Origin of the sequence: Pseudomonas sp. BN607 (assembly GCF_029871175.1) — a bacterium.
GTDB lineage: Bacteria > Pseudomonadota > Gammaproteobacteria > Pseudomonadales > Pseudomonadaceae > Aquipseudomonas.
In genome coordinates, this window is record NZ_SSOE01000060.1 from 122,035 (window position 1) to 235,597 (window position 113,563).

Genomic DNA, 113,563 nt, shown 5'->3' on the forward strand with positions numbered 1-113,563 from the left:
GCGGGCGAAGCCGGCAAATGCAAAACCCCAGTGCCGTGGCGAACAATTAGCCGTCACTCAACTGCCTACAAAAAGCCCGCTCTCGACGGCGGGCTTCTTGTGCTTCAAGGCTGGCCCCTCATGCTTTTGAGCACATCAGTGCGGCATCCAGCAACCTGCCATGGTCATACCACGCATCACGCTGATAGGCCGAGAACTGTTGGCGGGTACCCGTGCTGCGTAATTCGACAAGCCCGTCAGCCTGGTCAGGGTCGGTACTCTCGATGAACAGCCTGACCGAGTTTTCACCCTCGACTTCGTAAGTTTTCACATGGCCTGGAAGTTCGCTTTTTACACACCCCAGGTACGCGGGTGGGCTTTTCGCGGTAGTGCCAGAGGTGTTGTCATGGCTGCCACGCACATCAGGATCATGCGCGCAGCCCGCCATGAACAACATGACGAACCCCGACACCAGTATTGCACCTGCAAGCGATCTTGAGCTCTTCACGCGACACACTCCTTACGCCCCCTCGAAGTCCGGCAAAGGATTGCCACATAACCTGCCCTTTTTGAGTTTTCGTAGGCCTATATTACTGCCCAATCACAACCGCCCATTAGCTCGGTTGGCTATATAGGTTTCGCGTCATGTTTGTGGCGCAGAACTGACAGTGCCAGTGCCCCCGATGCCGCGGGGCTTTCCCCATAACCGGGGTTAGCCGATGAAATTGAGAAACACAAAGGTAGCTGCCAAATCCAGTGCCAGTACGGCAACCACGCTGAAGATCATGTAATAGCGGTCATCCTGGGTCATTGCTGCGTACTCCGCTCGGTCTATTTCCCAGGGTCGCAGCAATAACCGTTCCAGCGCTGCCAAAATCGCTACTTAAGAGAACGCTCGACACAGACGAATCCATCGCAGACCCTCTAAAGCCACCCACAAGGATGCCCAGGAACAAATGCCATGGATTGCCTTCCGACGCTGTTCACCGATCGTCTTGTTCTCACGCCACTCCGATTGCAGGATGCACCCATCATCCAGGCGTTGTTTCCCCAATGGGAGGTAGTCCGTTATCTGGATCGCCGGGTCCCCTGGCCGTATCCAGAAGATGGAGCTCTTGCTTATGTCCGCGATGTCGCCCTGCCGGCCATGGCAGCGGGCCGTGAATGGCATTGGATGATCCGCCTGCGTACCAATGCCGAGCGCACCATTGGCAGCATCAGTTTGTTTGAGCAGCCTGGTAACAACAGAGGCTTCTGGCTTGCCCCGCAGTGGTGGGGAAAAGGCTACATGCGTGAAGCATGCAGGATCATCAACGCGTATTGGTTCGAGACATTGTCGCGCCCGGTCATGCAGGTGCCTAAAGCGGTCGCCAACCACGCGTCCCGCAAGGTCTCAGCGTCTGAGGGTATGCGCTTGGTGAGCGTACGAGAAGGTGAATTTGTCTGTGGGCTGATGCGCGTCGAAATTTGGGAAATGACACGCGGTGAGTGGCTTGGCCGGTCGATAGTCAGCCATTAGTTCTCTTCGGTTCGGGTATCGGCAGCTATGGGTTTCTGAAATGCTGGTTGGCTCGCCCTGTGATTCGCAGGCCAGACAACGTCTCTGTGGGAGCGGGCTCGCCCCGCGAACACGGGCATAGCCCGTGCCAGACATCTCTATTTTTGGGGCCGGCCTCTTCGCGGGACAAGCCCGCTCCCACAATTATCACCTCTCCCTCACTGGCAACTTGGGGTCGAAAGCTGACGTCCGCGTCCGGAGGCTAGCGACCCATAGCGGTACCTCATCCGGGTAATAAACAATTCACCCGCATTGGGTCATCTGTGCCTGTCAGGTCGTCACCCCCACGAAGCATTCCACTCGGTTTCGCCCCGTTTCTTTAGCCCGGTAAAGGCATTCATCCGCACGTTTGAGAACTGTCTCGCACGCCATGGTGGCATCGTCGCAACTTGCCACTCCAATCGATACGGTGATGCGGCCCACGATCGGGATCTCGCTGTTCGCGACAGCCTCACGAACCCGTTCTGCAATCAGGTTCGCGACATCCGTGCCTGCGTCGGGCAGTATCAGCAGAAACTCCTCGCCACCGGCCCTGCACGCCAGATCAGCGGCCCGGCAATGCTCCATAAGCGTCTGTGCGACCTGCCTGATTGCCAAGTCGCCTTTGTCGTGGCCAAAAGTGTCATTGACCCGCTTGAAGTGGTCGATGTCTACCGACAACACCGAGTAGTTTCGCCCGGCCGTTTGCAAGCCTTGCAACTCATCGTCCATTGCCCTGCGGTTGGCCAATCCGGTGAGCGGGTCGGTAAGGGCCTGGCGGTTGAGCCGGCCCATCTTCGCCTGCAGCAACTGCACCCCTGCCAGCATGGCCTGGCGAATGGCCGCTGCTTCACGGTACCAAGCATTGACCCGACGCAGGTCCTCGGTGGTTTGCGGGGCGGCCAGCTGGCCGGCAATCCTGGAAAGCTCACGCAAGGGCCGTGAGATCATCAGGGCACCGGCACCAATCAAGACGATGCCGATGATCGCAGCCGGGACCATGCCCATTACCATGTCGCGCATCAACGTACTCAGTGGTGCCAGACTTACGTCCTGCGGCTGCTGGGCAACCACTGCCCAACCCGCGCCCGATACCTGGGCATATCCCGCCAGCATCGGGATGCCTTTGTAGTTGCGCACCGCCATGGAGCCGCTACGGCCCAGTAACGCGGCGTCGACTGTCTTGCTGTAGCCAAGCTTTTCGCCAATCCGCGCACTGTCTGGGTGATAGAGCAATTGCCGATCCCGGTCGGCAACGAACGCAAAAGTGCCCTCATGGTAAAAGTGCTGGCTGATCAACGTATGCAGTGCACTTTCCTGCTGCAGATAAATGGAGCCACCCACAATGCCGACAAAGCGGTGGGCAGCGTCGAAGACCGGTACGGCAACGAATACCACCCTGTTGCCAGCAGCCGACATATAGGCAGAGCTGACGTAGGGTTGGCGCGCTGCAAGTGCCTGATTGACCGCCTCAGAGCCCAATGTCGAGCCATTCATCTGTAGGGTGTCAGGGAACACATCCAAGACTTTGGAGGTGGCGTCGACGATGATGATAGCGTTGAAATCAGCGTCCTGTTGCTGCAGTCGCAGCGTCTCGGCATGCATGATTTCAGCGCTGCCCCAGTGGCTGCCCAGTCGTTCGGCACTGAATTGCAAATGGCTCTGCGCCCCACGGATGAATTCCTCGATGCTCGATGCGAGCTTGGCTGCATACGCGCTGTTCGATAGCAAGGCGTGTTCGATCAGTGCTTCACGCTGCACCCGATAGGCGGTGACCAGGCCGTTGACCAAGGTCGCCAGCATGGCCACCAGCACCAGGCCAAGAATCAGCAGCCGCAAGTCGAGTACCTTCGTCAAGCTGCAGGGTCCGCCCAATTGTGTGTCGGGTGGTGGTTGCTGTTCGCCAGGCTGGTTAATCACGGCTGCGCGCCCTCCCCTCAAGCCATCGCGCCGCTACTATCGTTGACAGCTTCATGCTCTCTCCTTGACTGCCTCCCCAGCAGGCCCGCTGGCCTGGGCTAACCATAGCCAATCCCGCATTACCCGCAACTGTGCGCCGCTCGATCATACCGGGCCATGGCTGACGAAACCGGTGCCTCGGCTGACGTCGTGGAACACGATCATTGAGGCTAGATCAAAGGTGCACAAAGACTTGATGCCGGCAACTGAATGCTGCCTGAAGCCGACTATGCTGGAAGCAACTCACTCGCAGGCACAGGGGCTGATAAATGAGCAGGCAGCGCAGGTTCGGACGGGTTGCTTGGCTGACGCTGCTTATCCACGTGCTGTTTTCCCCTCTGCTTCATGCGGACACACCTGGGGCCGTACCCGAGATAGAGGGTGTCGTTGCCGAGCCCGCCCCCCTGACCGTCATGAACCGCACGGTGTTGGTGTTTCGTGCGTCCCTGCTGGGCGAAACACCTGCGGTGCGTGCCCAGCGCGCCAAGAAGGTCATCGAGGACACGCTCCAGGAAACCAATGACCTGGAGGTCCGCCTCGACCCTATTCTGCACAGCTACCTGGTGCTGCTGGGCGGGCGGCGTGCCTTCATTGTGACGCCACTGGATGCTGCGGCCGATAGCATCACAGCGGGCGAGGCAGCCGAGCAGGCGGCCGAGAATCTGCGTTTGGTTGTGGAGGAAACCCGTCAGGCGCGTAGCCTGCGCTTTTTGCTCACCGCGATAGGCTACAGCGCTGCAGCCACTTTGATCTTTTTCATTCTGGCCAAGGCCGCAGGCTACTGTCGACGCAAGCTCCTGGGGCTGTTACCTGCATTGATGGGCAAACATTCCGAGCGTTTCAAGGTCGGCCACACGCCACTGTTCGACCTGCAAAACCTCTACTACCTGATCGACCGCTCGCTGTGGCTGCTGTACTGGTTGGTACTGTTGTTGCTGTGCTACCAGTGGCTCGGCTTCGTACTCTCTCAGTTCCCCTATACCCGGTCTTGGGGTGAAAGCCTCAATATCCACCTGATGGATCTGCTCGACTACCTGATCAGCGGCATTCTGCGTGCCCTGCCCGGCCTGGCGGTTGCACTGTCGATCTTCTTCATCGCCCGTGGCATCAGCGCTTTCTCCAAGCGCGTGCTACGGCGCATGGCACGCCCGGGCACGTTGAAGTGGCTGACCACCGAAACCTTGCAACCGACCATGCGCCTGACTTCGCTGGCGATCTGGCTATTCGCGCTGGTGATGGCCTACCCCTACCTGCCCGGGTCAGGTACCGATGCTTTCAAGGGGCTGTCAGTGTTGCTCGGTCTGATGATTTCGCTGGGTGCAACCAGCGTCATAGGCCAAGGCGCTGCGGGGTTGATCCTCACCTACACCCGCACGCTGCGCGTCGGTGAATTTGTGCGCGTAGCCGACTACGAGGGCACAGTGACCGAGGTGGGCATGTTCACCACGACGATTCGCACCGGGCTTGGCGAAGTCCTGACACTTCCCAACTCCATGATTACCGGCTCGGTCACGAAGAACTATTCACGCATCGTGCAAGGGCCAGGCTATGTGGTCGATACCGTTGTGACCATCGGCTATGACACGCCTTGGCGCCAGGTCGAAGCGATGCTGCTGGAAGCGGCGCGGCGCACCGAGGGCGTGTTGCAGGAGCCCCAACCCCAGGTATTCCAGACGGCACTTTCGGACTTTTACCCAGAATATCGCTTGGTGGCCCAAGCCATCCCTTCAGAACCCAGACCACGCGCGTTGCTGCTGAGCCTGCTGCACGCCAATATCCAGGATGTGTTCAACGAGTTTGGCGTGCAGATCATGTCGCCCCACTACCTCGGCGATCCGGAGCAACCCAAATGGGTACCCAAGGAGCAGTGGCATGCCGCCCCATCCAAGCCTGAAAACACCACTTGAGGACTGTTTGCTCAGGGGGTGGTCAGCGCAATGATCACCGGCCCACAGACCGCCAGCAGCACATTCGAGATGGCATAGCACAGGGTAAAGCCGATGACCGGCGCATTGCTGTCGGCGGCTGAAAAAATCTGAATTAGTTGCCGAATGCCCCAGCGCTTCTATATTCACCTAGACCCTGAATCAGTGCATTTCATTGAGCGAGCCCATGCCGACAACGGACGCGTTGATTATCTGCGAGCACTGCGATTGCGTGTATAAAAAATCCACGCTCGGCAAGCACCAGAAAACTATCTGTGTCAGGTGTGGTGGGGTATTGGAGCGCTACAACGGTTTGACCGTGCAGCAGCGCCTGGCGCTCACGTTCACCGCGGCAATATTGTGGCTGTTCGCGAATTTCTATCCGGTGATGAGCATCAGCCTCAAAGGCCTCAAGAACAGCGCGACACTATGGGATTCGGTGGTTGCCCTGAGCCAAGGGCCGATCACCTTCATGGCCATGGTCGCAGCCATATCGATCATCATCGCCCCGGGGTTCCAGCTGGTGCTGCTGGTATGGGTACTGAGCTTCGCTCTGGCCTCCCGTCGCGCACCTGGCTTCAAACCGGCGATGCGCTGGCTGGAAACATTGCGGCCGTGGAGCATGCTCGAGGTGTGCCTGCTTGGCGCAATGGTAGCGGTATTCAAATTAGCCGGCATGCTCGACGTTTTGCCCGGCATCGGCCTTTTCGCATTGGCCGTGCTCAGCCTGCTGATGATCCGCATCGCCGGGCGCGACATCCGCGAGTTATGGGACATCCTATGAATCCGCCACCAACGGCCAGCCAGCTCCACCTGTGCCTGTGCCACAGCTGTGGCCTGGCTTGCGACATGACTGACGAGCCGCACCACTGCCCACGGTGTGATGCCCCCTTGCACCGGCGCAAGACCAACTCCCTGACGCGCACCTGGGCATACATGCTTGCCGCCCTGGCGTTCTATGTGCCGGCCAACCTGTTGCCGGTGATGAACACAACGATGTTGGGTGATGGGGCCGACAGCACCATCATGAGCGGCGTGCTGGAGTTCTGGGAGCATGGCGCGTGGGACATCGCGCTGATTATCTTCATTGCCAGCATCGCAGTACCCGGCATCAAGTTCGTTGCTCTTTCGATGCTGCTGATCACCGTGCAACGTGGCAGCCAATGGGCGCGTAAAGAGCGTTCTAAGCTGTACCGCTTTGTCGAGCTGATCGGGTACTGGTCGATGCTGGACGTGCTGGTGGTTGCCCTGGTGGCCGCACTGGTGAAATTCCAGGCCCTGGGTGACATCGAGCCGCGACCCGGCATTTTGTTCTTCGGCCTGGTGGTGGTCTTCACCATGCTTTCAGCAATGAGTTTCGACCCGCGTCTGATCTGGGAAAGCCCAGCCTCCGAGGAGCCCATGGATGAAACCATCCATCAATGAAGGACCGCAAGATCCGGGGCATGCCCCGGTCAAGACTCGCAGGTTCAGCGTATCGCTGGTGTGGATCGTCCCCATCGTCGCCGTGCTCGTGGGCCTTTCATTGGTCATCCACAGCAAGATGCAGGAAGGCCCGACCATTATCCTTTCCTTCAAGACAGGGGATGGCCTTACCGCCAATAAAACCGAAGTCAAGTATCGCAGTGTGGTCATCGGCCACGTATCCGAAGTCGAGCTCAGCGCCGACCAGAGGAGCGTCAATGCCACAGTCAAGCTGGCCAAGCAGGCCGAAGGATTCACCCGGGAAGATTCAAAATTCTGGGTCGTGCGGCCACGCATCGGCGCCGGGGGCGTATCCGGCATCGACACGCTGCTTTCCGGTGACTATATCGGCGCCGACATCGGCCAGTCCAACAACCGTGTCAGGCAATTCAAAGGCCTGGAAAACCCACCGCCGATTACCTACGGTGAGCCAGGCAAACGCTTCACACTGCACACCCAGGACTTGGGGTCACTGGACATCGGCTCCCCTGTCTACTACCGCAAGATCCCCGTTGGGCAGGTCGTAGCCTACGCGTTGGATGCCGACGGCAAAGGCGTCAGCATCGAGGTATTCATCCATGCCCCGAACGATGCCTACGTTACCGAAAATACCCGCTTCTGGAATGCCAGCGGCATTGATGTGAACGTCGACGCCAATGGTTTCGCGGTGAAGACCGAATCGCTGTCCACGTTGCTGGTGGGGGGAATCGCCTTCCGCGCGCCGGAGTACAGCCCCAACGATACCGCGGCAGCCGAAGACAGAGCTTTCGACCTGTTCGCTGATCAGCAAACAGCCCTGGCCCCACCAAACGGCAAGGCGCATTACCTGGCCCTGCGTTTCGACCAGGCGCTAAGAGGCCTCAAGGTGGACGCACCGGTCGAGTTTCTGGGCGTGGAAATCGGCAAGGTTGTGTCGGTCGATCTGGATTTCGATGAGGCAAAACGCAGCTTCCCGCTCAACGTTGGTATTGTGGTCTACCCCCAACGCCTTGGTCGGGCACACCAGAAGCTGCTCAAAGCGCTTCACCATGATCCTGAGGATATAGCAGCCACTGCACAGATTTTCAGCACCTTCGTCGCTAACGGCCTGCGCGCCCAAGCCCGCAGCGGCAACCTCTTGACCGGGCAGCTTTACATCGCCCTGGACTTCTTCCCCAAAGCGCCCAAAGCCTCCTTCGATACCAGCGCCAGGCCGATCGCGATCCCGACCGTCCCCGGCAGCCTCGAACAGTTGCAGGAGCAACTGCAGGCAATGGTCGACAAGATAAACAAACTGCCGGTGGAGCGCATCGCAAGCAACCTGGACGGCAACCTGGTGGAGTTGCGCAAAAGCCTGGCTCAGTTCAATTCGAAAACCCTGCCTGGCGTGCAGAACACGCTGGCGGATGTCAGCAAGACCCTGCAATCGGCAAACTCGACCCTGGCCGAAGACTCTCCTCAACGGGAAAAGCTGACCGAAACCCTCGACGAGCTCGGGCGCATGTCGCGCTCACTGCGGGAGCTTTCGGATTACCTGGGACGCAACCCCGAATCGCTGATCCGCGGGCGCCCCAACAACGCTGCGCCGATGGATCTACAAGGGCCGCCGCGCAATTGAGCAAAGGAGCTGAGCCATGGCCTTACCCTTCAAGATCACCCTGCTGTTGGCGTGTACGCTGCTGGCCGCCTGCCGCAGCGATCCGATCCAGTTTCACACCCTGACGCCCGCGCAACCGGGCAACGCCCAAGGTGGTGCGGATGTTGTCATCGAGGGCTTGAGTGTTCCGCCGCAAGTGGACCGGCCGCAAATGGTCATCCGCCAGGGCAACAGCGGCCTGGCAATCCTCGAAACCCAATGGTGGGGCGCCAGCCTGGCCGATGAGCTACGCAGTGCCCTGACCGACCAACTGAGCCATGCCGGCGGGCGTCGCAAAGCCTCCGTACGGCTGGAGGTGCAGCGTTTTGATTCGATCCCCGGCCAGTACGGCCTGATCGACGTCAAGTGGCGCCTGCGCGCGGCGGATGCCAGTGAGCTGCTTACCTGCCGTAGCACCCTGCAGACGCCCGCCGGCCCTTCCATCGATGACGTGGTGAGCGCACAACAGCACAATGTCAAACGCCTCGCCAGCTTGATCAGCCGGGCGGCCAGCGGCGACCAAAGCAGCTGTCCTTCAGCCCAGTGAACTTTGCGTTGTTTTACGAACGCTAGCGTACATTCGAGGAGGCTTTCGTGGCCAACTTCACCGTTCTGGTGACTGTGCTTTCGATGGTGCTGGGTTTGTCCATAACCAGGATTCTGTTGGGCCTCATCACCGTTTTTCGGATCCGCCGCACGGCCCGGCCAGACTGGGTAGCGCTTGTGTGGGCTTTCACGCTGTTTCTGTTTCAGCTGCAATTCTGGTGGGCCCTCAATGACCTCTCCACCATCAAGAAGGAATTTTCATTCGGCGAGTTCCTGCTTCTGGTCAGTCTGACCCTTGCGCTATTCAGCGCTGCGGCGTTGATCCTTCCAAGTCGCAGCGAGGACGAACTGAACGGCCTCAAGGTCTACTTTGAGCAGGATGGGCGGTACGCTTTATTGGCGACTTGTATGTACCTCGGATTAGGTAGCGTGATCAATGTCTTGCTCTTCAATGCCTCACCCTTTCAGCTATGGGCAGTATTGGATCTGGTCATGATTACAGTGCCCCTGGCAGCATTCTTTGCAAAGTCTCGCCGGCTCTATGCGCCTCTTACACTGGCCTATCTACTGTTGTCGGTATTCGATATCGCTGTGTCATTGAACTCATAGGCAGACCTGCATTGAGCCAGCCAGGCCGATGGCAGGTTCAACATTTTCAAGGGTTTGGCGGCAGAGGTACGTCGCCTGTGAGGGCAGCAGTGACCATTGTGGGAGCGGGTTTGTCCCGCGAAGAGGCCGGCCCAAAAAATAGAGATGTCTGGCACGGGCTATGCCCGTGTTCGCGGGGCGAGCCCGCTCCCACAGAGACCTTGTCTGGGCTGATCATTGAGTTCGGCCAGCCAGGCCGATGGCAAGCTCAACATTTGACCGTCCACAAATGATCGATACGCGTCGTATAGGATTGGCTCATCATCTCCCTCCTCATCCCCCAGTCCGGGGCTGCCGGCACGCTGGCGGCGCGCATTGTCCCCCTCCCCCAGCGCCCGTTGATGTCATCCATCACCTGCATCAGTCGACCACAGGCCACCGACTGCTTGAGCGCAAACAGGTCCTCTGAAAATTCACCCGGTTGCCGCAAGTCCATCAGCAACACCTCCGCCTTGCTGTACCGGAACCCAGGCCTGAAAATCCGGCCAACCGCATCGGTGGCCAACCGGGTCATCAACAGCGTGTCGCAGGTAGGGTATGGCAGCTCTACCAACGCGCCCTGGGCATGGTGGGCCTCATCCGGGTTGAACATGCCGGTACGAATGCTGACGCGCATGCGCTTGCAAACCGATCCCTGGGCCCGAAGCTTTTCCGCCGCGCGGCCAACGTACGTGGCCACGGCCTGCCTGATAGGCGCCAGCTCGGTCAGGCGCTTGCCGAACATGCGGCTGCAGCAGATCTCCTGCTTTGGCGGTTCGACCTCGTCCAGCTCCAGGCAGGGCGTGCCGGCCAGTTCGCGAGCCGTCTTCTCCACCACCACACTGAATTTCTGCCGCAGCGTCCAGGCATCAGCCTTGGCCAGATCCATCGCCGTATGGATGCCCATCGCCTCGAGGTGGGCGGTCATGCGCCGGCCAACGCCCCACACCTCCTTCACCTCGGTGTTGCGCAGCACCCAGTCGCGCTTGAACGGTTCGGTAATGTCGACCACCCCGCCAGTCTGGGCTTGCAGGCGCTTGGCCATATGGTTGGCCAGTTTGGCGAGGGTCTTTGTGCGGGCGATTCCAACCCCTACCGGTATACCGGTGCACTGCAAGACCCTGGCACGCAGCTTGCGCCCGAAGTGGGTCAGGTTGCCCTGGACGCCGGAGAGATCGGCGAAACATTCGTCGATGCTGTAGACCTCTGTGGCTGGCACCATCGACTCGATCAGCGTCATGACACGCTCGCTCATGTCGCCGTACAACGCGTAATTACTGCTGAAGGCCATGATGCCGTGTCGGCGCAGCTTGTCCTTTGCCTGAAAATACGGTTCGCCCATCTTCACGTATGGCTTAGCATCGTACGACCTGGCGATCACGCAGCCGTCGTTGTTGCTCAACACGACAATCGGGGTCTTGGCCAGGTCCGGCCGGAACACCCGCTCGCAGCTCGCATAGAACGAGTTGCAGTCGATCAGCGCGAAAACCGGGTCACTGCGCATGGTCGCGAACGCTGTAACGCACAACGCCCCAAATGACGAGCTCGTCGCCCTCCATGATGTACCGTGGTGGGTAGGCGGAATTCTCCGATTGCAGGATCACCACGCCATCGCGACGGTGAAGCCGCTTGCAGACCGGCTCGGTGTTGACGGCAGCAATCACCACATCGCCGTGCTCGGCCTCGCGGCCTCGGTCTACGATGACGATATCACCCGAATAGATCCCTGCCCCCTGCATGCTGTCGCCCTCCACTTTCACCAGATACACATGGGGTGCCCGGAGGTCGAATAGCTCATCGAGGGAAATATGGCCTTCCAGGTGGTCTGCAGCCGGTGATGGAAAGCCGGCCGGGACGTGGAACGCATAGAGCGGTAGCGGTTCTGTGAAGCCAGTTGGCGTACCCAGGAATGTGATGGTCATGACGGAAGGTCCAGTGCAAACTGTATGCATATACAGTAAATCTGGCATCGGGTGCCCGGTCAATCCTGGGTGATGAAATTTCTGACGGGCGAGAGGTGGAAAATGTGCGGACGGTACTCGATGTATGAGTCGATGGATCACTACCTGCGCCAGCTGTCGCTGGACCTGGTGGTGATCAATGGTTACGACCATGAGCCGATCAACCGCTACAACATAGCGCCCTCCACGCGCGTGGAAATCGTTCGCCAGGTAGCGGATGGGTTGAGCGTGGATCGCGTCAAGTGGGGATGGTCACCGTTCTGGGCGAAAGGCACACGCCCGGATCCGATCAATGCGCGGGCCGAGACGGTAGCGACGGGGAAGTTCTTCAAAGGCCTCTGGCCGAACGGCCGCGCCCTGGCGCCTGCCAATGGCTGGTTTGAGTGGATCGTCGATCCAGCGGACGCAAAGCGAAAGCAGCCCTGCTACATCACCAGCGCCGACGGCGGCCCGCTCTTCTTCGCGGCGCTGGCCGAAGTGCACCACGGCATTGAACCGGACGAGCGCGACGGGTTCGTGATCATCACTGCAGCAGCCGATCAGGGGCTGGTCGACATCCACGACAGAAAGCCCTTGGTGCTGGCCCCTGAAGTTGCCCGGGAATGGGTGAACCCGGCCACGACGCCCGAGCGCGCAGCGGAGATTATCGAAGCGGGATGCCGGCCTGCTCAGGATTTCCGCTGGTTCCCGGTAGGAAAAGCAGTCGGCAATGTCCGCAATCAAGGACCGGAGCTGATTGAACCTCTCGATGAGCAGGGCCGCCAGGGCAACTTATGGCGTTGAGTTAGGGTGTGGCTGGAGGTGTTCGTCATGACAGTGTTGGCGCTTGCAAGATCGAGCGCCGCCCGCGCGGCGCATCGCGAGCTAGCGCTCGCTCCTACGCTTGTTTCGGGCCAGTAACGCCTGTGCGGGCGCGCGCGACCGCCTGGTTTGTACGACACGATACCGAGCCATGCGCCAAAGCGTTCGCGCACAAATTCCACAGGAATAACTGGCCCGAAACAAATGTAGGAGCGAGCGCAGCTCGCGATGCGCCGCGCGGGCGGCGCTCGATCTGACAAACGCTGAAAATATCAAGGCTGACACCCCCATGCCCAACGCCTCCCCCCCCGCGGATGGCGACCCTTCGTCGTATGGCTTCCAAATTAGCCCACCTGTAAGCCCTTTCAGGTTCCAACGACGCAAAGGTGGGCTGTGGTTCAACGAGCCAAGTGTTACAATCCGCCGCCTAAAATCGGCGCTCAAGGCGCTGACCATCCGAAAACGCCGGCAGGACGACACCCGCCACACCTAGCCACCATGTGCCTGATGCCTGTTATGAACCCCCGTTCATTGCGACCAGCTCGGCCACAGCGTGGAAATGGTGCCCTCTACTTGCGCGAAATGGATCAGCTCCTCCTTGGACTGGAGGGAGCTGGAGAACCTGCCGCCCCGAGTCGAATTGGTCCGACATTGGCCCAAAACGGACCCGAGGGCCTAAATACACCTCTGGAACCCCCGCAGGACAAGCACTTGATTTCTACCGCTAACATCACCATGCAGTTCGGCTCCAAGCCACTGTTCGAAAACGTTTCCGTCAAGTTCAACAACGGCAACCGCTACGGCCTGATCGGCGCCAACGGCTGCGGCAAGTCGACCTTCATGAAAATCCTCGGCGGTGACCTTGAGCCGTCCGGTGGCCAGGTCATGCTCGAGCCGAACACCCGCCTGGGTAAACTGCGCCAGGACCAGTTCGCCTACGAGGAATTCACCGTGATCGATACGGTGATCATGGGCCACGGCCAACTGTGGAAGGTCAAGGCCGAGCGCGACCGCATCTACTCGCTGCCGGAAATGACCGAGGAAGACGGCATGGCCGTCGCCGAGCTGGAAACCGAATTCGCCGAAATGGATGGCTACACCGCCGAATCCCGCGCCGGTGAACTGCTGCTGGGCCTGGGTATCCCGCTGGAACAGCACTTCGGCCCGATGAGCGAAGTAGCGCCAGGCTGGAAGCTGCGTGTGCTGCTGGCCCAGGCACTGTTCTCGGACCCGGACGTGCTGCTACTCGACGAACCGACCAACCACCTGGACATCAACACCATTCGTTGGCTGGAAACGATCCTCACGGCGCGTAACAGCACCATGATCATCATTTCCCACGACCGTCACTTCCTCAACAGCGTCTGCACCCACATGGCCGACCTGGATTATGGCGAACTGCGCCTGTTCCCGGGCAACTATGACGAGTACATGACCGCCGCCACCCAGTCGCGTGAGCAGCTGCTGTCGGACAACGCCAAGAAGAAAGCCCAGATCGCCGAGCTGCAGACCTTTGTCAGCCGTTTCTCGGCCAACGCCTCGAAAGCCAAGCAAGCGACTTCGCGTGCCAAGCAGATCGACAAGATCCAGCTGGCCGAGGTCAAGCCGTCCAGCCGAGTCAGCCCGTTCATCCGTTTCGAGCAGACCAAGAAACTGCACCGTCAGGCAGTGGTCGTCGAGAAAATGGCAAAAGCCTTTGACGACAAAGTGCTGTTCAAGAACTTCGACATCACGGTTGAAGCAGGCGAGCGCGTTGCGATCATCGGCCCGAACGGTATCGGCAAGACCACCCTGCTGCGCACCCTGGTCGGCGAAATGACCCCGGATGCCGGCTCGGTGAAGTGGACCGACAGTGCCGAAGTGGGCTATTACGCCCAGGACCACGCCCACGACTTCGAAGACGACATGACCCTGTTCGACTGGATGGGCCAGTGGACCTCCGGCGAGCAGGTGATCCGCGGCACGTTGGGTCGCATGCTGTTCTCCAACGACGAAATCCTCAAGTCGGTGAAGGTGATTTCCGGCGGTGAGCAAGGCCGCATGCTGTTCGGCAAGCTGATTTTGCAGAAGCCGAACGTGCTGGTGATGGACGAACCGACCAACCACCTGGACATGGAATCGATCGAAGCACTGAACCTGGCGCTGGAAAACTATCCGGGTACTCTGCTGTTCGTCAGCCACGACCGCGAGTTCGTGTCGTCGCTGGCCACGCGCATCATCGAGCTGTCAGCCGATGGCGTGGTCGACTTCAGCGGCACTTACGATGACTACCTGCGTAGCCAGGGCGTGTTGGTCTGATTGCAGCGCAAAGCCTGGCCACCGTGTGTGGCCGGGCTTCTTCGCGAGCTTGCCTGCAAAGAACCGACCACCAGTCCCACCCACTGGTACTACCCGACGAATAATTCGTTAGCCTGCTTTCTTTTCCTTCGCGCAACGGCCATGATGGGACCACGCCCAACCGCCCGCCCGCGAAAGAGCCCATGACAGCGCAACAACCTGCCCCCGCCAGCAACACGCTGCACATCACCCTGCAGATCCTGTCGATCGTTTTCTACACCTTCATTGCCTTCCTCTGTATCGGCTTGCCGATTGCGGTGCTGCCCAGCTACGTGCACGACCAACTCGGCTTCGGCGCAGTGGTCGCCGGGGTTACCATTGGCCTGCAATACCTGGCCACCCTGCTCAGCCGCCCACTCGCCGGCAAGGTGGCGGACACCCTGGGTGGTAAACAGGCGATCCGCTTTGGCTTGCTGGGGATTGCCAGTTGCGGGGTGTTGACGCTGTTGTCGGCCTGGACCCTGAGCGCACCACTGCTGAGCCTGGCCCTGCTGCTAGGCGGGCGCTTGCTGCTGGGCATCGCCCAAGGGCTTATTGGTGTGGCTACCCTGAGCTGGGGTATCAGCCAGGTGGGGCCGGAGCACACTGCCCGGGTAATCTCCTGGAACGGTATCGCCTCGTATGGCGCCATCGCCATTGGTGCGCCCCTCGGGGTGCTGGCCGTGGACGTGCTGGACTTCAGCGTGCTGGGGCCGGCGTTGCTGGTGCTGGCGGCCCTCGCCCTGCTGGTTTTACGCAAGCGCCCCGACGTCGTCGTGGTACGCGGCGATCGCCTGCCGTTCTGGTCAGCGTTCGGCCGGGTGGCGCCGTGCGGCCTGGGCTTGACCCTGGCTTCGATCGGCTACGGTACCCTCACCACCTTTGTCACCCTTTACTACCTTGAACGCGGCTGGGCCGGCGCGGCCTGGTGCCTGAGTGTCTTTGGCGTCTGCTTCATCATTTCGCGGTTGTTGTTCGTCAACGCGGTCAACCGCTTTGGGGGCTACAACGTGGCAGTCGCCTGTATGGCCACGGAAGTACTGGGTCTTGGCCTGCTGTGGCTTGCGCCTTCACCGCCGTGGGCGCTGGTGGGTGCCGGGCTGACCGGGTTCGGGCTGTCGCTGGTGTACCCGGCGTTGGGTGTCGAGGCGATCAAGCAGGTGCCCAGCAGCAGCCGCGGCGCAGGGCTGGGGGCCTATGCGGTGTTCTTCGACATGGCGCTGGCCATCGCCGGGCCGGTCATGGGGGCCGTGGCTGTGCACCTGGGCTATGCCTCGATCTTCTGTGTGGCCGCCCTGCTGGCCCTGGCCGGTGTGGGTCTAACGTTGCTGCTGCGCGCCCGCCGCAGCTGACTGCTCAGCCGGCTCCGGCGCCCCCAGGGCCTGGCGGAAGAATGCCGCCGTCTCGCGTTGCAGCGAATGATGGATATGCCGACGGTCGACGCCGGCGGCATCCTTGCATAACGCCGGCATCCGCGCGGACTGCTCGGTATCGCAATGGGCCATGAACACGAAATGCCCGGCACCGGCCAACAAGCGGTAGTCCGGCGTGATGGGCAGTTTTCGGGCCAGGGGTTCGGCATTACGCTCTACGGCCACCAGTTGGTCACTGTCACCGCTATAGATCAGCACCGGCACGTGAACCCCGAGTAGCGCATGGCGGCCGAACAGCAGGCTCAAAGGTGCCATCAACATGGTGGCGCCCACCCGCGGGTCAGCCTCGGGCACGAGTTCGCTACGGTCGGCAATCAGTATGCCGTGGGTCTTGCAGGCATCGGCGTCGTTCGGGCGCTCCAGGCAGTACTGGCGCAGGCGGTCCAGGTCCGGGCGTGCGCCAGACAGGATCAACGCGGTTTCACCCCCCGCCGAGTAGCCGATCACACCGACCTTGCCGCCATTCAGGTAAGGCCCGACCAACGCATCATCGCGGGCTGCAGTGATGGCAGCACTGACTTGCAGCGGTCGGCCATAGAGGTTGCTCAGGGTACCGAGGCGACTAGGGTCGCGAGCGTTGTCGCCTGGATGCACCACCGCCACCACTACGAACCCCTGGCGCGCCAGCGAGGTCGCCAGGTAATGCAAGGCCAATGGGCTGCCGGTATTGCCGTGCGACAGCAGCAGCAGCGGGAATCGCCCCATGGCGACTGGCGCTTCTTCGGCCACTTCCAGCGGGTAACCCTCTATGCGGGTGCTGCGGGCTTGGCCAGCGGCCGGATAAAAGGCCAGCGCCTGCATGGGCCGGCGGTCGACCGGGTCGGCCAGGGTCATGTGGTGCAGCCCGACGGTCCATGGCGCAGCTTCGGCATGGGCCAACAGGCCGCCGAGCAAGGCCAACGCCATCAGGCTGCGAAGGAGAGTCATCGGCCGGCGGTTCCGTGCAGGGCGAAGGGAGAGCCCAGCATAGAACCCGCCTGCCCCGTGCCGGATGAAAACTGGATGAAAACCGCGTCATGCAAAGCGTGCGCGCGCCCTGTGCATTTGCGCATTGCGTCGAACCCGTGGCATAGATGCAGGTCCACGTCTTTACGTGACCGATTTCGCGCCTTTGAGGAGCTTCATGCATGAGCAAACACGCCTACGTGCCACCCAAGGTCTGGCGCAACGACGCAGCCTCCGGCGGCCAGTTCGCCAGCATCAACCGCCCGGTTGCCGGCCCGACCCACGACAAGGCGCTGCCGCTGGGCAAGCACCCGCTGCAGCTGTATTCGCTGGCTACGCCCAACGGCGTCAAGGTGACCATTGCCCTTGAAGAACTACTTGCCTTGGGCCATGCCGGTGCCGAATACGATGCCTGGCTGATTCGCATTGGCGAAGGCGACCAGTTTTCCAGCGGCTTCGTCCAGGTCAACCCCAATTCGAAGATCCCCGCCCTGCTCGACCGCAGCGTCGAGCCGCCAGTGCGGGTGTTCGAGTCCGGCTCGATCCTGCTGTACCTGGCGGACAAGTTCGGCGCTTTGCTGCCCAACTCGCCAGCGGCGCGCACCGAGAGCCTGAACTGGCTGTTCTGGCAAATGGGAGCGGCACCCTACCTTGGCGGCGGCTTTGGCCACTTCTATGTGTATGCGCCGGAAAAGTTCGAGTACGCCATCAACCGCTTCACCATGGAGGCCAAGCGCCAGCTGGATGTGCTTGAACGCCGGCTTGCCGAAAGCCGCTACCTGGGTGGCGAGGACTACAGCATCGCCGATATCGCCGTGTGGCCATGGTACGGCGAGCTGGTGCGCGGCAACCTGTATGGCGCAGCGGAATTCCTGGCGGTGGACGAGTACCCGCATGTGCGGCGTTGGGCCGACGAAATTGCCACGCGCCCAGCGGTGCAACGTGGCACCCGGGTAAACCGTACATGGGGCGATGAAGCCAGCCAGGTGCCGGAGCGGCATGCGGCGCAAGACCTGGACTGACCTGTCCAAGGTCGCCCAGGCGAGTGGACGCGGCCCTGCAGGGGGACCGCGTCGTCCTTGAAGGGGGCGGTTCAGCCCCCGACAATGCCCGCCTGCATAAAACCATTTGCCCCCGCGCAAACCTGCGTCCGCCCAGCCCTTCTTGTACACTCCTCGCAATAGCCCCCACCTGTACATTTTTTTGGTGAACGCATGATCGAGGTAACCGAGGTTTCCATTGCCGAGCTGCGCGCAGCGCTCGAGTCGGGCCGCACCACAGCGGTCGAGCTGGTCAAGGCCTACCTGGCACGTATCGACGCCTACGATGGCGCTGACACTGCCACCGCCCTGAACGCTGTCGTGGTGCGCAACCCAGAAGCGCTGAAAGAAGCCGAGGCCTCCGATGCGCGTCGCGCCAACGGCCAGGTGCTGAGCCCGCTGGACGGTATCCCCTACACCGCCAAGGACAGTTACCTGGTAAAGGGCCTGACCGCTGCGTCCGGCAGCCCAGCCTTCAAGGACCTGGTGGCCCAGCGCGACGCCTTCACCATCGAGCGCCTGCGCGCCGCCGGTGCCGTGTGCCTGGGCAAGACCAACATGCCGCCCATGGCCAACGGTGGTATGCAGCGTGGCGTGTATGGCCGCGCCGAAAGCCCGTACAACGCCAACTACCTGACCGCACCCTTTGCCTCGGGCTCGTCCAACGGTGCCGGCACGGCTACCGCTGCCAGCTTCAGCGCCTTCGGCTTGGCCGAAGAAACCTGGTCGAGCGGCCGTGGCCCGGCGTCCAACAATGGCCTGTGCGCCTATACCCCGTCGCGCGGGGTGATTTCGGTACGTGGCAACTGGCCGCTGACGCCAACCATGGACGTGGTCGTGCCCTATGCGCGCACCATGGCCGACCTGCTGGAAATTCTCGACGTCGTTGTCGCCGATGACGCCGACAAACGCGGCGACCTGTGGCGCCTGCAACCCTGGGTACCGATCCCCGCAGCCTCCACGGTGCGACCTGCTTCGTACCTGGACCTGGCCGTGGATGCCAGCGCGCTCAAAGGCAAGCGCTTTGGCGTGCCACGCATGTATATCAATGCCGACGCCGAAGCCGGCACCTCGGAAAAACCAGGCATCGGCGGGCCGACCGGCCAGCGCATCAACACCCGCGCCTCGGTGATCGACCTTTGGCAGCAGGCCCGTCAGGCCCTGGAAGCGGCCGGCGCCCAAGTGCTGGAAGTGGACTTCCCGCTGGTGTCCAATTGCGAAGGTGACCGCCCGGGTGCGCCGACCGTGTACAACCGCGGCATCGTCAGCAAGGCGTTTCTGCATGATGAGTTGTGGGAGCTGTCGGGCTGGGGCTTCGACGACTTCCTGCGCGCTAACGGCGACCCCAAACTCAACCAGTTGGCGGATGTCGATGGCCCACAGATCTTCCCGCACGACCCGGGCACCCTGCCCAACCGTGAAGACGACCTGGCGGCCGGCATGGACGAATATGTCAACATGGCCAAGCGCGGCCTGAAGACCTGGGACCAGATCGAGACCCTGCCCGATGGCCTGCGTGGCCTGGAACAGACGCGCAAGCTGGACCTGGAAGACTGGATGGACTCGCTGGGCCTGGACGCGGTGCTGTTCCCTACCGTGGCCGACGTGGGCCCGGCGGATGCCGACGTCAACCCGGCATCGGCAGACATTGCCTGGAGCAATGGTATCTGGGTGGCCAATGGCAATCTGGCGATTCGTCACCTGGGCGTGCCGACCGTGACCGTGCCGATGGGCGTGATGGCCGATATCGGCATGCCAGTGGGGCTGACCTTTGCCGGCAAGGCCTACAGCGACAACGCGCTGCTGAGCTATGGTGCCGCCTTCGAGGCGACCGGCTCGCGCCGCATGATCCCGCCACGTACGCCGGCTCTCGGCTGAGTACTGGGGGCTGGCTTGCCAGCCATGATGCCGGCAGGCCCGACACAGATCGCATAATTCAACATCATGTGTAAGAATGCACAAAATGTTGAATTATCGATCTGCCATGTCCATCGCCCCCCTCGAAGAACGCCAGCTCACCCTCACCGTGCTCAAGGCCGCTATCCAGGCCTTGGGCAGCGTTGCCGCCCGCAACATGGAAATCCTCCTGCACGACCTCGACCACCCCGAACACTCGGTGGTGGCGATCGTCAATGGCCATCTTTCAGGGCGCAGCATCGGCAGCCCCATCCTTGCAGCACCGGAACAGGACCAGGGTTTCAAGGCCCTGATGCAGGCCTCAGCCGACCAGCAAGGCCGTGAGCCGGTGGTGCTGCCCGACTACCCCACCACGCTCAAAGGCCGCACGCTACGCAGCGCAACGGCCATCTTCCGTGACAGCAGCGGCCACCCGTTCGCCAGCCTGTGCGTCAACACTGACGTCACAGGCCTGGACGCTGCCATGAACTTCCTTCAGCAGTTCCAGCCACTGGGCGCCACGCCAGCCGCCAGCGAACCGGCCGACATGGAGCTGCTGATGAGCGAAATCATCCAGGCCTCGCTGCAACGCAGCGGCCAGGGGCGGATGAACAAGCAGGCCAAGGTCGAAGCGGTACGGGTAATGCAGGAGCGTGGCCTGTTCATCGTCAAGGGCGGGGTCGAGAAAGCCGCCAGCGCCCTCGGCGTCACCCGCTACACCATCTACAACTACCTCGAGCAATTGCGCGGAGCCAGCCAATGACCTTGCACATTCAGACCCCCCTGATCGAATCGCGCCCGCTGTCGCTGGCTGCCGGGCGCAACATCTGGCTCAAGCTCGATGCCCTGCAACCCTGCGGGTCGTTCAAGCTGCGCGGTGTGGGCCACGCCTGCGAGGTCCATCAGGCGCGTGGCGCCAGGCACTTCGTGTCGTCCTCGGGCGGTAACGCCGGCCTGGCGGTAGCCTACGCCGGGCGCAAGCTGGGGGTACCGGTGACGGTGGTAGTGCCCGAAACCACCACTGAACGGGCCAAGCAGCTGCTGCGCCTGGAGGACGCCAAGGTGGTGGTGCACGGCAGCTCCTGGCAAGAGGCCAACGAACTGGCACTGACCCTGGTCGGCGCTGGCGATGCCTTTATTCATCCGTTCGATGACCCGTTGCTGTGGGCCGGGCATGCCAGCCTGGTCGACGAGGTGGCAGCAGCCGGGGTCAAGCCCGATGCGGTGGTGCTGTCAGTGGGCGGTGGCGGGTTGCTTAGCGGAGTGGTCGAGGGGCTACAGCGCAATGGCTGGGGAGATGTGCCGGTGCTGGCGGTGGAAACCACCGGCGCTGCCTCGCTGCACGCTGCCATGCAAGCCGGGCACACGGTCGAACTGCAGCGCATTGCCTCGATCGCCAGCTCGCTCGGTGCCAAGCGGGTGGCTGAACAGGCGCTGGCCTGCACGCTTGCGCATCCGGTGCACAGCCATCTGGTCAGTGACCGGGCGGCGCTGGAGGCCTGCGAGCGGTTCCTGCTCGACCATCGGCTGCTGGTGGAGCCCGCATGTGGGGCGGCATTGGCGTTAGCCTATGATTCAAGCGCACTGGCCGACTTGCAGAATGTGCTGGTTGTGGTGTGTGGCGGGGCTACGGCGACGCTGGAGCAGATCCAGGCTTGGTTGCAACACGCCGATTGAGGTTACCTGTACCGACCTCTCGCTGCGGTTCGACGCCGCGAGGGTCATTCAGTCCCTCTCCAGCGCCGTTTCCTTGTGCATCGCCAGGTGCCCGGTCTTGCTGCTTTTCACCTCATACTGCGGCTCATCCTGCGAACAGTGCCGGTGCCGCCCGCAAAACTCGACGTCACGGGTATGCACCTTGACCACCGTGCCGTGGATGATCCCGGCCTCGGAATTCCAGCGCACGTTGTCGCCTGGCTTGTACACGTTGCTCATCGGATTCTCCTCACGGTACACGGTTGCTGATTACGATAGTCACATGCCGCTGTTCTACTGAGCCCGCCGCAACCGGAAAATCCCCTCGCAATGACGTCAACCCTGACGAAATGCATATCCCACCCTTTCGGTCTGCGGCAAGTGAAGGCACAATGCGTGTCCTTTTTTTGGCCGGCCTGGCCGGGGGCCTTTAAATGATCAAGACGCCGTACTACCTCATCGATAAAACCAAGCTGCTCAGCAACATGGAGAAGATCGCCTACGTGCGCGAACACTCCGGTGCCAAGGCCCTGCTTGCCCTGAAGTGCTTCGCCACCTGGTCGGTATTCGACCTGATGCAGCAGTACATGGACGGCACGACTTCGTCCTCCCTCTTCGAGCTCAAGCTCGGCCGCCAGAAGTTCGCCGGCGAAACCCACGCCTACAGCGTGGCCTGGGCCGACGACGAGGTCGAGGAAATGCTCGAGAACTGCGACAAGATCATCTTCAACTCGATCGGCCAGCTGCAACGCTTTGCCGAACAGTCCGAAGGCAAGGTGCGGGGCCTGCGCGTCAACCCGCAAGTCAGCAGCTCCGACTACCTGCTGGCCGACCCGGCGCGCCCGTTCAGCCGCCTGGGCGAATGGGACCCGGCCAAGATCGAGCAAGTGATCGAGCAGATCTCCGGCTTCATGTTCCACAACAACTGCGAGAACGGTGACTTCGGCCTGTTCGACAAGATGCTCAGCCACATCGAAGAGCGCTTCGGCCACCTGCTGCACAAGGTCGAATGGGTCAGCCTGGGTGGGGGTATCCACTTCACCGGTGAAGACTATGCGGTCGATGCTTTCTGCGCGCGCCTCAAGGCCTTCTCGCAAACCTACGGCGTGCAGGTGTACCTGGAGCCTGGCGAAGCCGCCATCACCAACAGCGCCTCGCTGGAAGTGACCGTGCTCGACACCCTGTACAACGGCAAGCACCTGGCCGTGGTCGACAGCTCGATCGAAGCGCACCTGCTCGACCTGCTGATCTACCGCCTCAACGCCAAGATGGCCCCCAACGACGGCGAGCACACCTACATGGTCTGCGGCAAGTCGTGCCTGGCCGGTGACATCTTCGGCGAGTACCAATTCGATCGTCCGCTGGCCATTGGCGACCGCCTGTCGTTCATCGACACGGCCGGTTACACCATGGTCAAGAAAAACTGGTTCAACGGTCTGAAAATGCCATCCATCGTGGTCAAGCAACTCGACGGCAGCGTCGAAGTGGTTCGCGAGTTCGGTTTCGAAGACTACGTTTCCAGCCTGTCGTAAGACCGGCTTTCAGAGTAAGGAGCGAAAGGTAAATTGAAGAAGAACGTTCTTATCATTGGTGCAGGAGGTGTCGCCAAGGTGGTGGCCCACAAGTGCGCGCAGCATAACGACGAACTGGGTCGTATCGCTATCGCGTCACGGAACATCTCCAAATGCCAGGCCATCATCGACAGCGTCAAGGCCAAGGGTAGCCTCAAGGTACCCGCCGACATCCAGGCCTTCTCGCTCAACGCCCTCGATGTCGAGGCAACCAAGGCCCTGATCCGCGAGACCGAATCGCAGATCGTGATCAATGTGGGTTCCGCCTTCCTCAACATGTCGGTGCTGCGTGCCTGCATCGATACCGGTGTCGCCTACCTGGACACCGCCATCCACGAAGAGCCGGGCAAGATCTGCGAGACCCCGCCGTGGTACGGCAACTACGAGTGGAAACACCTCGAAGAGTGCCAGGCAAAGAACATTACCGCCATTCTCGGCGTCGGTTTCGACCCGGGTGTGGTGAACAGCTACGCCAAACTTGCGCAGCAGCAGTATTTCGACAGCATTGATTCGATCGACATTCTCGACGTCAATGCCGGTTCGCATGGCAAATACTTTGCCACCAACTTCGACCCGGAAATCAACTTCCGCGAGTTTACCGGGCAAGTGTGGAGCTGGCAGAACAGCCAGTGGACCAGCAACACCATGTTCGAAGTCAAGCGTACCGACGACCTGCCCGTGGTAGGTTCGCAAAACCTGTACCTGACCGGCCACGATGAAGTTCACTCGATTTCGAAGAACCTCAACGTGCCGAACGTGCGCTTCTGGATGAGCTTCGGCGAGCACTACATCAACGTGTTCACCGTGCTGAAAAACCTCGGCCTGCTCAGTGAGCAGCCGGTGAAAACCGCCGAAGGCCTGGAAGTGGTACCGCTGAAAGTGGTCAAGGCCGTGCTGCCGGACCCAGCCTCGCTGGCCCCTGGCTACACCGGCAAGACCTGCATCGGTGACTTGGTCAAAGGCACCAAGGATGGCCAGCCGCGCGAAGTGTTCATCTACAACGTGGCCGACCACGAAGAAGCCTACGCCGAGACTGACAGCCAGGGTATTTCCTACACCGCCGGTGTACCGCCAGTGGCTGCCGCCCTGCTGGTTGCCCGGGGCGAATGGGATGCCAAGCGCATGGTCAACGTCGAGGAACTGCCAGCCGAGCCGTTCCTCAAGGCGTTGGACGTGATGGGCCTGCCGACCCGCGTCAAGGATGAAAAAGGTGATCGTCCTTGGGACGCTGAAGCCTAAGCAGTCACGCAGACGGGGCGCCAACCAGGCGCCCCGTCTGTTTTTCAGGCCCGCGAACAAGCAAGCCAGCAAGCGCTACTTACGGGCCTCCAGAATCAGGTTGAACGGCGTTTGCGTCGCCCGCCGGAAGCTGCGGAACCCCGCCTCCTCGAAGACTGCCCGCAACCGCCCCTCCCCGGCCTGTGCCCCCAAACCCAGACCCACCTCTTGCGACAACGAATTCGGCGTGCAGATAAACGTCGACGCTGCATAGAACAAGCGCCCGACCGGCGTCAGGTTGCCCTCCAGCGAATCCTCGGCGTAAGGCTCCACCAGCATCACCGTACCGTCGTCTTTCAACGCGCGGTAAGCATGTTTCGCGGCCCCCACCGGGTCGCCCATGTCGTGCAGGCAATCGAAGAAACACACCAGGTCATGGTCATGCCCCGGATAATCCTTGGCGCTGGCCTGCTGAAAGCTCACCCGCCCTGCCAACCCTGCATCGCGAGCACGTTCGCTGGCCGTGGTAACGGATGGCCCATGGTAGTCGTAGCCCACGAAGGTGGACGCCGGAAACGCCTGGGCCATGACCAGGGTCGAGGCGCCATGGCCGCAACCCACGTCCGCCACCTTGGCGCCCGCCTGCAGTTTGGCCACCACGCCCTCGAGTGCCGGGAGCCATTCAGCCACCAGGAAGGTGCGGTAACCCGGTCGAAAGAACCGTTCGGTGCCGCTGAACATGCACGGGTGATGGTCGCCCCAGGCCAACCCGCCGTCACCACGCATGGCTGCAACCAGCTTGTCCTTGTCATGGAACAGCGCCGCCACCACTGCCGCGCCGCCGGCCATGTAGGCTGGCGAATCCTCCAGTGCCAGGGCCATGGCCTGCTCTTCCGGCAGCACGAAGCGGCCTTGGTCATGCACCATGTAGCCCGATGCCGCCTGGGCGTTCAGCCATTCGCGCACCAGCCGCGGGTGGCAGCCGGTCTTCTGCGCCAGTGCCTCGGGGGTAGTCGGCTGGCTGTCAGCCAATGGCCCGGTACAGCCCCAGTTCATCGCCGAGAATGACATTGGCCAGGGTCGCCGCCGCGCCCATGTCGCCCACCAGCTTGCCCATGAAATCGTGAAGCCTTGCCTCGTCCATGACCTGTCCTCCTCTGCAAGAAGGCCATCGCCAGCGCTGAGGGTCCGCTCCGGGTGACGGTGGTCGGTTCAAGGGTTTCGGCTCGCTGTACGAACGGTTACCTGCAAGCCATAAGTAAGTTTAGATGGTCTGCCTGTAGGCAAAGCAATCCAGGCTGAATAGCCAGCGAAATCAGCCAGCAGGTAACAATTCCTAAACACCGATGTGACATTTTTTTTCAGCTTTCTAATCAAGGAGCGGTGAAATGAAGGTCACGGTTTTCGGTACCGGTTATGTCGGCCTCACCCAGGCTGTGTGCCTGGCCCAAGTGGGGCACTCGGTGTTGTGCATGGATGTCGATGCCGAGCGGGTCGCCGCCCTCGGCGCCGGACACTGCCCGATCTTCGAGCCCGGCCTTGCGCCCATGCTGGAGAACAACCTGGCCTGCGGTCGCCTGCGCTTCACCACGGATGCCGGCCAGGCTGCCAACTATGCCAGGTTACAGTTCATTGCAGTCGGCACCCCGCCACAAGCCGATGGCAGTGCCGACCTGAAGCACGTGTTCGCCGTGGTCGACAGCATCCTCCAGCATGCTGACGGCCCCAAGGTCATCGTCAACAAGTCCACCGTGCCGGTGGGTACGGTACATCGCCTCAAAGCGCGCATCGCCCAAGCCGTGGCCGATGGCAGCCGCTTCCAGGTGGTCAGCAACCCGGAATTCCTCAAGGAAGGGTCGGCAGTGGCCGACTGCATGCGCCCCGAGCGCATCATCATCGGCGGCGCGGGCCCTGCCGAACTGGAGTTGCTGCGCGAGTTGTACCTGCCCTTCAGCCGTAACCGCGAAAAATTCATGGTCATGGATGCGCGCAGCGCCGAGCTGACCAAGTACGCGGCCAACTGCATGCTGGCGACCAAGATTTCCTTTATCAACGAAATTGCCAACCTCGCCGAATATCTGGGCGCCGATATCGAAATGGTGCGCCGTGGCATCGGTTCAGACTCGCGCATCGGCTACGACTTTATCTACGCCGGCTGCGGCTTTGGCGGTTCGTGCTTCCCCAAAGACCTGCAAGCCCTGCGCCGCAGTGCCGAGGCCGAAGGCTTCGAGCCACAGTTGCTACGCGCGGTGGAATCGGTCAACGAGCAGCAGAAGAACCGGCTGTTCAGCAAAATCCAGCGCCACTATCGCGAGGGCCTGCAGGGCAAGGTATTTGCCCTGTGGGGGTTGTCGTTCAAACCCAACACCAACGACATTCGTGAGGCCGCCAGCCGGGTTTTGCTGGAAGCGCTGTGGGCCGCTGGCGCCCGGGTGCAGGCCCATGATCCGCAGGCCATGGAAGAAATCCAGCGCCATTACGGGCCGCGGGCCGACCTGCAACTGGTGCCCTGCAAGGACGATGCACTAGAGGGTGCCGATGCCCTGGTAATCGTTACCGAATGGCAGGAATACCGCGTGCTCAACCTGGACAAGGTGCCGCAACAGCTGACCGACCGGGTGGTGTTCGACGGGCGCAATCTGTTCGAACCTGAACACATGGCCGCCGCCGGCCTGACTTACTACGGCATCGGCCGCGGCCAGGTGCAGGCACCGGGGGCGCCCGCGAAGGACCGCCCGCAGGCCTGCTAAGGCTTCACAACGCTCTCGGGAGGGTTCAGCTGCAGCACCTCGTTGGTATAGGCCCACTCCTTCTGCACCTGGTCCGGGTGGTCGTTCAGGCGCATGCCGTAGGACGGAATGATCTGTTTGATCTTTGCCTGCCACGCGGGCGAGGCCACCTTGTCCTTGAACACCTTGTTCAACACATCGAGCATGATCGGCGGGGCGGTCGAGGCCCCCGGCGAGGCGCCCAGCAAGCCAGCGATGCTGCCGTCTCTGGACGTTACCACTTCGGTACCGAGCTTGAGCACACCACCCAAGGCCTCATCCTTCTTGATGATCTGCACCCGCTGGCCGGCCTGCCACAGCCGCCAGTCTTCCTGCTTCGCTGCGGGGAAATAGGTGCGCAGCGCCTCGAAACGGTCGTTGTCGGATTGCAGCACCTGGCCAATCAGGTACTGCACCAGGTCGAACTCGCGCACCCCAACCCGTACCATCGGCCAGGCGTTGTGCACACTGGTGCTGGCGAGCAGGTCAAGCAGCGAGCCCTGTTTAAGGAACTTGGTCGAAAAGGTGGCAAACGGGCCAAACAGGATCATGCGCTTGCCGTCGAGCACCCGGGTGTCCAGGTGCGGCACCGACATCGGCGGCGCACCGGTGGCGGCTATGCCGTAGGCCTTGGCCATGTGGCGCTGGGCGATGGCCGGGTTGTCGGTGACCAGGAACGACCCCCCCACCGGGAAGCCGGCATAGTCCTTGGCTTCGTCTATCCCCGATTTCTGCAGCAGCGGTAATGCCGCACCACCAGCGCCAATGAACAGGAATTTGGCGTCGGTGGCCGCCTTGCTACCGTCCTTCAGGTTCTTGTACTCGACATGCCAGGAGCCATCGTCGTTGCGGGTGATGTCCTGCACCTCGGTCGACAGCTTGAGGTCGAAATTCGGCCGGGTCTGCAGGTAGCCCACATACTGCCGGGTGATCTCGCCAAAGTTGACGTCGGTACCGATCGGCGTCCAGGTCACGGCCAGCTTCTGGTTGGGATCGCGGCCTTCCATCATCAGCGGTACCCACTTGCGGATCTGCTCATGGTCTTCGGAATACTGCATGGGCTTGAACAGCGGGCTGGCTTGCAGCGCCTCGTAGCGCTTTTTAAGGAAACGAATGTTGTCATCGCCCCAGACAAAGCTCATGTGCGGGGTGGTATTGATGAACGAATGCGGATTTTTCAGCACACCCTGCTTGACCTGCCAGGCGAGAAACTGGCGCGTTACCTGGAACGACTCGTTGATTTCCACCGCCTTGCTGATGTCGATCTTGCCGTCTTTTTCCGGGGTGTAGTTCAACTCTGCCAGGGCCGAGTGGCCGGTGCCGGCGTTGTTCCAGCCGTTGGAACTCTCCTCGGCAACCTTGTCCAGACGCTCGACCATTTCCATCGACCAGCCCGGCTCCAGCTCATTGAGCCACACGGCCAAGGTAGAACTCATGATGCCGCCGCCCACCAGCAGCACATCGACCTTCCTGGTTTCCGCCGCTTGAGCATTGAGCATGCCGATGGCCAGGGCCAGCCCGGCCATCGCCAGTTTTGGCTTGATGGTGATCTTCATAACCTCTCCCGCGCCTCGTTGCTGTCCGTGGTTCAGCCACAAGCTTAGCCGACGCATTTAGTCGGGTATGACGACGCAAACACTTGCAATCGACCACATCTCAAAATACTGTATGAATACTCAGTATCGCAGGTCAGCCACCATGCAACTCATCGCCAAACTCGGGATTCTTGCCGACGCAGCCAAGTACGACGCCTCCTGCGCCAGCAGTGGTGCGCCCAAGCGCAATTCGCGCGGCGCTGACGGCCTGGGTGCCACCAACGGCATGGGTATCTGTCACAGCTATACCCCGGACGGCCGCTGTGTATCGCTGCTCAAGGTCCTGCTGACCAACTTCTGCCTGTACGACTGCCAGTACTGCGTCAACCGCCGCTCCAGCAACGTGCCGCGCGCACGCTTCAGCCCCGAGGAAGTGGTGCGTCTGACCCTGGACTTCTACCGGCGCAACTGCATCAGCGGCCTGTTCCTCAGCTCTGGCATCATCCGCTCGGCGGACTACACCATGGAGCAATTGATCCGCGTCGCCCGGCTGCTGCGCGAGGAGCACAACTTTCGCGGCTACATCCACCTCAAGACCATCCCCGATGCCGACCCGCTGCTGATCGAAGAGGCCGGCCGCCTGGCCGATCGGCTCAGCGTCAATATCGAACTGCCGACCGACGCCAGCCTCAAGCGACTGGCACCCGAGAAACAGGCGCACACCATTCGCCAGGCCATGGGTGTGATCCACCAAGGCCAGCAAGCCGTGGCCAACGAGCCGAAGGCGCCACGCTTCACCCCGGCGGGGCAAAGCACTCAGGTCATCGTCGGTGCCGACAGCACCGACGACAGCACCTTGCTGCGCAATGCCGAGTCGCTGTACCAGGGCTATGGCCTGAAGCGCGTGTACTATTCAGCCTTCAGCCCGATCCCCGACAGCCCGGGCAGCGTGCCGCTGGCCGCACCACCGTTGCTGCGCGAACATCGGCTGTACCAGGCTGACTTCCTGCTGCGCGGGTATGGCTACAAAGCCGGTGAACTGCTGGGCCAGAGCGGTAACCTGGCGCTGGACATCGACCCCAAGCTGGCTTGGGCGCTGGCCAACCGTGAAGTCTTCCCACTGGACGTGAACCGCGCCGAGCCAGCGCTTTTGGCACGCATCCCGGGTATCGGTCTGCGCAGCGTACAGCGCCTGGTGGCCCTGCGGCGGGAGCGGCGGATCCGCTATGACGACCTGATTCAGTTGCGCTGCGTGCTGGACAAGGCGCGCCCGTTCATCGTCACCAGCGACTACCGCCCAGCACAAGCCGAATTGCGCAGCAGCCTGCTGAGGGCGCGCTTGCGTGAGCCGCAGGCACCGGTACAGATGGGGTTGTGGGGGTGATTGCGCTCGATTGCGACGACCTGTTTGCCACCTGGCGCGACCAGGCCCGGGGGTTGTTGGGGCATGGCATCGACCCATCGCAAGTCACCTGGTCGCAAGGCCCCATGGCGGACCTGCTGGCCGTGCCGGCAACGCCGCCTGAGGGGCCTGGGCCTTTCCGGGCCAAAGTCCCGGCAGCACTGCTGAGCCAGTTGGAGCAGGCCTCGCGCTACCGTGGCGAACAACGCTGGAATTTGCTGTACGAAGTGCTGTGGCGCGTGGCCCATGGCGACCGCACGGCCATGCTGGCTGGCGACCGCCTGGGCAGTGAGCTGCAACGGCGTATCAAGCAGGTGACACGTGAAGCGCATCACCTGCATGCCTTTGTACGCTTCGTGCCGCTGCCTGACGACCTGGTTGAACATTTACAGCTTGATCTGGTGGCGTATCACGAGCCGGCACATGACATTTTGCAAAGTGCCAGCCCGCACTTTGCTGACCGCCTGGGGCGGTTACGCTGGTTGATCGCCACGCCACAGGATGGCATTCGCTTCGACGGTACCGGGTTCGACTACCAGCGGCAATGCCCCGAAACCTGGCGGCTTTGGGCCCGCAACGCCGAAGACCCGGGCGCGGAGCTATGGCGCACCTACTATCGCCACACTTTCAACCCTGCCCGCCTGAACCCCGATGCCTTGCGCCTGCACATGCCCGGGCGGTTCTGGCGACACTTGCCGGAGGGCATGCTGATTCCCCAGCTCGAAGGCCTGGCACGCCAAGGCAAGCAACGAGACGGCCAGGCCCTGGAAGTGGCCACTCAGGCCGGAAAAAAAATCAGCAAACCCACACCGTCGGCGTGAGGCAACGTGGGGGCCAGCCGAGCAAGGCGCTGTGCTGAGGGTCAGGTGAAGAGCCTGGCCAGGCAGCCGAGCTTCTTCTTGTACGACCGTCGCGCCTCCAGCGCCTGCTCCATGCTCACTTTCAGGAACCGCGCCTGCTGGTTGGGTTGCATCTGCCCGATCAGGTCCAGATCGGCGCTGATGACTGTTCCAATCATGGCGTAGCCACCCCCCGACACGGCATCGCGGTGCAGGATGATCGGCTCCAGCCCGGCCGGTACCTGGATCGAGCCAATCGGGTAGCAGCTGTCCACAATGTTCGATGGGTCGGAGCCTGCACCGAACGGCTGCTCCCGCGGCTGGAAGCCCAAGGCGCTGCCGCCCTTGTAGCGGTAGCCGATACGGTCGGCTTCAGAGCCGACGGTCCACGCTTCGGTGAAAAAGCTTTGCGCTGCAGATTTAGTCAGGCGGTGGAAGTACAAGCCCGGCACCACCCGTAACACCACCTCACCGCCCAAGGCCTGGCGCAGCGCCATCGGCAGGCTTGCGCCAGCCCGGCTCTTGCCGCTGGGCACCCCGACCGGCAACAGGTCACCGGCCATCAACTTGCGGCCCTGAAAGCCACCCAAGGCCCCCAACGCATAGGTCGAACGGCTACCCAGCACCTCCGGCACAGCAATACCGCCAGCCACTGCCAGGTAAGCCCGGGCGCCTGCCGTGGGGAAGCCAAAACGCAGCACTTGCCCGGCGCGCACGGCAAACGCCGTGTCCGGGCGCTGCTCGCGGCCATCCAGCAGCACCGGCATCTGTGCACCGCACACCGCCACCAGCGTATTCTGCTGGAACTCCAGTTCCGGCCCCACCAGCGCACACTCCAACCCCGCGGCGCCCGCCGGGTTGCCCACCAGGTGGTTGGCGGCGCTCAGGGCGTACTGGTCGAGGGCACCGGAGGGCGGTATGCCCAGGTGGTAGTAACCTTCGCGGCCAAGGTCCTGCACGGAAGTCGCCAGGCCCGGTTTGAGTACCTTGATCATGCCAGCACCTCCTGCAGCGATTTCGGGTAGCCGACCGGGTCGGCGAGAAAGGCGTCCAGGGAAAACTCCACGGGACGAATGCGCAGGTCGAAACGGCCCTCCTCCACATCCGCCACCGCCTGGTCATAGGCACGGCGGTCAATGGGTTTGAACTGCACGATGTCACCGGGGCGGAAGAACACCATGTGCTCCTTGAGGTAGTTCAAGGTCTGCTGCGGATCGTAGATGGGTGCCGGGGTTACGCCGAACATCTGGTAGCCGCCAGCCCCGCGCACCGAGTAGATGCAGCCGAAGCAACCGCCATGGCCGAGGGTGAGCTTGGGCGTGTCGGTACGCGGTCGCAGGTACTTGGGCACCTGCAACTGGCGCTGGCGCTCGACCATCTGGAACATGAACGGCAGCCCGGCGACGAAGCCGACCATCGACACGAACCACGGCGCACCGCTGTGCGCGGCAATGAATGCGTCGACATCGGCCAGGCCATTGATGCGTGCGGCATACTCCAGGTCGGTACTGGCCGGGTCTTGGTGGCGATCACGAAAACGCATCAGCGTTTCATGGGTCCAGGGGTCGTTGTACAGCACCGGAATCTCGATGATCCGCGTGTGCAACGAACGTTCGGCCACCGCCTGCGCTTCGGCGCCGCGCACGGCTTCGAGCAGGGTTTCAGGGGCAATGCGGTCGGGGTCGAAACGAATCTGGAACGACGCGTTGGCCAGGCACACGTCCAGTACACCCTCCAGCGCCAGGCGTTCTACCGCGCGGGTGACGGCCATGCCCTTGAAAAAGGCTTCCAGCGACATGCTTTCGCTGACCTCGGCAAACAGATGCTCGTCGGCGCCGAAGCTGTAGCGGATCGGGGTGGTAGCAAGCGATTCGGCCATGACTGTTCCTTTTCTTGGAATCTTTATAGAAAGGCAGGCAAAAACAACATACACAGGCTCCGGGCTCAATTGGCCGGATGCCTCACTCAACGTGGCGCACGTACCGCGATACCGGCCGTGTCCAGTGCCTTGCGCGTGGCCTCGACCAAGTCGAGCGCCCCGGGGGTGTCACTGTGCAGGCAGATGGAGTCGAATTCGATGGCCAGGTCCTGGCCTTCGACAGTGCGCACCACGCCTTGCCGGCAAGCGCGCAGAACACGCTCGGCAACCGCTTGTGGCTGGTAGCCCCGCACGTTGCGGGTGAACACGATCGAGCCGCTCAGGTCGTACTCGCGGTCGGCGTAGAACTCGCGAACCACCGGTTGGCCGAGGGCCTGGGCAATGCGGCAGATCACCGAGCCTGGCATGCAGAACAGCAGCAGTTCCGGCTCGATCGCCCGTAGGTTTTCCACCAGCAAGCGAGCGGCTTCTTCGTCACGCGCCAGGTGCATGTACAGCGCCCCGTGCGGTTTGATGTGCTGCAGGCGCACGCCTTGGGCACGGGCTATTTCGCGCAGCGCGCCCAGTTGGTAGAGCACGTCGTCGACCAGTTCCTGTGCTGGCGCATTGATGTGCCGGCGGCCAAAGCCGACCAGGTCACGAAAGCCCGGGTGGGCACCCACGGCAACGCCCAGTGCCTTGGCACGCTCGACAGTGCGGCGCATGGTGCCGGGGTCGCCGGCATGGAAACCGGTGGCGATGTTGGCGCTGCTGATGTAACCCATCAGCTCATGGTCGACGCCATCGCCAATGGTCCAAGGGCCAAAGCCCTCGCCCATGTCCGAGTTGAAGTCTACTGCTTGCATGACGGCGTCTCCTGGCACTTGTGACGGCATGCAAGCCACGTTAGATTCTCCGCACCCCCTTGGGAAGATCTATAAACAGATAGGGTGCCTTCTGAAAAACAGATACCCCCGGAGTTCACTGTGTCGTTGACCCTGCGCCAGGTGCGCTACTTCGTCGCCACCGCCGAAATTGGCCAGATTTCCCAGGCGGCGATCCACCTCAACATCTCCCAGTCGGCGGTCACCACGGCCATCAAGGAGCTGGAAGCGATGCTCGGCGTGCTGCTGTTCCAGCGCTCGCCCCAAGGCATGAGCCTGACCGAGGCTGGCCGGCATTTCCTGAACCGCGCCTATGTCATCCTGCGCAGCGTCGACGATGCCCTCAACAGCCCGCTACCAGACGTGCGCGCCAGCGGCCTGCTGCGCCTGGCGGCCAGTTACACGGTGATCGGCTACTTTTTGCCGCACCACTTGCAGCGCCTGGAACACTGGCACCCGGATGTGACCCTGGAGCTGTACGAGCAGGAGCGCAGTGCCATTGAGCAAGGGCTGCTGGAGGGGCGGTTCGACATGGCTGTGGTGCTCACCGCCAATCTCACCCACCCGGACATCGTTTCGGAAACACTGTTCAACTCCGAGCGCCGGCTGTGGCTGCCCGGGCATCATCCCCTGTGCGAGCGCTCAGCGGTGAGCCTGGCCGATGTGGCAGGTGAACCGTTCATCCTGTTGACCGTGGATGAGGCCGAGCAAAGTGCCATGCGTTACTGGGAACAGGCCGGGCAGCGGCCGAGCGTGCGGGTGCGGACCAGTTCGGTGGAAGCCGTGCGCAGCATGGTGGCCAACGGCAGTGGCGTGGCGATCCTTTCAGACCTGGTGCACCGCCCGTGGTCGCTGGAGGGCAAACGCATCGAGACAGTGACCATCAGCGACCCGGTGACGCCGATGAGCGTGGGCTTGGCCTGGCACCGGGAACGGGCGTTCAGCCCGGCGATGCAAGCGGTGCGCAATTACTTCCATGATGCGTTTCTGGCACCGCAGCAGTTGTCGGCCCGGCGCTGAGCCTGCCGGGCCTGTCATCAGCGTTTCAGGCAGGTATCGATGTTCCAGCCATACAACCACTGCACGGCATCGTAGAACTGCTCCTGCGAACGGCCTGCCCACAGCTGGTTGCGCACCAGCCGCTCGACACCCTTGGCATGGTAAAGCCGCCCCATTTCCCGCGCCGACCACAGCACCCGTGCGGTACGGGGGATGCGGATCGATTCGTACAGGCGGAACGCCGCCTGCAAGTCATGCTCACAGGCCTTCACCGCCTCCCCTAGCACCACGGCGTCCTCCAACGCCATGCACGCCCCCTGGGCCAGGTACTGGGTCATCGGGTGAGCAGCATCGCCCAGCAGGGTCGCCCGCCCTTCTCCCCACTGCTCCACCGGGTCGCGGTCGGCGGTGGCCCAGCGGCGCCAGGAGGTTGGCCGGTCGAGCATCTGCCGGGGCCGCGGGTGAATGCCCTCGAAATAGGACAGTACCTCTTCCTTGCTGCCGTCGGTCACACCCCACTGCTCCTCGTTACGGCTATGGAAAGTCACCACGAGGTTGTACTGCTGGCCGCCGCGCAGTGGGTAGTGCACCAGGTGGCAGCGCGGGCCGGCCCACAGCATTGGCGCGTTGACGCGCAGATCTTCGGGCATGTTCTGCACATCCACCACGGCGCGGTACACCACATGCCCGGTGACCCTCGCCGGGTCGCCAACCATGCGTTCGCGGATCACTGACTTTACCCCGTCACAGCCAATCACCGCGTCGGCCTGGTAGCGGTTGCCCTTGCTGTCGGTCAGGGTCACACCATGGTCGTCCATCTCCATGCCAACGATAAGCGTCGAGGTTTGGAAACGGATCAGCGGGTTCTGCTGCACGGCTTCAAGGATCGACAGGTGAATGTCGGCACGATGAATCACACCATACGGGTTGCCGAAACGCTGGCGAAAACGCTCGCCGACTTCAACCCGCCCCACCTCATGGGCATCGATGGCGTCCATCATGATCAGGTGGTCGGTAAACACCGAGCGATTGCGCGCAGCATCACCGACGCCCAGCGCATCCAGCGCGGCATAGGCGTTAGGGCCCAGCTGGATACCGGCGCCGATTTCACCGATGTGCTCGGCCTGTTCCAGCAGCAGCACCTGGATACCTTGGGCAGTCAGGGCCTGGGCGGCAGCAAGGCCACCGATGCCCCCGCCGACGATGATGATTTTTTGTTGTTGGGCAGTCATGGTTGGGGTCTCCGTACAGGCTGCGGTTCTTATTGGATGAAATCAGCTTGGCGGCCGGGCGCAGCACGCTGGAAGGCTGGTTGCGCCTGGCAGTGGTCGTATACCGCCATCACTCGCGGGTAAGCGTGCAGGTCACAGCCCATGCGTTCAGCGTTCGCCACTTGCGGCACCAGGCAGCAGTCGGCCAGGGTCGGCTGTGCACCGAAGCAGTAGGGGCCTTGGCCATGGCGTTGCAGGAGGGCTTCGAGAGCGCCAAGCCCCTCGGCCACCCAGTGCGCGTACCACCGGTCCTTTTCCTCAGGCCCTACGTTCAGCACACCTTGCAGGTAACCAAGCACGCGCAGGTTGTTGAGCGGGTGGATGTCGGATGCGATCAGTTGCGCCACCTCCAGCACCCGGGCACGCAGCAAGGGGTCGCCGGGCAGCAACGGCGCCTGCGGATAGCGCGCGTCGAGGTAGTCGATGATTGCCAGCGACTGGGTCAGGGTGACGCCATCGTTATCCACCAGCACCGGCACGCCACCCAGGGGGCTGAGCGCACGGTGCGGCGCCTGGCGTTGTTCTCCGGCACGCAGGTTGACGCCGTGGTAAGCCACTTTCAGGCCTTTCAGGGCCAGGGCAATGCGCACACGGTAGGAGGTGGAACTGTTGAAAAAGCTGTAGAGATGCATGGCAGTATTCCTGCGGGTTCAGGGCATGAGGTGGGTGTTGGCGTGCAACGCAGGGGCAGGTCGCACGCCCTTCAGGAAGATCGCCGCAGCGGCCAGTACCGCAGGCAGCATGAGCACGCTGAACAGCAGCTCGAAGGACAGCCCGGCATCCATCAGCAATGCACCGCCGAAGGTGCCGCACACCGAGCCGATTCGCCCTACCCCGTGTGCCCAGCTCACACCCGTGGCGCGGCTGCTGGTGGGGTAGAACGCTGCAGCCAGGGCATTGGCACCGACCTGCGAACCGCTGATGCAAAAGCCCATGCCGGCCACGCTCAGCCCCAGCAGTACGTAGTCGCCATGGCACTGACCAATGGCGAACAGGCACGCCGCGCCGCCGAGCAAGGCCAGCATCAGCACGTTATGTGGCTCGAAGCGGTCCATGGCCGCCCCCAGGCACAATGCGCCAACGGTGCCACCGACCTGGAACAGCGCGCTGATCAGCGCCGCCTGGCTCAGGCTCAGGCCGGTGTCACGCACCAGCAACGGCAGCCAGTTGGTCATGCCGTAGATGATCAGCAGGCTCATGAAAAACGCCAGCCAAAGCGCCAGGGTGCCGCGGCGCAACGGCGCGGCAAGAATCTGCCGCACCGGCGAATGGCCTTCTACCGCGTCATCGATGCGCAGGCCCTGGCAGCCCACGGGCAACACACCAATGCGCCGCACAATGGCAAGCGCCTTGCTATCGGCCGGATTACGGCGCGCCAGAAAACGCACGGACTCGGGCAGCGCAAACCACAATACCGGCAGCAACGCCAGCGGCAGCACCCCTCCCAGGGCCAGCACACTGCGCCAGCCGAAGACTGGCAACAACTGCGCAGCGACCACCCCGCCCAGGGCTGACCCGAGGGTGAAGCCGCAGAACATGCCGGTCACCATCAATGAGCGTCGGCGTTGCGGGCAGTATTCGGAGGTCAGGGTAATGGCGTTGGGTATCGCCCCGCCCAGGCCCAGCCCGGTAAGCAGGCGCAACAGTGCAAGGCTGTGCAGGTCCTGGGCGAATGCGGCAGCCAGGCTGAAGACGCCGAAGCAGGCCACCGACAGCACCAGCACGCGCTTGCGGCCAAAGCGGTCGGCCAAAGGCCCGGCCATGAACGCTCCCAGCATCAGCCCGACCAGTGCTGCACCCAGCACCGGCCCAAGCTCGGGGGCGCCGATTTGCCAGTGTTCGCGCAGCGCCGGGGCAATGAAGCCGATGGCGGCCGTGTCCAGGCCATCGATGGCGGTGACCAGAAAACACAGCAGCAAGACCCGCCACTGAAAGCGCGTCACCGGCTGGCTATCGATGAAGGCTTGTACATCCACGGTGTTGTTTTTATCGGTGGAAGACATGAGCGAAACCTCCGGGCCGGCGCCAGGCGCAGGCCACGTGTTGAACCGGGATGAAAGGCCAGCTGCGCTGGCCCACGGCAATCAGACGACGCGAACGCAGATTTCGCCCAGGCCTTCGACGCCACCCACCATCAGCTCGCCAGCGATCACCGGGCCCACGCCTTCGGGGGTACCGGTCATGATCAGATCACCCGGCTGCAGCTCGAAGAAGCGCGACAGGTAGGCGATGGTTTCCGGCACCGACCAGATCAGCTTGTCGATGTCGCTACGCTGGCGGTCCTGGCCTTCGACCTGCAGCCAGATGCCGGCCTGCGCCGGATGGCCAACCTGGCTGGCCGGGTGAAGCGGCCCGATGGGTGCTGAGGCGTCGAATGCCTTGCCGATCTCCCATGGGCGGCCCATTTCGCGCATCTTCATCTGCAGGTCGCGGCGGGTCATGTCCAGGCCCACTGCATAACCGAACACGTGTTCGTTGGCTTGCTCGGGCGCGATGTCGCGCCCGCCTTTACCGATGGCTGCGACCAGTTCGATTTCGTAGTGGTAATTGCTGGTTTGTGCCGGGTATGGCAGCTCCAGGGTCTGGCCGTCGGCCGTGGGTACCACGGCATCGGCCGGCTTGCAGAAGAAGAACGGCGGCTCGCGGTCCGGGTCAAAGCCCATTTCACGAGCGTGGGCAGCGTAGTTGCGGCCCACGCAGTAAACGCGGCGTACAGGAAAGCGCTGGTCGCTGCCGGCGATCGGCAGGCTGGTGGTGGCGGCAGGTGCAAACAGGTAAGTCATGGCAGGGCTCCTTGGATCAATGATGTTCGCGGGCTTCGCGCAGCAGCCCGAGGGCTTCCTGCACCGGCCGATCGGAATAGCTGAACAGCACACACGCGTCGTCCGCCTGCAGGCTCAGCGTTACCCAGCTCGGCACGACGAAGGTGTCCTTGGGCTCGAAATGGAAGGTCTGCCCACCGATGATGGCGCGCCCCCGTCCCTCGACCACCGAGTACACGGTGGCATCGGTGCAGCGGGCAGTCTTGCCGACGAACCCGCGTGGCAGCAGCTGCATGCAGGTACCGATGGTGGGCATGGCCCAGCCGCCAGTGGCCGGGTTGACATACCGCAGCTTCACGCCATCCCAGGCATCCACCTCGCCCTGCTGCTCGAGCGTGGCCAGCGCTTCGCGGGTACGCGTATACGGGTAGCTGAAAATCGGTGAGGTAGCGCCCTGCACCTCATGGCGCAGCGGCAGCATGTTGGCGCCGTAGCGGGCCAGGCTGTTGCCGTCCGGGCGACTGACCGGCTGCACGGCCTGCGGGTAGTTCTCGGCGAAACCGGCGCCATAGAAGCGCACGGTGGGGATGTCCAGGCCGTCGAGCCAGATCACCGGCTCGCCGCCTTCGGTTTCGCTGGGGTTGCCGTGGTCATGCCAGGTCCAGGACGGGGTGATGATGAAGTCGCCCGGGTGCATGGTGGTGCGCTCGCCGTCCACTGCGGTGTAGGCGCCCTTGCCTTCGACCACGAAACGCAGCGCCGACTGGCTGTGGCGGTGGCTGGGGGCAATCTCGCCCGGCAGGATCAGCTGCAGCCCGGCATACAGGCTGGGGGTGATCGAGGCCTGGCCGCGAATACCCGGGTTTTCCAGCACCAGCACCCGGCGCACCGCCTCTTCGGCGCTGATCAGCTGACCGGCCTCCATCAGGTACGGGCGCACTTCACTGAAGCGCCACAGCGCCGGCACGCAGGTGGTGGTGGGCTGCGGCGGTACCAGGTTGTGCAGCTGTTCCCACAGGGGGAACAGCGCCTGGCTGTCGATGCGTTGATAGAAGTCGGCGCGGGCCGTGCCGATGTTGTCGTTGTTATTCATCGCTTCACCTTCGGTGGGCTGGGAAGGGGCGATTGGCAGTGGCAGCGCCCCGTTGTGCGATCGATTAAACGCCCGCCAGGCATACAAAAAAAATGATATTTTCATATGCATCCATACCAAAAAGATGATGAGAGGCACGCCATGCACTGGACCCGCCGCCTGCGCCCAAGGCACCTGCAACTGCTGGTGACACTGGCCGAAACCGGTAACCTCAGCGACACCGCTCGGCAGGCCTACACCACCCAGCCTGGGCTGTCGAAGTTCCTCAAGGAGTTGGAGGAAGATGCCGGCGCCCTACTGTTCGAGCGCCATGCGCGGGGCCTGCGGCCGACCGCCGAAGGTACCCTGCTGGTCAACCATGCGCGGCGCATACTCAGCGAGATGGAGCGCGCACAAAGCAATCTGGATGCCTTGCGCGAAGGCAGCGCGCCCAACGTGGCGATAGGCACCTCACCGGCTTCGGCGCCAAGCCTGGTGCCTGACGCCATCCTTTACTTCCTGGAAAAACACCCGAAAGCGCAGGTATCGCTGCAGGAAAGCACGATGAACGTGCTGCTCGAACGCCTGCAACTGGGCCAACTGGATGTGGTGGTCGGGCGGGTCGACAACTACCAGCCCAGCCAGGCCCTGCATAGCGAGATGCTGTTTCGCGAACCCATGCAGGTAGTCGCCCGCCCCGACCACCCGCTGGCCGCGCGCAAGGGCCTGAGCTGGGATGACCTGTATGAGTACGATTGGCTGTTGTGGCCGCCTGCCACGCCGATCCGCAACCGACTGGACACGGCCCTGAGCAACGCCGGGCGCAAGCCGTTGCCGTGCCGCATCGAATCGTCGTCGCTGATGGCCAATTTGTGGTTGATGCAGAACAGCGACATGCTGTCGGTGGCGTCCGGGCGGGTGGCCGAGCATTTCCATGGGCGCGGGTTGTTGCGCCAGCTGGATTTCGAGCTCGAGGCCGAAGGCTCGATCGGTATGTGCTGGCGTGATGAACCGCATATCGAAGGGGCAGTGCTGGATTTGCTGGAGAGCCTGCGCGAAGCGGCCCGCAGCCCCATTCGCAAGCCTTGACCGGTGCTGGTTTCTGCGCGGGCCGAACGTTCAGGCCGCGACGCCGTCATAACCTGAGCCGGTGCCGACACGCAAAGAGGACGCGAAATGACCCAGCCCGACCCGTCGTACGTCAAATGGCTCGAAGACCGCGCCATGCTCAAGGCCTCCCAAGACCGGGCCAGCCTGTACTCAGGCCAGTCGCGACTGTGGCAACAACCCTATGCCGAAGCCCAGCCCCGCCGAGCCACGGAAATCGCCTCCGTCTGGCTCACCGTCTACCCCGACGCCATCATCGCCCCTGAGGGCTGCTCAGTCCTTGGCGCCCTGGCCCACGAAGCACTGTGGAAGCGCCTGTCGGAAATCGGCGTGCAGGGCCTGCACACCGGCCCGATCAAGCTGTCCGGCGGCATTCGCGGCCGCGAGCTTACCCCCAGCGTGGACGGCAACTTCGACCGTATCAGCTTCGACATCGACCCGCTTTACGGCAGCGAGCCGGAGCTGATCCAGATGAGCCGCATGGCCGCCGCGCACAATGCCGTGACCATCGACGACCTGATCCCCTCACACACCGGCAAAGGCGCCGACTTCCGCCTGGCCGAGATGGCCCACGCGCCCTACCCGGGGCTGTACCACATGGTCGAAATTCGCGAGGAAGACTGGCCGCTGCTGCCGGAAGTGCCGGCAGGCCGTGATGCCGTCAACCTGCTGCCCGCCCAGTGCGACGAACTCAAGGCCCGCCATTACATCGTCGGCCAACTGCAGCGGGTGATTTTCTTCGAGCCTGGGGTGAAGGAAACCGACTGGAGCGCCACACCACCCATCACCGGTGTCGACGGCAAGACCCGGCGCTGGGTGTACCTGCACTACTTCAAGGAAGGCCAGCCATCGCTGAATTGGCTGGACCCGACCTTTGCCGCCCAGCAGATGATCATTGGCGACGCCCTGCACGCGCTGGACTGCCTGGGCGCACGCGGCCTGCGCCTGGACGCCAACGGCTTTCTCGGCGTGGAAACCCGCGCCAGCGGTACCGCCTGGTCGGAAAGCCACCCGCTGTCGATCGTCGGCAACCAGTTGCTCGGCGGCATGATCCGCAAGGCCGGTGGCTTCAGTTTCCAGGAGCTGAACCTGACCCTCGACGACATCGCCCAGATGTCCAAGGGCGGTGCCGACCTGTCCTACGACTTCATCACCCGGCCGGCCTACCAGCATGCATTGCTGACCGGCGACACCGAGTTCCTGCGCCTGATGCTCAAGGAAATGCACGCCTTCGGCATTGACCCGGCCTCGCTGATCCATGCCCTGCAGAACCACGACGAGCTGACCGTGGAGCTGGTGCATTTCTGGACCCTGCATGCTCACGACATGTACCTGTACAAGGGCCAGACCCTGCCAGGCAGCATTCTGCGGGAACATATCCGCGAAGAAATCTACGAACGGCTGTCGGGCGAGCATGCTCCGTACAACCTGCGCTTCGTCACCAACGGCATCGCCTGCACCACCGCCAGCCTGGTTGCGGCGGCATTGGGTATTCGCGACCTGGAACAGATTGGCGCAGCGGACATCGAGCTGATCCAGAAGGTGCACCTGCTGCTGGTCATGTACAACGCCATGCAGCCCGGGGTGGTCGCGCTGTCTGGCTGGGACATGGTCGGCGCCCTGCCCTTGCCGGCCGAAGCCGTGGCCGAGCGCATGCTGGACGGCGATACCCGCTGGATTCACCGCGGTGGCTACGACCTGGCCGGGCTGGACCCGCAGGCCGAGACATCGGTGCGCGGCATGCCCCGCGCCCGGGCGCTGTATGGCAGCCTCGATAACCAGCTGGAGCACGCCGATTCGTTCGCCAGCAAGGTCAAGAAGCTGCTCGCGGTACGCCAGGCCTATGGCATCGCCACCAGCCGCCAGGTACTGGTGCCCGACGTGAGCAGCCCAGGTTTGCTGGTCATGGTGCATGAGCTGCCGGCGGGGCGCGGCATCCAGATCAGCGCCCTGAACTTTGGCCAGGACGTGATCGCCGAGGAGCTGCATCTGACCGGATTCACGCCGGGCCCGGTGGTGGACATGATCAACGAGACGGTCGAGGGCGACCTGACCGAAGATGGCCGGCTGATGGTGAACCTGGACCCGTACGAAGCGCTGTGCCTGCGCATCGTCAACAGCAGCGGCCATGTCTGACTGTCGGTAAGGCTGCTCCACGGTGTGGGAGCAGCCTGCCACTGCCTGCCCAAGCGATGAAGCCTTGCAGGCGCCCTGGCCCTGACCGGGTTGGAAATGGCTGCCCCAATCCCCCAACCTTGGGGAACGCTGCCCACCGGCAACACGCGGGCGGCAGCCCTGCCGAAAAACCGCACGCCCCGTTCTACAAGGCCTGCAACGCAATTATCAGGTTTTGGCACAGCTCTTGCCGACTACCTCCCAGACGCCCCAAGTCCATGGGCCCGTTTGCAGGAGGAATTGACTCATGCACCGACCGATACCCCACCCGCTGGCAGTGGCGATTTTCGCCGGCATGCTCCAGCTCCCGGCGCAGGCTGCCTTGAATGCTGTCGATCCAGGCGCCTATGTCCCCGCCAACGGTGGCTTTCCCGCCTGGTACCAGGACAGTCACGGTCGTACCCTCGACCTGTGCCTGACCAAAGCGGTCAGCTCACGTGTAGCCGGCGCACCCGGCGCCCCGTCGTACATGTGCACACTGTTGCCCACCCCCGGCGTGTTCGACGATACCCAACCCATCGTGTTCCCCACCAACTTCCCGGACGAAGCGTTCTGGTTCACTGCCGACGCCGCCATTGTCGATGCCACCCGCGGTATCGACCTCAGCTATGGCACGGCGATCGAAGCGGCATTTGCCGCCGAGGAACCGGTCGAAGGCGACCAGGTCAGCTTCGCCCGGGTACGCATCCGGGTAGATGTGCCGACCGCCGGTACCTACGTCATCACCCACCCGTACGGCGTCGAGGTATTTGACGTTCCCGCCGCCGGACGCCGGGCAATCAACATGACCCGCGACATCGGCATCGCCGGCGCCGGCGACTTCACCGGCGCCCTCAAGGGTGACGTCGGGCCGTTCCTGCGCAGTGTCAATGGCCCCTACACCGAAGGCAGCGAGCGCTTCATTGGAGACCCGAACCTGGAAGAAAGGGTCACAGGCAGCCCGTTCAACACCAACTATGTACGCATCGAAGGCCCGGGTGGCATCGACCTGCGCACCGAGCTGTTCTCGATCTCGGGCAAGCTCTCGACCGTCGCCCTGCCGACCCCGCTGATGCCACAGCGCAGTACGTATTCACGGCACAGCGAGGACGGCGACCTGCGCGCCCAGCAGGATATCTTCGTGATGGCCCCGCCGCCGCCCGCCAGCGTCACCCTGACCAGCCAGACACCCAACCTCAACCTCACCGAGGCCAACGGGACCGGCGCCTGGTACGCCCAGTCGGCGCTTAACCCCGCCGCTGGCACCCTCGTCACGCTGACTGCCGACAACAGCGTGGCCATCCCCACCAGCAGCCTGACCACCAGCAACCTGCCGCTGACCGACCTGGTCACCATCACCCAGGCCCAGTACCGCCTGTCCACCGGCGAACTGACCCTGGTCGCCAGCACCAGTGACGAAACCACCCCACCGGTCCTCACCGCTCATACCGGCAACGGCACGTTGATCGGCAACCTGGGCGGCAGCGGCGCGGTGAAGACGTTGAGCACGACCCTCTCGCCCATTCCGCCGGCCAAGGTGCAAGTCACCAGCGCCAACGGTGGTAGCGACACCGAAGACGTGGTGCTGGTGCCATGAACAGACAAAGGCTCAGCCTTCAAGGAGGCAGCATGAACACTTGGTCGCGCCGTGCGCTGTTGGCCGCCGGTTTCTCCCTCACCGTTACCAGCGCCGCGTTTGCCGCGCTGTCTGATGTCGACCCGGGGCCCTACACCTTCGCCACCGGTGGCTACCCGATGTGGTACAAGGACGGCCTGGACCAGTCCTTGGAGCTGTGCCAGTCACGCGCCACCAGCACCCGGGTGCCGGGCACTCCGGCTGCCCCGTCCTACATGTGCACCCTGCTGCCCGAACCCGGCATCTACGATGACGCGCTGCCCCTGGTGTTCCCCGACAACTGGCCGCCGGAGATGTTCTGGTTCCTGGCCGAAGCTACCATCCCCGCCGTCGGCAACAGTGGCTACGAGCTCGATGCCTACGTCGCCGGCCTGGAAGCGGCCTTCGCCGCCGAAAACCCGGTAGACGGCGACCAACAGAGCTTCGCGCGCATACGGATCCGGGTCTCGGTACCGGCTGCAGGCGTCTACACGATCACCCACCCCTATGGTGTGGAGACGGTCAACGTCGCCACGCCCGGGCGGCGTGCGATCAACATCACCCGCGACGTCGGCATCGGCGCTCCCGGCAACTTCACCGGGGCCCTCAACGGCGCCCTGGGGCCATGGCTGCGCGGCGTGGGCGGGCCCTACACCGAAGTCAACCCCGACACTGGTGCCAGCGAAACCTTCATCGGTGACCCGAACCGCCCTGAAGCCGTGGTCGGCAGCCCGTTCAACACCAACTTCATCCGCATCGACGGCCCTCCCGGGCGGATCGAGACAGCACTGTTCACAGTCTCGGGCAAAGTGCTGGACCAGCGCGCGCAAACGCCGGTATCCCTGGAACGTGCCACCTACTCGCGCAACGCAACCGGTACGCGTACCGAAGTGTTCGCCAAGGCCCCCAAAGAGGCCAGCCTGTGCATGCGCAACGGTATCGCCTTGGTCGGCACCCCACCTTCGCCCTGCCAATTCACCCTGACCGCCGACAACAACGGGCTGTTCTTCCACCAGCAACCCAGTACCGACGCACCGCCAACGGTGGTTGTGGTCACCGCCAGCAACACGGCCGGCGGCACCCAGCCGACCGCGCTGTCGAGCAAGCTCACCGACGTGGTCAAGGTCAGCACCGCACGCTACGACTGGGCCAACAAGCGCCTGCTGATCGAGGCCAGTTCCAGCGATGAAGTGGCGATCCCGGACCTGCTTGCCCAAGGCTATGGCCGCATGTCCAAGTCGGGCACGCTGCAAAGCCTGACCGTCAACGACGTGGCGCAGCCACCGGCCACCGTCACAGTCAAGTCCGCACGCGGCGGTAGCGATGTCGAGCCGGTGATCGTGGTCGGCAACGCACCGGTCGAGGCTGCCAACCAGCCACCGCTGGCCCAGGCCGATATCGGCAGCACCAGTGTCGGAGTACCGATTACCCTGAACCTGCTGCAGAACGACAGCGACCCGGACGGTAACGTACCGTTGACCATCAGCGACCTCACCCAACCAGGCACTGGCCTGGGCGGGGTGGTGCTCAACGGCACCACATCGATCACCTACACACCGCCACCCGGCGCCACGCAACCGCTGGTAGCCACCTTCAGCTACCAGGCGATGGATGCCAAAGGCCTGAAGTCGACACCGGCCACGGTCACCATCAACGTTGCGCCTAACCAGGCACCCACCGCCAACCCGGAGACCGTCGCTACCCTGGGCGTACCACTGACCATCAATGTGCTGGCCAACGATACCGACCCGGAAGGCAACCTGCCGTTGGCCGTGGCGGCCGTAACCCAGCCAGCCGCCGGCCGTGGCACGGTCAGTACCGACGGCGCCACCGTGACCTACACCCCTCCAGCCACCGTGACCACTGCCTTCAGCACCACGTTTACCTACCAGGTACGCGACTCGCTCGGCGCGCTGTCGACGCCGGGTACGGTCACCGTCAACGTGTCGCCACGGCCTGCCGCGGAAACCTTCACAGTCACGGCAGCCACGGTCACGGCGCGCTCCAACAACCGTTACAACTGGGACATCAGTGGCACCTCATCGGTGACTACCGGCAACGTCGTCACCGTGCGGGTCACCACCACCACCGGCGTGCAGACCCTGGGCACCACCACCGTCCCGGTCACCGGCCGCTGGCGCCTGGCGGTCAGTAACAGCACCACGATAATCCCGACCGCCGCGCCGACGGCGACCATCACCACCAGCACGGGGACCACCCGCACCGTCAACGTGGTCGTGCAGTAACGGCGGGGTAACGCGATGAAACGCTTGTATCCAGTGCTGCTCAGCCTGGCCCTGGTGGGCCAGGCCAGTTGGGCCGACGACCTGATGGACAATGCCGACCTTGCACCCGGCAACGACCTCGGCGAACCGCTGATCATCCGCCTGCTGCCGGTCGGCGCTGGCCAGGCCGCGGTGATCGAGCAGCAAGGATCGGGCAACCGCGCCGCCCTCGACCAGAACGGCCAGGCCTTGCTGGGCCGTATCGTCCAGGCCGGCGGTGCGCAGGAAGCCTACATCCTGCAAGAAGGTAGTGACCTGATGGCCAGCATCAGCCAGCAGGGCAATGGCAACAGCGCGTCGATCCGCCAGAGCGGCAGCAGCAACAGCGCTGCCATCGAGCAGATCGGCAACGACAACAGCGCCAGCATCGTGCAGTCCGGCTCGGGCCTCAACAGCTCCGTGACCCAGGCCGGCAATGGCCAGCATGTTCAGATCACCCAATTCCGATAGACCTGGAGGCACCACCATGTACAAGCTCGCTCCCTTAAGTGCCGCTATCGTCCTGGCCTTGGCAGGCCAGGCCATGGCTGCTGACAGCACCTCGTCACAGACCCAGGACGGCAAGGAAAACATCGCCGAGGTCAGCCAGACCGCTGCCCCCTTTGCTTCAGCCACCCAGAACCAGACAGGTAAAGGCCATAACCACCTCGCGGTGCAATCCGAGAGCACCAGCGACATCCAGCAAAGTGCCAATGGCTCGTACAACGCTGGGTACGCCGAGCAGCTGTTCGAAAACGGCAGCCAGATAACCCAGCAGGCCAGCGGTAACTACAACGATGCCTTCGCCAGCCAGTCGTTGGGCACCAGCAACGAGGCCCTGCAAACCCAGCAAGGCGCCGAGAACCGCTCGACCGTGTGGCAGGACAGCCAGGAAGGCAGCAAAGCCACCACCTGGCAATCCGGCCAACGTAACGAAGCCTTCGTCGAGCAGACATTCGGCGGTACCAATAACCGCAGCACCGTCAACCAGACCGGCCAGGACAACTACGCGGCGGCAGAGCACCTCAACTACATCGATGGCGATATCCAGGTGTACCAGGATGGCCGCGAAAACTGGGCCTACGGCGACCAGCGCGACGGCACCGGCGGCACCATCGGTATTGGCCAGTACGGGACTGGCAACTCGGTCGAAGTGTGGCAGGACAACCAGCTTGGCAGCCAGGCCTCGGTCATCCAATCAGGGCAGCTCAACGAGGGCTACATCGACCAGAGCTTCGGTACCGACAACAAGGTCAGCCTTTCGCAACAAGGCCGCGCCAACGCCAGCTGGTCGGACCAGTTCGAGACCAACAATTCGAACACCACCATTACCCAGACCGGCAACAACAACCTGCACTACACCTACCAGAATGGTGAGAACCTCAACCTGACCATCAACACCAAGGGCAATGGCAACACCATCACCGCCAGCAACTGGAAAGGCGCCAAGATGGGTGGCCAGTTCGGTACCAACCAGACCGCCACCATCAACCAGAACGGCAACGGCAACGGCGTGAACCTGACCCAGAACGGTGAAAACCATGTGGCCACGCTGAACCAGAAAGGTACCGGCAACCAGATGCAGACCAAGCAGGCCGACAGCAACAACGAGCTGTACTTCGAGCAGAACGGTACCGACAACATCCTGATCGCTGACCAGCGCGGCACCGATAACTATGCCTACGGCAATAGCCAGGGCACCGGTAACGCGATCAACCTCGACCAGTCGGGCTACAGCAACCAGAGCTATACCAACCAGCTGTACGGTAGCGGCAACGAAGCCACCATCAAGCAGACTGACAGCATCAACGTCGCTTACGTGACCCAGGGAGGTCAGGGCAACAAGGCGTTCGTCGACCAGAGCGGTATCGCGCAAACCGCCACTATCACCCAGCTGGGCAGCGCGAACATGGCCACTGTGACCCAGAAGTAAACCTTTCCCCCTTGAACCGCGGTGCTCCTCTCCCTGGTGCCGCGGTTCCTTTTTCTGGGGCTCGACAAACGACGGCCTGTTGAAGCAACCCGTGCTGCGAACGTGATGTAATTGTCGCTGATCCCGCAAATAGGCCAGCCGCGAAAAGCGCATTACAATTGGCCTACCTGAACCGATGCCCTGCCCATGATCCAGTCCGACCTCGACCTGTTCGGCCATCAGCCGCAACGCCTGGCCAGCCACACGGTGCTGCTGCCGGGGTTCGCCCTGGCCGAAATCGAGCCGGTGCTCGACGCCCTGCGCCCGGTGCTGCGCGCCGCCCCATTGCGCCACATGCACACCCCGGGAGGCTTGCGCATGGCGGTAGGCCTGACCAACTGCGGCGCACTGGGCTGGGTCAGTGACGAACAGGGCTATCGCTACAGCGCCAGCGACCCGCTCAGCGGCCAACCCTGGCCCGCCCTGCCCCAGGTTTTGCTCAGTCTGGCCGCCCGTGCCGCTGCTTTGGCGGGGTTCGATGGCTTCGTCCCGGACGCCTGCCTGGTCAACCATTACCTGCCCGGTACCCGTCTGAGCCTGCACCAGGACCGCGACGAGCAGGACTTTGGCCAGCCCATCGTTTCGGTGTCGCTGGGCCTGCCGGCGGTGTTCCTGCTCGGCGGGCTGCAGCGCGCCGACAAGACCCGACGCGTACCACTCAGCCACGGCGATGTACTGGTGTGGGGTGGCGAAGACCGCTTGCGCTTCCACGGCGTGCTACCGATCAAGCCAGGCGTGCATCCGCGACTGGGCGAACGGCGCATCAACCTGACCTTGCGCAAGGCCGGGCCCTGAACAAGGCCGGTCATGTGCCGCTCGGCGCAAATACGATGACCGCTGATGAAACACGTTGAACATCTTCGCCAGGCAAGCTTCAAATGATAAGCCGCGCCTTACTCTGCCTGGAGCCAGCCATGCCCAATCCGCCCAGTCTGTCGAACCGTCGCAACGGAGCCCCGCACTGATGAAGATGCCCGGCCGTGCACCCAATGCCTCGTTGCAACTCGATTACGTCCGCGACACCTTGTTCGGCCCGGTGGCGCAGAGCGTCGAATGCCAGTGCCAGCTTGCCCCGCTCAACCTGCAAGGCCGGCCGGCACTGCGCCTGCATATCTGTCCGCCGTTGCCCGACAAAGTCGACCGTGCCCACAGCATGGCGTTCATGTGGGATGGGCGCAGCTACCACGGTGTAGTCCGCGACAAAGGCAAATGTGGCGACGGCGGCCTGAACCTGCTGCTGGAGCTGCAGTAAGCCGATCAACGGCCACCATCCCGGCTGAACCGGCTGCGCGCCGCGTGTCTCCATAGCAAAAGGGCCAATACCTGCTGGAGTACGCCATGAACAGTCCGTTGCTCAAGCTCTTTACCCACCCGGCCGACGCTTGGCTGGAGATCCGCCGGGCCGAGGAAGATCACCCACAGCAATACCTGCCGCGCCTGCTGATGCTGGCGCTGATCCCTGCCGTATGCCTGTTTGTGGGCACCACCACCTTTGGCTGGAGCCTCGCGGCCGAGGAGCGGGTACGTCTGAGCATGGGCAGCGCCGCGCAACTGGCGGGGCTTTTGTATGCCTCCACGGTCATCGGCGTGATGCTGATGGGGGTGATCATCCGCGGGATGTCACGGGGGTTCGATGCGCAACCCAGCCTTAACCAGTGCATCGGCTTTGCCGCCTACTGCGCGACACCGTGGTTCTTTGCCGGGGTGGTCGGCCTGGTGCCGATTCGCTGGGTGGCGTTCAGTGCGCTGCTGGCCGCCTCGGCCTATGCCAGTGTTTTGCTGTATGGCGGGTTGCAGACGTTCCTGCGGCTGAAGAAGGAGCAGGCCATGCTATTCGCGACATGCGTCTGGGGCGTGGGCTTGCTGGTGATGGTGACCATTCTGGTCGCGATGATCCTGATCTGGTTCAATGGCCTGATGCCGGAATACGTACGCCCGGCCAGCCTGGGCTGACCGGGGCACGCGCGCGTTCAGGCAATCGCCTTGACCGGCGTCGGGCGGGTGTCACGCAGCGCATGCAGTTGCCCGACCAGGTTTACCACGTCACGGCAACTGTTGAGGTTTTGCAGCGGAATCCCGAGCGTCACACCCTCGTCAAGACTCTGGCCCTGGCCGAGGCGGATAGTCAGGGTGGTGCCGTCCGGGCAGCTGACTTCACAGCGATCCGGCAGGCAGGCCTGCTCGATCATCTGCCGCATCTCTAGCATCGAAACTCCAATCAACGACATGGTACGACCCTCTCTGTGGGATGGCCTGTTATGTGGAAGTACGCCTTTTTCGGGCGGGGCGCCAATTGATAATGCCCATGCCCTGTTGGACGTCCATGCGCCAGGGCAATGATCATGCGGGGAATCCTCTAGCACCTTAGTGGAAGATCGCTCGCCACGGCTGGGTGTTCGAATGGAATGGCGAACTTAGCGACGAGTGGTCCCAACAGGACTCAGCGATGCCCACAGGTGCTGTGCCGCGTAGGCCCGCCAGGGGCGCCACGCCAGTGACCGTTCGGCGAGTCGAGCCTGTTCACCTTCGAGCAGGCGCAATGCCTTGATCAGGGCCACGTCACCCAACGGCAAGGCATCGGCTGCGCCAGCCTGGCGCAGCGCCAGGTACTGTGCACTCCATGGGCCGATACCTTTCACCCTGCACAGGTTGCTCAGCAGGTCATTCAGCATTTGGCCGGGACGCAGCAGTCCTGGTGCAGCAAGCAAGGCATTGGCCAGGGTGCCTAGGGTCGCGGCGCGTGCCCTGGGCATACCCATGTTTTCGAACTGCGCAGTGGCCAAGGTTGCCAATGCCGGGAACACATGGCTCAGACCCGTCGCGGTAAAGCGCAGGGGCACGCCGTGGCGCTGTACCAGGCGGCCAGCCAGGGTCATGGCGCCGGCTACGCTGATCTGCTGGCCCAACACCGTACGCATGGCTTGTTCACACGCGTCCCACCCTTGTGGCACGCGCAGGCCTGGTCGGTAATCAAGCAAGGTTGCCATCAAAGGGTCCCGCGACAGATCGGCACGGATGCGCGCGGGGTCGGCGTCCAGGTCGAACACCCGCCTCAGCTTCGCGATCAGGCCTGGCAACGCCGATGATGGAACGCCTTCAAGGTGGATACGCAACTGGTCGCGCACAGGGGTGGCGTGCAGCACAGCGTGGCGGCCAGCGACGACCAGCGTGCGGCGATAGGTGCCGTCGTCGCAGGTCTCGATGCCAGGGATGCAGCGGGCGGCGAGAAAGGCCAGGGTCGAGGGCCAGTGGTATGGGGCACGGTAACGCAGCCACAGGGTGTGGTGGCTGAGGGTGGTGGACGACCGGCGTACGGCGTGCAGGGGTGATAGCTTGGGCATGGGCCGATCATGCCAGAAATCGCCGGGGGCCAGTTCCTGTTCAAGGGCGCAGGCGCGCGCCGGGTCCCAGACGCGATGCAAGGCCGCTGCCCCAGGTAAACGCGCATTCCTGTGGCAGCGGCCCAGCTTTCAACCCTGCATCTGCCCGAAGCGCCCGGCATGGAAGTCGTCGAACGACTCGGCGATTTCCGCCTGGCTGTTCATCACGAACGGGCCATAGCCAACGATCGGCTCATCGATCGGTTCACCGCTGAGCAGCAGCACACTGGCACCGTCCAGCGCTTCAACGCTAACGTTCTCACCTGCCCGGTCCAGCAACACCAGGCTGGACGGCCCGGCCTCGCGCTCGCCATTGACCCGCAAGTTGCCGCGCAACACCACCAACGCCGCATTGCGCCCGGCGGCCACCGGCAGTTGCAGGTTGGCGCCAGCGTTCAGCCGCAAGTCCCAGACATCCATGGGGGTAAAGGTTCGCGCCGGCCCTTGATGGCCACGGTAGTCACCGGCAATCACCCGCAGGCTACCAGCACCCGCGTCCAGTGCCACCACCGGGATATCATTGGCCAGTAACGTCTGGTAGCCGGCCGCTGCGCGCTTGTCCCGCGCCGGCAGGTTGACCCACAGCTGAACCATCTCCAGCGTACCGCCACTGTTGGCAAACCCCGGGGAATGGAACTCTTCATGGATGATGCCATTGGCAGCGGTCATCCACTGCACATCCCCAGGGCCGATCAAGCCACCCGCCCCCGTCGAGTCACGGTGCTCCAGTTCGCCCTGATAGACGATGGTCACTGTCTCGAAGCCGCGGTGCGGGTGCTGACCAACGCCGCGGCGGGCATGGGTTGGGGCGAAATCATGCGGGCCAGCATAGTCCAGCAGCAGAAACGGGCTGATGCGGCTGGCCAGGTTGTCGTATGTGAACAGGCTGCGCACCGGAAAACCATCGCCCACCCAATGGGCGTGAGGGCTGCTGTAGGTACCCAGGATCTTTTTCATGAGAAGGCTCCTCTTGGCTGGGATAACCTTATCAATGATGCCAATTTATCGATAGACAGAAGAAACAGGCCAGATCGTTCCATGGATGGAACAGTCAGTGCTGCAAGAAATTCAGCACCTGCTCGGCAGCCATCGCCGGGTCTTCCTGCATGAAACAGTGCCCACCGGCGACCTGTTGCGCACTGACATGACTGTTGAGTGCCGCCAACCGGTTCACCGAGCGCGGCACGAACGGGTAAGTATGCTCGCCATACAACACCCGCGTCGGCGTGCGGATTGCGCCAAGGCTGGCCCACATGCGCGTTGGGAACGAGCTGAAGATTTCCACCTCACGGCTGGGTCGACACTTGAGCACCACGGCTTCGCCACAGTCGCCGATGGCATGCTCCACGTAAGCCTGCAGCGCCGCATCGGTCCAGCCTTTGAAGATGCCACGGCCGTGCAGCGATGCCAGCGCCGCTTCACGGTCAGGCCAGTGACTGCGCCGGCCGGCAGCCTTGAGCGCCAGCGCATGGCGCTGGTGCAGGCCGACCAAGGCGGCCGCGCCCATCACCCCGAGCATGCGCCGGCTGAACAATACCGGGTCGAGCAGTACTGCACGGGCGAACAACTGCGGGTCGCTGGCCAGGATCAGCCCGGTCAGCACACCACCGAAACTGTGGCCAACGGCAAAACGCGGTACCTCGCCGTACTCGCCACGGCCGGCTTCAAACGCCTCCACGGCCAGCGCGGCGGTGCGGTTCCAACCCCGAAACACCCCGCCGTGGTCGCTGTCACCATGGCCTTGGACATCACACAGCCACAGGTCGAAATGCTCGCCCAGGCGCATCAGTAACGGTTGGTAGGCCAGGCAGCAGAAACCATTGCCATGCAGGAAATGCAGCAACGGCTTGCCACTGGCCGGCGTCCGCCAGCCACGCAGGGTGAAGCCTTCGGCGCATTCGTGGGACCAGGGAATCAACTGCATGGGTTCGCTGTACTCGCAGCACTAGGAGAACGCAGATTCTACAAACAGCAGCGGGTACAAAGAAATCACCAGCAGCAGGGCCATCAGGACATTGAACAGCATCAGCCAGCGGGGATTCTGCAACAGGTTGCGCAGGGCGCTGCCGAACATGACCCATATCCCCACACTCGGCAGGTTGACCAAGGCGAACAAGGCGGCGATCACGATCACGTTGGTGACATAGCCTTGCGCGGGGGTGTAGGTGGTGATCGCCCCGACCGCCATTACCCATGCCTTTGGGTTGACCCACTGGAATGCCGCCGCGCCCCAGAAGCCCAGTGGCTTGCGGGCGCTGGACGAGGCCGTGCCGACCGGCCCTGACGTAGCGATTTTCCACGCGAGGTACAGCAGGTACGCTGCGCCGGTGTAACGCAGCACCGTATAAAGCGCTGGCCAAGCCTTGAAAACCTCGCCCAGGCCCAGGCCCACGGCCAGGACCATCACCATGAAGCCGCAGCTGATGCCCAAGGCATGGGGGATCGAACGGCGCACGCCGAAGTTCACGCCCGAAGCCAGCAACATGGTGTTGTTGGGACCTGGAGTGATCGAAGACACGAACGCGAACAGCACGAAGGCGGTCAGCAGGTCGGCAGAGGCAAGCATGGCGGGGCATTCCACTTTCGTTATAGGTGCTGTCACACTAACGGAGTCGCCCCCCCTGCGACCGATACAGTTCTATTAAATTATGCAGATACACATCACTGTATCGTTATCGTGAATCAAGGAAGCCGTCCTCATGACCCTGACCATTCGCCCTGCCATCCGTACCGATGCCGAACAGATTCTGGCCTTCATCACCGAACTGGCCGACTACGAACGTGCCCGCCACGAGGTGGTCGCCACCCTGGCTGACATCGAGCACAGCCTGTTCGACGAGGGCAGCACGGTGCACAGCCTGATGTGCGAACGCGATGGCCGGGCAATCGGCTATGCCGTGTATTTCTATAGCTACTCGACCTGGCTCGGACGCAATGGCATCTACCTGGAAGACTTGTACATCACGCCCGAGCAGCGCGGTGACGGTGCTGGCCGGCAATTGCTGCAGCACATTGCCCGCGAGGCGGTGGCTAACAACTGTGGGCGGCTGGAGTGGAGCGTGCTGGACTGGAACGAGCCGGCGATCGGCTTCTATCAGAAGCTCGGGGCCGAGGCGCAGGATGAGTGGGTCCGCTACCGGTTGGAGGGGGAAAAACTGGCCACGTTCGCCCGGGGTTGATTGGCGAGGGTATAAAAACCCTGCCTGAAAGCGCTTCAGCTTGATCCACCCTTTCGCAGCACAAGGCCACGCCTGCAGGATCTGGCAATTGACGCCACGCCCGCCCCATGCTCTCCTTATGCCTCGCGTTCAGGTGCCCCTTTGGGGTGAAACGGGAAACCGGTGCGTCGCAGGCCCTCCAACAAGGCCGGACAATGCCGGTGCTGCCCCCGCAACGGTAAGCGAGTGAAACGTCTGTACCACTGTGCCTTGTAATGCGGCATGGGAAGGTGACGTTTTCAAGGAGCCCAGCTCTTCCTCGCAAGCCCGGAGACCGGCCTGGCGTTCATGAACACCCCGCGGTGGGCGGGCGCTGTTGCATTCCCCTGGGCGAGCGTGCCCGGGGCTGCCGCGCTTGCCCATTGCCCACAAAAAAGCAGAGGACCGCGTCATGCCCGTCACCAGCGCCAAGCCACACAGCCTTGCCACCCCCGTTACCCTCAGCCAGCGCGTAGTCATCGCTGTCGGCGCCAGCCTGCTGGGCCTGTGCCTGGTGTATTTCGCCGGTTTCTCGCACATCGAGGCCGTGCACAACGCCGCCCACGACACCCGCCACAGCGCCGCCTTCCCCTGCCACTGACTGAGTACGCCCGATGATCACGCGCATTGCCCGTACCGCGGGCTTCAGCGGGCTGCTTGCGGCCTTGTTGCTGACGCTGTTGCAAAGTTTCTGGGTCGCTCCGCTTATTCTCCAGGCGGAAACCTACGAGTCCTCGGCCCCGGCCGCCCACCACGAACATGGCAGCGAAGCACCTGCCCATGAACACAGCGCCGAAGCCTGGTCGCCGGAAGACGGCTGGCAGCGCGTACTGTCCACCACCGGCGGCAATCTGGTAGTCGCGGTCGGCTTCGCCTTGATCCTCGCCGCCCTGTACAGCCTGCGCGAGCCAAGGCGCATCGGCACTGGCGCCTGGTGGGGCCTGGCCGGATTCGCCGTGTTCTGCCTGGCCCCGACCTTGGGCTTGCCGCCGGAACTGCCAGGTACTGCGGCTGCCGACCTGGGGCAACGTCAGGCCTGGTGGATCGGCACCGCCAGTGCTACAGCCCTGGGCTTGGCGTTGCTGGTGTTCGCCCATCACTGGCTGCTGAAGGCGCTGGGTGCCGTATTGCTGGTCATTCCCCACGTCATCGGTGCACCACAACCCGAGGTGCACGAAAGCCTGGCCCCCGAAGCGCTGGAAACCCAGTTCAAGCTGGCCTCCTGGCTGACCAATGCCGCCTTCTGGGTGGCCCTGGGCCTGCTCAGCGCGTGGCTGTTCCGCCGCTCCAGCCAGGCCTGATGCAGACCTTCTACGCAGGCATCGGCTGTCGCCGGGGTTGCCCGGCGGATACCCTGCACCACCTGCTGCGCCAGGCGCTGGATCACCAGGGCCTGGCGTTGGCCGACCTGCGCGGCATCGCCAGCATCAGCCTGAAGGCCGACGAACCTGGCTTGCAGCTGCTGGCCGAACGCCTCGGCGTGCCTTTGGTGCTGTACCATGGCACGCAACTGCAAGCTTACGCGCCATTGCTCAGCCACCGTTCAGCCACGGCCCATGCCCACACTGGCTGCTGGGGTGTGGCCGAGAGCGCGGCACTGGCCCTGGCCAGCCAACGACTGGGCACCGCCAGCCTGCTGCTGCCCCGCCAGGTACTGGGCCAGGCGACCCTCGCCCTGGCCTGCTGAACGCTTCATTACCCTCTTCACTGCAAGGACTTTCCATGACCGTCTACTTCATCGGCGCCGGTCCCGGCGACCCGGAACTGATCACGGTCAAGGGCCAACGGCTGATTCGCCAATGCCCGGTGATCATCTACGCCGGCTCGCTGGTGCCTGCCGCCGTACTCGAAGGGCATCAGGCCGACACCGTGATCAATAGCGCCGAACTGCACCTGGAGCAGATCATTGCGGCCATGCACGACGCCCATGAGCGCGGCCAGGATGTGGCCCGGGTACACAGTGGCGACCCCAGCCTGTACGGCGCCATCGGCGAGCAGATCCGCCACCTGCAGGCACTGGGCATCGATTACCAGATCATTCCCGGGGTCACTGCCACAGCAGCCAGCGCCGCCCTGCTCGGCTGCGAACTGACCCTGCCGCAGGTCGCGCAAACGGTGATTCTCACCCGCTATGGCGACAGCTCCCCCATGCCGCCCGGCGAACAGCTGCACGACCTGGCGCGCCATGGCAGCACCCTGGCGATTCACCTTGGGGTCAAGCACCTCGCGCGCATCGTCGACGAGCTGTTGCCGCACTACGGCGCGCACTGCCCGGTCGCAGTGGTACACCGGGCCACCTGGCCAGACCAGGACTGGGTACGCGGCACGCTGGGCGATATTGCCGAGCGTGTAGCAGCCAAAGACTTTCGCCGTACGGCGCTGATCCTGGTGGGCCATGTACTGGGCGATACGCCGTTCGCCGAATCCGCCTTGTACCGCGCCGGGCACGCCCACCTGTATCGCCCAGGTGACTGAGCATTGCCAGCCAGACCGCGGGCATAGCAGACTGCGGGTTCCCGCCCGCGTACAGGAGCCATGCCCATGCTGGAATTACGCCCCAACTGTGAATGTTGCGATACCGACCTGCCGGGCGACAGCCCTGACGTGCTGATCTGCTCCTTCGAATGCACGTTCTGCCGTACCTGTGCCGAAACCCGTTTCCAGGGCCGCTGCCCGAACTGCAGCGGCCAGCTGGTGGCGCGCCCAACGCGGGTCGGGCAGGCACTGGCCAACAACCCTGCCTCCACCCTGCGCATCAACAAAGCACACTCAGCCTGCGCGTGATCGGCCACAAGAAAACGACATCACCGCTGCTACAGGGTGATGTTTCCCGTTTTTTGTAGGACTTTTCAACAACAGCCGCAGGTACTTTCAACACTTCTATACTCGGCATTACCAAACCTCGGGAATGGTCGTATCGTGCAGCGCTTCCGATAATCCTACTTGCAGACGTATTCCTGAGTGTTCCAGGAAACGGACCACATCCCGACAGGAGTTTTCTTCATGACAACCGTGCTGATCGTCGACGACCACCCCATCGTCCGGCTGTCTTTGCGCATGATGCTCGAACGCGAACGCTTTCATGTGGTTGGCGAGGTGGGCAATGGCAGTGAAGTGGCACAGGTAGCCCGCGAACTGCGCCCGGACGTCGTCATTCTCGACATTGGCCTGCCAGGGCTGGACGGCATGGAGGTCATCAAACGCCTGCAATGCCTGGAGCCTGTACCGAAGATCATGGTGCTCACCGGCCAGGCCACCGACCTGTACGTACGCCGTTGCCTGGATGCCGGCATCGGCGCCTTCGTCACCAAAGAAGAGGATCACGACGCCCTGCTGTTCGCCCTCAAGGCATTGGTCAAGGGCTATTCGACCTTTCCGCAAATGTCGGTCAACAGCAATTCGCTCGACAGCGAGCCGGTTCGCCTGGCCAGCCTGTCCAACCGTGAAATGGAAGTGTTGCGGCGCCTGGCACGTGGCGAGAACAACAAGAATATCGGCACCTGCATGAACCTCAGCGCCAAGACCATCAGCACCTACCGGGGCCGCATCATGGAAAAGCTCAAGACCGAATCACTGGTGGAAATGGTCGACCTGGCCAAGCGCAACAGCGTCTACTGAGTGCCTAAACGCATGAAGCGCCTGATGGCGAGCGCCCTGGTGACCATTGCCCTGGTCCATTGCAGCGCGTTGCTGGCCGATAGCGAACCCCGCCAGTTACTGGCGCGCTCAGTCAGTGCCGCAGCCCCGCTGGTGCTGTCCAGTGACGACCGCCACTGGCTACGACAACACCAACGGCTGGTACTGGGCAGTTCGCGCCCCGACTACCCACCGTTCGAAATCAACGTCAGCCAGCATGACTACGAGGGTTTGAGTGCCGATTATGCCGGCATCATCGGCGAACAACTGGGCATTGCCATCGAGGTACGTCGCTACAACAGCCGTCACGAAGCTATCACTGCGCTGCGCGAGGGGCGCATTGACCTGCTGGGCAGCTCCAACGCCTTCGAGGCAGCGGACGCCCAGCTCACCCTCAGCACGCCCTATGCCGACGACCTGCCGGTGATCATCACCCGTGAAGGGCGCAGCCTGAAGCACACACCCGACCTCGGTGGCCTGCGCCTGGCCATGGTCGATCACTACCTGCCGGCCAGCAGCGTGCGCAACCTGTACCCCAACGCGCAGCTGAGCCTGTACCGCTCGACCCTGGCCGGGCTCGCGGCTGTCGAGCTGGGCGAGGCAGACGCGTACCTGGGCGATGCCATCAGCACCGATTTCATCATCGGCAAGAGCTTTCAGGGTACGCTGAAGATCGATCACTTTTCCCCTGCATCCCCCGAACCCTTCGCCTTTGCCCTGGCCCGCGACAACCTGCGCTTGCGCCAGCTGGTCGACAAGGCGCTGGCGCGCATCAGCGAGAGCGAACGCTTGAACATCCTGCGCCGCTGGAGCAGCGGCAACACCAGCTTGCTGCTACAACGCCACTTGACCGCCCTCAGCAACGAAGAGGAAGCGTGGATTGCCGAGCACCCCGTCGTCAGCGTGTTGGTCAATACTTCGCTGGCGCCCCTGACGTTCAACGATGCCAAGCACCACCCCAGCGGTATAACCCTCGACCTGCTGAAGCAGATCGCCCTGCGTACCGGGTTGCAATTCAAGCCTGTCGAAAGCACTTCGGCCTCCGCCATGGTCGAGCGCCTGCGCAAAGGTGATGCGATGATGATCGGCGCCTTGGGCTACAGCGCAGACCGTTTGAAGCAACTGCGCTACACCCGGCCCTACCTGATCAGCCCACGAGTACTGGTCACACGCAGTGATCATCCCTCCCCCGCACAAACCAAGGCGCTGGACGGCCAGCGCATCGCCCTGGTTCGAGGATCGCCGCAACGGGCAGCCCTGCAACAACGCTACCCGCAAGCCCGCCTGGTGGAGGTGGACAACCCCCTCGGGCTGATGGAGGCGGTGGCCAATGACCGCGCCGACGTTGCCTTGAGCAGCCATATCAATGCTGCCTACTACATCAACCATGTGTTCAAGGACCGCCTGCGCATCGCCAGCGTACTTGACGACGAGCCGGCCATTGCCGCTTTCGCCGTGGCCGCCGACCAGCCGCAGCTACAGGCCATTCTCGACAAGGCGCTCTTGAGCATTCCGCCCGAAGAGCTCGACCAGCTGATCAACCGCTGGCGCACCAGCACCCTGGTCAGCGACAGCCCATGGCGCGATTACCGCACCCTGGCCCTGCAGGTGCTGGTGCTGTCGGCACTGCTGCTGGCCGGGGTGGTGTTCTGGAACAGCTACCTGCGCAAGCTGATCAACCAGCGCACCGAGGCCCAGCATGCGCTGCAGGCCCAGCTGGCGCTGAGCCGCGGGCTACTTGAGCAGCTGCGTCAAGCCAAGGACGACGCCGAACAGGCCAGCCAGACCAAAAGTACCTTCCTGGCCACCATGAGCCATGAAATACGCACCCCGATGAATGCCGTGATCGGTTTGCTGGAGCTGGCCCTGGAAGACTGTCGCAGCGGGCGCAGCGATACCCAGACCCTGCAGACCGCACACGATTCGGCCATCGGCCTACTTGAGCTGATTGGCGACATTCTCGATATTTCCCGCATCGAATCCGGCCACATTACCCTGCAGCCGGTGCCCACCGACCTGGTCGAACTGGTGCGCGCGACGCTGCGGGTGTTCGACGGTAATGCCCGGGCCAAGGGGCTGCACCTGCACAGCGAACTGCCGTCAGAACCGCTCTGGGTGCTGGCCGACCCGCTGCGGCTCAAGCAGGTCATGTCCAACCTGATCAGCAATGCCATCAAGTTCACCGACCGTGGTGAAGTGCAGGCCAGCCTGCTACTGCCCAAGGTCGCCGGGCACGACATGCTGGCCATCGAGATGAATGTGCGCGACACCGGTATCGGGATCAGCCCCGCCGACCAGGCGCGGTTGTTCAATGCCTTCGTCCAGGCTGAAGGGCCGAGGGCACGGCAAGGTGCTGGCCTGGGCCTGGTCATCAGCCGCACCCTGGCCGAATTGATGGGCGGCGTGTTGACCCTGCAGAGTGTCGAAGGCGTTGGTACCCGGGTACAGGTCAACCTGCAACTGCCCACCTGCGCTGCGCCGGCCCAAGCCACACAGATGCTGCCGCCGGAAACCCGCAGCGAACCGCTGAACATTCTGGTGGTCGACGACTATCCCGCCAACCTGCTTCTATTGGAGCGGCAACTGCACACCCTGGGGCACCACGTTACCCTGGCGGAGAACGGCGAAGTCGCCCTTGCCCACTGGCAGGCCGGGCGCTTCGACCTGGTGATAACCGATTGCAGCATGCCCGTCATGGACGGGCACGAACTCACGCGCTGCATTCGCGCCATGGAAAGCGAACGCGGCCTGTTACCGTGCTGGATCCTGGGTGTCACGGCCAACGCCCAGGCCGAGGAACGCGCCCGCTGCCTGGCCAGTGGCATGGATGAATGCCTGTTCAAACCGATCGGCCTGCGCACGCTCAAGACCCACCTGCCTCAGGCCCGCCCCCGGCAACACAAGGCGGTAGCAGGCCGTGGGGCGCTCAACCTGGCCGAACTGCGCCACCTGACTCAGGATGACGAGCAACTGACTCGGCACCTGCTGGAGCAACTGTCAGTGAGTGTTGGCGAAGACCTGGCCACGTTGCGCGCGTTGGGCCCGGATGCCTCGGATGAAGCCGTGCGTACCTTGGCCCATCGCATCAAGGGTGGCGCCAAGATGATCAGGGTGCGCACCGTGGTCAGGGATTGCGAAGCCATCGAACAGGCCCACACAGAGGGTCTATCGACGGTGGAACAGCGTGCGCACCTGGAGGCCAGCCTGCAGGTGCTGCTGGACGAGATGCGCGACGCGCTCAATGCAATTGCAGCGTCGAACTGATCTGGCTGATGGCATCTACCACGTGCCGTGAGCCCTGCTGGATTTCCATGATTACCGTCCCGGCCTCGTTGGCCAACGCCACCCCATGGCCGGTACGGTTCAGGCTCGACTGCATGCTGGCCACCGCCAGTAGCGACAGGTCGTGGTTCTGTCGCACCACATCGACGATTTCCAGCGTGGCCTTGCTGGTGCGCGCCGCCAGGTTGCGCACCTCGTCGGCGACCACGGCAAAGCCGCGCCCGTGCTCGCCGGCCCGGGCCGCCTCGATGGCCGCGTTCAGCGCCAGCAGGTTGGTCTGGTCGGCAATGCCGCGAATGGTCAGCACGATCTGACCGATCACATCCGACTGCTTGCTGACCGCATCGATGCTGCGCGCCGCGTCGTTCAGTTCCTGGGAAATCTGCTCGATCACCTGCACCGTCTGCTGTACCACCTCGGTCCCTTTGCGTGCGCAGGCGTCAGTCTGCACCGAACTGGCATGGGCGGCATCGGCAGCGCTTTGTTGGGTACAGATCTGGTGGGTGATATCGCTGGCGAACTTGACCACTTTGTAGAGGCGGCCCTTGCTGTCGAAGATCGGGTTGTAGGAGGCCTCGAGATAGACCGTCTGGCCCTGCTTGTTGACGCGTTCGAAACGGTGCGAGTGGTATTCGCCACGGTTGAGCGATGCCCAGAACTCCCGGTATTCGGCCGACTCGCGCTCATGCGCCAGGCAGAACAGCCCGTGGTGCCGGCCGACCACTTCATCGAGCCGGTAGCCCATGGTATCGAGGAAGTTCTGGTTGGCCTTGATCACGCGGCCTTGCGGCGTGAACTCGATCACCGCCATGGAGCGGCCGATGGCCTTGAGCAGGCTTTCACTTTCGTGTTCGAGCATCACCCGCTGGCTGATGTCGGCAGCCACCTTGATCACGCTGGTGACCTGGCGCTGGTCATCCAGCACAGGCATGTAGCTGGCTTCCAGCCAGACTTCGCGCCCGGCCTTGTCCACCCGCTCGAAGGTACCGCTGATGGCCTTGCCCTGCCCCAGCTCGCGCCACAGTTGCTGGTATTCGGCACTTTTGGCGTAGTCCGCCTCACAGAACAGCCGGTGATGCTTGCCCCGCAGCTCGTCGGCGCTGTAGCCCATGGCCTGGCAGAAGCGCTCGTTGGCATCGAGGATGGTGCCGTCGGGCGTGAACTCGATCATTGCCATGGAACGGCTGATGGCGGCCAGTTTGGCCTGTGCATTGGCCAACGCCTGATGACTGCGCTGGATCTCGACCAAATCTGCTTTGCGGTGGAAATCGAACATGACGCAGGGCTCCCTTATGCGCGGTTTTCTGAGCATAGATCGCCGCAGGCGCCGTGCAAGCACAGTGCTATCACTTTGTGACTACTACCTGTTCACCAAATCCGCAGGCCGTTGCGGTCGCTGTCGCTGCGACTTCGCAGGGCCTTCAGGAGCTTTCCCGCACCATCAGCTCAAAGCCCAGGTCCTGCTGCGCATTCGCCACCCGCTTGCCATCCAGCAACGCCAGCAGCGCCTGCGCCGCGCCCCGACCGACGGCAGCCCGCGGTGTGCGGATCGACGTCAGGCGCGGCACCATGTGGGCCGAAGCCGGCAGGTCGTTGAAGCCAACCATCGCCACCTGGCGTGGCACCTCCACCCCTTGGCGTAATGCCTGCAGCACTGCGCCCTGGGCCAGGTCGTCGTTACAGAAGAAGATACCGTCGACATCCGGGGCCTGCTGCAGCAACTGGCTGAACAACGTACTGCCCAACGCGATCGACGAAGGCTCCGGCGCCAGCACTTCCAGCTCGGCCGCCTGCAGGCCGGCCTCGGCCAGCGCCTGGCGAAAGCCCTCGGCCCGCTGCATCACCCGCGGGTCGAGCTGTGCAGCAATGAAGGCAAGGCGCTTGCGCCCGCGCTCGATCAAGTGCCTGGCAGCTGCGCGCCCGGCCTGCTGCTGCGAAAAGCCGACCGACAACGCCCCCGGCTCACCGTTGAGTTCCATCATGTGCACACACGGCACACCGCTGGCGGCCAACATCTGCCGGGCCGTATCGCTGCGATCGAAACCGGTCAGCAGCATGCCGCAAGGCTGATACGCCAGGTAGTTGCGGATCAGGTTCTCTTCTTCGGCAAGGTCGTAGTGATAGTTGCCGATCAGCACCTCAAACCCACGCGGGCGCATGACCTCGTGAATCGCCTCCAGGGTGTCGATGAACAACTGGTTGGACAGCGACGGGATCAGCACCACCACCGACTGGCTGCGTGCCGAGGCCAGCGCCCGGGCGGCATGGTTGGCCACGTAGCCAAGGTTTGCGGCTGCGGCAATGACTTTTTCGACAAGCTCCGGCGCCACTGTGCTGACCCCGCGCAGCGCGCGCGAAGCGGTAATCGGGGAAACCCCGGAAAGTCTGGCAACTTCTGCCAGCGTGGGACGACCTGTAGTTCGGGAGCCGGTGCGGGACATGGATGTTGTAATTTTACTACTTGCAAGGAGAGGGAACGGCCACTAAGGTAGCGCTGTCTCAGGACGCAGGCAATGTAATCTTTGGTAGCAGCCATCACGCGCTCGCCACCAGGCGTCCATACTGCGTAAGGACAAGACCAATAACACCGGGGAGGTGGCTGTACGTCTGAGACGAGACAGCGCTATCTCACCCCGCAGGAGGTACTGATGAATTCTCCCCTGTCCGCCATTGTGGTGATGGGCGTGGCCGGTTGCGGCAAAAGCTGCATCGGTGCCGCCATCGCTGCCAGAAGCGGCGGCCGCCTGATCGAAGGCGACGCTTTCCACCCTGCCGAAAACATTCGCAAGATGAGCGCTGGCATCCCGCTGGACGACAGCGACCGAGCCGGCTGGCTGGTGCGCCTTGGTAAAGAGCTGCAAACCACTACCCAGGCCGGGGAGCGTCCCATCCTGACCTGCTCGGCACTCAAGCGCCGCTATCGCGAAACCCTGCGCGAGGCGATGCCAGGGCTGGTGTTCGTGTTCCTCGAACTGACCCCTGCCGAGGCCGAAAAGCGCGTGCTCGCCCGCCCCGGCCACTTCATGCCGGCCAGCCTGATCGATAGCCAGTTCGCGGCCCTGGAATCACCACGTGGCGAACCGCTGACCCTGGCACTGGACGCCACCCAGCCCATCGATGCACTGGCCGAAGCGGTAGACCGCTGGCTAAAGCACTGCGGTGAGCAGGGCCTGGCGCAAACCGCCTGAACCTGGCGGTTTTCCCGGCTCACCAAAGACAGCGCTACCCCGACCCGCGAACGCGGGCAAAGTTCCACATAGCTCCGCCCAAAACAACGATAAGACCGAGGCCTTCAAACCATGTTCGGACTGGCTACTGATACCTTCCTGCTGCTCGACGCGCTGGTTACCATCGTCGGGCTGATCCTGCTGATCACCCATTTCAAGGTGCACCCCTTCGTCGCCCTCACCCTCGCGGCCGGTTTCCTGGGCCTGACTTCCGGCATGCCGGTGGCCAAGGTCATGAAATCGTTCCAGGACGGGTTTGGCGGCGTGCTTGGCTTTGTCGGCATCGTGCTCGCCCTGGGCACCATGCTTGGCAAACTGATGGCTGATTCCGGCGGGGCCGACCAGATCGCGCAAACCCTGATCCGCGCCTTCGGCAAGAAGAACGTGCATTGGGCGATGATGTTCGCCGCCTTCCTGGTGGGCATCCCGCTATTCTTCGAAATCGGTTTCGTCCTGTTGATTCCACTGGTGTTCATCGTCGCCCGGCGCTCCGGGGTGTCGCTGGTGAAGATAGGCATTCCGCTGCTGGCCGGCCTGTCGGTGGTACACGGCCTGGTGCCACCCCACCCAGGCCCACTGCTGGCAATCGGCATTTTCCACGCCGACATCGGCAAGACCATCTTCTACGGCCTGATCGTTGCGCTGCCTACCGCGATCATTGCCGGTCCGCTGTTCGGGAACTTCATCTCCCGCTATATCCCGGGCAACCCGTCCCAGGAACTGATGGACCAGATCGCCAAGGAATCCGATCAGGGCAACCTGCCGAGCTTCAGCATCACCCTGATCACGGTGCTGCTGCCGGTGGCGTTGATGCTGCTGAAAACCTTTGCCGACGTGGTGCTGCCTGCCGAGCACATCGTGCGCCAGTGGATGGACCTGATCGGCCACCCGATCACCGCCCTGCTCGCCGCCCTGCTGCTGGCCTTCTATACCTTTGGTTCCGCGCGCGGCTTCAACCGCCAGCAGATCATGAAAATGCTCGACCAGAGCCTGGCGCCTACCGCCGCCATCGTCCTGATCGTCGGTGCCGGCGGCGGTTTCAAGCAGATGCTGGTCGACACCGGGGTGGGTAATGTGATCGGGCAGATGGCCGTGCAGGCTGAAATTTCACCGATCATGCTGGCGTGGCTGGTGGCGGCGGTGATCCGCATCGCCACCGGCTCTGCCACGGTCGCCACCATTACCGGCGCGGGCATCGTCGCGCCGGTGATCGACCTGGTACCGGGGGTGAACCGTGAACTGCTGGTGCTGGCCACCGGTGCCGGCTCGCTGATCCTGTCGCATGTGAACGACGCCGGCTTCTGGCTGGTCAAGCAGTACTTCAACATGACCGTGGCGGAAACCTTCAAGACCTGGAGCATGATGGAGACCATTCTTTCCATCGTGGGGATCATCTTCATCATGCTGCTGTCGCTGGTGGTGTAACCGTTGATCGGGGTAATGGCACCATGACGTTCCGGCTAGGGCCGAAGGGAAATATGAGTCCTGACCGAAGCAAAGGAGCTTGCCATGCCCCGTTCCAGCATCCTGCTGATCGCCCTCCTCGCCTCGCCGTTGGCGCTGGCCGTCGGCACCGGCCCGACCTACCCCGACGACCCGCATAGCTCCGCGCCGCAACCTGGCGCGGATAGCACCCTCAACCCCATCGAAAAACCCATGCCGCGGGATACCGACCCGCGCATAAAGGGTAACGACCCGGACAGCCCACCTGCGGAGCAGACTGACGACCGCGATTTGCCCGGGATGGGCGGCAGTGGCTCGGAGGGGGCTCAGGGCCAAGGTGACACCGGCACAAACCCGGGTAATCGCCCCTGAAGCCATCGTTGCTACCCAGTCACCACTGGCGCTTGTCAGGCCGGGTCAGGCCCAGTTTCTCGATCCGGTACCGCAGCATGTCCCGCGACAGCCCGAGCATGCGCGCCGACTTGGTCACGTTCCAGTCGGTGCGGTCCAGGGTCTTGCACACCAGGTCGCGCTCCATGTCCGGCAGGCTGGTACCGGGCTCCGGTTCATGCCGGGGCATTTCGAACATGGCCGGCGCCGGTTGCTGCACCAAAGGCTCATCAACCAAGGCCATACACAGGTTGAGCTGATGCGCCTGCACCACCTCGCTGGGCGCCAGCAGCACTGTCTGCTCCAGCATGTTGCGCAGCTCGCGCACATTGCCAGGCCAGCTGTAACCGAGCATCAGGCTTTCCGCCTCGGCAGAAAAGCGCAGGTTGGGCTTGCCATAACGCCGGCCATGGTGGGCCAGGAAGTGACGCGCCAGCAGCAGTATGTCCTGCCCTCGCGCAGACAGGCGTGGCACTTTCACAGCAATGATGCGCAGGCGGAAAAACAGGTCGCGGCGGAACTTGCCCTGCTGCACCATCTGTTCCAGGTTACAGTTGGTGGCGCTGATCACCCGCAGATCGACCTTGCGCTCCTTCACCGCACCAATCCGGCGGATGCTGCGGTCTTCCAGCAGCTTCAGCAGCTTCGCCTGCAGCACCAGGTCCATCTCGCCGATCTCGTCGAGGAACAGGGTGCCGCCATCGGCAGCCTCTACCAGCCCGACACGGCGCTCCTTGGCATCGGTGAACGCGCCCTTCTCATGGCCGAACAGTTCGGCTTCCAGCAGGTTGGCAGGGATCGAGGCGCAGTTGAACTCGATGAACGGCCCCTTGCTGCGCGAGCCGTCAAAATGCAGCGCGCGCGCCACCAGTTCCTTGCCAGTGCCGGTTTCACCTTCGACCAGCACTGGCGGCAAGTCGTCGCTGGCCATACGCCGCTCGGCATCGAGCACCTGGCGCAGGGTGTGCTTGAGGGTAAGCATGGTGGGCGACTCGCCGATCATTGCCTGTAGCCCGGACTTTTGCGCTTCGCGCTCCTGGTAGAACGACAACGTGCGCTCCAGGCGCTCGGTCGCCAAGGCCTTGTCCAGGGTGAGCTTGAGCTCGGCCAGCACCACCGGCTTGGTCAGGTAGTGGAAGGCCCCCTCCTTCATGGCTTGCACGGCATCTTCGACATTGCCGTAGCCGGTCATCATGATCACTTTCAGGTCCGGCGCCTGGACAACCAGGTTGCGCAGCAGGTCGTGCCCGCTCATGCCCGGCAGCGAGTTGTCGGTCAGCACCGCGTCGGGCTGGACCCGGCTGATTTGCTCCAGGGCAAGCTCCGCGCTGTGGCACACGGTGACCTCGTAGCCCTTCAGGCTCAGGTACGTGCGAATGTTGTCGGCGAGGATTTCATCATCCTCGACTACCAGGATGTTGTGCTCCATAGTCCCCTCCCGCTGCGATATTGAATGTAAGGCTGACGCGGGTTCCTTCCTCTTCGCGGCTGCTCAGGCTGACCGAGCCGCCAAAACGTTCCATGATGCGCTTGACCAGGGCCAGGCCGACACCAAGGCCGCCCTGCTTGGTGGTGAAGAATGGCTTGAATACCTTCTGTTCCTGCTGTTTGCTCATGCCCTTGCCAGTGTCGGTGAGCACGAACTCGGCGCGCAGGCCCTCCTGCACGATGACCTGGGCATTGAGCATGCCGCCGGTGGGCATGGCCTCCAGGGCATTGGCGAACAGGCTGTTGAGAATCTGGGTAAGCTGCAGCGGCTGGCTGGCCACCCACTGCACGTCCGGCCCTTCGAAATGGAAGCGTACGCCGTTGCGCTCGATCTGCTGGGCGAAGGCCAGGTGGGTATCCTCGATGGCCGCCACCAGGTCCACTGGCTCGGGTTCGTCGCTGCTGGGGCGCAACGACACCAACAGGTCGCGCACCCAGCGTGACATACGGTCGACCTGGCTGATGATGTCGCTGATGTTCTTCTGCGCGGCGGGGTTGGCGATGTCCTGGGCCAGTTCGGCACTGGAGCGGATGTTGGCCAGCGGGTTGCGCAAACTGTGGGCCACCGCCGACGACATTTCGCCCAACGCCACGTAGGTTTCACTGGCCACCAGCCGATCCTGCTGCAGGCGCAGCATCTGCGCCGCCCGGCGCACGATCCAGAACAGCCCGAAGTAGATCAACGCGCCACCCACCAGGGTCGAGGCCCAGATCAGCACATAGCCGCGCTGAATGCGCCGAATCAGGTCCTGCGGCTCTTTGTAGATTTCCACCATGGCCAGCACCTGCTCGCCCTGGCTGTCGAACAGCGGGATGTAGTTCTCGATGAACAGATAGCGTGGATGACGCTGAAACTTTTGTTCCTCGCGGTCTTCCTCGGCCTTGTGATAGCTGGCCGATACAGCCTTGCGCGAGCGGAAGGCGCGGTCGAGGTCGTCATCGGCATCAATGCGCTTGCCGATCAGTTCGGAATTGGTGGACCAGACGATGGTGCGGTCGCGGGCGTAGACATTGGCCAGCAAGGTGTCCGGCAGGTGCTCGACATGGTCGAGGAACTCTATCCGCGTAGATTCAGCCAGTGCCGGGCTGAACTGCAGGTGCTGCAGGTCCAGGCGCGGGTCGAGCAATTCGCCCATGGTGGTACCCGGCGGCAACTGCGAATGGCGCACCTCGGCCTGGGCCATGGCCTGGATGAACTGTGCGGTGAGCATTGCGTCCCGCTGAACGCTGTCACGGACCACGAATCGAGTCGAGACATACCCCAGTCCACCCGCGACCGAGGCGATGATCAACAAGCTGATGACCGAAAACCAGCGCAACAGGTTGAATTCATGCAGGGGTAGAGCGAGACCGCTGGCGGTCGCACTGGCCTTGTCGGGCGCTTCGTTTTCCAGCATCTGCATCGCGTGGTTCCCGCGCAGGGCGTCCGTTCAGAAATGCATCGACCCGGGCATGGCGCCGTTGGATGACATTCCACCTCGGCAGCCATGGCTGCCATTTGTCGCGTGTGGTGCTCCACAGATACGAAGCAAAAACCCAGCCAATCGATTAAACAAAGAATAAATCTTTATAGATCAGCCGGTTATTGAAAATACTTCATCCCCAATAGCGGATATTCCCCCACTATTGGGTACCTTTTACCCATCTTAATTAAATCGTTTTATATCAGTGGCTTATGAGCACAAGTCAAATTAGATTATGAGCTGTCCGCCAAGCGAAAATTCAACGAAACCCGCGTGCCATGGCCTTCACTGCTGCTAAGCCGAACCGTACCGCCGAATCTCTCCATGATGCGCTTCACCAGCACCAGCCCCACCCCCAGCCCACCTTGTTTGGTGGTGAAGAACGGCCGGAAGGCCATGCGCAGTTGTTCTTCGTTCATGCCCTTGCCATTGTCGGACAAACGCAAGATCAGGCTGCGCCGTTTCTGCCGCACGACCTCGATGCGCAGTCGGCCACCTTGTTCCATCGATTCCAGGGCATTGGCGATCAGGCTGCTGAACACCTGGCGCAGTAGCGCTGGGTGCCCTAGCACCTGCACGGCCGGTAACGGTTGCAAGTCCAGGGTCACCCCGCCGCGGGCCAGCGGCACCGCGTAGGTTTGCAGGCTTTCCTGCACCGCCTGCGACAGGTCCACTGCCACCGCCTCATCGTTGAGCGGGCGCAGGGACTGCAGCATCTGGCGGATCCACTGCGACATGCGATCGACCTGGCTGATGATGTCATTGACCTGGCGTTGCGCCGGGCCTTCGTCAAATGCCTGGGCCAGCTCTGCACTGGAGCGGATGCTGGCCAGCGGGTTGCGCAGGCTATGGGCCACCGCAGATGACACTTCGCCCAGTGCCACGTAGGTTTCACTGTTGATCAGGCGCTTCTGCTGCACCGCCAGCAACCGGGCGGCGCGGTGCATGATGCCGTAGAGGCCGATATACACCAGCGCGGCGCCCACGGTGATCGCCATCCAGATCAGAACCAGGCCATGCTCGATGCGCACGATCAGGTCATGAGGCTCCTTGTAGATTTCGACCATGGCCGTGACCTGCTCGCCATCGGCATCGAACAGCGGAATGTAGTTCTCGATGAACAACTGCTCGGGTGGGGTCACGAACTTCTGCTCGGAGCGGGCCTGTTCGAAGTTGTGGTAGCTGGCCGACACCCGCATCTTGTACTGGAACGCCCGGTCCAGGTCGTCGTCGCCCTCGATCAGCCTGCCGATCAACGCCGGGTTGCTGGACCAGATCACCGTGCGGTCCGGGGCGTAGATGTTGGCCAGCAGCATGTCGGGCAGGTGGGCGATGTGGTCGAGGAACTCACCGCGGGCCTTGCGCCGGGCATCCGGGTCGACATCCGGGAGGTTGCTGCGATCGGTGCGCGGGTCCAGTAGCTCGCCCATGGTGCGCACGTTGGGGATAGACACATGGCGTACTTCGGCATCGGCAATGGAGGTGATGAATTGCGCGGTGAGCAAGGCGTCGCGTTCGACGCTTTCGTCGATGATGAAGCGGCTGGAAATCAGCCCCAGCCCCGCAGCTACCGACAGGATGATCGCCAGGCTGACCCAGGCGTACCAGCGCAGCAGGTTGAACGGCTTGCGCGGGGCGGCCAGCTCGCTACCGGCAGGCACTTCAATGGCGTCGGAACGAGGGGCGAGGTCCATGATGGACTCCACTGCTGGGCACCTTCAGATGGTTATAGCCCAGAGTTGGGGAAACCATAGTGCTAAATTGATAGCATCCGCCGAAGGGTCATTCCTGTCGTGAGCGCGGCCATGGGTTGTCGCTTACAACGGCGAATCATCCGCCAGCCCTTGCAACTTGCGATACTCCCGCAACACCGTGGGCACATAACGCCGGGTTTCGGCGAACGGTGGTACCGCGCCGCGCCGCAGCACGGCATCCGGGCCGGCGTTATAGGCCGCCACGGCCAGGGTGATGTCATTGTCGAAAAGCTTGAGCATCTGCTTGATGTAGCGTGCTCCGCCCTGCACGTTGTCTTCCGGGTCCAGGCGGTCTTCCACGCCCATTTCGCGCGCGGTATCCGGCATCAGCTGCATCAGCCCCACTGCCCCCGCCCGGGAACGCGCCTTGGGGTTGTAGCCGGACTCAGCCTTGATCAGCGCATGAAGCAGCGCCGGCGGTACATTGTGGATGCGGGCCGCCGTGGCGACCACTTCGGCGTACGGGCGCCCGGTGATCATCTGCGCCTTGGCCGGACCGGCCTGGGCCAGCGGTTCGCTGATCACCTTCTCGTAGTGGCGCCCGGGTCGATGAACGTTGGTCAATACGTAGCCGCCCTTGGCATCGATGGAGATGTACATATCGGCCTGGGCAGTACCTGCCGCCAGCCAGAACAAGCCAAGGATGAGTCCACGCATGTCGGCCGCCTCTTCGTCGTGGCCCCCGATGTGGGGGAAATCCCCCGGAAAACCCGAGGACACAGACCACGACGCAAGCACTGTGCCGCTTCCTGTGCCGCATGGCGCAAGGCCCCGAGGCAGACGTGCACGGCTGTTGCATGCTGCCTGGCAACCTGTGTTCCCATGCAGTGGAGGGCTTCACCATGCAGCGCAGATCCAACCCCCAACGTGGCTTCACCCTGCTTGAACTTTTGGTGGTACTGGTGGTGCTCGGCCTGCTGGCCGGCATCGTCGCGCCCAAGTATTTCAGTCAGCTGGGCCGCTCCGAGGCCAAGGTAGCGCGGGCGCAAATTGAGGGGCTGAGCAAGGCCCTGGACCTGTACCGCCTGGAGGTCGGCCACTACCCCAATAGCGAGCAAGGCTTGCAGGCTCTGGTGATTGCCCCCAATGGCGAACCTCGCTGGACCGGTCCCTACCTGCAAAAAGCCGTGCCACAAGACCCGTGGGGGCGCCCGTATATCTACCGGCAGCCTGGCGAGAACGGCGGTGAATACGACCTGCTGTCAATGGGCAAGGACGGCCAGCCGGGCGGTGACGGGGAAAATGCCGAAATCACCAGTTGGCAATAGGGAGAGCCGCCATGCGCTACAGCCTGAAGGCCCTGGGTAGGCAGGGCGTGGTGCAGTTGCAGATTGACGCCGAGGACGCTGACCAGGCGCGCCGCCTGGCCGAGGACCAAGGCCTGCGCGTACTTAGCCTGCGCGGCAGCGGCGGTGCCTTGCGGGGTATGGCCTGGCGGCGCGAAGCGGCGTTTGACCTGGTCCTGTTCAGCCAGGAACTGTCGACCTTGCTCAATGCCGGCCTGCCGCTGATCGATGCATTGGAGAGCCTGGCAGAGAAGGCACCGGCTTCAGCCGCGCGCAAAGTGCTGAGCGAACTGGTACGCCAATTGTACGAAGGCCGCTCGCTGTCACAGGCCTTGGGCCAACAACCCCGCGTGTTCCCGCCGCTGTACGTGGCACTGGTGCAGTCCAGCGAGCGCACCGGGGCGCTGGGTGATGCTCTCGCCCGCTACATCAGCTATCGCCAGCGCCTGGACCTGGTCCGGCAGAAGCTGGTGGGCGCTTCGGTATACCCCTTGCTGCTCTTGCTGGTAGGGGGTGGCGTGGTGCTGTTCCTGCTTGGCTACGTGGTGCCGCGGTTCAGCCAGGTATTCGAAGGCATGGGCACCGAGCTGCCCTGGCTGTCGCGGATGCTGATGCAGATCGGCCTGTTCCTGCATGCCGAGCAGTTGCCCCTGGCGTTGGCCACTGTCGCCGGGGTGACGGCGCTGTGGCTGCTGCGCCGGCACCCCCGGGTACGGCACTGGGCATCCTGCCAGCTGCGGCGTCTGCCGGCCCTGCACCAACGCCTGATGATGTATGAACTGGCGCGCTTCTACCGCTCGCTGGGTATCCTGCTGCAAGGTGGCATTCCCATCCTTACCGCCATGGGCATGGCCCGTGGCCTGCTCGGCAGCGCGGCAGCCCAGGGCCTGGAACAAGCCAGCCAGCGGGTCGGCGAAGGCCTGCCGCTGTCCGATGCACTGGAAGCCGGCCACCTGGTCACGCCGGTGTCACTGCGCTTGCTGCGGGCCGGCGAGCAGTCCGGCAACCTCGGTGAGATGCTGGAGCGCTGCGCCGACTTCCACGACCAGGAAATCGGCCGTTGGGTGGAATGGTTCGTCAAGCTGTTCGAGCCGTTGCTGATGACCTTCATCGGCTTGCTGATCGGCCTGATCGTGATCCTCATGTACATGCCCATCTTCGAGCTGGCCTCAAGCATTCACTGATCAGGTGACCACGTTCACCTGGCGGAGCGCCTTTGTGGCGCGACGGGCTGCTTTGCGGCCCTGAAATCCTCTACCATGCCGCCAATCGATGATGGATCCGCACATATCATTCAGCGTGATAATAACCTTCGTCCCGTTCGATTCGTGCCTCACGCGCAACACACTCACACTCCGCCCACTACTAATACATTGGCGGAGTTCTCCATGGAACAATCACTCAAACCCTTGCGCTTCCCCCTCGCTGCTTTGGCAGTGGTGGTGATCAGCGCTTGCGGTCGAACCCCCGACGCCGTGCAGGCTCCCGCCGCGCCCAAAGTCAGTGTGGCCAAGGTGATCGAGCAACCGATCAACGAATGGGACGAGTTCACCGGCCGCCTCGAAGCCCCTGAAACCGTCGAAGTGCGCCCACGGGTCTCCGGCCAGATCGACCAGGTCGCCTTCACCGAAGGCGCTCAGGTCAAGAAAGGCGACCTGCTGTTCCAGATCGACCCGCGCCCGTTCCAGGCTGAAGTCCGCCGCCTTGAAGCCCAGCTGCAACAGGCCAAGGCCACCGCCATCCGCAGCGCCAACGAAGCCCGCCGGGGTGAGCGCCTGCGTGACAGCAACGCCATCTCCGCCGAACTGGCCGAATCGCGCAGCAGTGCCGCCGCCGAAGCCCGTGCCGGGGTGGACGCAATCCAGGCCCAACTCGACCTGGCCCGCCTCAACCTCAGCTTCACCCGTGTGACCGCGCCCATCAGTGGCCGCGTCAGCCGTGCCGAGTTCACCGCCGGCAACATCGTCAGCGCCGATGTCACGCCGCTGACCAGCGTGGTCTCGACCGACAAGGTCTACGCCTACTTCGACGCCGACGAGCGCGTGTACCTCAAGTACACCCAGCTGGCCCGCGAAGGCCAGCGCGGCCAGACCACCCCGGTGTACCTGGGCCTGACCAACGAAACCGGCAACCCGCACCTGGGCCAGATGAACTTCGTCGACAACCAGGTGAACCCGCGCACCGGCACCATCCGCGGCCGTGCGGTGTTCGACAACCGCGACGGCCAGTTCACCCCGGGCCTGTACGCACGCCTGAAGCTGGTCGGCAGCGCCCAGTACGATGCCGTGCTGATCAACGACGAGGCTGTCGGCACCGACCTTGGCAAGAAGTTCGTGCTGGTCATGGACAAGGACAACAAGGCCGCCTACCGCGCCGTGGAACTGGGGCCCAAGCTGGAAGGCCTGCGGATCGTGCGCAGCGGCCTGGGCAAGGAAGACCGCATCGTGGTCAAGGGCCTGCAGCGGGTGCGGCCTGGCTCGGCGGTCACCCCCGAGGAAACCCCGATGGCCAGTGAGCAGACCCTCGCCGCCCTCGCCCAGCAGCGCCAGGCCCTGGAGGCCAGCACCCCGGCGCCGAAGGTGGCGGGCAACAACGTGAAAGTCGCCAGCGCCCAGGCGCCACGCGGTTAAGGGACCACACCGATGAACTTCTCGAAATTCTTCATTACCCGGCCGATCTTTGCCGCGGTGCTGTCCCTGGTACTGCTGATTGCGGGTTCTATCTCGCTGTTCCAGCTGCCGATCAGCGAATACCCCGAGGTGGTGCCGCCTACCGTGGTGGTGCGCGCCAATTTCCCTGGCGCCAACCCCAAGGTCATCGGCGAAACCGTCGCCGCCCCCCTGGAGCAAGCCATTACCGGCGTGGAGAACATGCTGTACATGTCCTCCCAGTCCACCGCTGATGGCAAGCTGACGCTGACCATCACCTTCGCCCTGGGTACCGACCTGGACAACGCGCAGGTGCAGGTGCAGAACCGCGTCACCCGCACCCAGCCCAAGCTGCCCGAGGAAGTGACCCGTATCGGTATCACCGTCGACAAGGCCTCGCCTGACCTGACCATGGTCGTGCACCTGACCTCGCCGGACAACCGCTACGACATGCTCTACCTGTCCAACTACGCCATTCTCAACATCAAGGACGAACTGGCGCGCCTCGGCGGCGTGGGCGATGTGCAACTGTTCGGCATGGGTGACTACTCGCTGCGCGTGTGGCTGGACCCGAACAAGACCGCTTCGCGCAACCTTACCGCCAGCGATGTCGTAGCCGCCATCCGGGAGCAGAACCGCCAGGTCGCCGCCGGCCAGCTCGGCGCACCGCCCGCCCCGGGTTCGACCAGCTTCCAGCTGTCGATCAATACCCAAGGGCGACTGGTCAACGAGGAAGAGTTCGAAAACATCATCATCCGTGCCGGTGCCGATGGCGAAATCACCCGCCTGAAGGACATTGCCCGGGTCGAGCTCGGCTCCAGCCAGTACGCCCTGCGCTCGCTGCTGAACAATCAGCCGGCGGTGGCCATTCCGATCTTCCAGCGCCCGGGCTCCAACGCCATCGAAATCTCCGACGAAGTGCGGGCGAAAATGGCCGAGCTGAAGAAGGACTTCCCCGAAGGCATGGACTACAGCATCGTCTATGACCCGACGGTGTTCGTCCGTGGCTCCATCGAGGCAGTGGTGCACACCCTGTTCGAAGCCTTGGTGCTGGTGGTCCTCGTGGTCATCCTGTTCCTGCAGACCTGGCGCGCTTCGATCATCCCGCTGATGGCCGTACCGGTATCGCTGATCGGAACCTTCGCTGTCATGCACCTGTTCGGCTTCTCGCTCAACGCGCTGTCGCTGTTCGGCCTGGTGCTGGCCATCGGTATCGTGGTGGACGATGCGATCGTCGTGGTGGAGAACGTCGAGCGCAACATCGGGCTGGGCCTGAAACCGCTGGAGGCGACGCAAAAGGCCATGGGTGAAGTGACCGGGCCGATCATCGCCACCGCCCTGGTACTGTGCGCCGTGTTCGTCCCTGCCGCGTTCATTTCCGGCCTGACCGGGCAGTTCTACAAGCAGTTTGCCCTGACCATCGCCATTTCCACGGTGATCTCGGCCTTCAACTCGCTCACCCTGTCGCCGGCACTGGCTGCCGTGCTGCTCAAGGACCACCACGCGCCCAAGGACCGTTTCTCGCGGTTCCTGGAAAAACTGCTGGGCAGCTGGCTGTTCAACCCGTTCAACCGCTTCTTTGACCGTGCGTCCAACCGCTACGTCGGTGGCGTGCGCCGGGTCATCCGCTCCAGTGGCATCGCCCTGTTCGTGTATGCCGGGCTGATGGGCCTGACCTACCTGGGCTTCTCGTCCACACCGACCGGCTTCGTGCCAGCGCAGGACAAGCAGTACCTGGTGGCGTTTGCCCAACTGCCGGATGCCGCCAGCCTCGACCGCACCGAGGCGGTGATCAAGCGCATGAGCGAAATCGCCCTGAAACAGCCTGGCGTGGCCGACTCGGTGGCCTTCCCTGGCCTGTCGATCAACGGGTTCACCAACAGCCCCAACAGCGGCATCGTGTTCACCCCGCTCAAGCCGTTCGACGAGCGCAAGGACCCGAGCCAGTCAGCCGCCGCCATCGCTGCCTCGCTGAACGCCCAGTTCGCCGACATCCAGGACGCCTACATCGCGATCTTCCCGCCACCGCCGGTACAAGGCCTGGGCACCATCGGCGGCTTCCGCCTGCAGATCGAAGACCGTGGCAACCTGGGCTATGAAGCGCTGTACAAGGAAACCCAGAACATCATCGCCAAGAGCCATAACGTGCCAGAGCTGGCGGGCCTGTTCACCAGCTACCAGGTCAACGTGCCGCAGGTCGATGCCGCCATCGACCGGGAAAAGGCCAAGACCCATGGCGTGGCGATCAACGATATTTTCGACACCCTGCAGGTCTACCTGGGCTCGCTGTACACCAACGATTTCAACCGCTTTGGCCGCACCTATCAGGTCAACGTCCAGGCTGAGCAGCAATTCCGCCTGGATGCCGAGCAGATCGGCCAGTTGAAGGTGCGCAACAACCTGGGCGAGATGATCCCGCTGGCGACCTTCCTCAAGGTCAGCGACACCTCCGGGCCGGACCGCGTCATGCACTACAACGGCTTCATCACCGCCGAGATCAACGGCGCTGCTGCCCCGGGCTACAGCTCCGGCCAAGCCGAAGCGGCGATCGAGAAGCTGCTGAAAGAGGAACTGCCCAACGGCATGACCTTCGAGTGGACCGACCTGACCTACCAGCAGATCCTCTCGGGCAACACCGCGCTGTTCGTGTTCCCCCTGTGCGTGCTGCTGGCCTTCCTGGTACTGGCCGCCCAGTACGAAAGCTGGAGCCTGCCACTGGCGGTGATCCTGATCGTGCCGATGACCCTGCTGTCGGCGATCACCGGGGTGATCGTGTCGGGTGGAGACAACAACATCTTCACCCAGATCGGCCTGATCGTCCTGGTCGGCCTGGCGTGCAAGAACGCCATCCTGATCGTCGAGTTCGCCAAGGATGAACAGGCCAAGGGCCTGGACCCGCTGGCGGCGGTACTGGAAGCCTGCCGCCTGCGTCTGCGGCCGATCCTGATGACCTCCATCGCCTTCATCATGGGTGTGGTGCCGCTGGTCTTCAGCTCCGGTGCAGGCTCCGAAATGCGTCACGCCATGGGTGTGGCGGTGTTCTCCGGGATGATTGGCGTGACCGTGTTCGGCCTGTTCCTGACCCCGGTGTTCTTCTTCCTGATTCGCCGTTTCGTCGAGCGTCGCCAGGCCCGCAAGGCCGCGCACGCCCAAGTGTTGGAGAACCATGCATGAACCTGCTCAAACCGCTGACCCCAAGCCTGCTGGCACTGGCCCTGGCGGCCTGTGCGGTGGGCCCGGACTACCAGGCCCCGGCCACCGAGCCTGCCCAACTGAGTAGCGACGCGCAGGCCAAGGCCTACGACCTTAGCCGTTTCGAGACCCTGTGGTGGAAGCAGTTCGACGACCCCGTGCTGAACCAGCTGGTGCAGGCGTCGCTGGACGGCAACCGTGACTTGCGCGTGGCTTTTGCTCGCCTGAAGTCGGCTCGCTCGATTCGGGAAGATGCCGAGAACGACCCGTTCCCAGTGGTTACCAGCAGGGCCAGCAGCGACATCGGCAAGGGCCAGATCCCCGGCCAGACCACCGAACGGGTCAATAGCGAGCGCTACGACCTGGGCCTGGACATGGCCTGGGAGCTTGACCTGTTCGGGCGCATTCAGCGCCAGATCGAAGCCAGCGAAGCCCAGGAAGCGGTGGCCGCCGCCGACCTGCAGCAGTTGCAAGTCAGCCTGATCGCCGAGCTGGTGGATGCTTATGGGCAGCTGCGTGGCGCGCAATTGCGCGAGAAGATCGCCCTGGCCAACCTCAAGACCCAGCAGGAATCGCGCACCATCACCGAGACCCTGCGCGATGCCGGCGTGGGCAACGACCTCGACGTGGTGCGTGCCGATGCCCGCCTGGCCGGGGTCGAAGCCACAGTGCCGCAACTGCAGGCCGAACAGGCGCGGGCACGGCACCGTATCGCCACCTTGCTCGGTCAACGACCTGATGCGCTCAGCATAGACCTGTCGCCCAAAGCCTTGCCGGCCATCGCCAAAGCGTTGCCGGTAGGCGACCCGGGCGAGCTGCTGCGCCGGCGCCCGGACATCCGCAGCGCCGAACGCCAGCTGGCAGCCGCCACCGCCAACGTTGGCGTGGCCACTGCCGACCTGTTCCCCCGCGTGAGCCTCAGCGGCTTCCTCGGCTTTACTGCCGCACGGGGCTCGCAGATCGGCTCGTCGGCGGCCAATGCCTGGGCACTGGGGCCGAGCATTACCTGGGCGGCCTTCGACCTGGGTAGCGTGCGCGCCCGTCTACGCGGTGCCAAGGCTGATGCCGAAGGGGCATTGGCCAACTACGAGCAACAGGTATTACTGGCCCTGGAAGAATCGGCCAACGCGTTCAGTGATTACGACAAAACCCAACAGCGACTGCTCTCGCTGATGCGCCAGAGTGACGCCAGCCGCAAGGCGGCGGAGCTGGCTTCGATTCGTTATCGCGAGGGCACGGTGGACTACCTGGTGCTGCTCGATGCCGAGCGTGAGCGGCTAAGCGCTGAAGATGCACAGGCCCAGGGCGAGGTCGAGCTGTACCGCGGCATTGTCTCGATCTACAAGGCCCTGGGTGGCGGCTGGCAACCGGAGACGGTGGCCAGCGCACCCTGATCCCACTGCTTCAACGACTCCTTTGGTTGGCTCCTCCCCCAACCGTTTGCCCCGCAGGCTCTGGTTTGCGGGGCTTTTTTATGCCTCGGCAGTTGCAGCACAGGGCAATCGCCAGCCGTGCACGCAACGCCACCGCACAGACTCCCTGATGACAACTGGCCCCCTCGGTTGCATTTACCCCCTGCCTGCCCCAAGCTCTGCCCTTCCCGCCGCCACGGACCGCCCGATGCCCAGACGCAACCGCTACCTGATCGCCGTGCTGCTGTTGATCCTGGTATCGGCCCTGTTCGGCTACCTGTGGCGCGATGCTCCGCCCGCCCAGCCGACCTTGCCCGCGCACAGCTATGCCAAGGCCCTACGCCAGGCCCACGAGGGCCAGCCCGGCGCTGCCCGGGTGTTGTACCAGCAACTGCAACGTAACGACCTGCCCGCCATTCGTCGGGCGGCGCTGTACGCCGAGCTGCCCAACTACCCCTCGCCGCAGGCATTGAAACTCGCCCGCCAGGATCTGGAACATGCCGACCCGCTGGTGCGCCGTGCGGCCATCACCAGCATCCGCCGCCTGCTGCCGGCGGCGCAACGCAGCCTGGTGCTCGGCCCGCTGCTGGACGACGATGAGCAAAGCGTACGCTTTGGCGCAGTAGATGCCCTGCTCGGGCTTGCCCCGGACGACATCGGCCAGTACTTCGGCCCGCTGCAGGCAGCACTGGAACAGTACCAGCAGGCTCTCGAGCAACAACCCGAGGATGCCGACGCCCAGGTGCACCTGGCGCGCCTGTACCTGCACGAAAGCGACTACACCCAGGCCGCTGCGGCCCTGCAGCGAGCACTGGCGGTCGCCCCCGGCAACCTCGACGCCCTGGCCACCCAGGTACGCTTGCTGGAGCGCCAGGGGCATCACGATGCCTCGCGCCAGGTCTTGGGCAAAGCCTTGGCGCTGAGCCCCGACTCCGCCTTTCTACAGTATGAACTGGGGCGCTGGCTGAACCGCCATGAACAGCGCGAATACGCCTTGCTGGCCCTTTCCCGCGCCGTCGAGCTAGACCCTGACAACACCGACTACCGCTATACACTGGCGCTCACCCTGCATGACCTGGACCAACTCGATGCCGCCCAGAAACAGCTGGAAACCGTGCTCAACCGGCAGCCGGCCAATCGCCGGGCGCGGGTATTGCTGATCCAGTACTGGAAAGAGTCTGGCCAATTACAGAACGTACAGGTGCTACTCGCCGAGCTGGAGCGGCAGAACCCTGACGACCCCGTGCTGCAACAGGGCCTGTAGGCATTCTCTGAACATTGTTGAACCCTGGGTTTACGCCAGGGTCCAGTGGTTATCAGCCCACCTTGCAGGAGAGTCGTTGTGGCGAGTTCGTTGGCGCTGGATGAACGTGCCTTGATCCTGGCACCCCCGCCGTTAGCTGCGGAGACCTCGCGCCTGCTCGCCTCGGCCGGCATCGATACCCTGTGCGCGGTCGACTTGGACAACCTGCAGGCGCGCCTGAGCGAGGGTGCGGGGCTGGCGATCATTGCCGAGCAGGTGTTCAACCAGGGCCCCAGCGCGTTGCTGCAGGCATTCATCGATCAGCAGCCGAACTGGTCGGATCTACCGATCGTGCTGCTCACCCAAAGTGCCTGGTCAGCGGCTGGCGCCGGTAATCACCCGGTCGGCAACCTGGTATTGCTGGTCGCACCCTTTGAAAACGCCCAGCTGTTGCACATGACCCGATCCGCCCTGCGCAACCGCCGCAGGCAGTACCGGGCGCGTGATCAGCTCCAATGCTTGCAGCAGCGCCTGGACGCCCAGCTTTCAAAGCCCTGCGAGGAGCAGGAGCGCAGGGTGTTCGCCGCCCATCAGACCCGCAAGATGGAAGCCATCGGCCAACTGGCGGGTGGGGTGGCCCATGACTTCAATAACCTGCTCACCAGCATCGGCGGCAGTTTCGAGCTGATCGAGCGACGCCTGAGTCAGGGCCGCGCCGACAGCTTGGACGGAGTCTTGCGCATGGGCCGCGAGGCGGTGTCACGCGCCGCCCAGTTGACTCATCGCCTGCTGGCCTTTTCTTCCCGGCAATCGTTGCGCAACCAGCGCATCGACCTGCGTGGTGTGCTCAAGGCCAAGCGCCTGAAGGCCAGCCTGAACCCCAGGATAACCCTGCAGGTGCAGCTCGCCAGGGGCCTGTGGCCGGTGGAAGCCGACGACCAGCAATTGCAGGAAGCCCTGGACAACCTGCTGCTCAACGCCTGCGAAGCCATGCCCAGCGGCGGCCTGCTGCGTATCGAGGCAAGCAACCAGCACATCGACAGCAGGCAATGGGCAGGGGGCGCGTTGTGCCCCGGGGACTACCTGCGCCTGAGCATCATCGACGACGGCCAAGGCATGGCCCAAAGCACACTGGAACACGCTTTCGAACCGTTCTTCAGTACCAAGGCAACGGGCCAGGGCATCGGCCTGGGTCTGTCGATGGTGTACGGTTTCAGCAAGCAGTCCCATGGGCATGTCACGCTGCGTAGCCAGATTGGCCAGGGAACGCGGGTAGACCTGTACCTGCCGCGGCATGTCGGGCAGGCTCAGGAAACCGCCTTGCCGCCCTCCCCCAGACAAGCAAGCAGGGGCCATCGGGTACTGCTGGTGGAGGACGACCCGCATGTGCGCCAGTTGCTGTGCCAGACCCTGCGCGACCACGGCTTTTCATGCCACAGCGCAGCGAATGCCAGCGACGGGCTCGCGGTGCTGCGCTCGTCGCAGCCAGTGGACCTGTTGGTCAGCGATGTCGGCTTGCCCGGCATGAACGGCCGCCAACTGGCCGAGATCGCGCGCACGCTGCGCCCAGGCTTGCCAGTGTTGTTCATCACCGGCTACGCGGAAACGGCAATGGCCCGGGAAGGCTTTCTGGGCGCAGGCATGCACCTGATCTGCAAACCCTTCGAACTGCAACAGCTGCAGGCGCAGGTGACGGAGATTCTCGGCAAGCCCTGAAGGGCGCTACTCTTCGAGCATTCGCAGCGCCTCATCGGCAAGGTCTGCCAGCGAAAAAGGCTTGTTCAGCAATGCAGTGCCCGGCTGTTCGAGCAACTGAGCTTCGATCGGATGTTCGGCATACCCGGTAATGAACATGATCTTCTGCAGTGGCAGCTGCATGCGCATGGCCTTGGCCACCTGCCGGCCGCTGAAGCCGCCCGGCAAGCCGATGTCGGTAATCACCAGGTCGAACGGGCCATCATGGCGGAACCGCTCCAACGCGCTATTGGCATCGTTCACGTCGACAACCTGAAAGCCGCGCTCGGTCAGGTATTCGCGCATGACAGCCCGCAAGTTACGTTCGTCATCGACCAGCAACAACCGCTCGCCCCGGGCGGCGCGCTGCAACCGTTGCACGGGCTTTGGTTCCTCGGCCAACGGCTCGGGCCAGCGCGGGAAGAGCATGGAAACCTTGGTCCCCAGGTTCGCGGTCGATTCAATCCACGCGTACCCACCCGACTGACGGACAAAGCCATACACCATCGACAAGCCCAGCCCGAAACCCCGCCCGATGGGCTTGGTGGTGAAAAATGGCTCGAACGCTCTGGCAATGTCCGCAGCCGGCATGCCGTGGCCATCATCCTCGACATGCAGGGCCAGGTAATCGCCTGGCGGCAGACCGTCCTGATCCGGAAAACTGTCGGTCAGCCGTTCATTGACCGTGCGGATCGTGACATTACCGCGTTCCCGGCAGGCTTCACGGGCGTTGGCACACAGGTTGATCAGCGCATTTTCAAGCTGCGGTACGTCCAGGTTCACCGCCCACGGCGCGATATCCAGCTGCCAGTGCAGACGCATTTCTGCGCCCAGTGTCTTGCACAGCAGCGGCTCGCTCAGGCGCAGCTGCCGATTGAAATCCAGCGGCTTCGGCGCGAGCGGTTGGTGGCGGGAGAACGCCAGCAAGCGATGGGTCAGCTCCATGGCCCGCAGCACCGAATCCCGGGCTACGTCCACATAGGCCTCCAACCGCTCCAGCCGCCCCTCCTGAAGGCGCCGCTGCAACAGTTCCAGGCTCCCCCCGATACCGGACAGCAGGTTGTTCATCTCATGGCCCATGCCGCCGGCCAGCTGGCCGACCACCTCCATGCGCTCATTGCTGCGCATCAGCGCCTCAGACTGACGCGCGGCCAGCTCGCGCTCATCGGTGATGTCCCGGCCAACGGCTGTCATCAGGTGCCCATCGAATCGCGCACTCCAGCTGAACCAGTGGTAATGCCCGTCGCGGTGACGCAGGCGGGTTTCGACCAGGTCGGCATCGCAGTATTGCAGCAGCCCGGAAATAGCCACGTGAACTTCCGCGGCATCGGCCGGATGCACCAAGTCCAACACCGGCATCCCTTGCACCTGTGCTTCGGTCCAACCCAGGATGCGCGACCAGGCGGGGTTGACAGCCTGAACCTTCAGGTCAGCGCTGACAGTCATCATGGGATCGCGCGCCAACCGCCAGATCTGCTCGCGCTCCGCCACATGTCGCTCGATCTGCCGCTCGAAGCCTTGCACCTGTTCACGCCAGCGGTGGTGTGCCTCGACGCTGGCAGTGCTCTCGATCACCGTGTGCAAAAAACCCGCGACGCTGCCCTGCTCATCGTGCAAGGGCGCGTAGCCGAACGCGCACCAGAGCGGCTCGGCGTGCTCGCCACACGTGATGCGCAGGGGCGGGTCCTCGACGTAACTCGCACGCCCTTCGAGAGCCTGGAACACCCATGGCCCCACTGCCGACCACACGTCGCTCCACAGCGCATCGAAGGCCATGCCCAGGCCGTCCCTGGGCCCGGCCCGCAGTGCCCGGTAGGCATCATTGTGCACCACGCACAGGTCGCTCCCCCAAACCACGGCACAGGGGAACGGTGAAAGGTGCATCATGTCGACGGCAATTCGCAGTGAAGCCGGCCAGCGTACCAGCGGCCCGAGGGACGTGCGCCCCCAGTCGAACTGCGCAATCCGCTCCGCCATACGCTCGCGCCCAAGTACAGCTGGCGGCGGCGAGCCGACCTGCGTCTCAGGCCCGGATGGTGTTCCATGTGCGACCAATATCGTGCTCCTGCAAGGCTCTGGGTTGGCCACGGTGCTGGCAGGCTATCCAAGGCCTGCCCTGTGGGCCTTGTTCAAGTTAGCACAGCACGCGTTGCCATCCATGGCGGACTTGCAGCCGGCAGCTATGCTCATTAGGTTTTCCCTAGGGCCGGGAAGCAACGGCCTCTTCAGGTTGCCGACAGGAGCGTGGTCATGAGCAAGAAAATGCTGGTGGTACTGACCAATACAGCCAAGTATCCAACCCTCAAGCGGGCGACCGGATTATGGCTGGGTGAGGCCGTGCACTTTGTCGAGCAGGTCGAAGAGGCCGGCTATAGCGTCGATTATGTCAGCCCGTTGGGCGGGTATGTTCCCATCGACCCGCACAGCCTGCAAATGGCACCCGACCTGGACTGGCAATGGTACGACGACAAGCAGTTCATGACGCGACTGGGTAGCACCCTCAGCCCCGGCCTGGTCAAGGCCGAGGACTACAGTGTCATCTACTACACCGGCGGGCATGGGGTGATGTATGACTTCGTCGACAATCAGCCCCTGCAGGAACTGGCGCGCAAGATCTACGAGAACAAGGGCATTGTGGCAGCGGTATGCCACGGCGTGGTCGGCTTGCTGAACATCAAGCTCAGCGATAACAGCTTGCTGCTGAAGGACCGGCAGGTGACCGGCTTTTCCAATACCGAAGAAAAATTGGTCGAGCTGGACAAGACAGTGCCATTCCTGACGGAAAACGAACTCGTTGGCCGCGGCGGAACATACAGCAAGCATGATGATCCCTGGCAGCCCTTCGTGGTTGCCGATGACCGGCTGATCACCGGGCAAAACCCTGCCTCTACGTCCGCTCTGGCGAAGGCAGTGCTCGCCAGGCTCAGAGCCAGCTAATGGCCTACCCCAGATTTCCGGTTTTCCTGTAGCGCACGTTACCTTCGGCCTACAGTTGATCGGCCGTTGAACACATAGGCTCTGGGCTCGGCTGTTCACCTCGAACAGCGTTGTAGCGGAGCGATTGGCCTATGTCGAAGATTGTGCACGCCGGGCGCAGCCTGCTGGAGGTGCTGCTGCTCATGGCGGTGGGGCTGGTGCCTGTGGTGTCCGGGTTGCTGGTGATGGTTTTCCAACTGGAGTCCAAACTCGCGGAAAACGCGGCAATTTCAGTACAGGAAGCGGTCTACAGCGTCGACCAGGCATTGGACCGATTGCAGGAAGCTGCGGTGCTGGCCCTGCCACTTGCCGGCCAATCCTGCGGCACCGTCAAAAGCACCTTGCAGGACCAGGTCGCCAGTCGCTCGATGCTGAGGTCACTGACCTTGCTAGAGGACAACCAGGCCTATTGCAGCACCACCTCGGACTCGCTGGCGCACTTGTCGTCCTTCGCCTTGTCGGGTCGGCAGGTGGAAATTTCCTATGGGCCAGCTGACAAACGCCGCAGACTGCTGGTCAACTTCTATTTGCCTGGCAACAACCGGGGCGTCATCGCGACCGCCTACGCCTCCCAGCTTCGTAACGAGCTCGACGGTTTCCAGGACGGCTTGACGCTGTTGCTGGAATTTGGCGACCGCTACATCTGGAGCGAAGGTGACAGTCGCACCGGCCAGCGCCCCTCGCACTCCGAGTTTTCGGTCAGCGCGGTATCAGCGAAGTACGGATACAGGGTAAAGGGCGGCTATGCCGAAGGGTTCACCACCCTGGAAATTCGCCAATCGATGCTGCAGACCCTCCCTTCGCTGATACTGGTAGGTATCCTGACCGGGGCCATGGTCTTCCTTGCCCTGTTCAGGGCGCGTGCCATCAGGCGCAGCAACGCCGCCGACGCGACATGACGGCGTCGGCAGCGCAAGGCCGTCAGTCGGTGCTCAACACACCGCGACGCACCTGGTCACGCTCGATGGACTCGAACAGCGCCTTGAAGTTGCCTTCACCAAAGCCGTCATCCCCCTTGCGCTGAATGAACTCGAAGAATACCGGCCCAAGCAGCGTTTCCGAGAAAATCTGCAGCAGCAGGCGTTTGTCTCCAGGCTGCGAGGCCCCATCCAGCAGGATGCCACGCGCTTGCAGCTGGTCGACCGGTTCGCCGTGGCCTGGCAGGCGTTCTTCGAGCATTTCGTAGTAGGTTTGCGGTGGCGCAGTCATGAAGCGCATGCCAAGGCCCTTCAACGCATCCCAGGTCTTGAGCAGGTCATCGGTCAGGAAGGCGACGTGCTGAATACCCTCGCCGTTGAACTGCATCAGGAACTCTTCGATCTGCCCCGCACCCTTGGACGACTCTTCGTTGAGTGGGATGCGGATCATGCCGTCTGGGGCAGTCATCGCCTTGGACGTCAGGCCGGTGTACTCACCCTTGATATCGAAATAGCGGATTTCACGGAAGTTGAACAGTTTTTCATAGAAGCCGGCCCAGTAAGCCATGCGCCCGCGATAAACGTTATGGGTGAGGTGGTCGATGATCTTCAGGCCAGCACCTACCGGATTGCGGTCCACGCCTTCGATGAAATTGAAGTCGATGTCATAGATCGAGCTGCCTTCCTCGAAACGGTCGATCAGGTAAAGCGGCGCACCACCGATACCCTTGATCGCCGGCAGGCGCAGCTCCATCGGGCCGGTTTCGATTTCCACCGGCTGGGCGCCCAGCTCCAGGGCACGGGCATACGCTTCGTGGGCATTGCGCACGCGGAACGCCATGCCACAGACCGACGGGCCGTGTTCGGCGGCGAAGTACGAGGCGATGCTCTTGGGTTCGTTGTTCAGGATCAGGTTGATGCCGCCCTGGCGATACAGGTGCACATCCTTGGAACGGTGGGTAGCCACCTTGGTGAAGCCAAGGATCTGGAACACTGGCTCGAGCACGCCGGGGGTCGGCGACGCCAGTTCAATGAATTCGAAGCCCATCAGGCCCATTGGATTGTCGAAGATATCAGCCATGTTCGTGTCCTCATCTGCAGCGAAAATAGTATTGATTGCGTGGGATGTGGAACAGAAACGGCGGTGAGCACGGGATGCCCCGCACGCTGCGGGCGAGGAAGTCACCTATGATCAGCTTGAACCCATGGTGTGTCATATGGACCCATTCTCGGCGGGCTTGATCCTTCGGAAGTGAAGAACCTTATTGTTGTATTCGTAAACGGATTCTACATTGCGTAAAATTGTTTGTCGCGGTTTAGTTGCTCGCACACAGCGACAAGCGGCTATTCTCTCGTTGTCCCTTATCGTAGCCAGGTCCGCATGCCCCTTAACGCCAAACGCCGCGCCACGCTCAGCTGGCGCACCCTGCTACCCTGGGTCGTCGGTGTGCTGCCGCTGATGTGCGGCCTGATCGTGATGAACTGGCAGGTCGAACGGGAGATGCAAACAAGCAGCCAGGCTACCGCTCGCCAGGTCGTGGCGCATGTCGAACGCATCCTCGACAGCCTTTCCAAGGCTGCCAATGTTCTGCTGCCGCTGGCCCGCAGCCCTTGCGACGAGGTGCAGCTCAGGCTGCGCGCCGAGGTCACGCGCAACGCGTTCGTGCGTTCGACCAACCTGTTCCGGGGTAACAGCCTGTATTGCACATCCCTTTTCGGCGCCTTTGATGAGCCGGTCAACCCGACCGACTACGTCGACGGCAAGCTGTGGCTGATGGACGGCAATTCAGTCACCCCTGGGCACGCACTGCTGGTGTACCGTGCCAGCGCCGGCGACCAGGGGGCAATCAGTACGGTGGATGGCGACCACCTGCTGACAGCACTGCGCCTGATCGGCCCCGACGTTAACCTGCACATCCGCGTAGGTAACGCCTGGATGGGCAAGGATGGCATCGTCCACAAGGGCCTGCCGCCCCCCGCCGCCAATGCAAACGTGCTGCTTGGCTCGACGCGTTACCCGTTCAGCGTGCAGGGCGGCTATGACGCCAGCTACCAAGGCCAGTTGTGGCGCAGCCACTACCCTGCCCTGGTTGCCTTGCTGATTGTATTGGGCGTGGTTGCGGCCCTGGTATGCCGCTGGCAGGTTCGCCGCGCCAGCTCACCCCGTGCCGAACTGCGCCGGGCGCTGGAGGCCGATGAGTTCCTGCCGTACTTCCAGCCAGTGGTGCGCAAGGGCGATTTCCGTTGGGCCGGCGCCGAAGTGCTGATGCGCTGGAACCACCCCCAGGAAGGGCTGGTGCGCCCCGATCTGTTCATCCCTTACGCTGAACACAGCGGGCAGATTGTCGCCATGACCCGCGCCTTGATGATGCACACGGCACAGAGCCTCGCACCGTACGCCGGGCTGCTCGAGGACGGCTTCCACATAGGCGTCAACATCACCGCCGACCACTGCCGCGACCTGAACCTGCTGAATGATTGCCGTACTTTCCTGCAGCACTTCCCGCCGGGCCGGGTAGTGCTGACCTTGGAACTGACCGAGCGCAAGCTGATCGAGCCCACGCCAATAGCCCTGGAGCTGTTCGAGAAGCTCGCTGCCATGGGCGTCAAGATCGCCCTGGACGACTTCGGCACCGGCCAGTCCAGCCTCAACTACCTGCGCCAGTTCAAGGTCGACTACCTGAAGATCGATCAGAGCTTCGTGGCCATGATCGGGGCCGATGCGCTGTCTGTGCACATTCTGGAGACCATCATCGAGCTGTCCGCCAAGCTGGGCCTGGGCATCGTGGCCGAAGGCGTGGAAACCGAAGCCCAACGCGACTACCTGGCCCGCCATGAGGTGGACTTCCAGCAGGGCTACCTGTTCGCCAGGCCCATGCCCGCCGCGCAGTTTCTCGAGGCGCTGGCCGCCCGCCCAGGCGCAGCGCTGTTGCCGCAAGCCGCGCCCCCTGAGATCATGCGCGGCTGATCCACCCGCTCAACTCCCGTATTCGAGGCACTCGTGTCAAAAGGCATTGTTTCATCGGTCATGGCGTCCTGTCTGTTCGCTGTGATGTACTTCTATACCTCCCTGCTCAAGCCACTCGATGGCGAAGAAATCTTCGGCTGGCGCACCCTCTTGACGCTGCCCTGCCTTACCCTGTTCATGCTCGTCTCGAAAGATTGGAAACGCGTCGCCGAGCTACTGGGGCGGGTTAGGCGCACGCCGGTGTTGTTGCTGGGGATGGTCGGCACTTCGTGGCTGATGGGCGTGCAGCTGTGGCTGTTTCTCTGGGCGCCCCTGCACGGGCGCAGCCTGGAAGTGTCGATGGGCTATTTCCTGCTGCCGCTGGCCATGGTCCTGACCGGGCGGCTGGTGTATGGCGAGCGCCTGTCGCGCCTGCAAAAGGTGGCCGTGGGCTGCGCCGCACTGGGCGTGGGGCACGAGTTGTACCAGAACGGCAGCTTTGCCTGGGAAACCTTGTTGGTGACGATCGGCTACCCGATCTACTTCGTGCTGCGGCGGCGTTGCCGCACCGACCACCTGGGTGGCCTGTGGTGCGACATGTGCCTGCTGCTGCCGTGGGCGCTGTACTTCGTCACCCAGGGCCCGCTTTCCGGTGCCGACCTGCAGGCACACCCTGGACTCTATGCGCTGATCCCGATCCTTGGCGCGATCAGCGCCTCGGCCCTGATCGCCTACGTGCTGGCCAGCCGCATGCTGCCATTCAGCCTGTTCGGCCTGCTCAGCTACGTCGAGCCCGTGCTGCTGGTGGGCGTGGCGTTGCTGCTGGGCGAAACCATCGGCCCGGACCAGTGGCTGACCTACCTGCCGATCTGGGCCGCAGTGCTGGTGCTAATCCTCGAGGGCTTCAGGCACCTGCTGCGTCAGCGTCGCCGGTCGGTATAAGGCGCACCTGGCGCACCCGTCGCTCTTCAATCGCCTCCACGGTCAGCGTCCAGCCATTCCAGGCCAGCTGGTCGCCGACCATCGGCAGCCGATCGAGAAGGCTCATCACCAACCCCGCAAGGGTCTGGTAGTCCTCGGTAGCACGGGCACAGAAGCCAGTACGTGCCTGCACCTGGCTCAGGTTCAATGCGCCACTGACCACAAAGCCAGCGCCCTCCTGGACAATGCCTGGGCCTTCCACTTCGCTGGCATCCGGCAGTTCACCGGCAATCGACTCGAGGATGTCGGTCATGGTCAGCAGGCCGGTGAAGTCACCAAATTCGTTGACCACAAAGGCGATGTGGGTCGACTGGCCGCGCATCTGCTCCAGCGCGTTGAGAATGCTGAAGCTCTCCAGCAGGTTCAGCGGCACCCGAGCCATGTCCTCCAGGTCGGGCTGACTGCCCGACAGCAATTCCTTGAGCAGCTCCTTCTTGTGCACGAAGCCCAACGGTTCATCGACCCGGCCATCGCGAATCAGCGGCAGGCGCGAATACGGCGAATTGGCCAAGGCCTGGGTGATGGCCTCTGCCGGCTGTGCGAGGTCGATCAGGTCAACCTCGGCACGTGCGGTCATCACCGTTCGAATTGGCCGCTCGGCCAGGTTCAGCACGCCACTGATCATTACCCGTTCACGGCGGTCGAACAGCACCTGCTCCCCGCCACCTTCGACCAGGTCGGCGATTTCCTCGCCGACCTCGTCAGCCTCGACCCGACGGCCGCCCAGCAGGCGCAGCACGGCATGTGCAGTGCGTTCACGCAACGGCTTGTGCTGTTGCAGGCTGCGCTTGCGACGGGCGCGCGCCAGCTGGTTGAACAGCTCGATGAGGATCGAGAAGCCGATGGCCGCGTACAGGTAACCTTTCGGGATATGGAAGCCCAGGCCTTCCGCCGTCAGGCTGAAACCGATCATCATCAGGAACCCCAGGCACAGCATGATCACTGTGGGGTGGGCGTTGACGAAGCGGGTCAGCGGCTTGCTGGCAACGATCATGATACCAATCGAGAAGATCACCGCGATCATCATCACGGACAGCTCATCGACCATGCCCACCGCCGTGATCACGGCATCCAGCGAGAACACTGCATCCAGTACCACGATTTGGGCAACGATCGGCCAGAACGCGGCATGGCGCAGGGTACCACTGGCCTGGGTCACGTGACCTTCCAGGCGTTCGTGCAATTCCATGGTGGCCTTGAACAACAGGAACACGCCGCCGAACAGCATGATCAGGTCACGGCCGGAGAAACTCTTGCCCAACACCTCGAACAGCGGCGCGGTCAGGGTGACCATCCAGGAAATACTGGCCAACAGGCCCAGGCGCATGATCAGCGCCAGGCTCAAGCCAATCACCCGCGCGCGGTCGCGTTGGTGTGGCGGCAACTTGTCGGCGAGGATGGCGATAAACACCAGGTTGTCGATACCCAGCACCAGCTCGAGGACGATAAGCGTCAGCAGGCCCAGCCAGGCCGTGGGGTCGGCTAGCCATTCCATTAGCGGGTACTCACGAGGGAAACGTCACGGGGACGGGGGAAGGATGGCCAGAAAAGCCGAAGACTGGGGGGCTCCGCGAAGGTGCTCATATAGACCTTGATAACAGATTGGGACAGTGATGCTACAAGGACAGCAGGTTGCTGTTGTAGCGCAAAACTATTACAAAACCTGTACCCCTCCATCGCCACCCCTCATTCATCGTCGCAGCGTTGCTGCCCGTTACGATTCAGAAGGTCAATCGTGACACTTCTTCCGTGCCTGCCTGTGTCACGCCATGGGGCCCTGCCGCCTCACTGAAACAAGACTGAGACAAACTGGCACTGACGGCGGGCGGAAGCAGGTACTTTTGTTCAATACATCAAAGCGCCAGGCACGCGAGGATGACGGCTCCCCACATCACCCGGATCTTCCTCATGAGCCTATCCCTGTCCATGGCCGCCTTCGCCCTTGCGGCCTCTATCTCCCCCGGCCCGGTCAACATCGTCGCCCTTGGCAGCGGTGCCCGCCATGGCCTGCGCGCCAGCATGGCGCATGTAGCCGGTGCCACGCTGGGTTTCTGCCTGCTGCTGGTGCTGGTTGGGCTGGGCCTGCATCAACTGCTGCTGCGCTGGCCTTTGCTGGGCCTGATGTTGCACTGGGGCGGGGTGGCGTTTCTGCTGTATATGGCGTGGAAGCTGGCCAGTGACGACGGTAACCTGAACAACGCACAGCCCGGCCGACCCTCTTCAGCCTGGCACGGCGCAGCAATGCAGTGGCTCAACCCCAAAGCCTGGTTGGCAGCCGTTGCCGGGGTGGGCGCCTACACCGGCGGTGAACAGCACTTGCTGTGGCTGTTTACCTGGATCTATGGCCCAATCTGTTTCATCTCGGTGGCCTCCTGGGCCTGGGCCGGCAGCGTGATTCGCCAGTACCTGCACAACCCACATCACCTGCGCATGCTCAATCGGAGCCTGGCCGTGTTACTGGTCGCCAGCGCGGTTTACCTGGTGCTTTAAGGCATGCACGGCTTCTGCAGGAGCGCCCAAGCTAGCAACGGCATTTCTGTAATGCCCGGGTGTCGCCGCAAGGTGCTGTTTGAATGCCCGCTGCAGGTGTGCCTGATCAGCGAACCCCGCCTCCTGCGCAACCTCAGCAATCGCCCGGCCCTGGCGCAACTGCGCCCGGGCCAACTGCACGCGCTGGTCCAGCAGGTAGCCATGCGGCGTCAGGCCGAAGCGTTGGCGAAAAGCACGAATCAGGTAGGAACGGGACAGGCCACAGGCCATGCAGATGTCCTCGAGGCTGAGTGGGTCACTGCGATGGGCGCGTATGAAAGCTGCCGCTGCATCCAGCCGCGGGTTGCCCTCATCATGCACCGGGGCAACATCGTCCAGTAACGCCGGCATCCCCCTGAACAGGGCCGCTAGACGGGACTCGCGATCATGCAGGCTGGGATCGAACAGGTCGGCAAAGGCCTGCAACAAGCGCTGGTACAACACCGCCGAGGTGCTGTAGGTCTGCCTCGGCAGGGCGAACCCCTGCGCCTGCAACCACGGCAAGTCGACAAACAGCATCAGGTAGGACCACGGCTCCCCGGCAACAGGGTTGCAGGTATGTACGACGCCTGGATTCATCAGCACAGTGATGCCCGCCGCCACCTCGACGCGCTGGTCACCATTCAGGTAGGTGCTGCGCCCACCCGTGATCACCCCGATTGAAAAGGACTCATGGGAGTGCGCGGCGTAGCAGACTTGCCGCCCGTCCCCTACCCTTCGGGCTTCGACAAACGGCAACGCAGGGTCGCGCCAGAACCGTGATACCTCGATCATCCCATGCCCCGCCCGCCGCAACCATGAGCGTGGATACTACACACTTACCGCGGGAACAGGTCCAACGTGCGCTCCACTTCACCGATATCCATCCGAAAGCCATCCCCTTCCGGTATACCCACCACGAAGCCGAAATGCTGGTTGTCCCGATCCGTCAGGTACTTGTAGTAGCTGACGAAGCGATTCGGCGGCTGCAAGGTCAGCAGGCAGCCGCCGGGCTGTAGCACGTTCACGCCATGCACCAACTGGCTACCCTCCACCCCGACGACCACCTTGGCCCCGGCGCAGGCTGCAACAATACTCGGCACATCGGATTTCAACGGGTTGACGATGCGAAAACCACGGGTAACGCGCAAGTGCTCGGCAAGCTCGAGCTCGTTGCGCAGCAGCCGCAGGTCACCATCACCACCGCGCAGCAGGAACACCCCGGGGTGTGGCGCATGCGGCACATGCGACAGCAGCTTGTCACCCATGGCCCGGTAACGGGCATGCCGGCTGCGGTTGTTGCTCTGGTCATCGAACAGCACCAGCTCGCGGAAGAACGCACTGCGCAGGCGCAGCGGTTTCATGTCCAGCCAGTCCTCATAGGCCGGCGCCTGGGTAAACAGCGGGTACCTGGCCGAGGGTGCGGTGGTCACGGGTATGCCTTCGTTACAGGCCAGTGCATAAGTGGGGCAATCCTCCATCAGCCAAGTGCCGAACCACGAGTTGCCATTTTGCGTGCAGTAGATCGCCGCGCGGTCGATCTCGTTGTCGACCACAATGCTCGGAAAGGTACTCGGCTTCAGCGATAGCCAGTGACTGGCCTTGCCCTTGTACAGCGCCCCATCGACCAGCCACACATCTTTGATCAGGTAGCCGCGAGTAGCCCCTTGCAGCGTGCTGATGCCGCCTTCCATGGTGCGCGCAGGGTGCACGTAGGGGTAGAAACGCTTGCCTTCCCAGCCTGTCACCCGCTCCAGCTGGCCAGGCAAATAGATGGCCGGCGGCGACACGGTGGTCTCGCCCGGGGCAATGTCCCAGCTTTTGCTGGCGATGCTCTTGAGATCGATGGCCGTGTTCTTGCCCAGCCGCTTGCGCGCCATGTAGCGGTAGGCGGCCAAGGTCCAGGTGTGCCGCCTGGCGGCGGACGATGCACTGAACTGCGAAATGTCGCCTCCCATGAAGCGCTCCCCCTTGATGACGAGGTGTGAAGCCTGGCGCCTGGCACCAGATCAAGGCCTCCCTGGCAACGACTCAACTGCAGGTGACCCGCTCCATCGTGGGCGGCGACTGCAGACTGGCGTAACGACTGCGCAGGTTCTCGACGAACGGCTCACCTGCACCGTTACCTCCGTAGAGGTAGATCTTGTGCAAGCCGCCGAAGACCATTTCGTGGTATCGGCTGGCCACTTCCTCGTCGCTCGGCCCCTCGGGCAAGCCCAGGTGCAACGTGAGCTTGTCGCCTTCCACCGCGAACATCGGCGTGTCCCAGAGAAACTTCGCCGTGCCGGTTTTGGGCAGGCGAACAAACAGATAGGCATGGTTACCCAGCGAGTCGATATCGCCGCCGCGGCGGCGCTTCCATTTCAGCAGACCATCGTCCGGGCGGGCCAGGCAGAGGCCGATATCGTAATAGTCAAAACCCTGCTGCAGCGCCCATTCGAGGGCCATGTAGGTGGTAATCGAATTCACCTCGCGCAGCTTTTTGGCATCGCTGAACACCGCTTCGCAGTAGCCGAAACGCAATGTGCTCCAGTAACGCTTGCCAGCACGCACGACTTCGCAGCCGAGGTGGCAACCGATCACCTCGCCATCGACGGTAATCAGGTCGAGCCGACCAACCTGCCTGGCGATGCGGAACACTTCTTCCGTGGGAAACTGTGCGGCATGGATGCCCTGCCTGGCGCTGGCGTAAGGGCGCAGCAGGGCGCGGTCCGCCATGGCGATCTCTTCGTCCGAGAGGGCTTGGCGCATCTGGTACAGCGGGCGGTTCTTGCGAATGCTGCGCCGCAGTTCGCTGTCGTAACGCGCGGTGATGTCCTCCAGCGAACGCCCCAGTGGTACCACCGCACTCAGATAATGGGGCACTGACAACGCGCCGGTCGTGGGCATTTCGCTGATCAGCACCCTGTGATCGGCTGGCGCCGTGGAGCTTGCGCTGTCAACGATCGACGCACTCCCCTGACCCTTGCCGCCAATCAGCAGCTTGGCCATTTCCCGTTGCTGTTTCCTGCCGATATAGACAATTTCGTAGGGGCTTTCCTGTTGCAGCCGGAACCTCGCCACTTCCCAGCGCCATAAACAGGCACGCGCCATCAGTTCACGCACTTTGCTGGCCAGCTGCCTGATTTCGTATCGCATAGAGGGCGAGATGAATTTTCGCGCCACTGCAGTCAAGGTCGCTTTCATTTATTCCTCAACGTCCTTTTAAAGCCCTAAGGTCTACCGGAAAAAGAGAAAAACTCAGCAAGCGCACTTAACGCTTTGATAATGATCAACTAACCCAACACTTTCATCTCACATCCAGTAACAATTTAAGATGCCCGCAAACCCTTTGGCAAGCACACTTCACGGCCATTTTGAATACGTTTAATGGCGTCAAATTCCCTTCAACAATGTGTGCCTGGATAAGTTATTGCTATAAACATGCCGCCCCCACAGCACCCTATTACAATTTCGCTATTTGCCCATTCATTTTGATTGCCCTTTTGCATAACGCACAGGCATGCATGGTGAACTCCCCGGAGGCACGGGGCGCGATCCTGAGCCAGACTGGTGTTTTTTCCGCAGGCGGTGCATGCTCCAGGCTGAAGCGATTCACCTGGCCGTAAACCCGCCCTGTAATGTGAGGTGCAGTACCCATGGACCGTCTGCTCGATTCACTTTTCCCAAGCGCCGGGGACATCCCGGAAATCTGGCGCCTGGGGGCCCCGCTGGAACAACGCGACTACCTGGTAAACGGAGAGCTCAGGCGCTGGGACGGCCCCTTGGCCACGGTACGCAGCCCGGTCTGGCTCAAGGGCGGCAGCGAAGAACACCAGGTGGTACTGGGCAGTGCCCCGCTGCTCGATGCCGACACTGCGCTGACCGCGCTGGATGCCGCCGTGCAAGCCTACGACAAGGGCCGCGGCGCCTGGCCGAACATGCGCGTGGCAGAGCGTATCCAGCACGTTGAAACCTTTCTTGCCCGCATGCGTGAACAGCGCCAGGCTGTAGTCAAGCTGCTGATGTGGGAGATTGGCAAGAACCTGAAGGACTCGGAAAAGGAATTCGACCGCACCTGCGACTACATCGTCGACACCATAAACGCGCTCAAGGACCTCGACCGCCGCTCCAGCCGTTTCGAACTGGAACAGGGTACGCTTGGCCAGATTCGCCGCGCGCCATTGGGCGTGGCACTGTGCATGGGGCCGTACAACTACCCGCTCAACGAAACCTTCACCACCTTGATTCCGGCGCTGATCATGGGCAACACCGTGGTGTTCAAGCCGGCCAAGTTCGGCGTGTTGCTGATCCGCCCGTTGCTGGAAGCATTCCGCGACAGCTTCCCCCCGGGGGTGATCAACGTCATCTACGGCCGTGGCCGCGAAACCGTGAGCGCACTGATGGCCAGCGGCAAGGTGGATGTATTCGCCTTCATTGGCACGCACAAGGCGGCCAGTGACCTGAAAAAACTGCACCCGCGCCCGCATCGCCTGCGCGCTGCGCTGGGCCTGGATGCGAAGAACCCAGGCATCGTGCTGCCTCAGGTCGACCTCGACAACGCCGTGGAAGAAGCCGTTACCGGGGCGCTGTCGTTCAATGGGCAGCGCTGCACGGCACTGAAGATCCTGTTCGTCCACGAAGACGTGGTCGAGGCGTTCCTCGACAAATTCCAGCGCAAACTCGCCGCGCTCAAACCGGGCATGCCGTGGGAACCTGGCGTGGCGCTGACACCGCTGCCCGAACCCGGCAAGGTCGACTACCTCGACGGCCTGGTCACCGATGCAACGGCCAAAGGTGCTCGCGTACTGAACGAGGGTGGCGGGAGCAGCCGCGGCTCGTTCTTCTACCCGGCGTTGCTGTACCCGGTGAATCACAACATGCGCGTGTACCATGAAGAGCAGTTCGGCCCCCTGGTGCCGGTGGTGCCCTATCGCGATCTGCAGACGGTGATCGATTATGTGCTGGACTCCGACTACGGCCAGCAACTGAGCCTGTTCGGCAACGACCCGGCAACCATCGGTAGCCTGGTCGACATCTTTGCCAACCAGGTCGGGCGCATCAACATCAATGCCCAATGCCAACGTGGCCCGGACACTTACCCGTTCAACGGCCGCAAGAACAGCGCCGAAGGCACCCTTTCGGTACATGACGCACTGCGCGTGTTCTCGATCCGCACCCTGGTCGCCACACGCTTCCAGGAGGCCAACAAGCAGCTGATCAGCGAGATCATCCGCAACCGTGAATCGACCTTCCTGACGACCGACTACATCTTCTGAACGCCGCGCTTATAGAGAATCGATCTAGCACCGCTGTCGATTTTCCCTCTGCGCAAACGACTCTAAGCAACAGGGCGCCGGCCGGCGCCCTCTGCACAGGAGCGTCGAACATGGCAGCCAAACCCATTCCCGAGGGCCAGCATAGCCTGACCCCATACCTGGCCATCAATGATGCCGCCAAGGCCATCGAGTTCTACAAGCAGGCCTTTGGCGCGCAAGAGGTGTTCCGCCTTGACGGCCCCGGCGGGCGGGTGGGCCACGCCGAGCTGAAAATAGGCGATTCATCGCTGATGCTGGGCGACCCCTGCGACATGGAGGGGGGCCTCACCGCCAGCCAGAAGCTCAGTGGCGCAGGCGTGGGCCTGCACCTGTATGTCGAAGATTGCGACAAAGTCTATGCCCAGGCGCTGGCCGCTGGCGGTACCCAGTTGCACCCCCTTACCGACCAGTTCTATGGCGACCGTAGCGGCACCCTGAAGGACCCGTTCGGCAATATCTGGTTCGTTTCCACCCACAAGGAGGACCTGACGCACGAGGAAATCCGCGCCCGTGCCGCGAAGATGTTTGGCGGCAACTGAGCGGCAAGTTGAAAGCGGCGCCACTTTGCTTGAAGCTTGGGGCTCGTAGCTTGGAGCTGCTTCATGCGAATCATCGACAAAACCGCCGCCCAGGTGCGCAGCCTGACCCCCGCCGAAGAGGAGCTGCTGGTCGGTTTCGCCACCGGCAGCCTGCTCGGCCCGCGCCTGCTGCAGGCCAACCAACTGCTGATGAAGGTGCGCAACGCCAACCAGTGGCTGGCCTGCGACTGCCGCAGCGACGCCTTGCCGGTGCTTAACGTCACCCTGAACGGCAACACTGGCACGCTGTTTCTCAAGAACAACCCGGGCACCGCCGAGCACGCCCTTGGCTGCCCGTTCACCAAGGACGAACGGGAAGCCGCCGAGCGCGAGAGCGACCCCACGCCACCTGCTGCCTGGCTGCCGCCCGACACGCCGCTGCGCCTGATCAGCGACTTTCGTTCCGACAGTACCACTGCTGGCGGCGATGGCAGTGAACGACGCGAGCAGCAGCGGCTGCTGTCGCTGCTGCTGACCTGGATCGAAACCAGCGGCCTGAACCTGTATGCCACGCACCTGAAGAAGGACCTGACCGGGCAGTTCGCCGAACTGCGCAGTGTCGCCAGCCGCTACCCATTGCTGGAGCGGGTGCCCGCCAGCAACTACCTGGAAACCCGCCTGGACATGAAGCACATGATGATGCTCAAGGCCCGCCTGCGCGAAGCCAAGGTGTTCGGCAACCACCGCCGTCACGGCCTGCTGCTGGACTGCGTCGACCAGATCAAGGGGCGCAAGCTGTTCAACAACCGCAGCGACGACGGTTTCGATTTCCAGGGGCACCACCTGTACTGGGGCGGCAACCGCACCACTGGGCCACTGCTGGCGCTGATGCTGTACTCACCGACCAGTGCGGGCAGCCATTTTTATGAGCTGATCCATGTGGCCAGCGTGCCGGTACTGTCACGCGCCCACCTGTTCCCGGTGTACCGCGATGAAGAACGCGAACCACTCAAGGCCTTGGTGTCATTGGTCGACTGGATGGCAAGCAAGGGCGTGAAAGTGCAGATGCGCCGGCCGGTCATTGGGGGCCAGGTGGCAGATGAGCTGGTCATGACCTCGGATCAGGACCGGGTACTGTCGATATCACTGCTGGAGCAGCCGATCGGCCCCGAGCCGGATACCGAAAACTTCAAGCGCTACGCCGACTTCAAAAGCCTGGAAACCTTCCGCAAATTCGTCGCCGGCTTTTTCATGCGCGAACGTTGAACACCTGGCTGCAAAAAACCGTGGTGCTGCCCTGGCTTTTCAACCCCGGCGAGCTCAAAGCTCCAGCCCACCGGCAAGCAAGGCACTCAGCACCGCGGCAATGTCAGCACCCTGTTCGTCCAGCACGCGCAACGGGATGCCCTGCAATTCGGCTTGTGAGCCTGCCAGCCCCTCGCCTATCAACGCCAGCGGGCAAGCGATCTCCATCTGCAAGGCCCGCAGTTGCCGGCCCAGGGCCGCGCTTACCGGGGCCTGTACGGCAACCACCAGCGCCGCAGGCTGCATAGCCGCACACACCAGCGCCAGCTCTGCCAGTGGTTGCCCGCAGCCGAGCACGTCGATGCGCTGTTGCTCGCTGCTCAACAACAGGCCGGTACACAGCAGTTGCGATTCGGCGTGCCCCTCGGTGCCTGCCAGCAACACGCGCGGCGCATCGGCCTGGTTCATTTGCAGGCGCAACAACAGGCGGGCGCGCAGAAAAGTATCGAAGAACAGCCATTGGCTGCGTTGCCCAAAAGCACGGCCTGAAGCCAGTTCAAGCCAGGCCGGCATCAGTACGTCACGCAGCACGGTGGCCTTGGGCAGCAGCGTGAACAACTGGCCGTGCAGCACGTCCAGTGCTTGACCATCGAACGCCTTGGTTGCACGCAGTACGGCAGCGCGCCAGTCAGCGAAGGCCAAGCCCGAGTGCACCGGCGCCTTGCGCTGGCCGGCAAGCCGCTCACCCACCTTGCTGATCGGCAGCCCATTGGCGGTCCAGTGCAGGATGTCGCGTATCCGCTGCACATCCTCGGCCGTATACAGCCGGTGCCCACCCTCGGTGCGTTGCGGGTGGATCAACCCATGGCGCCGCTCCCAGGCACGCAGCGTGACCGGGTTGATGCCCGTGAGGGTCACAACATCGCGCATGGGCATCAGTTCGGGTGAGGAAAATTCAGTCATCAAGCGGGCCGTCCGGGAGGTGGCCCATTGTAAACCCATATCTACCCTTCTGCGCAGCGCCGACCTGGGTCATCATGCAACTAATCGCGCCCGAAGCCTTGCACATGGGGCTACGCTGCGCTTACCTGACACTACATTTTCGTAGGTGGGCCTGCATGATCAACGCAAAACTCCTCCAACTCATGGTCGAGCACTCCAACGACGGCATTGTCGTTGCCGAGCAGGAAGGCCAGGACAGTATCCTCATCTATGCCAACCCGGCCTTCGAGCGCCTGACCGGCTACAACGCCGAAGACATCCTGTACCAGGACTGCCGCTTTCTGCAGGGCGAGGACCACGATCAAGCGGGTGTCAGGCAGATCCGCGCGGCAATCCGTAAGGGTGAGCCTTGCCGCGAGGTGCTGCGCAACTACCGCAAGGACGGCAGCCTGTTCTGGAACGAGTTGTCCATCACCCCGGTGTATAACGAAGCGGACCAGCTCACCTATTACATCGGCATTCAACACGATGTTTCCAGGCAGATCACTGCCGAAGCACGCATTCTCGAGCTGGAAGCGGAGGTCGCTGACCTGCGTCGTCAGTTGCAAGAAAAAAACCGTTAAACAAAATCTGTACAAGAACATTGATCTTGTACAGCTTTATCCCTAGGCTTCAGCTATATCTGTACAACAACCCACTGTTGTACAGCATGGTCCGGAGCCAAGCATGTCATCTTACCTGCAGCAGTTCGCCGAACGCTTCGCCAGGCTCGATGGGGATAACCTCGACGCGCTGGAAACCCTGTACAGCGAAGACGTGGTCTTCCGCGACCCCCTGCATCAGATTCACGGCCTGGAGGCGCTGCAGGCCTACTTCGCCCAGCTGTACGCCAACGCACGGGACATCCGCTACACCTTCGACGCCGCCGACGAGGTGCTGCCTGGCCAGGGCTACCTGCGCTGGACCCTGCAATTTCGCCACCCACGGCTAGCCAGCGGCGGCCCGGTGACCGTGCAGGGCTGCAGCTATCTGCAATGGCGTGACCGCGTCCACGTTCACCAGGACTTTTTCGACGCAGGCGCCTTGCTGTACGAGCATGTACCGCTCATGGGTGGTGCCATTCGCTGGCTCAAGGGCAGGTTGGCATGAGCCGCTGTTGGCTGACCGGCGCCAGCAGCGGCATCGGTGCCGCACTTGCCCAAGCACTGCTGGAGCAAGGCCACCAGGTGGCGCTGGGTGGCCGCCGTCGGCAACCGCTGCAGGCCTTGGCCGAGCGGTTTCCCGGCCAGGTGCTGCTGGCCGACGGCGACCTCGACGACCCTGTGCAGGTGGCGCAGATAGCCGAGCGGATCCAGCAAGCCTGGGGCGCGCTGGATATGGCGGTGTTCAACGCAGGCACTTGTGAATACCTGGAACCTGGGCACTTCGACCCGGCATTGGTCGAACGCGTGGTGCGTACCAATTTATTGGGCGTCTGCCGGTGTTTGGCGGCCGCCCTGCCCTTGTTGCGCGCAGGTGTACGTCCGCACCTGGTGGTGGTCGGCAGCTCGGTGACCTGGTTCGCCCTGCCCAGGGCGGGTGCCTATGGCGCGTCAAAGGCCGCCGTGCGTTATCTGATGGAATCGCAGCGCATTGACCTGGCCCGCGAAGGCATCGACGTGACCCTGGTCAGCCCGGGTTTTGTCGACACCCCGCTAACCCGGCGCAATGATTTCCCGATGCCGCAAATGTGGTCGGCCGAGCGCGCCGCACGCCATATCGTCAGGCGGCTGCCTCGGCGCCCGCTGGAAATCAACTTCCCTGGCCTTTTCACCTGGTGCTTGCGCCTGCTTGGAGCGCTGCCGGCGCGCCTGCGCCTGGCGCTGGGCCAACGCCTGGCACGCCATGAACAGGAATGACCCATGCGTATAGCCATTATCGGAAGCGGCATTGCAGGCCTGACCTGCGCCTACCTGTTGTCTCGTCGGCACACGGTAACGGTGTTCGAGGCCGACAGCTGGATCGGTGGCCATACCCATACCGTCGACGTCACCCTGGGCGGCGAACGGTATGCCATAGACACCGGCTTCATCGTGTTCAACGACTGGACCTACCCCCATTTCATTCGCTTGCTGGACCAGCTCAACGTCGCCTCCCAGCCAACAGAGATGAGCTTTTCGGTGCATGACCCGATCAGCGGCCTGGAGTACAACGGTCACGACCTGGATACCCTGTTCGCCCAACGCAGCAATCTGCTGTCCCCGGGGTTCTGGGGGATGCTGCGCGAAATCCTGCATTTCAACCGCCAGGCGGTAGCCGACCTCGACGCCGGGCGCATCGACACCAACACCACGCTGGGCGCGTATTTGCAGGCAAAAGGCTATGGCCGGCGGTTCATCGAACACTACATCGTGCCCATGGGCTCGGCGATCTGGTCGATGTCGCGCGCGGACATGCTTGGCTTCCCGTTGCAGTTCTTCGTGCGGTTCTGCCGCAACCATGGCTTGCTGTCGGTGAACCGGCGCCCACAATGGCGGGTGATCCAGGGCGGTTCGCGCAGCTATGTCGGGCCCTTGAGCCAGCCCTTTGCCGAACGGGTGCGTCTGGACTGCAAGGTTTACCGGGTCGCTCGTGACGAAGGCGGTGTCACTGTCCACAGCGACGCCGGCACGGAGCGCTTCGACAAGGTCGTGTTCGCCTGCCATAGCGACCAGGCCCTGGCCCTGCTGGAAGCGCCGCGCCGGCAAGAGCGCGCCGTGCTGGGTGCCATCGGCTATGCCGACAACGATGTGGTGCTGCACACCGACACCCGCCTGCTGCCACGCCGGCGCAAAGCCTGGGCCAGCTGGAACTATCGCTTGGGCGACAACGGGCAGGCGCCGGCCGCGCTGACCTACAACATGAATATCCTGCAGGGCATACAGGCCCCCGTGACCTTCTGTGTCAGCCTGAACCAGACCGCGCTCATCGACCCGACCCAGATCATCGCCCGCTTCACCTACGCCCACCCGCAATACAGCCTTGCCGCATTTGCGGCGCAGCCGCGCCACGCGCAATTGCAGGGCTACATGCACAGTTATTTCTGCGGCGCCTACTGGGGCAATGGCTTCCACGAAGACGGCGTCGCCAGCGCGCTGCAGGTGGCCAGCCACTTTGGTGAACAACTATGAACAGCAGCCTGTGCCCGGGTTGGATCAGCCATCGGCGCCTTGGCCCGCGACCACATGCGTTTCGTTACCGGGTGGGCATGTTCTACCTGGACCTGGACGAACAAGGCTGGCTGCTGGGCCTGTCGCGCTGGTTGAGAAGGTCACGCCTGGCACCGTTGAGCTGGCGGGAGACCGACTACCTGCCGGCGCTGACCCGCCAAGGCCAACCGCTTGCCCAGGCCGCGCGGCTGCTGGTAGGCCAGGCCACTGGGCGCATGCCCGACGGGCCGGTACGCCTGCTGACCCAACTGCGTTGCTGGGGGCTGTCGTTCAACCCGGTGAGCTTCTATTTCTGCCACGACCGCGACGGGCACCTGCAGGCCATTCTGCTGGAGGTTCGCAACACCCCATGGCGCGAGCGGTTCCACTACGTGTTGCCGGTGCAAGGCGGGCTGGCGCAACACTTTTCCCTGACCAAGCGCTTCCATGTATCGCCGTTCATGCCGCTGGACATGGACTACCGCCTGCGCTTCCACCTCGACGAAACGCGGGTGCGCATCCACATGGAAAACTGGCGACGCGGCCACAAGGTATTCGAGGCCGACCTGGCCTTGCAGCGCCAGCCACTGGATCGCCCGGCGTTGCACCGCTACATCCTGGCATTTCCCTGGATGAGCCTGCGTACCGTGACCGGCATTTACTGGCAAGCCTTGCGCCTTTTCTGCAAGCGCACGCCCATCCACAACCACATCGCCAGCCAGGCTGACCTGGCCCTTGGCCAACCTTGCGAGGACTCTGATCATGTCGAATCCCACCCTGAGCGTTAGCAAGTCGGCAGGCCTTGCACCCTGGCTTGGCGGGCTGGCGCGCAACGCCGTGCTGGCGCAGTTGGCCAAGTTGCGCCATGGCCACCTGCGCTTGCTCTGTCACGGTCGGCAATGGGCGTTCGGCGATGCTGACAGTGCCCTGCAGGCAGAGGTGGAAATCCTTGATGACGCCGCCTGGGGCTTACTGGCGAGCAATGGCTCGATCGGTGCTGGCGAGGCCTATATCCATGGGTACTGGCGCAGCCCCGACCTGGGGCTGGTCACCCGCCTGTTCGTCGCCAACCTTGAAGTGCTCGATGCCCTGGAAGGCGGGCTGGCACGGCTCGGCCGCCCTGCCCTGCGGCTGCTGCACCGCTTCAACCGCAACAACCGGCGCGGTGCGCGACGCAACATCATGGCCCACTACGACCTGGGCAACACGTTGTTCGAGCACCTGCTGGACCCCACCATGATGTACTCGGCCGCCCAGTTCGAGCACCCCGGTCAAACGCTGGAAGCGGCACAGCGGCACAAGCTGGAGCGCACCTGCCAGAAACTCGACCTGAGCCCGAGCGACCACCTGCTGGAGATCGGCACTGGCTGGGGCAGCCTCGCAATCCATGCCGCAAGCCGCTTCGGCTGCCGCGTCACCACCACCACGCTGTCACAGGCGCAGTACAGCTATACACGTCAACGGGTCAAAGACCTTGGCCTGGAACAACAGGTCACGGTGCTGCAAGAGGACTACCGCGACCTGCGCGGCACATTCGACAAACTGGTTTCCATCGAGATGATCGAGGCGGTCGGCCACCGCTACCTGCCCACGTACTTTCGCCAGTGCGCAGGCTTGCTCAAGCCGGATGGCTTGATGCTGCTGCAAGCCATCACCATTCGTGACCAGCGCTATGACCAGGCGCGGCGCTCGGTGGACTTCATCCAGCGCTACATCTTCCCCGGCGGCGCCCTGCCATCGCTGAGCGTGTTGCTGGACACCGCCAGCCGCCAGACCGCGCTCAACCTCGTGCACCTGGAGGACTTCGGTGTCGACTACGCCCTGACCCTGCGGCACTGGCGCGACAACCTGAAGCAAGCGCGCGCACCGCTCGCGGCTCTGGGCTATGACGAGACATTCCAGCGCCTGTGGGAATTCTACCTGTGCTATTGCCAGGGCGGTTTTGAAGAGCGGGCCATCGGCGTGGCGCAGTTGTTGTGGGCGGCGCCGAACGCACGCCGCGCGCCGTTGCCCGAACACAAGTAATGGCTACCCGCTGGCAGGTTGCCAATGCGCTGTGGCTGCAGCTCGGCTGGTGGCTCTGCGTATTGGGTGCCAGCACCGCGTCACTGTTGCTGCTGGTGCCCTTGGGCCTGGTATTGCACCTGTGGGCGTGCCCACAGCCGCGTGCGGAAGCCAGGGCACTGGTGCGTGTGACCTTGGCGGGTTGTGTGCTGGACAGCGTGCTGGGGGCTGTGGGGGTGTTCGATTTTGCCGCATGGCCGCTGCCCTTGTGGCTGGCGCTGCTGTGGCTGGTGCTGGCCAGCGGCTTGCGCCACAGCCTGGCCTGGGCCGGATGGCCGTTCCTGCGCGGGGCGGCAATCGGTGCAGTGGGCGGCCCCCTGGCCTATCTGGGCGGGGCCAGGCTCGCCGATGTAGCCTTGCCCCACGGGCCTTTGGCGACCGGCCTGCTACTGGTGCCGATCTGGGCGTTGGCCTTGCCCTTGTTGGTTCGCCTGGCTGCGTGGCGCTGAACGCCTGCAACGCTGCGAGCAATAGCGCACCTGGTCCCAGCAGCGCGCCCAGCGCTTGCGCCAGGTGAACGGCCGGCCGCAGGTAGCGCAAACCTTGCTGGCATGCCCGTGCAGCCTCATGGTGTACCCTCTGGCAGGCGACGGAAGAACAGCGTGATCTGGCCGATCTCCACACCCAGTTTGCGCATGCTGGAGCGGTTGATCAGGGTGTCCTGATCCATCAGGTACATCCAGTCGTCCAGTTCGACTTCCCAATGGTTCCCGTCTACGGGCAGGTCCAGCCGGTAGCGCCAACGCAGCGCGTTGCCCGCCACTTCACCTTGCGCCTCGCCGATCACGTCCCCCGCCGTGCCACGCCAGCGACCGGGGCCATCCGGCACCAGGGTCCAGGTTCGCTGCTGGCGTGTGCCGTCGCTGTACACAAAATGCTCGTCGAGAATCAGCCGCTCACCTTCACGACGGCTGTCGATGCGCACGTGGAATCGCTTGACCACCTCCCCGGAACGCTTCTGGAACATGCCCCAGGCTTGGACAGGGCGGGAAAAGAAGTCCGCCAGGTCGAGCTTGGGTTGCTCGCCGGCGTAATGCTCGACCCCCACATTGCCGCAACTGCCCAAAAGCAGGCAGCCGGTTAGCAACAGCGCTTTGCCAAGGTTCATGATCACTGGCCTCCGTCGGTGTCGGCCAGCCCCAGCAGGCGCCGACGCAATTGTGGGTCCCTGGCATCCGGGCCAAGCCAGATGGCGAAGAATGCCCGGGCAAATACAGGGTCGGCGATTTCGCTGCTGAGCGTGCTGCCAACATAAAAGCGGCACCCCTGGCCCGGCAGGTAAACGCCCGTGATGCGCATACCGGGGCGTACATCCACGAATGCCCGCTCCAGCGCCTCGGTCCATTGCGCACTGCGTTGCGCAGTCATACTGGCCGGGTCAAGCCTGCGCATTTCCGCGAGACTGGCCTGCACCAACGTGTCCCTGGACAGTGACCGGTGGTACAGAAGCTCCAGCGCGAACGGTTGGTCCCAACCCTGCACAGGCGCATTTGCCCATAACCGGGCGGTGTACAAGCGTAAGCCCCACCAGCTGAACTCACCTTCGCCCAGCCGTTGTGCCGACGGTAAGTCCGACCGCCAGTCCGCCGCCGTTGCAGACAGGGCCGTCAGTAACAAGCACAGACAAGTCCAACGGGCTGGGTGCGCCATGCTGACCTCGGTGACTGCGGTAAATACTGTACAACAATATCAACTTGTACAGGTTTGTCACCAGAAATGTATAGATTAACCGCTCAGGTCAATGGTAAGCGCAAGGTGGCAGCCAGGCCCCCGCTCGGTCGATTCTGCAGGTGTACCTGCCCGCCCAGGCGGTCGATGATGGTGGCGACGATGGACAATCCTAGCCCTGCGCCATTGGGGCTGTTACGGCTGTAGAAACGCTCGAACACCCGAGAGACTTCCGAGGCCTGGATGCCCGGCCCCTCGTCTTCGACGATCAGCTCGAAACGGTTGTCCAGGCGCCTGAGCGACACACTGATGCGCCCTCCCGACGGCGAGTGTTCTACAGCGTTGGAAACCAGGTTCTGCAGCGCAATGGCCAACGCACCGGCATCGATGGCCAAGTGGTGATCGCCTTCGCCAATGTCCAGCGACGGCTCGAGGCCGCGGTCGAGTATCCACGGGGTCAACTCTGCCAGGGTGTCGGTGACCACCTCGGCCAGGTCGACCTTGGCCGCTGCCTGCTGGCCCAGCCGAGGTTCGACCCGGGCCAGGGTCAGCAATTGGTTCACCACCCGGGTCAGCCGGTCGACGCCCCCAATCAGAAAGCCCAGTGCCTTGTGCCGCTCGGCCTCGGTGCTGGCCTCCAGCGCGTTCTGCGCATGCAGGCGCAGTACCGCCAGCGGCGTACGCATTTCGTGGGCCGCATCAGCGATGAACCGGTGCTCGCGCCGCAACATGTCCTCGATTTGCGCCAGCAGGCGGTTGATGGCCGCCTGCATGGGCTCCAGCTCCGATGGCAACGGCGCCAGGCGCAAGGGCTCGAGCGAATCGGCGTGGCGTGCGCGGATGACCGTGGCCATGTTCTGCAACGGTCGCAAGCCCCAACCGATCGCCACCCATACCAGCAGCACCAAGGCCAGGCTGCCGAGCAAGAACGGAAACAGGGTGTGGCGCACGATCCGGTCGATCAAGTCGTAACGAACATCATCGCGTTCGCCCACCCAGATAACCCAGTGCTTCTCGGGTACCGGCAAGACGAAGCCACGCCATTGCCGGTCGCCGCTGGAAAAATCGTAGAACCCCGGCTCGCTCGGTGGCACCGCAAGCGCCGGTGCACTCGGGGTATGCACCAGCAAAGCGCCACCCTCGCCCCACACCTGGAACGCCAGCTTGCTCTCGTAGGGGTGGCCCACCCGGTGATGGCCCGCCTGGGCCAACGCATCGTTGAATGCCTTGTACATGGCTTCACGCGAGCCGCCTTGCACCGGCAGGCTCATCACCCCCAGCAGCAAGCGGGCGTTCTGTGCCAGGTGGGCGTCGTACACCTCGTTTATTTCATGGCGGCTGTCGTGGTAGTTGTACAGCGTCAGCAGCCCGGTACCCAGCAGGAGCAACAGCATCACGCGCCAGAGCGTGCGTCGACGCAGCGAGCTCATACCTTGCCCTCGACCAGGTAACCGATGCCTCGCACTGTACGGATAAGGCCGTTGTACAGTTTTTTGCGCAGGTGATAGATGTGCACTTCCAAGGTATTGCTTTCGGGCTCCTCATCCCAGCCATACAGCAGCTGGGTCAGGCGTTCACGGGTGAACACCTTGCCAGGCTGCGCCAGCAACTCATGCAGCAAGCGGTACTCCTTTGGGGTCAATGTCACTTCGACCCCCTGGTAGTGCACTTGCTGGGTAGCGGGGTCGAGCATGACGCCCGCATGCTCGATCAACACCTTGGCACGCCCGGCGCTACGCCTGAGCAAGGCACGCAACCGCGCCTTCAGCTCGTTCAGGTCGAACGGTTTCACCAGGTAGTCATCGGCGCCGGCATCCAGCCCGGCGATACGATCATCCAGGGCATCCCGCGCGGTGAGGATCAGCACCGGCAGGCTATTGCCAGCGCCCCTCACGCGCCGTAGGACCTCGATGCCATCCAGGCGTGGCAAGCCGAGGTCCAGAATTGCCAGGTCGAACGTTTCAAGTTGCAGGGCATGCAAGCCATCCTGGCCGTCTCGCAACCAGTCCAGCGTATACCCCTCCTGGCGCAAACCATCGCAGATCCCCTCGCCCAACGCGGTATCGTCCTCAACCAGCAGTAGCCGCATGTTCAGTCCTGTTTGTCCTTTATTGCCTTGAGTAAAGCATCGATATCCGCGCGCCGGCCCTGGTCCGCCAGTTCACGGCCCGGCCGCGGCGGTGCCTGCAAGGCTTTGTGCAAGGCCGCGGTGGCTTCAGGGTAGCGCTTTTGCCGGTACAGGTGGTCGGCCCAGAAGTAGTTGCTGTCGATGCCGTCTGGGTTCACCTTCAGGGCTTGGCGCAACAGCTCGTCGGCCTTGTCGGCATCACCAAAACCTATCGGCCAGCCTGGGACCTGGTCATAGAGCGTGCCAAGGCTGGTGTAGGCCGAGCCTTGCAGGGCATCAGGGTCCAGTTTCAGGGCTTGCTCCAGACTGGCCTTGGCCGCCTTGACCTTGCCCAGCGCGCCCAGGCCACCAACGGCACCTGCCCAGCTGCTGTTGATGATGCCCTCCCAGATCAACGGCTCGGGCGTGCCGGGGTGTTGCTTGACGAATGCCGCCGCATCGCCAGACAACCTTTCAAAAGCATCTGCCCGTTGCGCTTTCGGTGTCTGATACTGGATCTGCGCCCAACGCTGCTGCAGGTTGCTCAGCTGTTGGTTGCCGGCCGGGTCCAATGCCCAGCTGAAGGGGGTGAACGCCAGCAGGCTGACAATGACCAGGCGCTTCATTTGCTCGACTCCTTGGTATGGCCGCCAATGTAGCGGCGAATGACGGGCAGTTGCTTGCGCAAGGCGCGGTCGACCACCCCTGGCAGCATGCCGTTGATGCGCACGAAGAGCTTTTCCGGCCACCCCAGGTACAGCTCGTTGCGTTCCGACTGGACCGCCACGAGCACGGCACGGGCCACATCGGCAGGGTCGTCCATGCCGACCTTCAGGGCCTGGTTGAGTGCAGTCGCGGCGCTGCTGTTCATGTTGGTGCGGGTAGCACGAGGCGCGGCATACAGCACATTCACCGTGGTGTCGGCCAGCTCCCGGCGCAACGCCTCGGAAAAACCGCGCAGGGCAAACTTGCTGGCGCAGTAGGTGGCATAACCGGGGTAGCCGATCGAGCCATAGGTGGAGCCGACATTCACCACCAGCGCCTTGGGTTGCGCGCGCAGCATGGGCAGGCAGGCGCGGGTCAGTTGCAAAGGCGCCTTGATGTTGATGTCGAGCAACTCGTCCAGCGCATATTCGTCCAGCTGGTCGAGCAAAGCGAAGCGGTTCACTCCGGCAGCATTGATCAACACATTGACCCCGCCCATCTCATGGGCGCGGTGGACGACCTGATCACGCCCCGCCTGGGTGCGCAGGTCGGCCGTTTGCCAGCGCAAGCGATCCGGGTAGCGGTTCATCAGCCCTGCCAGCTTGCCCAGATGCCGGCTCACCGCCAGTACCCGGGCGCCGGCCGCGCACAGTTGCCCGGCCAGCTCCAGACCGATGCCGCCGCTGGCACCGGTCAGCACCACCACCGATTCAGACAAACGCATGCTGCACCTCGGTATGGTCCGCCCGAGGCAGGCCTTCGAACATGGCGGTATACAGCGGGTACACCACCTTGGCGGCGCGAATCACCGCCTGCTGATCATCTGCGTCCTCCAGCCGGTCCATCAGGCGCTTGTAGGTGACCATGTGGTCCTGGTCCAGCGCACCGTGGGAGCTGAGGTAGCTGAATGCCTGGTCGGGCAGCCCGAGGCTACCCTGGATCGCACCGGCAGCGTGGGTGGCCAAGGCAATGCTGGTGCCTTCCAGCACATTGACCATGCCGAACAACCCGACCGGGTTGCCGCGGGCGATCAGGTCGTACAGGTAGGCAACCATAAGTTCGATCGGCAAGGCGGGCCGACCATCCCGCACCGCCTCCCAATCACCGCCACAGGCCTTGATATCGTTGAGGATCCACTGCTCGTGGCCATATTCTTCATCGATGTATTCGCACACCGCGCCACGCAGCCACTCCAGCCGTGAGGGCAGGCGCGCGCCGCAAGCCATCATCAGCGGCACGGTGTGGCGTACATGGTGGTAGGCCTGGGTAAGGAAGGCGATATAGCTGGAGCGGCTGACCTGGCCAGCCAGCGCCTCGCGAATCACAGGCACCGCGAACAAAGCCTGGCGTTCGTGGCTGGTTTGCAACTGCAACGTATCGAAAAATGACATGACGGACCTCATAACGGGATTTCGGACAACAGAGAGTGGTAACGCTGCAGGATCGCCTCACGTCGTGGGCGGCCGTTGGCAGTCAGGGTGTGCCCGGTTGCCGTAAACGGCGCGGGTAATCGTCGCCAGGCATGCACCCTGGCGTAGTCGGGCAGGCGCGCATTGCATTGCTGCACGGCTTGCTCGATGGCCGCGTCCGTGGCGCCGGGGTCGAGTGGCCAGAGCAATGCCAGGTTGCGCGGCAGGCCTTCGCCGTGGACGAACGCCTGGGCGATTACCCCGCTCTGGGTCAGCTCGGCCTCTACCCATTCAGGGTTGACGTTGC

The 113,563-nt window shown here is 63.0% G+C and carries 104 protein-coding genes, 1 pseudogene and 1 riboswitch (1 of these 106 cut by a window edge); of the genes and pseudogenes, 62 read left to right on the forward strand and 43 right to left on the reverse strand.

Going from position 1 to position 113,563, the window contains the following annotated elements:
• Positions 1–118: 118 nt before the first annotated feature.
• Entirely contained in the window at positions 119–487 is a 369-nt protein-coding gene (locus E8E68_RS17295; protein WP_266029557.1) for a hypothetical protein, read from the reverse strand.
• A gap of 453 nt (positions 488–940) precedes the next feature.
• On the opposite strand from E8E68_RS17295, the gene E8E68_RS17300 reads away from it, so the two are divergent.
• Entirely contained in the window at positions 941–1,498 is a 558-nt protein-coding gene (locus E8E68_RS17300; protein ID WP_280343116.1) for a GNAT family N-acetyltransferase, read from the forward strand.
• A 309-nt stretch (positions 1,499–1,807) separates the two neighbouring features.
• On the opposite strand, the gene E8E68_RS17305 is transcribed toward E8E68_RS17300, so the two are convergent.
• Positions 1,808–3,319, reverse strand: a complete 1,512-nt coding sequence (locus E8E68_RS17305; protein WP_280343353.1) for a sensor domain-containing diguanylate cyclase — start codon at positions 3,317–3,319, stop codon at positions 1,808–1,810.
• Positions 3,320–3,744: 425 nt separating this feature from the next.
• On the opposite strand from E8E68_RS17305, the gene E8E68_RS17310 reads away from it, so the two are divergent.
• From E8E68_RS17310 to E8E68_RS17335, 6 genes are all read left to right on the forward strand, one after another.
• Complete coding sequence (locus E8E68_RS17310) at positions 3,745–5,382, forward strand: mechanosensitive ion channel family protein (RefSeq protein ID WP_266029555.1); 1,638 nt, start codon at positions 3,745–3,747, stop codon at positions 5,380–5,382.
• A gap of 205 nt (positions 5,383–5,587) precedes the next feature.
• Positions 5,588–6,184: a paraquat-inducible protein A gene (locus E8E68_RS17315; RefSeq protein WP_266029554.1), complete on the forward strand. Its 597-nt coding sequence runs from the start codon at positions 5,588–5,590 to the stop codon at positions 6,182–6,184.
• Positions 6,181–6,825: a paraquat-inducible protein A gene (locus E8E68_RS17320; protein WP_110742918.1), complete on the forward strand. Its 645-nt coding sequence runs from the start codon at positions 6,181–6,183 to the stop codon at positions 6,823–6,825. The genes E8E68_RS17315 and E8E68_RS17320 overlap by 4 nt, the downstream gene beginning before the upstream one ends.
• Positions 6,806–8,461, forward strand: a complete 1,656-nt coding sequence (locus tag E8E68_RS17325; RefSeq protein ID WP_266029553.1) for an MlaD family protein — start codon at positions 6,806–6,808, stop codon at positions 8,459–8,461. The genes E8E68_RS17320 and E8E68_RS17325 overlap by 20 nt, the downstream gene beginning before the upstream one ends.
• A gap of 16 nt (positions 8,462–8,477) precedes the next feature.
• A complete protein-coding gene (locus E8E68_RS17330; RefSeq protein ID WP_280343120.1) occupies positions 8,478–9,026 on the forward strand; it encodes a PqiC family protein in 549 nt (182 codons plus the stop codon).
• Between the two features lie 47 nt (positions 9,027–9,073).
• Complete coding sequence (locus E8E68_RS17335) at positions 9,074–9,634, forward strand: hypothetical protein (RefSeq protein WP_266029551.1); 561 nt, start codon at positions 9,074–9,076, stop codon at positions 9,632–9,634.
• Between the two features lie 247 nt (positions 9,635–9,881).
• Here the strand turns inward: E8E68_RS17335 and E8E68_RS17340 are convergent, their stop codons facing one another.
• The gene (locus E8E68_RS17340) at positions 9,882–11,156 is read right to left on the reverse strand and encodes a Y-family DNA polymerase (protein ID WP_280343123.1); all 1,275 of its coding nucleotides are present in this window, start codon (positions 11,154–11,156) and stop codon (positions 9,882–9,884) included.
• Positions 11,146–11,574 (reverse strand): S24 family peptidase, encoded by a 429-nt coding sequence (locus E8E68_RS17345; RefSeq protein WP_266029548.1) that lies wholly within the window; start codon positions 11,572–11,574, stop codon positions 11,146–11,148. Before E8E68_RS17345 ends, E8E68_RS17340 begins: the two co-directional genes overlap by 11 nt.
• 102 nt (positions 11,575–11,676) lie before the next feature.
• Between E8E68_RS17345 and E8E68_RS17350 the strand changes: the two genes are divergently transcribed.
• The 3 genes from E8E68_RS17350 (at position 11,677) to E8E68_RS17360 (ending at position 16,082) form a co-directional block, all read left to right on the forward strand.
• Complete coding sequence (locus E8E68_RS17350) at positions 11,677–12,396, forward strand: SOS response-associated peptidase family protein (protein WP_266029654.1); 720 nt, start codon at positions 11,677–11,679, stop codon at positions 12,394–12,396.
• A 729-nt stretch (positions 12,397–13,125) separates the two neighbouring features.
• The gene (locus E8E68_RS17355; protein ID WP_016715632.1) at positions 13,126–14,712 is read left to right on the forward strand and encodes an ABC-F family ATPase; all 1,587 of its coding nucleotides are present in this window, start codon (positions 13,126–13,128) and stop codon (positions 14,710–14,712) included.
• A gap of 182 nt (positions 14,713–14,894) precedes the next feature.
• A complete protein-coding gene (locus E8E68_RS17360; protein ID WP_280343128.1) occupies positions 14,895–16,082 on the forward strand; it encodes an MFS transporter in 1,188 nt (395 codons plus the stop codon).
• Here E8E68_RS17360 and E8E68_RS17365 read toward each other — a convergent pair.
• Positions 16,050–17,090, reverse strand: a complete 1,041-nt coding sequence (locus E8E68_RS17365; RefSeq protein WP_280343131.1) for a dienelactone hydrolase — start codon at positions 17,088–17,090, stop codon at positions 16,050–16,052. The genes E8E68_RS17360 and E8E68_RS17365 overlap by 33 nt on opposite strands.
• A 200-nt stretch (positions 17,091–17,290) precedes the next feature.
• Between E8E68_RS17365 and yghU the strand changes: the two genes are divergently transcribed.
• From yghU to E8E68_RS17385, 4 genes are all read left to right on the forward strand, one after another.
• Complete coding sequence (gene yghU, locus E8E68_RS17370; protein WP_280343133.1) at positions 17,291–18,130, forward strand: glutathione-dependent disulfide-bond oxidoreductase; 840 nt, start codon at positions 17,291–17,293, stop codon at positions 18,128–18,130.
• Between the two features lie 192 nt (positions 18,131–18,322).
• Entirely contained in the window at positions 18,323–20,026 is a 1,704-nt protein-coding gene (locus E8E68_RS17375; RefSeq protein WP_266029541.1) for an amidase, read from the forward strand.
• 106 nt (positions 20,027–20,132) lie between these two features.
• Positions 20,133–20,807: a PAS domain-containing protein gene (locus tag E8E68_RS17380; RefSeq protein ID WP_266029539.1), complete on the forward strand. Its 675-nt coding sequence runs from the start codon at positions 20,133–20,135 to the stop codon at positions 20,805–20,807.
• Positions 20,804–21,721 (forward strand): pyridoxal-phosphate dependent enzyme, encoded by a 918-nt coding sequence (locus E8E68_RS17385; protein WP_266029537.1) that lies wholly within the window; start codon positions 20,804–20,806, stop codon positions 21,719–21,721. Before E8E68_RS17380 ends, E8E68_RS17385 begins: the two co-directional genes overlap by 4 nt.
• Positions 21,722–21,769: 48 nt before the next feature.
• Here the strand turns inward: E8E68_RS17385 and E8E68_RS17390 are convergent, their stop codons facing one another.
• Positions 21,770–21,979, reverse strand: coding sequence for a DUF2945 domain-containing protein (locus tag E8E68_RS17390; RefSeq protein WP_110742938.1), 210 nt, complete (start codon positions 21,977–21,979; stop codon positions 21,770–21,772).
• A gap of 194 nt (positions 21,980–22,173) precedes the next feature.
• On the opposite strand from E8E68_RS17390, the gene E8E68_RS17395 reads away from it, so the two are divergent.
• Together E8E68_RS17395 and E8E68_RS17400 are read left to right on the forward strand one after the other, a co-directional pair.
• A complete protein-coding gene (locus E8E68_RS17395) occupies positions 22,174–23,271 on the forward strand; it encodes a carboxynorspermidine decarboxylase (RefSeq protein ID WP_266029535.1) in 1,098 nt (365 codons plus the stop codon).
• A gap of 33 nt (positions 23,272–23,304) precedes the next feature.
• Positions 23,305–24,549 (forward strand): saccharopine dehydrogenase family protein, encoded by a 1,245-nt coding sequence (locus tag E8E68_RS17400; protein WP_003248123.1) that lies wholly within the window; start codon positions 23,305–23,307, stop codon positions 24,547–24,549.
• A 75-nt stretch (positions 24,550–24,624) separates the two neighbouring features.
• On the opposite strand, the pseudogene E8E68_RS17405 reads toward E8E68_RS17400, so the two are convergent.
• Positions 24,625–25,672, reverse strand: a pseudogene (locus tag E8E68_RS17405) (class I SAM-dependent methyltransferase).
• A gap of 244 nt (positions 25,673–25,916) precedes the next feature.
• On the opposite strand from E8E68_RS17405, the gene E8E68_RS17410 reads away from it, so the two are divergent.
• Positions 25,917–27,278, forward strand: a complete 1,362-nt coding sequence (locus tag E8E68_RS17410) for a UDP-glucose/GDP-mannose dehydrogenase family protein (protein ID WP_280343142.1) — start codon at positions 25,917–25,919, stop codon at positions 27,276–27,278.
• On the opposite strand, the gene mqo is transcribed toward E8E68_RS17410, so the two are convergent.
• Entirely contained in the window at positions 27,275–28,852 is a 1,578-nt protein-coding gene (gene mqo / locus E8E68_RS17415; RefSeq protein ID WP_266029531.1) for a malate dehydrogenase (quinone), read from the reverse strand. The two genes, E8E68_RS17410 and mqo, sit on opposite strands and share 4 nt — an antisense overlap.
• A 142-nt stretch (positions 28,853–28,994) precedes the next feature.
• On the opposite strand from mqo, the gene E8E68_RS17420 reads away from it, so the two are divergent.
• Positions 28,995–30,215, forward strand: coding sequence for a putative DNA modification/repair radical SAM protein (locus E8E68_RS17420; protein ID WP_110742947.1), 1,221 nt, complete (start codon positions 28,995–28,997; stop codon positions 30,213–30,215).
• Positions 30,206–31,054 (forward strand): TIGR03915 family putative DNA repair protein, encoded by an 849-nt coding sequence (locus E8E68_RS17425; protein ID WP_280343147.1) that lies wholly within the window; start codon positions 30,206–30,208, stop codon positions 31,052–31,054. Before E8E68_RS17420 ends, E8E68_RS17425 begins: the two co-directional genes overlap by 10 nt.
• Before the next feature lie 41 nt (positions 31,055–31,095).
• On the opposite strand, the gene E8E68_RS17430 is transcribed toward E8E68_RS17425, so the two are convergent.
• From E8E68_RS17430 to E8E68_RS17440, 3 genes are all read right to left on the reverse strand, one after another.
• Complete coding sequence (locus E8E68_RS17430) at positions 31,096–32,067, reverse strand: biotin-dependent carboxyltransferase family protein (RefSeq protein WP_280343150.1); 972 nt, start codon at positions 32,065–32,067, stop codon at positions 31,096–31,098.
• Positions 32,064–32,951, reverse strand: a complete 888-nt coding sequence (locus tag E8E68_RS17435) for an allophanate hydrolase subunit 1 (protein ID WP_110742953.1) — start codon at positions 32,949–32,951, stop codon at positions 32,064–32,066. The genes E8E68_RS17430 and E8E68_RS17435 overlap by 4 nt, the downstream gene beginning before the upstream one ends.
• Positions 32,952–33,037: 86 nt before the next feature.
• Positions 33,038–33,796, reverse strand: a complete 759-nt coding sequence (locus E8E68_RS17440; RefSeq protein WP_266029524.1) for a 5-oxoprolinase subunit PxpA — start codon at positions 33,794–33,796, stop codon at positions 33,038–33,040.
• 120 nt (positions 33,797–33,916) lie between these two features.
• Here E8E68_RS17440 and E8E68_RS17445 point away from each other — a divergent pair, with 120 nt between their 5' ends.
• Entirely contained in the window at positions 33,917–34,834 is a 918-nt protein-coding gene (locus tag E8E68_RS17445; protein WP_266029522.1) for a LysR family transcriptional regulator, read from the forward strand.
• A gap of 17 nt (positions 34,835–34,851) precedes the next feature.
• Here E8E68_RS17445 and E8E68_RS17450 read toward each other — a convergent pair whose 3' ends face one another.
• The 5 genes from E8E68_RS17450 to gtdA form a co-directional block, all read right to left on the reverse strand.
• Positions 34,852–36,045 carry a 3-hydroxybenzoate 6-monooxygenase gene (locus E8E68_RS17450; protein ID WP_266029521.1) on the reverse strand — a complete coding sequence of 398 codons (1,194 nt, stop codon included), beginning with the start codon at positions 36,043–36,045 and terminating at the stop codon, positions 34,852–34,854.
• 29 nt (positions 36,046–36,074) lie between these two features.
• Entirely contained in the window at positions 36,075–36,716 is a 642-nt protein-coding gene (gene maiA / locus E8E68_RS17455) for a maleylacetoacetate isomerase (RefSeq protein ID WP_280343155.1), read from the reverse strand.
• Positions 36,717–36,734: 18 nt separating this feature from the next.
• Positions 36,735–38,087 (reverse strand): aromatic acid/H+ symport family MFS transporter, encoded by a 1,353-nt coding sequence (locus E8E68_RS17460; RefSeq protein WP_280343158.1) that lies wholly within the window; start codon positions 38,085–38,087, stop codon positions 36,735–36,737.
• Between the two features lie 81 nt (positions 38,088–38,168).
• Positions 38,169–38,867 (reverse strand): fumarylacetoacetate hydrolase family protein, encoded by a 699-nt coding sequence (locus E8E68_RS17465; protein WP_110742960.1) that lies wholly within the window; start codon positions 38,865–38,867, stop codon positions 38,169–38,171.
• A gap of 16 nt (positions 38,868–38,883) precedes the next feature.
• Positions 38,884–39,939, reverse strand: a complete 1,056-nt coding sequence (gene gtdA / locus E8E68_RS17470; protein ID WP_266029515.1) for a gentisate 1,2-dioxygenase — start codon at positions 39,937–39,939, stop codon at positions 38,884–38,886.
• Between the two features lie 141 nt (positions 39,940–40,080).
• On the opposite strand from gtdA, the gene E8E68_RS17475 reads away from it, so the two are divergent.
• The 9 genes from E8E68_RS17475 to E8E68_RS17515 all read left to right on the forward strand — a co-directional run bounded on the left by E8E68_RS17475 (position 40,081) and on the right by E8E68_RS17515 (position 50,983).
• Complete coding sequence (locus tag E8E68_RS17475) at positions 40,081–41,007, forward strand: LysR substrate-binding domain-containing protein (protein WP_266029512.1); 927 nt, start codon at positions 40,081–40,083, stop codon at positions 41,005–41,007.
• An 87-nt stretch (positions 41,008–41,094) separates the two neighbouring features.
• Entirely contained in the window at positions 41,095–43,161 is a 2,067-nt protein-coding gene (gene treS / locus E8E68_RS17480) for a maltose alpha-D-glucosyltransferase (RefSeq protein WP_280343163.1), read from the forward strand.
• Between the two features lie 286 nt (positions 43,162–43,447).
• Positions 43,448–44,776, forward strand: coding sequence for a hypothetical protein (locus E8E68_RS17485; protein WP_266029510.1), 1,329 nt, complete (start codon positions 43,448–43,450; stop codon positions 44,774–44,776).
• 32 nt (positions 44,777–44,808) lie between these two features.
• Positions 44,809–47,040, forward strand: coding sequence for an Ig-like domain-containing protein (locus E8E68_RS17490; RefSeq protein ID WP_280343166.1), 2,232 nt, complete (start codon positions 44,809–44,811; stop codon positions 47,038–47,040).
• Between the two features lie 15 nt (positions 47,041–47,055).
• Entirely contained in the window at positions 47,056–47,529 is a 474-nt protein-coding gene (locus E8E68_RS17495) for a curlin (protein ID WP_266029508.1), read from the forward strand.
• A gap of 16 nt (positions 47,530–47,545) precedes the next feature.
• Complete coding sequence (locus E8E68_RS17500; RefSeq protein WP_266029507.1) at positions 47,546–48,991, forward strand: curlin; 1,446 nt, start codon at positions 47,546–47,548, stop codon at positions 48,989–48,991.
• Between the two features lie 186 nt (positions 48,992–49,177).
• Positions 49,178–49,825: a DNA oxidative demethylase AlkB gene (gene alkB, locus E8E68_RS17505; RefSeq protein ID WP_266029506.1), complete on the forward strand. Its 648-nt coding sequence runs from the start codon at positions 49,178–49,180 to the stop codon at positions 49,823–49,825.
• A 169-nt stretch (positions 49,826–49,994) separates the two neighbouring features.
• A complete protein-coding gene (locus E8E68_RS17510) occupies positions 49,995–50,282 on the forward strand; it encodes a hypothetical protein (RefSeq protein ID WP_280343170.1) in 288 nt (95 codons plus the stop codon).
• An 86-nt stretch (positions 50,283–50,368) separates the two neighbouring features.
• Positions 50,369–50,983, forward strand: coding sequence for a Yip1 family protein (locus E8E68_RS17515; protein WP_280343173.1), 615 nt, complete (start codon positions 50,369–50,371; stop codon positions 50,981–50,983).
• 17 nt (positions 50,984–51,000) lie between these two features.
• On the opposite strand, the gene E8E68_RS17520 is transcribed toward E8E68_RS17515, so the two are convergent.
• From E8E68_RS17520 to E8E68_RS17540, 5 genes are all read right to left on the reverse strand, one after another.
• Positions 51,001–51,258 (reverse strand): DUF1652 domain-containing protein, encoded by a 258-nt coding sequence (locus E8E68_RS17520; protein ID WP_266029503.1) that lies wholly within the window; start codon positions 51,256–51,258, stop codon positions 51,001–51,003.
• Between the two features lie 186 nt (positions 51,259–51,444).
• Positions 51,445–52,371 carry an AlkA N-terminal domain-containing protein gene (locus E8E68_RS17525; RefSeq protein WP_280343178.1) on the reverse strand — a complete coding sequence of 309 codons (927 nt, stop codon included), beginning with the start codon at positions 52,369–52,371 and terminating at the stop codon, positions 51,445–51,447.
• Between the two features lie 129 nt (positions 52,372–52,500).
• Positions 52,501–53,367, reverse strand: coding sequence for a pirin family protein (locus E8E68_RS17530; RefSeq protein ID WP_266029501.1), 867 nt, complete (start codon positions 53,365–53,367; stop codon positions 52,501–52,503).
• 94 nt (positions 53,368–53,461) lie between these two features.
• Entirely contained in the window at positions 53,462–54,334 is an 873-nt protein-coding gene (locus E8E68_RS17535; protein WP_280343181.1) for an alpha/beta hydrolase, read from the reverse strand.
• 21 nt (positions 54,335–54,355) lie between these two features.
• The gene (locus E8E68_RS17540) at positions 54,356–54,976 is read right to left on the reverse strand and encodes a LysE family translocator (protein WP_110742993.1); all 621 of its coding nucleotides are present in this window, start codon (positions 54,974–54,976) and stop codon (positions 54,356–54,358) included.
• 133 nt (positions 54,977–55,109) lie between these two features.
• Between E8E68_RS17540 and E8E68_RS17545 the strand changes: the two genes are divergently transcribed.
• The 8 genes from E8E68_RS17545 to E8E68_RS17580 all read left to right on the forward strand — a co-directional run bounded on the left by E8E68_RS17545 (position 55,110) and on the right by E8E68_RS17580 (position 62,507).
• On the forward strand, positions 55,110–55,589 hold the full coding sequence (locus E8E68_RS17545) for a GNAT family N-acetyltransferase (RefSeq protein ID WP_280343184.1): 480 nt from the start codon (positions 55,110–55,112) through the stop codon (positions 55,587–55,589).
• Between the two features lie 114 nt (positions 55,590–55,703).
• A riboswitch (cobalamin riboswitch) is annotated at positions 55,704–55,926 on the forward strand.
• Positions 55,927–56,019: 93 nt separating this feature from the next.
• A complete protein-coding gene (locus tag E8E68_RS17550; RefSeq protein ID WP_110742999.1) occupies positions 56,020–56,208 on the forward strand; it encodes a CbtB-domain containing protein in 189 nt (62 codons plus the stop codon).
• A 13-nt stretch (positions 56,209–56,221) separates the two neighbouring features.
• Positions 56,222–56,908, forward strand: coding sequence for a CbtA family protein (locus tag E8E68_RS17555; RefSeq protein ID WP_266029496.1), 687 nt, complete (start codon positions 56,222–56,224; stop codon positions 56,906–56,908).
• A complete protein-coding gene (locus tag E8E68_RS17560) occupies positions 56,908–57,294 on the forward strand; it encodes a cobalamin biosynthesis protein (protein ID WP_266029495.1) in 387 nt (128 codons plus the stop codon). Before E8E68_RS17555 ends, E8E68_RS17560 begins: the two co-directional genes overlap by 1 nt.
• A 35-nt stretch (positions 57,295–57,329) precedes the next feature.
• Positions 57,330–58,082 carry a precorrin-4 C(11)-methyltransferase gene (gene cobM / locus E8E68_RS17565; protein ID WP_110743004.1) on the forward strand — a complete coding sequence of 251 codons (753 nt, stop codon included), beginning with the start codon at positions 57,330–57,332 and terminating at the stop codon, positions 58,080–58,082.
• 66 nt (positions 58,083–58,148) lie between these two features.
• Positions 58,149–58,391 (forward strand): DUF1272 domain-containing protein, encoded by a 243-nt coding sequence (locus E8E68_RS17570; RefSeq protein ID WP_110743005.1) that lies wholly within the window; start codon positions 58,149–58,151, stop codon positions 58,389–58,391.
• 219 nt (positions 58,392–58,610) lie between these two features.
• Positions 58,611–59,225 (forward strand): response regulator transcription factor, encoded by a 615-nt coding sequence (locus E8E68_RS17575; RefSeq protein WP_266029492.1) that lies wholly within the window; start codon positions 58,611–58,613, stop codon positions 59,223–59,225.
• 12 nt (positions 59,226–59,237) lie between these two features.
• Positions 59,238–62,507 (forward strand): transporter substrate-binding domain-containing protein, encoded by a 3,270-nt coding sequence (locus tag E8E68_RS17580; protein WP_266029490.1) that lies wholly within the window; start codon positions 59,238–59,240, stop codon positions 62,505–62,507.
• On the opposite strand, the gene E8E68_RS17585 is transcribed toward E8E68_RS17580, so the two are convergent.
• Positions 62,482–63,801: a PAS domain-containing methyl-accepting chemotaxis protein gene (locus E8E68_RS17585; protein WP_266029489.1), complete on the reverse strand. Its 1,320-nt coding sequence runs from the start codon at positions 63,799–63,801 to the stop codon at positions 62,482–62,484. The genes E8E68_RS17580 and E8E68_RS17585 overlap by 26 nt on opposite strands.
• Before the next feature lie 145 nt (positions 63,802–63,946).
• Positions 63,947–64,966 carry a LacI family DNA-binding transcriptional regulator gene (locus E8E68_RS17590; RefSeq protein WP_266029487.1) on the reverse strand — a complete coding sequence of 340 codons (1,020 nt, stop codon included), beginning with the start codon at positions 64,964–64,966 and terminating at the stop codon, positions 63,947–63,949.
• Positions 64,967–65,173: 207 nt separating this feature from the next.
• On the opposite strand from E8E68_RS17590, the gene E8E68_RS17595 reads away from it, so the two are divergent.
• From E8E68_RS17595 to E8E68_RS17605, 3 genes are all read left to right on the forward strand, one after another.
• Entirely contained in the window at positions 65,174–65,713 is a 540-nt protein-coding gene (locus E8E68_RS17595; RefSeq protein WP_110743010.1) for a gluconokinase, read from the forward strand.
• A gap of 111 nt (positions 65,714–65,824) precedes the next feature.
• Entirely contained in the window at positions 65,825–67,177 is a 1,353-nt protein-coding gene (locus E8E68_RS17600; RefSeq protein WP_003253832.1) for a GntP family permease, read from the forward strand.
• Positions 67,178–67,261: 84 nt separating this feature from the next.
• Positions 67,262–67,567: a hypothetical protein gene (locus tag E8E68_RS17605; protein WP_266029485.1), complete on the forward strand. Its 306-nt coding sequence runs from the start codon at positions 67,262–67,264 to the stop codon at positions 67,565–67,567.
• A 19-nt stretch (positions 67,568–67,586) separates the two neighbouring features.
• Here E8E68_RS17605 and E8E68_RS17610 read toward each other — a convergent pair whose 3' ends face one another.
• From E8E68_RS17610 to E8E68_RS17625, 4 genes are all read right to left on the reverse strand, one after another.
• Entirely contained in the window at positions 67,587–69,014 is a 1,428-nt protein-coding gene (locus tag E8E68_RS17610) for a sigma-54 dependent transcriptional regulator (protein ID WP_280343200.1), read from the reverse strand.
• Positions 68,983–70,476, reverse strand: a complete 1,494-nt coding sequence (locus E8E68_RS17615) for a HAMP domain-containing sensor histidine kinase (protein WP_266029481.1) — start codon at positions 70,474–70,476, stop codon at positions 68,983–68,985. The genes E8E68_RS17610 and E8E68_RS17615 overlap by 32 nt, the downstream gene beginning before the upstream one ends.
• 293 nt (positions 70,477–70,769) lie before the next feature.
• Entirely contained in the window at positions 70,770–72,230 is a 1,461-nt protein-coding gene (locus E8E68_RS17620; RefSeq protein WP_280343204.1) for a HAMP domain-containing sensor histidine kinase, read from the reverse strand.
• Between the two features lie 123 nt (positions 72,231–72,353).
• Positions 72,354–72,947, reverse strand: coding sequence for a transglycosylase SLT domain-containing protein (locus E8E68_RS17625; RefSeq protein WP_280343206.1), 594 nt, complete (start codon positions 72,945–72,947; stop codon positions 72,354–72,356).
• A 185-nt stretch (positions 72,948–73,132) separates the two neighbouring features.
• Here E8E68_RS17625 and gspG point away from each other — a divergent pair, with 185 nt between their 5' ends.
• The 7 genes from gspG (at position 73,133) to E8E68_RS17660 (ending at position 83,787) form a co-directional block, all read left to right on the forward strand.
• Positions 73,133–73,558 carry a type II secretion system major pseudopilin GspG gene (gene gspG / locus E8E68_RS17630; protein ID WP_110743299.1) on the forward strand — a complete coding sequence of 142 codons (426 nt, stop codon included), beginning with the start codon at positions 73,133–73,135 and terminating at the stop codon, positions 73,556–73,558.
• Positions 73,559–73,569: 11 nt separating this feature from the next.
• Positions 73,570–74,760, forward strand: a complete 1,191-nt coding sequence (locus E8E68_RS17635; protein WP_266029473.1) for a type II secretion system F family protein — start codon at positions 73,570–73,572, stop codon at positions 74,758–74,760.
• A gap of 204 nt (positions 74,761–74,964) precedes the next feature.
• The gene (mexE, locus tag E8E68_RS17640; protein WP_266029469.1) at positions 74,965–76,206 is read left to right on the forward strand and encodes a multidrug efflux RND transporter periplasmic adaptor subunit MexE; all 1,242 of its coding nucleotides are present in this window, start codon (positions 74,965–74,967) and stop codon (positions 76,204–76,206) included.
• A gap of 12 nt (positions 76,207–76,218) precedes the next feature.
• Positions 76,219–79,398: an efflux RND transporter permease subunit gene (locus E8E68_RS17645; RefSeq protein ID WP_110743018.1), complete on the forward strand. Its 3,180-nt coding sequence runs from the start codon at positions 76,219–76,221 to the stop codon at positions 79,396–79,398.
• Complete coding sequence (locus E8E68_RS17650) at positions 79,395–80,810, forward strand: TolC family protein (RefSeq protein ID WP_280343212.1); 1,416 nt, start codon at positions 79,395–79,397, stop codon at positions 80,808–80,810. The genes E8E68_RS17645 and E8E68_RS17650 overlap by 4 nt, the downstream gene beginning before the upstream one ends.
• Positions 80,811–81,036: 226 nt before the next feature.
• On the forward strand, positions 81,037–82,092 hold the full coding sequence (locus E8E68_RS17655; RefSeq protein ID WP_280343215.1) for a HEAT repeat domain-containing protein: 1,056 nt from the start codon (positions 81,037–81,039) through the stop codon (positions 82,090–82,092).
• A 78-nt stretch (positions 82,093–82,170) separates the two neighbouring features.
• A complete protein-coding gene (locus E8E68_RS17660; protein ID WP_280343218.1) occupies positions 82,171–83,787 on the forward strand; it encodes a response regulator in 1,617 nt (538 codons plus the stop codon).
• Between the two features lie 6 nt (positions 83,788–83,793).
• On the opposite strand, the gene E8E68_RS17665 is transcribed toward E8E68_RS17660, so the two are convergent.
• On the reverse strand, positions 83,794–85,782 hold the full coding sequence (locus E8E68_RS17665) for an ATP-binding protein (RefSeq protein WP_280343221.1): 1,989 nt from the start codon (positions 85,780–85,782) through the stop codon (positions 83,794–83,796).
• Positions 85,783–86,055: 273 nt separating this feature from the next.
• Here E8E68_RS17665 and E8E68_RS17670 point away from each other — a divergent pair, with 273 nt between their 5' ends.
• Both E8E68_RS17670 and E8E68_RS17675 read left to right on the forward strand, forming a co-directional pair.
• The gene (locus tag E8E68_RS17670) at positions 86,056–86,742 is read left to right on the forward strand and encodes a type 1 glutamine amidotransferase domain-containing protein (protein ID WP_110743023.1); all 687 of its coding nucleotides are present in this window, start codon (positions 86,056–86,058) and stop codon (positions 86,740–86,742) included.
• 131 nt (positions 86,743–86,873) lie between these two features.
• Positions 86,874–87,680 (forward strand): CSS-motif domain-containing protein, encoded by an 807-nt coding sequence (locus E8E68_RS17675; RefSeq protein WP_266029463.1) that lies wholly within the window; start codon positions 86,874–86,876, stop codon positions 87,678–87,680.
• Positions 87,681–87,702: 22 nt separating this feature from the next.
• Here E8E68_RS17675 and hppD read toward each other — a convergent pair whose 3' ends face one another.
• A complete protein-coding gene (hppD, locus tag E8E68_RS17680; RefSeq protein ID WP_110743025.1) occupies positions 87,703–88,779 on the reverse strand; it encodes a 4-hydroxyphenylpyruvate dioxygenase in 1,077 nt (358 codons plus the stop codon).
• A 300-nt stretch (positions 88,780–89,079) separates the two neighbouring features.
• Here hppD and E8E68_RS17685 point away from each other — a divergent pair, with 300 nt between their 5' ends.
• Positions 89,080–90,666 carry an EAL domain-containing protein gene (locus E8E68_RS17685; protein WP_280343226.1) on the forward strand — a complete coding sequence of 529 codons (1,587 nt, stop codon included), beginning with the start codon at positions 89,080–89,082 and terminating at the stop codon, positions 90,664–90,666.
• A 33-nt stretch (positions 90,667–90,699) separates the two neighbouring features.
• Positions 90,700–91,587, forward strand: coding sequence for an EamA family transporter RarD (rarD, locus tag E8E68_RS17690; protein WP_280343231.1), 888 nt, complete (start codon positions 90,700–90,702; stop codon positions 91,585–91,587).
• On the opposite strand, the gene E8E68_RS17695 is transcribed toward rarD, so the two are convergent.
• On the reverse strand, positions 91,550–93,121 hold the full coding sequence (locus tag E8E68_RS17695) for a TerC family protein (protein ID WP_110743028.1): 1,572 nt from the start codon (positions 93,119–93,121) through the stop codon (positions 91,550–91,552). The two genes, rarD and E8E68_RS17695, sit on opposite strands and share 38 nt — an antisense overlap.
• A 413-nt stretch (positions 93,122–93,534) precedes the next feature.
• Between E8E68_RS17695 and E8E68_RS17700 the strand changes: the two genes are divergently transcribed.
• The gene (locus E8E68_RS17700; RefSeq protein WP_110743029.1) at positions 93,535–94,116 is read left to right on the forward strand and encodes a LysE family translocator; all 582 of its coding nucleotides are present in this window, start codon (positions 93,535–93,537) and stop codon (positions 94,114–94,116) included.
• On the opposite strand, the gene E8E68_RS17705 is transcribed toward E8E68_RS17700, so the two are convergent.
• The 3 genes from E8E68_RS17705 to E8E68_RS17715 form a co-directional block, all read right to left on the reverse strand.
• Complete coding sequence (locus E8E68_RS17705) at positions 94,081–94,929, reverse strand: AraC family transcriptional regulator (RefSeq protein ID WP_266029455.1); 849 nt, start codon at positions 94,927–94,929, stop codon at positions 94,081–94,083. The genes E8E68_RS17700 and E8E68_RS17705 overlap by 36 nt on opposite strands.
• A gap of 44 nt (positions 94,930–94,973) precedes the next feature.
• Positions 94,974–96,092 (reverse strand): glycosyltransferase family 61 protein, encoded by a 1,119-nt coding sequence (locus tag E8E68_RS17710; protein WP_280343239.1) that lies wholly within the window; start codon positions 96,090–96,092, stop codon positions 94,974–94,976.
• 73 nt (positions 96,093–96,165) lie between these two features.
• Positions 96,166–97,320 carry a hypothetical protein gene (locus E8E68_RS17715; protein WP_280343241.1) on the reverse strand — a complete coding sequence of 385 codons (1,155 nt, stop codon included), beginning with the start codon at positions 97,318–97,320 and terminating at the stop codon, positions 96,166–96,168.
• A 452-nt stretch (positions 97,321–97,772) separates the two neighbouring features.
• Between E8E68_RS17715 and E8E68_RS17720 the strand changes: the two genes are divergently transcribed.
• The 3 genes from E8E68_RS17720 to E8E68_RS17730 all read left to right on the forward strand — a co-directional run bounded on the left by E8E68_RS17720 (position 97,773) and on the right by E8E68_RS17730 (position 101,215).
• Positions 97,773–99,392, forward strand: coding sequence for an NADP-dependent glyceraldehyde-3-phosphate dehydrogenase (locus E8E68_RS17720; protein ID WP_110743034.1), 1,620 nt, complete (start codon positions 97,773–97,775; stop codon positions 99,390–99,392).
• A gap of 110 nt (positions 99,393–99,502) precedes the next feature.
• Complete coding sequence (locus E8E68_RS17725; protein WP_110743035.1) at positions 99,503–99,970, forward strand: VOC family protein; 468 nt, start codon at positions 99,503–99,505, stop codon at positions 99,968–99,970.
• Positions 99,971–100,033: 63 nt separating this feature from the next.
• Entirely contained in the window at positions 100,034–101,215 is a 1,182-nt protein-coding gene (locus tag E8E68_RS17730) for a hypothetical protein (RefSeq protein WP_280343245.1), read from the forward strand.
• Between the two features lie 54 nt (positions 101,216–101,269).
• Here E8E68_RS17730 and E8E68_RS17735 read toward each other — a convergent pair whose 3' ends face one another.
• Entirely contained in the window at positions 101,270–102,157 is an 888-nt protein-coding gene (locus E8E68_RS17735; protein ID WP_280343248.1) for a MerR family transcriptional regulator, read from the reverse strand.
• Between the two features lie 155 nt (positions 102,158–102,312).
• On the opposite strand from E8E68_RS17735, the gene E8E68_RS17740 reads away from it, so the two are divergent.
• From E8E68_RS17740 to E8E68_RS17770, 7 genes are all read left to right on the forward strand, one after another.
• Positions 102,313–102,759, forward strand: coding sequence for a PAS domain-containing protein (locus tag E8E68_RS17740; RefSeq protein WP_280343250.1), 447 nt, complete (start codon positions 102,313–102,315; stop codon positions 102,757–102,759).
• A 103-nt stretch (positions 102,760–102,862) separates the two neighbouring features.
• Positions 102,863–103,285: a nuclear transport factor 2 family protein gene (locus E8E68_RS17745; RefSeq protein ID WP_280343253.1), complete on the forward strand. Its 423-nt coding sequence runs from the start codon at positions 102,863–102,865 to the stop codon at positions 103,283–103,285.
• Positions 103,282–104,034, forward strand: a complete 753-nt coding sequence (locus E8E68_RS17750) for an SDR family NAD(P)-dependent oxidoreductase (protein ID WP_280343256.1) — start codon at positions 103,282–103,284, stop codon at positions 104,032–104,034. The genes E8E68_RS17745 and E8E68_RS17750 overlap by 4 nt, the downstream gene beginning before the upstream one ends.
• A 3-nt stretch (positions 104,035–104,037) precedes the next feature.
• Positions 104,038–105,285, forward strand: coding sequence for an FAD-dependent oxidoreductase (locus tag E8E68_RS17755; protein ID WP_280343259.1), 1,248 nt, complete (start codon positions 104,038–104,040; stop codon positions 105,283–105,285).
• Positions 105,282–106,091 (forward strand): DUF1365 domain-containing protein, encoded by an 810-nt coding sequence (locus E8E68_RS17760; RefSeq protein WP_280343262.1) that lies wholly within the window; start codon positions 105,282–105,284, stop codon positions 106,089–106,091. The genes E8E68_RS17755 and E8E68_RS17760 overlap by 4 nt, the downstream gene beginning before the upstream one ends.
• Entirely contained in the window at positions 106,066–107,328 is a 1,263-nt protein-coding gene (locus tag E8E68_RS17765; protein WP_280343264.1) for a cyclopropane-fatty-acyl-phospholipid synthase family protein, read from the forward strand. The genes E8E68_RS17760 and E8E68_RS17765 overlap by 26 nt, the downstream gene beginning before the upstream one ends.
• On the forward strand, positions 107,328–107,816 hold the full coding sequence (locus E8E68_RS17770; RefSeq protein WP_280343267.1) for a DUF2878 domain-containing protein: 489 nt from the start codon (positions 107,328–107,330) through the stop codon (positions 107,814–107,816). The genes E8E68_RS17765 and E8E68_RS17770 overlap by 1 nt, the downstream gene beginning before the upstream one ends.
• Here the strand turns inward: E8E68_RS17770 and E8E68_RS17775 are convergent.
• From E8E68_RS17775 to E8E68_RS17815, 9 genes are all read right to left on the reverse strand, one after another.
• Positions 107,754–107,936 (reverse strand): DUF2256 domain-containing protein, encoded by a 183-nt coding sequence (locus tag E8E68_RS17775; RefSeq protein ID WP_110743045.1) that lies wholly within the window; start codon positions 107,934–107,936, stop codon positions 107,754–107,756. The genes E8E68_RS17770 and E8E68_RS17775 overlap by 63 nt on opposite strands.
• Positions 107,933–108,475, reverse strand: coding sequence for a DUF3833 domain-containing protein (locus E8E68_RS17780; RefSeq protein ID WP_280343269.1), 543 nt, complete (start codon positions 108,473–108,475; stop codon positions 107,933–107,935). Before E8E68_RS17780 ends, E8E68_RS17775 begins: the two co-directional genes overlap by 4 nt.
• A 2-nt stretch (positions 108,476–108,477) precedes the next feature.
• Positions 108,478–109,017 (reverse strand): chalcone isomerase family protein, encoded by a 540-nt coding sequence (locus E8E68_RS17785; RefSeq protein WP_280343272.1) that lies wholly within the window; start codon positions 109,015–109,017, stop codon positions 108,478–108,480.
• 83 nt (positions 109,018–109,100) lie between these two features.
• Positions 109,101–110,465, reverse strand: coding sequence for a sensor histidine kinase (locus tag E8E68_RS17790; RefSeq protein ID WP_266029430.1), 1,365 nt, complete (start codon positions 110,463–110,465; stop codon positions 109,101–109,103).
• Positions 110,462–111,124: a response regulator gene (locus E8E68_RS17795; protein WP_110743049.1), complete on the reverse strand. Its 663-nt coding sequence runs from the start codon at positions 111,122–111,124 to the stop codon at positions 110,462–110,464. Before E8E68_RS17795 ends, E8E68_RS17790 begins: the two co-directional genes overlap by 4 nt.
• A gap of 2 nt (positions 111,125–111,126) precedes the next feature.
• Positions 111,127–111,768 carry a tetratricopeptide repeat protein gene (locus tag E8E68_RS17800; RefSeq protein WP_266029428.1) on the reverse strand — a complete coding sequence of 214 codons (642 nt, stop codon included), beginning with the start codon at positions 111,766–111,768 and terminating at the stop codon, positions 111,127–111,129.
• Entirely contained in the window at positions 111,765–112,571 is an 807-nt protein-coding gene (locus E8E68_RS17805; RefSeq protein WP_280343277.1) for an SDR family oxidoreductase, read from the reverse strand. Before E8E68_RS17805 ends, E8E68_RS17800 begins: the two co-directional genes overlap by 4 nt.
• Complete coding sequence (locus tag E8E68_RS17810; RefSeq protein ID WP_280343280.1) at positions 112,558–113,238, reverse strand: iron-containing redox enzyme family protein; 681 nt, start codon at positions 113,236–113,238, stop codon at positions 112,558–112,560. Before E8E68_RS17810 ends, E8E68_RS17805 begins: the two co-directional genes overlap by 14 nt.
• A gap of 8 nt (positions 113,239–113,246) precedes the next feature.
• A protein-coding gene (locus tag E8E68_RS17815; protein ID WP_280343283.1) for an AMP-binding protein crosses the window boundary here: on the reverse strand, positions 113,247–113,563 show its 3' portion. Its footprint extends 1,147 nt past the window's final position; the window shows 317 of its 1,464 coding nt (coding positions 1,148–1,464); its start codon lies off the right edge, out of view; its stop codon occupies positions 113,247–113,249.

Bases quoted from the DNA above. Each gene is read 5' to 3' on its own strand.
- E8E68_RS17780 (WP_280343269.1), bottom strand. From the start codon at position 108,475: ATGAACCTTGGCAAAGCGCTGTTGCTAACCGGCTGCCTGCTTTTGGGC.
- E8E68_RS17775 (WP_110743045.1), bottom strand. From the start codon at position 107,936: ATGAGGCTGCACGGGCATGCCAGCAAGGTTTGCGCTACCTGCGGCCGG.
- E8E68_RS17560 (WP_266029495.1), top strand. From the start codon at position 56,908: ATGCAGACCTTCTACGCAGGCATCGGCTGTCGCCGGGGTTGCCCGGCG.
- E8E68_RS17675 (WP_266029463.1), top strand. From the start codon at position 86,874: ATGTCGAAGATTGTGCACGCCGGGCGCAGCCTGCTGGAGGTGCTGCTG.
- maiA (WP_280343155.1), bottom strand. From the start codon at position 36,716: ATGCATCTCTACAGCTTTTTCAACAGTTCCACCTCCTACCGTGTGCGC.
- E8E68_RS17340 (WP_280343123.1), bottom strand. From the start codon at position 11,156: ATGCGCAGTGACCCGGTTTTCGCGCTGATCGACTGCAACTCGTTCTAT.
- E8E68_RS17410 (WP_280343142.1), top strand. From the start codon at position 25,917: ATGAAGGTCACGGTTTTCGGTACCGGTTATGTCGGCCTCACCCAGGCT.
- E8E68_RS17535 (WP_280343181.1), bottom strand. From the start codon at position 54,334: ATGCAGTTGATTCCCTGGTCCCACGAATGCGCCGAAGGCTTCACCCTG.
- E8E68_RS17750 (WP_280343256.1), top strand. From the start codon at position 103,282: ATGAGCCGCTGTTGGCTGACCGGCGCCAGCAGCGGCATCGGTGCCGCA.
- E8E68_RS17685 (WP_280343226.1), top strand. From the start codon at position 89,080: ATGCCCCTTAACGCCAAACGCCGCGCCACGCTCAGCTGGCGCACCCTG.
- E8E68_RS17620 (WP_280343204.1), bottom strand. From the start codon at position 72,230: ATGGACCTCGCCCCTCGTTCCGACGCCATTGAAGTGCCTGCCGGTAGC.
- E8E68_RS17435 (WP_110742953.1), bottom strand. From the start codon at position 32,951: ATGGCCGAATCGCTTGCTACCACCCCGATCCGCTACAGCTTCGGCGCC.
- E8E68_RS17770 (WP_280343267.1), top strand. From the start codon at position 107,328: ATGGCTACCCGCTGGCAGGTTGCCAATGCGCTGTGGCTGCAGCTCGGC.
- E8E68_RS17795 (WP_110743049.1), bottom strand. From the start codon at position 111,124: ATGCGGCTACTGCTGGTTGAGGACGATACCGCGTTGGGCGAGGGGATC.
- E8E68_RS17710 (WP_280343239.1), bottom strand. From the start codon at position 96,092: ATGGGAGGCGACATTTCGCAGTTCAGTGCATCGTCCGCCGCCAGGCGG.
- E8E68_RS17525 (WP_280343178.1), bottom strand. From the start codon at position 52,371: ATGCCCAAGCTATCACCCCTGCACGCCGTACGCCGGTCGTCCACCACC.
- E8E68_RS17500 (WP_266029507.1), top strand. From the start codon at position 47,546: ATGTACAAGCTCGCTCCCTTAAGTGCCGCTATCGTCCTGGCCTTGGCA.
- E8E68_RS17555 (WP_266029496.1), top strand. From the start codon at position 56,222: ATGATCACGCGCATTGCCCGTACCGCGGGCTTCAGCGGGCTGCTTGCG.
- E8E68_RS17460 (WP_280343158.1), bottom strand. From the start codon at position 38,087: ATGTCTTCCACCGATAAAAACAACACCGTGGATGTACAAGCCTTCATC.
- E8E68_RS17715 (WP_280343241.1), bottom strand. From the start codon at position 97,320: ATGAAAGCGACCTTGACTGCAGTGGCGCGAAAATTCATCTCGCCCTCT.
- gspG (WP_110743299.1), top strand. From the start codon at position 73,133: ATGCAGCGCAGATCCAACCCCCAACGTGGCTTCACCCTGCTTGAACTT.
- E8E68_RS17755 (WP_280343259.1), top strand. From the start codon at position 104,038: ATGCGTATAGCCATTATCGGAAGCGGCATTGCAGGCCTGACCTGCGCC.
- E8E68_RS17595 (WP_110743010.1), top strand. From the start codon at position 65,174: ATGAATTCTCCCCTGTCCGCCATTGTGGTGATGGGCGTGGCCGGTTGC.
- E8E68_RS17515 (WP_280343173.1), top strand. From the start codon at position 50,369: ATGAACAGTCCGTTGCTCAAGCTCTTTACCCACCCGGCCGACGCTTGG.
- E8E68_RS17345 (WP_266029548.1), bottom strand. From the start codon at position 11,574: ATGACCATCACATTCCTGGGTACGCCAACTGGCTTCACAGAACCGCTA.
- E8E68_RS17800 (WP_266029428.1), bottom strand. From the start codon at position 111,768: ATGAAGCGCCTGGTCATTGTCAGCCTGCTGGCGTTCACCCCCTTCAGC.
- E8E68_RS17570 (WP_110743005.1), top strand. From the start codon at position 58,149: ATGCTGGAATTACGCCCCAACTGTGAATGTTGCGATACCGACCTGCCG.
- E8E68_RS17550 (WP_110742999.1), top strand. From the start codon at position 56,020: ATGCCCGTCACCAGCGCCAAGCCACACAGCCTTGCCACCCCCGTTACC.
- E8E68_RS17605 (WP_266029485.1), top strand. From the start codon at position 67,262: ATGCCCCGTTCCAGCATCCTGCTGATCGCCCTCCTCGCCTCGCCGTTG.
- E8E68_RS17510 (WP_280343170.1), top strand. From the start codon at position 49,995: ATGAAGATGCCCGGCCGTGCACCCAATGCCTCGTTGCAACTCGATTAC.
- E8E68_RS17730 (WP_280343245.1), top strand. From the start codon at position 100,034: ATGCGAATCATCGACAAAACCGCCGCCCAGGTGCGCAGCCTGACCCCC.
- E8E68_RS17670 (WP_110743023.1), top strand. From the start codon at position 86,056: ATGAGCAAGAAAATGCTGGTGGTACTGACCAATACAGCCAAGTATCCA.
- E8E68_RS17790 (WP_266029430.1), bottom strand. From the start codon at position 110,465: ATGAGCTCGCTGCGTCGACGCACGCTCTGGCGCGTGATGCTGTTGCTC.
- E8E68_RS17395 (WP_266029535.1), top strand. From the start codon at position 22,174: ATGATCAAGACGCCGTACTACCTCATCGATAAAACCAAGCTGCTCAGC.
- E8E68_RS17475 (WP_266029512.1), top strand. From the start codon at position 40,081: ATGCACTGGACCCGCCGCCTGCGCCCAAGGCACCTGCAACTGCTGGTG.
- E8E68_RS17785 (WP_280343272.1), bottom strand. From the start codon at position 109,017: ATGGCGCACCCAGCCCGTTGGACTTGTCTGTGCTTGTTACTGACGGCC.
- E8E68_RS17745 (WP_280343253.1), top strand. From the start codon at position 102,863: ATGTCATCTTACCTGCAGCAGTTCGCCGAACGCTTCGCCAGGCTCGAT.
- E8E68_RS17465 (WP_110742960.1), bottom strand. From the start codon at position 38,867: ATGACTTACCTGTTTGCACCTGCCGCCACCACCAGCCTGCCGATCGCC.
- E8E68_RS17805 (WP_280343277.1), bottom strand. From the start codon at position 112,571: ATGCGTTTGTCTGAATCGGTGGTGGTGCTGACCGGTGCCAGCGGCGGC.
- E8E68_RS17705 (WP_266029455.1), bottom strand. From the start codon at position 94,929: ATGATCGAGGTATCACGGTTCTGGCGCGACCCTGCGTTGCCGTTTGTC.
- E8E68_RS17430 (WP_280343150.1), bottom strand. From the start codon at position 32,067: ATGATCAAGGTACTCAAACCGGGCCTGGCGACTTCCGTGCAGGACCTT.
- hppD (WP_110743025.1), bottom strand. From the start codon at position 88,779: ATGGCTGATATCTTCGACAATCCAATGGGCCTGATGGGCTTCGAATTC.
- mqo (WP_266029531.1), bottom strand. From the start codon at position 28,852: ATGAAGATCACCATCAAGCCAAAACTGGCGATGGCCGGGCTGGCCCTG.
- E8E68_RS17725 (WP_110743035.1), top strand. From the start codon at position 99,503: ATGGCAGCCAAACCCATTCCCGAGGGCCAGCATAGCCTGACCCCATAC.
- treS (WP_280343163.1), top strand. From the start codon at position 41,095: ATGACCCAGCCCGACCCGTCGTACGTCAAATGGCTCGAAGACCGCGCC.
- E8E68_RS17330 (WP_280343120.1), top strand. From the start codon at position 8,478: ATGGCCTTACCCTTCAAGATCACCCTGCTGTTGGCGTGTACGCTGCTG.
- E8E68_RS17655 (WP_280343215.1), top strand. From the start codon at position 81,037: ATGCCCAGACGCAACCGCTACCTGATCGCCGTGCTGCTGTTGATCCTG.
- E8E68_RS17740 (WP_280343250.1), top strand. From the start codon at position 102,313: ATGATCAACGCAAAACTCCTCCAACTCATGGTCGAGCACTCCAACGAC.
- E8E68_RS17350 (WP_266029654.1), top strand. From the start codon at position 11,677: ATGTGCGGACGGTACTCGATGTATGAGTCGATGGATCACTACCTGCGC.
- E8E68_RS17645 (WP_110743018.1), top strand. From the start codon at position 76,219: ATGAACTTCTCGAAATTCTTCATTACCCGGCCGATCTTTGCCGCGGTG.
- E8E68_RS17495 (WP_266029508.1), top strand. From the start codon at position 47,056: ATGAAACGCTTGTATCCAGTGCTGCTCAGCCTGGCCCTGGTGGGCCAG.
- E8E68_RS17665 (WP_280343221.1), bottom strand. From the start codon at position 85,782: ATGGCGGAGCGGATTGCGCAGTTCGACTGGGGGCGCACGTCCCTCGGG.
- E8E68_RS17540 (WP_110742993.1), bottom strand. From the start codon at position 54,976: ATGCTTGCCTCTGCCGACCTGCTGACCGCCTTCGTGCTGTTCGCGTTC.
- E8E68_RS17310 (WP_266029555.1), top strand. From the start codon at position 3,745: ATGAGCAGGCAGCGCAGGTTCGGACGGGTTGCTTGGCTGACGCTGCTT.
- E8E68_RS17385 (WP_266029537.1), top strand. From the start codon at position 20,804: ATGACCTTGCACATTCAGACCCCCCTGATCGAATCGCGCCCGCTGTCG.
- E8E68_RS17810 (WP_280343280.1), bottom strand. From the start codon at position 113,238: ATGTCATTTTTCGATACGTTGCAGTTGCAAACCAGCCACGAACGCCAG.
- E8E68_RS17375 (WP_266029541.1), top strand. From the start codon at position 18,323: ATGATCGAGGTAACCGAGGTTTCCATTGCCGAGCTGCGCGCAGCGCTC.
- gtdA (WP_266029515.1), bottom strand. From the start codon at position 39,939: ATGAATAACAACGACAACATCGGCACGGCCCGCGCCGACTTCTATCAA.
- E8E68_RS17450 (WP_266029521.1), bottom strand. From the start codon at position 36,045: ATGACTGCCCAACAACAAAAAATCATCATCGTCGGCGGGGGCATCGGT.
- E8E68_RS17760 (WP_280343262.1), top strand. From the start codon at position 105,282: ATGAACAGCAGCCTGTGCCCGGGTTGGATCAGCCATCGGCGCCTTGGC.
- E8E68_RS17530 (WP_266029501.1), bottom strand. From the start codon at position 53,367: ATGAAAAAGATCCTGGGTACCTACAGCAGCCCTCACGCCCATTGGGTG.
- E8E68_RS17590 (WP_266029487.1), bottom strand. From the start codon at position 64,966: ATGTCCCGCACCGGCTCCCGAACTACAGGTCGTCCCACGCTGGCAGAA.
- E8E68_RS17735 (WP_280343248.1), bottom strand. From the start codon at position 102,157: ATGACTGAATTTTCCTCACCCGAACTGATGCCCATGCGCGATGTTGTG.
- E8E68_RS17390 (WP_110742938.1), bottom strand. From the start codon at position 21,979: ATGAGCAACGTGTACAAGCCAGGCGACAACGTGCGCTGGAATTCCGAG.
- E8E68_RS17720 (WP_110743034.1), top strand. From the start codon at position 97,773: ATGGACCGTCTGCTCGATTCACTTTTCCCAAGCGCCGGGGACATCCCG.
- E8E68_RS17610 (WP_280343200.1), bottom strand. From the start codon at position 69,014: ATGGAGCACAACATCCTGGTAGTCGAGGATGATGAAATCCTCGCCGAC.
- E8E68_RS17360 (WP_280343128.1), top strand. From the start codon at position 14,895: ATGACAGCGCAACAACCTGCCCCCGCCAGCAACACGCTGCACATCACC.
- alkB (WP_266029506.1), top strand. From the start codon at position 49,178: ATGATCCAGTCCGACCTCGACCTGTTCGGCCATCAGCCGCAACGCCTG.
- E8E68_RS17635 (WP_266029473.1), top strand. From the start codon at position 73,570: ATGCGCTACAGCCTGAAGGCCCTGGGTAGGCAGGGCGTGGTGCAGTTG.
- E8E68_RS17575 (WP_266029492.1), top strand. From the start codon at position 58,611: ATGACAACCGTGCTGATCGTCGACGACCACCCCATCGTCCGGCTGTCT.
- E8E68_RS17485 (WP_266029510.1), top strand. From the start codon at position 43,448: ATGCACCGACCGATACCCCACCCGCTGGCAGTGGCGATTTTCGCCGGC.
- E8E68_RS17700 (WP_110743029.1), top strand. From the start codon at position 93,535: ATGAGCCTATCCCTGTCCATGGCCGCCTTCGCCCTTGCGGCCTCTATC.
- E8E68_RS17765 (WP_280343264.1), top strand. From the start codon at position 106,066: ATGTCGAATCCCACCCTGAGCGTTAGCAAGTCGGCAGGCCTTGCACCC.
- E8E68_RS17325 (WP_266029553.1), top strand. From the start codon at position 6,806: ATGAAACCATCCATCAATGAAGGACCGCAAGATCCGGGGCATGCCCCG.
- E8E68_RS17420 (WP_110742947.1), top strand. From the start codon at position 28,995: ATGCAACTCATCGCCAAACTCGGGATTCTTGCCGACGCAGCCAAGTAC.
- E8E68_RS17650 (WP_280343212.1), top strand. From the start codon at position 79,395: ATGAACCTGCTCAAACCGCTGACCCCAAGCCTGCTGGCACTGGCCCTG.
- E8E68_RS17545 (WP_280343184.1), top strand. From the start codon at position 55,110: ATGACCCTGACCATTCGCCCTGCCATCCGTACCGATGCCGAACAGATT.
- E8E68_RS17490 (WP_280343166.1), top strand. From the start codon at position 44,809: ATGAACACTTGGTCGCGCCGTGCGCTGTTGGCCGCCGGTTTCTCCCTC.
- cobM (WP_110743004.1), top strand. From the start codon at position 57,330: ATGACCGTCTACTTCATCGGCGCCGGTCCCGGCGACCCGGAACTGATC.
- E8E68_RS17520 (WP_266029503.1), bottom strand. From the start codon at position 51,258: ATGTCGTTGATTGGAGTTTCGATGCTAGAGATGCGGCAGATGATCGAG.
- E8E68_RS17600 (WP_003253832.1), top strand. From the start codon at position 65,825: ATGTTCGGACTGGCTACTGATACCTTCCTGCTGCTCGACGCGCTGGTT.
- E8E68_RS17380 (WP_266029539.1), top strand. From the start codon at position 20,133: ATGTCCATCGCCCCCCTCGAAGAACGCCAGCTCACCCTCACCGTGCTC.
- E8E68_RS17305 (WP_280343353.1), bottom strand. From the start codon at position 3,319: ATGCTGGCGACCTTGGTCAACGGCCTGGTCACCGCCTATCGGGTGCAG.
- E8E68_RS17320 (WP_110742918.1), top strand. From the start codon at position 6,181: ATGAATCCGCCACCAACGGCCAGCCAGCTCCACCTGTGCCTGTGCCAC.
- E8E68_RS17315 (WP_266029554.1), top strand. From the start codon at position 5,588: ATGCCGACAACGGACGCGTTGATTATCTGCGAGCACTGCGATTGCGTG.
- mexE (WP_266029469.1), top strand. From the start codon at position 74,965: ATGGAACAATCACTCAAACCCTTGCGCTTCCCCCTCGCTGCTTTGGCA.
- E8E68_RS17615 (WP_266029481.1), bottom strand. From the start codon at position 70,476: ATGCAGATGCTGGAAAACGAAGCGCCCGACAAGGCCAGTGCGACCGCC.
- E8E68_RS17580 (WP_266029490.1), top strand. From the start codon at position 59,238: ATGAAGCGCCTGATGGCGAGCGCCCTGGTGACCATTGCCCTGGTCCAT.
- yghU (WP_280343133.1), top strand. From the start codon at position 17,291: ATGAGCAAACACGCCTACGTGCCACCCAAGGTCTGGCGCAACGACGCA.
- E8E68_RS17365 (WP_280343131.1), bottom strand. From the start codon at position 17,090: ATGACTCTCCTTCGCAGCCTGATGGCGTTGGCCTTGCTCGGCGGCCTG.
- E8E68_RS17440 (WP_266029524.1), bottom strand. From the start codon at position 33,796: ATGCAAGCAGTAGACTTCAACTCGGACATGGGCGAGGGCTTTGGCCCT.
- E8E68_RS17585 (WP_266029489.1), bottom strand. From the start codon at position 63,801: ATGTTCGATTTCCACCGCAAAGCAGATTTGGTCGAGATCCAGCGCAGT.
- E8E68_RS17695 (WP_110743028.1), bottom strand. From the start codon at position 93,121: ATGGAATGGCTAGCCGACCCCACGGCCTGGCTGGGCCTGCTGACGCTT.
- E8E68_RS17625 (WP_280343206.1), bottom strand. From the start codon at position 72,947: ATGCGTGGACTCATCCTTGGCTTGTTCTGGCTGGCGGCAGGTACTGCC.
- E8E68_RS17300 (WP_280343116.1), top strand. From the start codon at position 941: ATGGATTGCCTTCCGACGCTGTTCACCGATCGTCTTGTTCTCACGCCA.